The following is a 115,343-nucleotide window of genomic DNA, read 5'->3' as shown; positions in this document are numbered from 1 at the left end:
ACTCACTTCTCCCTGTTGGTAGGCAGTAATAGTGAAACCTAATAAAGCAGTGGGAAAAACTAATCTTTCTGCCAAAATTAACAGAGCAATAAAGTCCCCAATGGTGATATTACCCGCTATAATTTGTCTAGTACCGAGAGCAAGCAACGCCAATAAACTGACATAGGCCAAAGCTTCAATCAGGGGAAAAAGAAAATTACGAGTCTGGACTAAATCTAAATTAGCCTGTAGTAATTTGCGATTTCTTTGCTTAAATGCTAGGCGCTCGTTACCTTCTTGGGCATAAATTTTAATCAGAGTAATACCACTCATATCCTCTTGAATTAAATCGCTCAGATGCGAGAGTTTTTCTTGTACTTTTTTCTGTTGCCGCTGCAGACGACCACTAAATAACTGCACAGCAATTAACATCAAAGGATAGACAGAAATAGCGGCGATTGAAAGGGGAATATGAATCGCTAACATTACAGGCAAAGTTAACCCATAGGCAAAAAAAGTATTAGCCAAACTGAGCAAAGCAAAACCCACCAGACGACGGATATTATCCACATCGCTAGTGGCCCGGTTGATTAAATCTCCTGAAGTTTGCCGAGAAAAATAGGCAGGTTCAAGGGTTAATAAATGCTGAAAGATTTTTTGTTTAAGCTCGAACTCTACTTGACGACCGATCCCGAATAACAATACTCTGGAAATCATGCGGATAAACCACATAATCGAGGCTAAAGCGACAATTAAAATCAGATAATAAATGATTTTTTGAAAGTCAAAGGATTTACTCAAATCATCGATGCTATCCCGGATTAAAAGCGGTATATAAACACCCAAAAGATTAACAATAAGCAGAGCAACTACCCCCCCAGTTACTATTTGCCAATGGGGACGTAGATAATTTGCTAGTTTTTTAATGCGAGAATAAGCCATATTCAGTTATCAGTAATCGGTGATCAGTTATCAGTTAGAATAGGGAACAGGTAAAAGGGGGAATAGATAATCAGTGGATTATGAGATGCGGCCACATTTCCCACCCAAGAATTTTTATTTTTTCTCCTTAACATTAGAACCAGCCTTGGGCGGTTTACCGGGGGGCTGATCAATTTTAGCTTGATAGCCGTACCGCCAGAAGTGAAGATAATCTGGTCTGAATTGGCATTAATTAACCCTGCTACCTGTTCTCTGGCCATTTCGATGACTGTCGCCCTATCCTGTCCCCAACTGTGTAAACTGGAGGGGTTGCCCCAATGATGCCGGAGAATAGTGGCAACCCGCTCGATCACTTGGGGATGAGTGGGGGTAGTGGCACTATAGTCAAGATAAATTTGCATTATTTTACAATCTGAGAAATGAGAGTCAAGACAGGCAGCTATTCTCAGTTTAGCCGTTTAAGGATTAGAAACCCGCTTTCTTAAAGAAAGTGGGTTTCTGGGTTGATGAGAAACCCGCTTTCTGGGTTGTTGATGAGAAACCCGCTTTCTGGGTTGTTGATGAGAAACCCGCTTTCTGGCTTATACTAAGCTTCAGAGGATTTACAGGGGTTAAGTTATGACAGGAATTGAAACAACCATTGTAACGGCATTGACTAATAATTTTATTGGCCAAATGATTAAATCGGGGTGGGAGGGTATTAATAAAAATGAGTTATTGAATAAAGATGTCGGGCAGCTTATCAAAGAAGGAAAGTATCTTTTTTTGCGGGAATATACTCAACGTTACTGGGAGCGGCACGGCATGATTAAGGTTTTAAAAATGTCTAAGCCGATGGATTTGGAGTCAATTTATATTAATGTCAAATGTTTGGGGAATTTAGTCAGGGATTATTATGATGAAAATTTAGAAAATAAATATCGTGAGAGTAAGCAGCGACGGTTTAACTTTAGGGATGATGGTAAAAAAGATGGTTTACTTTTGGCTAATCAAGAACAATATTTAATGGTACTTGGTGATCCCGGCATTGGTAAATCTACATTTTTGCGAAAAGTTGGGCTAGAAGCTCTCAAGGGAAATAAAGGCAGTTATCAGCATCCTCTAACACCTGTTTTACTGGAGTTGAAAAACTTTAAAGAAAACGAGATTAATATTCAGGCATTAATTGAAGAGGAGTTTAAAATCTGTGGTTTTCCCAATGTGGAAAAAAATATTAGCAATAAACTAGAAAAAGGAGAATTACTAATTTTATTAGATGGTTTGGATGAAGTGCCAACAGCTAATGTTTATAATGTAATCGAGAAAATTCAAGATTTTGTAGATAGGCATCATAAAAATCGTTTTATTCTCTCCTGCCGTACTGCTGCTAGAACTCATCTTCGACAATTTACCGATATTGAAATTGTCGAATTTGATGATCAGCAAATTCAAAGTTTTATTGAACATTGGTTTAGTTCCGAATTAGATCGGAAAAATGAGACGGCTAAAAATTGTTGGGAACTGTTGCAAAAAAAGGAGTATAAAAGTACAAAAGAGTTAGCCCATACACCGTTATTGTTGACTTTTTTGTGTTTGGTTTATGATGAAAATCAATCTTTTCCCACAAATCGCAGTCGCCTTTATCAAGATGCGTTACGAATTTTATTGGAAAAATGGTCAGCCGAAAAACGTTTACCTAATCGCGGTTTAGTTTATGAAAATCTCAGTATTGAGCAAGAAGAAATTTTGCTATCTGAAGTCGCTTATCAGAATTTTGTAGCAGATAAACTTTTTTTAGAAAAACGAGAAATTGTTAAGCAAATTAAAGATCACCTTAAACAAAACTTAAATGCTCCGCAACATTTAGACGGAGAAAAAGTATTAAAAACCATTGAAATTGAACAGGGAATTTTAGTAGAGCGGGCGAGAGATATCTATTCTTTTTCTCATTTAACCCTTCAGGAATACCTCACGGCTCAGTATATCTATGATAATGATTTGATTGAAGAAACAGTTAAGAATCATATAACAGAAACTCGTTGGCAAGAGGTCTTTTTGTTAGTGGCGGGTTTGATGCGAGGGAAAGCCGATAAATTGTTATTAGCAATGGAGAAAGAAGCCCATAATTATCTTACAACGCCCCTCGGTCAAAAATTAGTGCCGATTTTACAATGGGCAGATGAGATGACTAAAGATTCTGTTGATAGTCCGATTAAACCTGTAGGAAGAAGAGCGATCGTCTATTGGCTCGTCATCTTCTACACCTGCATCATCTACAGCTACAACGTCATCCACATCCCCAACGTCACCGCCATCATCCACAGCATCGTCATCGCCTACGCCTACGCCCCCGAGATCGCCTACTTAATCACCAAGATGTCCTTTACCCCCAAACTCATCGATGAGTTTGTCCAGTTAGTTAACTTATTTGCTCAGGATCGAATTGTTTCTAAGGTTAATTTTTCCCAATTAAGCGCTGATTTAGAAGCTTTCAAACAAATTATTCCTGACGATAAAGCAACGGAAAAAGAACGTCAAGAATTTGTTGATCAATTATTTAAAATGTGGAATACTGCTTTTAATTTAACGCCTAAATTACTTAATTTATCCATCCAAGAAATTTGCAAAATAGACAGGCATTATTTTTATATTAATCGCCTGATTCTCAAATGCCAAAAAGTGGCTGTTAATATTTCCCCTACCGTCTGGCAAGAAATCGAAGACCGAATGCTCCGTATTCCTTAACTTCTCCTTTTTTTCTCAAATCTTGCCTTTCCAATTGGATGAGATTAGCGAATATTAACACTATGAGGATTGGGAGCCTCAAAAACCTTGCATTACCATTTTTATAGAACATAGGGTTTGCTGAAAAAGTACGGGCGAAGCATTCGGATAGAAAATCTACGGTTTCACCGATAAGTTATTGCCCGAATGCTTCGCCCCTACAGGACGCGAGCGCCGCTCAAGATGCCAGGTTTTGAAGCACGATTCTCTCAAAATCTTGCACCTGTTTCGCGAGAAAAGCCACAAAACCCTTACCTTGCCTACATTTCACATTTATTCAGCAAGCCCTACTTAAGACTGCGAATGTATGAAAACGCATCAATTGGGCAAAAGCTCAACGATGCGTTTTTAAGCTCCAAAAACCGCTATGGTTGTAACCCAAAACAAATTAATTCTGATTAGAGTCAGTGGCTGCGGCCATTTGCATTCTCTGCACCAGATTATCGAGGGCTAATTCTAGATGTAAACCGGCATCTACGGCGGTCCAACCCTGTTCGGTTAGGTGTCGCCATTCAAAGTGTAGGTGCGGACCGGTAGAAAGTCCCGTACTACCCACACGACCGATAACCGCGCCCTGTTCCACCCATTCTCCCGGTTTGACGGTAATTTCCGAAAGGTGGGCATAACGAGATTCTTGACTACCATCGAGGTGACGTAAAATCACCGTTAATCCGTAACCTCCTAACCAGTCGGCGGTGGCCACTTCCCCTGCGTAGGCGGCTAATACAGGTGTTCCCATCGCCGCGCCTAAATCAGTACCCGCGTGCATGGCCCGATTCCCGCTGACCGGATGATTTCGCCACCCGAAAACCGAGGTAATTTGGGCGGGAAGGGCGAGGGGAAAGAGTAAATCCGTGCGTTGAGTTTGGTTAGAATCCGTGGGACTTAAACGGGTGGCCCGCTCATAGGTGGTCGCTTCGCTGATTGCTTCCACTTCTGCGCGAGTCACCGGGGCCAAAGCCAATTTTACGCCATTCCATTCTGGGGGATTGAGGGCTACCACCTGACTGGGAATCACCGTGGGGGCAGCCAGACGTACCGGGGCGCTAGAAGCGATGAGAGTGGGGGCATAACGACCCAGGGAATTATTAGCGATAACCGGCTGATTTCGGGGCTGCCGTCCTACTCGCACGGCTGGATTAGGATTGAGACGCACCCGGGCCAGATTAACCGGGGGTAAGGGTTTGGCCACAGTGCTGACCGGCTGACGACGGGAAGACCGGGCCGCCAGATTACAGCTACCTCCTACCAGTTGACCATTTTGGGCGATGGTTTGGCAACCACTGCGGCGCTCGGTGACGACAACGGAACTGGGGGGGTTAAAGTTTCTAGTATCGATAAAATTATTTTTACCGCCGGCCCGGGGGGCAAGGGTAGGCATATCGGTTTGATGGTTTTCGGGGATAGCCAGACGGGGGGCAGGATTAGTATTTTCTTTGATAACGGGGGCTTTCAGAGTCGGGGCGGCATTTTCCACCACTGGGGTTTCGCTGCCAGTTTCGGAATTAGCGATCGCATTGGGAGCAAGAGTAATCAGACCGCTGATTACTAAACCGAGACCACTGCATAAACTCAGCTTCTTTTTTAAGGATTTTCCTAGAAAAAGTTTCAATATCACCGATGAAGGATACATAGGGCGGCCTCACTTCTCACAGTTTAGTCAAAAAAATATTTAGACTCAATTATAGCCGAGACTAACCCTACCGGCCGGTATATAAATTTCGCTACTGGCATTGTCCGAAGTGAGTTTAACTTTTAATTCTCCTCGATCGCTTACCCCCGTTATTATGCCCTGATAGCCCTCGAAAACTATCTTTTGACAAAAATTGGCAAAAAGTTCTAAGTAGGAGGCTAATAAGGCTTTTATGCCGTGATTACAGTAATATTCATAGCCGTATAGGATAGCATCGCTGGTGACATCGGTTAATTGAGCGATCGAGGTGATTTTATTGCCGGCCAAAGCTTGTAAATTAATGCCGGTGGGGGGGACGGGATTGGCCCAATTGATGCCCACTCCGATGACTGCTTGCGGGATGTTTTGGCCTTGAATACGGGTTTCTAGGTTAATTCCCCCTAGTTTGCGCCCTAATAGGACTAAATCGTTCGGCCATTTGATTTTAACGGGTATTTCTTGACAATTCAGGTGATGAGCGATGCCCCAAACTGTAGCGAGAACGAGATGGGCAGATTTATCCACCTCTAAATCAAGATTTAACGCCAAAGATAAATATAATCCGCCCTGTTCAGAAATCCACTCCCGTCCCCATTGTCCTCTCCCGGCACTTTGTTGACTAGCAATCACCACAAAAGGCGGATTTTCCCCCGATTCTAATAATTGCCAAGCTTTAGTATTAGTGGAAGGTAATAGCTCAAAGTGATGGATTTTGGGCATAAATGGGAAGTGGGGAAGTGGGGAAGTGGGGAGATGGGGAAGTGGGGTGTGGGGTGTGGGGAGATGGGTGTAGGGTGTAGGGTGTGGTGCGATTCGTTGGCTAGAAACTAGACAGTAAGACGTTTAGAGGATTAGCCGCTTGGTAAATGTAGTACCTTGATAACTTTATAACCCTACAGGTGCGGGTTAGTAATAACCTTAGTCCTGTCCTCTAGATGCCTAGAGTGACGGCATTTCCTGCTGCTTTAGACTTGGTACATCTGAGGTAGTGAGCGAGGAAAAAAAAGCGGTATCTGATAGCCTAAATCAGAAACCCGTTGAGCCAGAACCTATGGATAGCCCTGGGGCGAAGATACGAATTAACCATCGTCAACACCCACGAGCCAAAAGGCTGACAGGCTCGAAACAAAAGTTAACAGAGTTGGGGCTGATAGCTCATACCACTATCAGTAAGGCATTCCCGTTACTCTGTTGTGGACAGTATCATCCTAAGGGTTCAACCAATGGTTATAGGGAACGAAGTAACCCTGATTGACTCTGCCCGTTCGGGGCAGTAGGAAACCATCCGCAAGTCAATAGAGGGAGAGGATGTCCTTAAAAGCCAAGGCTTTGAGTAATATCAAAGATATGCTGACAAAGGACGGGTAACTAGGAAGTCTAAGCAACAATCAACGGTCATATACGCCCTAAAACCAACAATCTTGTCTGGTGGGGATACAGCCAAGAGGGTTGAATAGACAAGGAAATAATAATTCCCATTATTATTCTACTAATGACAGTAGCCTAGTTACTCAGGAGCCGGATACGGCGAAAGTCGTAAGTCCGGTTTTGAAGCAGGGGGTGGGAAGGCGACTTCCTGCTCTACTGTAACGGGTGTGGGGTGTGGGGTGTGGGGTGTGGGGTGTGGGGTGTGGGGTGTGGGGTGTGGGGTGTGGGGTGTGGGGTGTGGGGTGTGGGGAAGTGGGGAGATGGGGAAGTGGGGTGTGGGGTGTGGGGTGTGGGGTGTGGGGTGTGGGGAGAAAAAAGCTGTCTCCTGTCTCCTGTCTCCTGTCTCCTGTCCCCTGTCTCGGAGTCTCCTGTCTCCTGTCTCCTGATTAGGTGCAGGGGAGAGAACGCAGGTACTCACTGAGGTGGGAACGTAAACCGATGCCATGGAAAAGCGGGCCACGACTGCCTAATTCGACGATACTGACAGCTGCCACGGGCATTTCAAACCGATCGCGATAACGGCCCACATCGATACCCATCAGACTACAGAGCATGATCCGGATGGTGGCCTTGTGGGAAACGATCAGGATATTGCCATCACTGTGGGTGTGTTCAATTTCCTCCAAAACGGCCGCCGAACGACGGGCGATATCGATCCCCCTTTCCCCGTTGGGGGGAGCATTCCAAGCCGGATCCGTCAACCAACGTACATAGAGATCATGATATTGACGATCGATATCGTTGGGGTGCATTCCTTCCCAAAGACCATAACCGATCTCTTGTAATCCCTGGCGGATTTCTAATTTCAGTCCTACCGCTTCACAGAGGGGTTTAGCGGTTTGAATAGCTCTTTGTAGGGGACTGACGTAGGCCGCGCGCCAAGGTAAAGAACGATAGACATCGGCGAATTCCTCCGCCATTTCGATGCCTTCGGCAGTCAAACCGGGGTCATTTTCTGGAGTACCACAGTATCCTCCCGTTTTGCTATAGGCCGTTTGTCCGTGTCGTAGAAAATATAACATCAAGCACATAGTTTTTCAGGAGACCAAATTCGGGGCTTCCCTGGTTACTGTTGACTGGTTAGGTTCCCGCTCGCGAGCGCAGGTCATTGCGGAGGTAAGAGCGATCGCCCATGACTTGAAAGAGGGGACCGTGTTCGGCTAATTCGACGATCGTCACCGAGGCCACGGGCATGGCAATTCGATCGCGATAACGGCCGATATCAATGCCTAAAAGAGAACATAACATGATTCGGATCGTTGCTTTATGGGAAACGATCAAAATATGGCCATCATCGTGATTATGGTCGATTTCCTCTAATACTTCCGAACTGCGGCGAGCGATATCGATGCCTTTTTCGCCCCCTGTGGGAGAATTCCAGCCCGGATCTGCTAACCAGCGCACATAATCATCATGAAACTCCCGATTAACCTCGGCTGCGGTTTTTCCCTCCCATTGGCCGTAGGCAATCTCTTTTAATCCTTCCCGTTTGTGGATGGGAATACCTAAGAGATCGCTTAAAGGGGTGGCCGTGGCCATGGTGCGCTTGAGGGGACTAGAATAGATCGCTGTCCAAGGCACATCTCGATAGACAAGAGCGAAATCCTTGGCCATTTCATCGCCGGCCGGGGTTAGTTGCAAGTCTAATCGACCGCAAAAACTCCCCGCTTGACTGGCTGTGGTTTCGCCATGACGCAAAAAGTAAAGTTTTAGACTCATTTTTTGGGTGCATCTCAATATTTGTGACTCTCTCCTATTTATAGTGATACTAAATCCTGTTTAAAAAGTACAGGAGACCAGGGAGCGGAGGGTGGGGAGCAGGGAGAAACAATCCATAACTTGGCAGTTAATCACACTATTAAAAACGGATTTGGTATGATAAAAGGTAAAAGGTAAAAAAGGTTATCCTAAATTCCCAAAGAATAATCGTTCTGTAGAGTATAAACACTCTGGTGGGAAATTATCCAATGATAGAAAGAAAATAACTTTCACAGATAAGAAAAATATTGGCACGGTGCTTTATCCAACCTTCTGATTATCTGTTTGGCTACCTTAGTTGGTAAAGCTAAATAATCAGAACCTTGAGCTACTTGGTGATAGAGTTGATTAAAATTTAATTTCTTGTGTTCAACCAAGAAATATTGGCGATAGTGGTAATTAGTGGGACTTAGACAAAAAACAAATCGATAAAAGCCTCAACTCCCATCCCCGCTTGGGATTTACTTCGAGAAGCCCACAATCGCTGAAACCCAGATAGATCAAGGAAAATCATAAATCGAGGTTAACCCTTTGTCCCGTAATGGTTTGAGCCTTTTTTGCTGACCGAAAACGCCTAAGTCCCATTAGCTAGATTGAAGAGATTTTTTGACAAAAAAGCAGCTCGGTCAATTTCTGACCAGCAAGGATGGCATTTGGTGATGATATGGCGTTCAACTAGCTTCCTGTCTTGATTGCAGCTGATAACCCTCTCAAAATCTATCTCCCTTAAAACCTACTTCTTTTAACCATCTAGCTAGATGGAGTCAGGAGGTTTAAGGAAATTTGAGGAGATTTAGAGAGAATTTTCGTTTCTGTATTTAGGGCTTGCTGAATAAATCTAAAAACCTTGTTGGATAAGACTTTTGGACTTTTTTCCCCTCAAAAAGTACCAGATATGGGAGTGATCAGGGGTAAATTCAGGGACTTTTTCCCTGAAAATTAGGTAATTGACCCCCTCAAAATCGGTAAAACCCCACACCCCACACCCCACACCCTACACCCTGCCCCTAGGAAAAACTTTTTCAGCAGACCCTATTTACCCCCACACCCTACCCCCACAAAAAACTTTTTGCCGCAAACCCTATCCAGACTACAGTTTTTATCAATCCCCTCGTCAACTATTTTCGCAACCGGCAAGAAATCCACTCCTCCCAAGCAGCAGTAAAAGAAACCTCCTACTACGGCACTCTCGAAACTCTCCTCAACGAAAATGGTCGTGCCGGTGAACGGTTTACTGTTCGCAATTCCACCGCAAAAGTAGTTATCGAAGAGGCCGGGGATCACCTCTGTCAATACACATAGGTTTGTCGATTGACCTTCATCGCTGGATTTCTTTCCTTCCCACTCCGGTCGATGCTTTTTACTACTCCCCTTCTTCTTAGTTGTAAGATATCTACATCTATCAGCCACTTATCTATAGTTTTGTAACGGCAATTTTTGCTAAAAATCAATAAGTGTAAACTTTAATCACAAGGTCGATCGAGTCCTGACAAACGTGTTATCTTAAAAACATAAGGCATAAAGGAAGCGACTCAACTTCCTTCCAGGCAAAAAGACCTAGAGCCTGTGCCACCTGCTCTAGCTCAACGCAACAGCTAAATCGGACGCAGATTCTCAAAGTTTGTAAAGTAAAGTATGGTTTCGCCTCTGTTGCTCGATATAGGACAGATGGAGTGAGCCGTAATCAGCACCTGAGTCGGTAAACTGAGGAATCTTGATAGTTGACAGATAGACTGTTGTGGGTTCTGTAAACCTCTATTGTATTGAGTCCGTTAATTTTTTAGGAGTCCATATCGTTTGTACAAGATGAAGCCCGCCTCCCTAGGCGGGCCTATTGTGTTTTTAGAAAACCGCCACGAGATATTCCTGTAATTGCAATTGATAACCTGCCTGTAGCTGACAGGGATAATCAAGGGAAAACTCAGGTAAAGCTAATAGAGAACTTTTTTGACAACTAACTAACGCCACATCGAAGCGACAGCTTAAATCAGACCATTGGGGATAAAAGGCGAGAAATATCTGGGCAGCTTGGTAAATTTTCCCTTGTTTACGGTCATTGATCGCTAATTTGCCCCCTAAATCCCAATTGCCAGCACTGCGGGTTTTAACCTCGACGAAAGCGAGAGTCGCCTGAGATTTAGACAAGACGATTAAATCGATTTCACCGCCAGCACTACGCCAACGACGCTGGAGGATATGCCATTGCTGTAATTGCAACCAATCCGCCACCAAATTTTCGCCTAATTCCCCCACGGTTGTCATATTCAGTTATCAGTGAACAGTTATCAGTTATCAGTTATCAGTGGTCAGGGAACAGGGAACAGGGAACAACGCCGATTTATTGTCCTGTCTTCTGACTCCGAACTCCTGACTACTGGCTACTGTCTCCTGTCTCCTAACCAAGCAGGACAATTTTCGATTTTTACAAGAGGTTTATTACAAAAGTCCTTCTAGACGACGACGGATGCTGTCTAACTCCGCATCGGGAATCTCGGAAAACTCCTCCTCGGCGGGGGGGACTTCCTCTTTTTGCCAATCCAACTCTGAGGCATTGCTTTCGGGGGGAATTACTAACATACCCGCTTCAATCATTTCCGCTTGATAGCCGGCGCCGCGACAAAATTCTGCCACTTCCTCCGAATCAATTTTCTCTACCGTGGGAGTCGGAAAATCCTGTGCCTCTAACAGCAGAGCATAACGGGTGGCATCATCTTCCGATTCAAACATCAACACCTTATTGATAGCTCCCATTTGAATGGTGTGGATACCTTCGTTTTCTGTGCCTGCGTTAAAAAGTAGTACAAATACACGCATAATTACTATTAGCGATCGATAAGCGGTGGTCGTCTATACTCATTTTACCCCCCTTCTCGATCGCTAATCTTCAGCAATTTTAGTTTCTAGTCAACCACTTTTGACCGTTAAGCCGTTGCAGGGTGTAAAACAACAGTAAATCAAGACTAACTTTCCTTTCATCGATCATAAATGATTCAAGTGTACTAGGTTGAGCACCGCCCTCAGCTTGAGAAAAAGCTTTTTTACCATTGATGTTTTCTTCCAAAAAATAAATGCTAAATTGACGCATTCCCTCGAGCCAATTGCCAGTTAACTGCCAACAGGGAGAGCTAGAAAAGCCCTGCACGGGAATTTTATCCTGTTTAAAGGACAGCTTTATATCAGTTATACCGAGCTTTTGCAAAGCTGCCGCCAGTGCGGGCTGAAAATGCTGCTCAATAAATTCAGCGAAGGGTTTTTCCTCGACGGTAGGCTCCTTGGGTTTTTTAGCAGCCGCAGGTTGAGCCGGTTTTGCTGCTTCTGCTGCCGGAGTTGCGGGGGTGGTGGTTTCTTCTGCCATAGGAATTAATCAGGAATGGGTAGGTAGCTACAATTATATTTTCTCCCGGGTTATCAGCTATCAGTTTTTTTAGTTATCAGCTTTTATTTACCCGATTAATTAGGGCTGGCAGATGAAAATCGGTAAAACCCTACACCCCACACCCGTTACAGTAGAGCAGGAAGTCGCCTTCCCACCCCCTGCTTCAAAACCGGACTTACGACTTTCGCCGTATCCGGCTCCTGAGTAACTAAGCTAAACGGCTTTTACTTCGGACCCACATTCCGCACCCTAAGTGTCACAACGTCTCAAAAGAGGAAGGGGCGCGAGTCAAAATACTTATCTAGAGGAGTGAGTTGGCGGCAAGCTGCCGGCAACTAAGCCGAAAATTTCAGAGTTCCCCCGGTCATTCTCAATAAACAGTGCTTGTTGAGAATGACCGGTCAATCAGACTTAACATCTAGGGGGAGATGTTCCAGTTGCTCGCTTTGTTTTGTCACCCCTTGAAGTCAATCCATCTGGTCAAGATAAGAGATAATATTCTTGGCAAGGTTTGGGAAAAAATCTCAAAATGTTGCGCCTCTCATCCGTTAAGTTGCTAATCTTTTGATTGTCTTGAATACGTAGGAGATGAATCCCTTGAAAGTTCTGAAATATCCAGCGTAATGTTGGTCGGTCAGTTAACTTACCCAACTGATTTTTCAGTCCCGTCTCCTGCTGTTTTAAATTCAGACGAAGTTGTCTTTGACCAATAGTATAAACCAACAGGCACAAGCCCATGAGCATGGCCATGACCTCGATTCTATGGGGAGATTTGAGAAAGACACTGTGGGCAAAAAAGCAGGGGTCTTTGAGAAAAGAAAATCCTCTTTCTGGAGCTTGTTGCCCCTTATATTTTTTGAGTATATCCTCACTGCTTAATCGTTTTTTCTCCAAATTGTTAGTTGCTAAAACGAATCGTCCTGCTCGTTTCTTGAGCCTCTCAATCGCTGCCAAATTCAACTCTAATTCGGCTTGAACTTGATAGCTTTGAGAGGGTAAATCGTCTTTTGATTTGAGTTTTGACTGCTGAGACTCAGGCGGAATGAGATTGACTTTAATCTCCGTTAACTGATGATATTTTAAGGAGTCAGATAATCCTTTGACTATCGCCAACGCCACCGCTCTATTCTCAAATTCTCTTCGGGATAGTTGCCGGATTTTTTCTTGGGCTGTTTTCTTTTCCTGCTCGATTTTTTTCTCTAATTTTTTCAAGTCTGATTCTTGTCTAGCTTGACTTTCAACTAGCAACCATCTTTGTTCTATCCCCCCATAGTTAGAGATGGTTTCCCGCCAGGAATAACCCGGTATTTCTGAATCGGTTAACTCTTTTTCTGAGATGCTATCGACTAACTCTTGAGCCTCTTTAATGCTTAATGGTACTCGAGACAACCAACGCATTTCTTTCATTAGTTTTAAATTCTCTTTGCTATAGAGGGCGCTATCGCCGACTATTAAACTGTCAAAGTCAACTTGTTTTTTAAATTCTCGGGCGATTTGACCAAAAACCGCTTTGTCCGCTTCATTTCCGTCCCCTACTTTCAGGAATAAAGGTACATCTCCATCCCCACTTACGATTAAGTCAATCATAAATTGTTTTAAGTCAGGTCTTCGGTCGCGGGAGTATCCGTAGGTAATTTTTATTGGCTGTTGTCTGGTTTCAATTTCTTCTCCCACTGCTCCTGATTTCAGGATTTCTACTGTTGGGTATTCCTTTTTATATTCTCCTTCTACTGATAGAGAAGTCGAATCTAAATGGGAGTTCTCGGTTGCTACACCAAATTTTTTCACGGCCGCTAAACTAATCCGTAGGAAAATGACCGAAACATTAAGTTGATAAAGTTTGTCCATTACTCGACCAATTTTATCATCATTCAGGTGTTTTGGTTCGATGCCCTCTCCCAGCAAATGTTCGGTTGCTTTATCTTCAAAAAATTGAGGAAATAAATACAAGGCTCGGGAGACAAATCCCAATCCATTCAGGATAATTGCTTTCACGACTTGCCCCGCTGTGACAATTTCTCCTCGCTCAATTGAGACTTGTTCGTTGATAATTTCAACGATTCCTATTTCATCGATAATTCCGGCTACTAATCCCAGATGGTCTAGATTTTTGACTTCAATTTCTGTTGATTGATTCATGGTCGAACAGCCCACTGCCTAAGTTTTCCAACAATTCCTATTTTTTCATAATTAGGGGTCTCAAGCTCCCCCTAACGGCCACCGAGAAAACCTTCACCAGCTAAGTATTTTTACTCAAGTCTCTGGCGGGGGACAGCTTATGTGACAGTTGAGGGTGCGGAATGTGGGTTCGGATCACCGATATAGACTCCAAAAGGGTTATAGCTGTTGGATCATGCAGGTTAAGCGCCGTTTAGCTTAGGCTACTGTCATTAGTAGAATAATAATGGGAATTATTATTTCCTTGTCTATTCAACCCTCTTGGCTGTATCCCCACCAGACAAGATTGTTGGTTTTAGGGCGTATATGACCGTTGATTGTTGCTTAGACTTCCTAGTTACCCGTCCTTTGTCAGCATATCTTTGATATTACTCAAAGCCTTGGCTTTTAAGGACATCCTCTCCCTCTATTGACTTGCGGATGGTTTCCTACTGCCCCGAACGGGCAGAGTCAATCAGGGTTACTTCGTTCCCTATAACCATTGGTTGAACCCTTAGGATGATACTGTCCACAACAGAGTAACGGGAATGCCTTACTGATAGTGGTATGAGCTATCAGCCCCAACTCTGTTAACTTTTGTTTCGAGCCTGTCAGCCTTTTGGCTCGTGGGTGTTGACGATGGTTAATTCGTATCTTCGCCCCAGGGCTATCCATAGGTTCTGGCTCAACGGGTTTCTGATTTAGGCTATCAGATACCGCTTTTTTTTCCTCGCTCACTACCTCAGATGTACCAAGTCTAAAGCAGCAGGAAATGCCGTCACTCTAGGCATCTAGAGGACAGGACTAAGGTTATTACTAACCCGCACCTGTAGGGTTATAAAGTTATCAAGGTACTACATTTACCAAGCGGCTAATCCTCTAAACGTCTTACTGTCTAGTTTCTAGCCAACGAATCGCACCACACCCCACACCCTACCCCCACCGAAAAACTTTTTGCCGCAGACTCTACTTAATGCTTCGGCAGATTTGCTCCAATCTTAAGCTTTTAAGCCTTGATTAATTCGAGTAATTGTGCTTCGGTTAGCTGAGTAATGCCCAATTCTAGGGCTTTTTCTAGCTTAGAACCCGCCGCTTCTCCTAGCACTAAATAATCGGTTTTTTTGCTGACAGAACCCGTCACTTTCCCCCCAGCTTTTTCGATTAATTCTTTCGCTTCCTCCCGTTTGAGAGTTGGTAAAGTGCCAGTAATGACAAAGGTTTTCCCTGCTAAAGTCGCTTTAGTGGTGGTGGTTTTTGCTGCTGCGGCAAATTGTAAACCCGCTGCCTGTAATTTAGCGACTAAATCCCGATTAGCCTCGATTCTAAACCAATCATAGACCGATTGAGCGATTTCTTCACCGATACCATAGATAGAGGCTAAATCAGTCACGCTGGCGTTAGCTAACTCCTCCACAGTCCGAAAACTTTCGGCGAGAATTTTGGCGTTAACGCTGCCCACATAGCGAATTCCTAGCCCATAAAGTACCCTCGACCAGCTTTGATTTTTGCTCTGAGCCATAGCTGTAATCAAATTTAAGGCTGATTTCTCGCCCATTCGGTCTAATTTGGCAATTTCCGTTTTTTCGAGGCTGTAGAGGTCAGAAATGGCGGTAACTAATCCCTGTTCAATCAGCAAAATTACCACTTTTTCCCCTAATCCCCGGATATCGAGAGCATCGCGACTGGCCCAATGTACTACACTTCCCCGCAAAATCGCCGGACAGGAACTATTAACACAGCGCGTCACCGCTTCCCCCACCGGACGAACTAGGGGAGATTGACATTCAGGGCAATTAGTGGGCATCTGGAAGGGTGAGGTGTGGTTAGGACGCAATTCTGGCAGGATTCTCACCACTTCTGGGATAATTTCCCCCGCTTTGCGGATAATTACCGTGTCACCGACTCGGATATCCAATTCGGCCACTCGATCGCTATTATGTAAAGTAGCCCTTTGTACGGTGGTTCCTGCTACCTGTACCGGTTCCATCACCGCCATGGGTGTAACTGCGCCGGTGCGTCCCACATTGATGATAATATCTTTAACTACCGTGGGGACTTCTTCGGCAGGATATTTTAAAGCGATAGCCCACCGGGGGAATTTTTGGGTGAATCCTAACCGATTTTGTCGCTGTAAATCGTTGATTTTGACTACGACACCATCGGTCATGTAGGCTAATTGATGACGTTTTTCTTGCCAATCTTGATAGTATTGCGCCACTTGTTGCAGGGATGGACAGAGTTGACGGTGGGGATTAACCAGAAATCCCATGCTTTCTAATCTATCTAAGGATTGCCATTGATTAGTGATATTGTTATCGTCTAAATGCAGGGTATAGGCAAAAAATTGTAAGCGTCTTTTATCAACTATTTTCGGATCTAATTGTCGTAGGGTTCCCGCTGCCGCATTGCGGGGATTAGCAAAGAGAGATTCCCTTTTTTCTTCTCTTTCTTGATTGATTTTATCAAAGGTATCGAGGGGTAAAAAAGCTTCGCCGCGCACTTCCACGATTGCCGGGGGATTGTCTATATTTAAGCGTAAAGGAATAGAGCGAATTGTCCGCACATTGGGGGTAATATCTTCGCCAGTGACTCCATCCCCTCTAGTAACACCTCTGACTAAAAAGCCGTTTTCGTAGGTTAAAGCTAACGCGGAACCATCGATTTTTAATTCACACACATATTCCGTGTCTTGGGTTTCATTTACATATCTTTGCCAACGGTTGCCCCATTTATTTAATTCTTCGAGGTTAAAGGCATTTTCGAGACTATACAGGGGAATATTATGACGGACAGAAACGAATTGACTAGAGATTTTATCCCCGACTCTTTGGGTGGGACTATCGGGGGTGATTAATTGAGGATAACGCTTTTCTATGTCTTCTAATTCCCGATAAAGTTGATCATAAACGCTATCGGGTATAAAAGGATCATCAAGAACATAATAAGCATAACTGGCTCTTTGTAGTTCTGTTTTTAGTTGTTGGCAACGTTGTTGGATTTCTAAGGGGATAGTCATAATCGTTAATAATGCTACTGTGCAAAGACCATTTGAGGAGTTAATTGTAAATCGGGAAATGTCACCGATATTATCCTATCTTCCTGATTAAATTCTGCCAGTTCATAAAATCCCGAAATCAGGGTTAAAACTGATATTTTTAGAGCAATAGGATCGATAATCCAGTATTCAGGAATGCCTCTCACTGCGTATTCTGAACGCTTATAACGGTAGTCATCATCGGCATTACCGTGGCTAACAATTTCTACAACTAAGAGGGGAGGAAATTCAATCACTGCTGTGGTCATATTTCTAATCTCTTGACATTGTTCGGCAGTTAAAATCATTAAGTCTGGAATTCTCGATTTAGCTTTATCGGTGCGAATTCCCACGGTAGCAGGCATGACTTTCCAAGTTAGATTTAATCTTTTAATTTCTGCCATTAAATAATCATAAAGAAAGGCAAGAATTAAGGCATGAAAGCCACTAGCGGGAGGCATGGAAATTAATTCCCCGTTAAATAATTCGTACTTATTATCTGTGGAGTCCTGATAATTTAAATATTCCGCAAAGCTATATATTTTTTGTCGGGTAGCAATCATGATAACCTCCAGCCGAGATTTTAGTATTCAAAGACCATTTGAGGAGTTAATTGTAAATCGGGAAATGTCACCGATATTATCCTATCTTCCTGATTAAATTCTGCCAGTTCATAAAATCCCGAAATCAGGGTTAAAACTGATATTTTTAGAGCAATAGGATCGATAATCCAGTATTCAGGAATGCCTCTCACTGCGTATTCTGAACGTTTATAACGGTAGTCATCGTCGGCATTATTGGGGCTAACAATTTCTACAACTAAGAGGGGAGTAAATTCAATCACTGCTGCGGTCATATTTCTAATCTCTTGACATTGTTCAGCAGTTAAAATCATTAAGTCTGGGATTCTCGATTTAGCTTTATCGGTGCGAATTCCCACCGTAGCAGGCATAACTTGCCAGTCCAATTGTAGCCTCTCTATTTCCCTTTCTAACACCTTAAATATATATCTAAGTATCAAAGCATGAAAGCCACTAGCGGGAGGCATAGAAATTAATTCTCCGTTAAATAATTCGTATTTATTATCTGTGGAGTCCTGATAATTTAAATATTCCGCAAAGGTATATAATTTTTCTTTGGTAGCAATCATGATAATCTCTAGAAAAAACTTAATTGAATCTCCTTAAGGGGGGTAGGGTTGATTCATGAATCAACCCTACTATGAATCAACCCTACTATGAATCAACCCTACTATGAATCAACCCTACTATGAATCAACCCTACTATGAATCAACCCTACTATGAATCAACCCTAGGGTTAGGGGGAAACTGACAATTTTTAACACCTAGCTTTTTACTCAAGATTCGATATCCTCAACTTTTTTGGGAACCGTTGCAGTTAAAACCTCATTTCCTGTGGCAGTAACTAACACATCATCTTCGATACGGATACCGATACCTCGCCATTTTTCTGGCACTTCCGGCTGTCCTTCAGCAGGTTTAATATCGGGGGAGATATAAATCCCCGGTTCCACGGTTAAAACATGACCAGGCTGCAAAGTTTGCCAAGTTTCTTCGTTAACTTTATAACCTCCCGCATCATGGACATCTAATCCTAACCAATGACCGGTTCTGTGCATATAAAAAGGCTTATATTTTTCCTCTTTAATTATCTCATCAATGGGGCCGACCAATAGCCCTAAATCCACTAATCCCTCTACAATTGTTCTCACAGCTGTGTCATGAAAAAGATTATAAGGATGACCAGTTTTTACCACCTCAATCGCCTTTAATTGAGCTTCTAGAACAATTTCATAGATAATTTTTTGTTCGGGGGTAAATTTACCATTAACGGGAAAAGTGCGGGTAATATCACCGTTATAGTAATTGTAGGCACAACCGGCATCAATTAACAAAAGCTCATTTTCTTGTACTTGGCGATTATTGTTGATATAGTGCAGAATACAGGCATTAGCACCACTAGCAACAATAGAAGGATAAGCAGGACCCATACCCCCTTCTAGGCGAAAAGTATGCTCAATTTCTGCTTGAATTTGATACTCATAGTGACCAACTTTAGTGAATTCTCTGGCCCGATTATGTGCCTGGGCCGAAATAGCGGTTGCTTTGCGAATATTGTCCAATTCGGCCGCAGTTTTCAGTAAGCGCAAAGGATGGAGAATAAAATTAGTATCCTCTAAAGCAGTCGGTCCGGTGCCGCGACGGGGAAAAGTGGCGATTAATTTTTGCCAGTGATTAAGAACGTTTGTATTAAAAGTTTTGTCCCGTCCGAGATGATAATAAATTCTTTCGGCTTTTTCGAGATATTGGGGTAATTTTTCCTCCAATTCTTCGATAGAATAGGCCTCATCAGCAGCAAAAATCTCCTTTGCTCCTTCCACACCGTGGAGATAGCCGGTCCAGGTTTCTTTTTCTGGGTCCTTTGGCTGCACGAACAGGATAAACTGATGTTCGGGGTGATGGGGTGCTAAAATCGCCACCGCATCGGGTTCATTAAATCCTGTCAGGTAAAAAAAGTCACTATCCTGACGATAGGTGTATTCTACGTCATTGTGCATGACCGCCATGGGCGCACTGCGAAAAATTGCGGTTCCATGGCCGATTTTTTCCATTACTTGCTGACGACGGTGCTGAAACTCTCTGCGATCGATGCTCATAGATATTCCTAAAAATGTCACAATAAGTCTTAGAGTCTATTATCGCTAATCTTTTTAGTTTATGACCCCTGAAGAACCAGATTTTTCCCAAGATATCATCGAAAGGCGCGAGTTTACCCTAGCAGATTTTATCGCTCAAGAGGGGGCGGATTTCCTCAAAGGGGAATCTCCTGTCCCCAAATTAGTGCAGGTAAGGACTGAAATTAAACAGTTTATTGCCGCTAATTTAGGGGATTCTTCGGGAGCTTTGCAGATAATTTTACAGCTTATCGTTGATGAAGAATTAACAAAAGTCAGTCAAAATTTAGATAATCCCGTTCAAGCTTTACAGTTAATCCTAGAAGAAATTTTAGACAATCAAGAATTACTCTATGAATTAGTACACCGAGTCGATGTGAAATGGGGACAATTATACGGAGAACGTCCCTATTTTCAAAAACCCCATCAAAAACCTCACCCTGAAGACGAATACACTCACAATTCCGTCAGAGATAAGTTAGTCAGTTTATTAGCCAGATTAGAACCGAACAAGTAGTAGAGTTATTAGGAGACTCCGAGACGATGCCCTATCAAGACATACCTTATCTTTAGGAAAAACTCTGTATTTTAATTATTTCTTAATAAACAGAGACTAACAGGACTGACAAGGAGAATCTATCCCTAGACAGACCGCCGGGCCGGTCACGGGTGAAAATAGGTGTAAGATAAAAAAATTCTCCGATAACTGTTGCCCTATCCCCCGCGTGCCTATCTATTCCTACTATACCGCCGATGTTTTTAGCGAGCGCATTTTTGGCGGTAATCCCCTGGCGGTTTTTCCGGAAGCGTCTGGATTAACCCACACCCAGATGCAAAAAATCGCCGCCGAATTTAACTTCTCAGAGACAGTCTTCGTTTTTCCGCCAGAAACAGACCAAGGCAGCAAAAAAGTCCGTATTTTCACCCCCAGTATCGAATTACCCTTTGCAGGGCATCCTACCGTCGGCACGGCCTATATTTTAGCCCTAATCGGTGCTATTCCCCCCCACCAAGAAACCACGATTTATCTGGAGGAAGGAGTCGGTTTAGTACAGGTAAAAATTCTCATGGACGGGGAAAAACCGGTCTATAGTGAGTTAAAAGTGGCACAATTGCCAGAATTAGTGGCGGATAATTATGCTCTCGATGATTTAGCGGCGATTCTTTCCCTAAGCGTTGCCGATTTCTTACCCGGTTATCCCCCTCGCGCCTTTTCCTGTGGCCTTCCTTTTTTATTCATCCCCGTTAGAAACCGCGATATTTTAGGGAAAATAAAACTAAATCTAAGTCTCTGGTCATCATTATTGGGACAATCCCCCGCTAATTCCCTTTTTGTCTGCTGTTTTGAACCAGAATCACCCCAATCTCGTCTCTATGGCCGAATGTTTGCCCCCGGTTTAGGAGTTATGGAAGATCCCGCCACCGGTTCGGCTGTGGCCGCTTTAGCGGGCTATCTAGGGGGGTTAGAATCTTCTAGGGAAGGGATGAATCAATGGACGATAATCCAGGGAGTGGAAATGGGCAGACCAAGCAACATACAATTAAAGTTTCAGAAAAATAACCGGTCAATTACGGAAGTTTCTGTGGGTGGTGCATCAGTTCTAGTCTGCCAAGGCAAGATGATAATTCCCGATGGGGAAGCACTTTAGCTGGTTAGAAAATGAATGGTTTCCGCTAGGGACTTTAGCTCTAAATCCGAGATTTTGTCATCATTCCAATAACTAATTTCTTTGCCTACTTTTTCGATAAAATAATTGGCTGCATAACGATATCTTTGTTGACAGGCTTCCCGAGCGAAATCCACCAGAGCTTTGGCGTATGATTCGGGAGAGTGATTATTTTCTAGCCAAATTTGACCATTTTTCCCAATAGTCTGATAGAATTGCGGATCGTGAAGAAATTGAGAGAAATGTTGGTGTAAATCGGCGATTTCGTTGCCAACAGTCACATAACCTACGGTATTTTCCGGCAACTCACTATACCAACCTATTTTAGTCACTAAACTTGGCAAACCATGGCTCCAAATCCGCAGCTGACTACCGGAAGCTTCCCCCATAGTGGGATAACGTAAATTGATTGCTAAATCTGCGTTAGCTAAGGCGGTTTCTAATTTGGCTTCCGTGACAAAACCATGCAAGGTTACTAAATTATTTAAATTTAAGCTATTAATTTTTTGAAGGAGATAATTACTATCCCATACTTCTCCATAGATGTCTAAGCGAAAAGCTTGTTTTTGGGGAAAACTGGCCAGAGAGTCCAGAATCATATCCACACATCTATTTTTACCAATGTGACCAAAAATAATTAATTGATAACAACCCTTTTCTCTCTGATTTTCTTGATTTGATGAGCAACCGAAACTAGGATAGGGAAGGGGAATATAGGCAGTTAAAAGCTCTTGTTCTTTTTGCAGTTGACAATAACTTTCCTGGGTATGGGTAATCACACCCACAGCATTTTTTAACGCTAAAGGAGTTAGGGGATAATTATCAGCCATAAATTGCATAGTAATTTTCTGATTCCACCACATTTCTGTGGCTATTTTTCCCTCCAGCCCATAGTAATAGAACATTTGATTAAGATAGCTATCTCGATCATTATTGATTCTAGCAATTTCACTAAAAAAATCCTGCAGCTTTAAATCATGAAGGACGACTATACCGGGGCATTGACAACTAATTCGCCAGATATCCTCATGAAAATCTGGGTTATTACCAATATGATAAATATTTATGTCTGCTTGGTTAATTTTTGACCACATTATGTTATCTCTATGGTAAGAATTAACTTGGACATAGTTGTTTAGTTCTCGATCGTAAATCGTTTGATTAGTCCACAGTTCTAGTTGACAATTTTTGATTAAACTAGGTAGGACTCGAACCGTGTAATTGGCAATATCAGTTTTAGCAGGAGGCAAAGGAGAAAACCAATTAATTTTCATGCGAGTAGTTTTTTGATAACGTTTGACCAAGTAATATCGAGACTTTTGTAGTATTCACCGGCAGATTTACCTAATTTTGCCGCCCAATCCCGATTTTCCCAAATTTCGTCCATGGCCTCTGCTATGGCCATTGCCTTAGGTTCCACAATTAAACCGGTTTCGCGATGACGAATAAATTCTAGGGGTCCTCCCGAATCTTGGCAGGTAATCACTGGTTTAGAAGCTAACATTCCTTCTAGGGTAACGTAACCGTAATCTTCCTCAAAGGGAGGATAAAGCACTGCTAGGGATCTGGCATAATAATCGAGTTTTTCCTCGTTACTAATTCTGCCTAAAAATACCACTTTTTCAGCAATATCCAACTGCTTAACTTTTTCCTCTAGAATGTCACCAAAATCCCCTTCTGGTTGACCGGCAAAAATCACTTTGACAGGGTTTTTAGTCAAGGCTAAAGCCTCAAGGATTAACTCTTGACGTTTTAAGGGATTGATCCGACTAGGAAAGAATAGATAACCTTCTTCTGGTTGACATTGAAAAAAATCAGCATTCTGGGGAGGGTGATAAAGGGGTATCGAATCAACATTATTATAGGTTTTTAGCCTTCTTGCCACATTTTTAGAATTGCTAAATATGTTATGAGTTTCAGCAAAAACATTATTATCTGCCCGGATAATATTTTCACGAATTTGTAAACCATTGGCACTTAAATCTAACCCACCATAGGGATTACCCCATAGTTCATACGCTTGTCGGTGTTGATGCAGAATCCAGAGAACTTTGCTGGGATGAGGAATTAAATAAGCTGGGAATTTTAAGCCAATTAATCGATCAATATTTCTGCCATTGGCGCTAGTCAAATCTAATAAGCGACAGACTAACATTGTGTCTAAAATTCTCTCCAGGGGATAGGTTTGAAAGGGAATGGCGACTATTTCCGCTTCATGGCCTGCCAATTCTAAAGCCTTACATAATTCCTGAGCGTGAATTTCCGCACCGCCATAGACAAAAGGAACCTGTGTTGTTGTAATAATAACTCTCATGAATACTTACTCGTGATTAATTATAGTTTATAACCAATAACAGCATAATCCATTGGACCATAAAAATACTGATTAAACTGTTTAGATAACTCATCTAATTCATTTCCCTCATCAGCTTTGAATCCATCAGAAGGGTTTAAATTAAGAATTTCTACCTCGGCAAAACCGCAGTATTGCACTAGGAATTGAGTCATTAAACTGGGTAGAGGATTGCGGTGGGTTGGATCGAAGTAAAAATTACAACTGCCCACTAAAACATTAGCAGGATTGGGAGTCTCAAAGATAACCAAACCTCGATGACGCAGCACTCGAAATGCTTCATTTAATAGCTTGACTAATATTTCAAAGGGTAGATGTTCAATAATATGGAATCCCGTGATTACCGCCACGCTTTCGTCTGGCATTGATTGCAAATAAGCGATAACATCTCCTTCTACAACCTCTAATCCTCGACTTTGACATTGTTCAATGACGACTCGGTTTAGATCGATACCTCTGGCTCTGTAACCATTATCTCGCAAAAGCTCTAACCACTCTCCCCGACCACAACCTAAATCTAAAATCAGCGAGTCTACTGGGGCAATTTGTGCTTCTCTGAGTCGGGGAAGATACACTTCTAATCTCTTATTAATTTCCTCGCGACTGCCGCGGAAACGCTCCTCAAAGGCGAAGTAAAAGGCATCTAGAGAATGATCTAACTCTCCCGCAAAAATTTGCGCTGGTTCACTCGCCAATCCCCCTTCCGCTCCTGCTGTCGCTTCTAAAAACTTATTCATTAAGCGCTTTTGTTGGAGTAAATCTATCTTTAAATAATGGCTATTTTGAAAATTCTTCTCATTACTATCTTTAATTTGGGTTTCTAGATACTCCTGCAATTGCTCGGTCTTCTGATACAACTCTCGATCGAGGTGGTGGATTTGGCTTTGCAGCCCCTCTTGAATTTGATTGGCGATCCGATCGCGCTTTTGATCTAGTTGCTCGATTTGGCTTTGCAGCCCCTCTTGAATTTGATTGGCGATCCGATCGCGCTTTTGATCTAGTTGCTCGATTTGGCTTTGCAGCCCCTCTTGAATTTGATTAGCGATCCTATCCCCCTTTTGAGCCAGTTGCTCGATTTGGCTTTGCATCTCTCGCTCAAGTTCCTGGATTTCTCCTTGGAGTTCATCTTGATTTTGCTGCTGCCGCTCCTGCCATTTTTGGTCAAGATTATGCAGTTTTTCCTGTAGATTTTGGGTATTATTGATCAGATTTTTCTCCACCGCTTGGCTGTAACCAGATAAACTCTGACTAACCGCCATTAAATTCTCTAAATCTCGCTGGGATTGCGATCGCAAACTTTCCACCTCTGATAATAACTGTCGATTTAATTGTAGGCATTCTCGCAAGGCACTGGCCAGATTGAAGTTCACTTCCCTTTGATCGCGAAATATGGTATTGAGAATCTTTAAAGCCAGAGCTTGCAAGGGTTTAAATAATAACCAGGGAAAACGTCCAAATTTCTCTGGCAGTTGGTTACGCACTGCCGCTCTTGACTCGGCTGTTTTGATAAATCCCTCTATATAATCGATTTGATTATTAATTGCTTCCCGATCAAAATCCCCCTTCAGGACTAATTCCCTTGTCGCTGCCGGTGGTGGTGGTAATGGTGCTGAGGGAACCCCAAGGTGCAGATTTTGACGCAGGGCTTCTTGGCGAATTTTATCAAGCAAATGCTTGACATTTAGATGGGGATAGTAAGTTTCGATAGTCATAAGCTGTTAAGTATTTAAATTACTTGTTGAGATGAGGCAAGAGGCAACAGGTAAGAGGCAAGGGATTGGGGGAGATTTAGCCAATCTAAGGATGAGCGGTTAAAATGCGTCTTAGCTTAGAAGAAAAAATTAAGTTTAATATTTTCGTTTATCCCAGCACCGAGAGAGATGGAACTGCCTTGATTGAGAATCTTGCTCCCCGATAGTGGCTACCAATCCCATCTTACAGGTTCCTGTACCATCAGGCTGGGATGGCATTGCTGTTAAGACCGTCTTTTTTCTAATCAAGTTTCCCCGAACAAGACATTTGCTGCCCTGTGGTGACGGAGCGGCAAGTTTCTGGCTCTCTCGACAATAGCCCATCAGGTTTTAGAACCAAAAAATTAAACCTCAGAATCAGAAAAGAGTTCGATAGATACCAGACTAGACATTTTTAGATTTGTTTCCGCTCCCCCTAACACACACAGATTAGCAGCCCGAAAAAACTCCCGCCAAATTCCAGCACCAGCAGTGAGGCTCAGATGGCTAGGGTTGGACAAATTGCCCCAGCAAAATTGACGGAGTAATACCATTTTTCTTTATTCTTTGCAGGCATACTACGCCCCTCTCCCCTCCCCTTGCCCCCGATGTCGGGGGGGGTGAGGGTGAGGGTAATTAACCATCTATGCCATTACTTTAGAAAAATGGCATAAGTCGGACTAACCTATAGATACATCTCGATAAACTAAGACAGTTTAAATATTGTAACCGAATTGCCAAATCAAGGTGAATCAGGGTGTATTCTGGGGGATGGGAATATAACCTTAAGTCTTAAAGAATCTACTCAATCTGGTCGTGGGTCAGTCTTCAACGATCATTACCAACTGTAGAAGACCTTGACTGAAACTACTCCCACAAAAAAAAATTTTGCCATAGCTTGATAATTGAGGTCATCTATGCTAGTATATCTGCCATGTGTGAACACCTTTTTACTTTGTTCGAGGAGTGAAAAATAAACTATGACTGTAGATCAAAATTCGATCGTCGGCTTGTACGTCATCTACTTTAACCGCTCCCCTGATCCACAGGGCCTAACCTTTTGGCAGAGCCAAGATGTAACCATAGAGGAGATGGCCGCCCAGTTCGGTGCCTCCCCAGAGGCTAAATCCCTTTACCCCTTCTTGGCATCTCCCACCCTAGGCGACCCCGTAGCATTTATTAATGAAATCTATCAGAATGCCTTTGGTCGTGATGCGGACGACGCTGGACTAGAGTACTGGTCAGGTGTTCTCGAACAGGATAGCTCTCCTGAGGCTGTGGCGGAATTTGTCCTCGCAGTGGCTCAAGGAGCGCAAGGAACCGACAGGGTCGCTCTCCAAAACCGTGCCGATATAGCCCTGCAATTTACCCAAGAAGCACTTAATGCGGGCATTCCTTTCACTGCTTCCCTATTTGCCACCTCATCGCAAATCATCGACACGGTGACTTTCACCGACGAAAGCGTTGCCGATGCTGAAGATGCCATCGAGCAGGCGATCATTGATATTATCGGTGGTGGCACGGGTACTACCTTCACCCTGTTAGAACAAGGAGCCGTTTTAACAGCCGCCGCTTCCACCCATGTTTCCCCTGCCGATAAGTTTCTCTCCACCGCTAACGATCAGATCAACGGTACAGTTTTCTTGGATGGCAGCGTTATCCAAGACCCCAGTACCTCCGATAATGATGTCTTAACGGCGACCATCCTGCCCGATGTCTTTGATTTCCAAACCATCCCCTTTATCAGTAAGATCGAGGACATCAAACTCACGGGTTCCCCCGGTGGTGTTGTTGATATCGCTAACATCACTGATGTCAAGACTCTAGAATTTGTCACGGGTAACATAACAGTTCTCACTTCTGAAAAGCACCCCCTTAATCTAGCGGAAGGCTACGCTGGGACCCTGACGGTACTACAGACGAATAAAAACAGCCAAACTACCATTAACCTAAACGGTACGGTAGCAGGGACGAGAATTGTCGATGGGCTAGTGGATAATCTAATTATTAAAGACACTCGTTTCCAGAACAACGCCAGTCAGATCAACATCGTGGTTAAGGCCGATAGCGTCCTCAAAGCGAGTGATACCACCACCAATCCGACCATACGCGATACGCAGACTGGTGAAAATACTAATTTCGTCATCAGTGGTGACAAGAACCTCACCATTGATGGTGCTGTTCAGATGGCTCGCGGAAACTCCACCGCTCAATTGGATGCCACTGCTTTGACCGGTAAGCTGACCCTCAATCTGGCCAACATTCTTTCTACAGAAGTTGATCCATTTAGTGTCAAACAGATTGTCGGTGGTAAGTCCGATGACTCCTTCACCTTGACGGCAATTACCAACCAATTGGTCGGTGTCGCCATCAACGGCAGTGACGGTGAGGATACCATAACCGCCAGCCTTGGAGACGAGACAAGTATTCTCGCCCTAAATCGAGTCACGAATGTGGAGACGGTTATCGTCAAGCAAACGTCCTTTGTTAATACGGTTCTTAACCCCAATGACTCCTTCGTTGCCAGTGGCAAGTCTGCCACCGTTGATGCCTCCTCTTTCACGGTTTCAAAACTTACATACGATGGCAGCTTGGAAACCAATGGTACCTTGAATATCATCGGTGGAGCTTTAAAAGACACCTTGGAAGGTGGCGCCAAGAATGACACCCTGACTGGTGGCGCTTCTGCTGACACCTTAACTGGTGGTCCTGGCACTGGCAATGATACCTTCGTGTATAAGAGTATTGCTGACTCGAACTTCGACAGTACCATTGCCTTCGATACCATTACCGATTTTCAGGTGGCGGGTGATGTCCTCAACCTGAAGGCAGTTGGCTTTACTTCTACCCAGTTCTTGGGTACTTTCGAAGCTAAACAGGACACTTTACTAGATGCCGCCAAAGCGGTTTCGTTTAATATTGGCAAAAACGCACTGGCTGCGTTTACCTACACTGGGGCAGAGGATCTCTTCAAAGATAACACCTTCGTTCTGGGAACAAATAATTCCGCCATAGACGTAGTAGATGCTGGTGATTTGTTTATCCAACTCACTGATGATTTGACGCTGACCTCGGTTAACTTTGCTTAGACCCCGATTGGTTTTAAGCTAATAGTTTAGAGAAAGGCCACCCAGAAAAAGGGTGGTCTTTTTTCGTTTATTCTCGAAGGAAACCCTCCCTTCCCCCCTTGATAAGGGTGGTGATAGCTTCAATTTCCTCGCGACTTTTCTGGGGGAAATCGCTTTAAGAGTTCCTGCTTGGAACAATGGAGGAGTAAAGGAGTAAATTCTTCCGGGGACAATTGTAAAATCCGGCTGATAATAGCTTGCAGTGGTGGGTCTAACTCACCGAAACGGACTCGGAGCAGGTTTTCCACCACCAGACGTTCCCCCTCTTGCAGACCCCGTTCTAGACCCCGTTCTAGACCCCGTTCTAAACCCCGTTCTAGACCCCGTTCTAGACCCCGTTCTAGACCCCGTTCTAGACCTTGTTCCAGACCTTGTTCCAGACCCCGTTCTAGACCTTGTTTTTCTCCTTCGGCCAGTGCCTCTTGATAGACTCTCGTTTGTTTTAAATCACTTAGTTCAAACATAGCTTCAATTTCCTCGCGACTTTTCTGGGGGAAGTAGTAGGGTTAATTCATGAATTAACCCTACCCTTGATAAGGGTGGTGATAGCTTCAATTTCCTCGCGACTTTTCTGGGGGAAATCGCTTTAAGAGTTCCTGCTTGGAACAATGGAGAAGTAAAGGAGTAAATTCTTCCGGAGACAGTTGTAAAATCCGGCTGATAATAGCTTGAATTTCTGGGTCTAACTCACCGAAGCGGACTCGGAGCAGGTTTTCCACCACCAAACGTTTCCCCTCTTGCAGACCCCGTTCTAGACCCCGTTCTAGACCCCGTTCTAAACCCCGTTCTAGACCCCGTTCTAGACCCCGTTCTAGACCCCGTTCTAGACCCCGTTCTAAACCCCGTTCTAGACCCCGTTCTAGACCTTCTTGCAGACCACGTTCTAGACCTTGTTTTTCTCCTTCGGCCAGTGCCTCTTGATAGACTCTCGTTTGTTTTAAATCACTTAGTTCAAACATAGCTTCAATTTCCTCGCAACTTTTCTGGGGGAAGTAGTAGGGTTAATTCATGAATTAACCCTACCCTTGATAAGGGTGTAATAGCTTCAATTTCCTCGCGACTTTTCTGGGGGAAATCGCTTTAAGAGTTCCTGCTTGGAACAATGGAGGAGTAAAGGAGTAAATTCTTCCGGGGACAATTGTAAAATCCGGCTGATAATAGCTTGCAGTGGTGGGTCTAACTCACCAAAACGGACTCGGAGCAGGTTTTCCACCACCAGACGTTCCCCCTCTTGCAGACCCCGTTCTAGACCCCGTTCTAAACCCCGTTCTAGACCCCGTTCTAGACCCCGTTCTTCTCCTTCGGCCAGTGCCTCTTGATAGACTCTCGTTTGTTTTAAATCACTTAGTCCAAACATAGCTTCAATTTCCTCGCGACTTTTCTGGGGGAATTTGTAAATGATGATACTTTCGATTAGGTCAATTAACTGCCGTTGACTGGACTGGTCGGTGATTTCTTCTCTGGTCCGCTCGATTAGGGTTTGAGCAGTCCTCACCGCTGCCGTTTCCGACTCTACTACTAATTTAATCACACCGATTCCTAAGGAGGGATGAGACACCTGGGGCAATTCATCGAGATAAATGCGTCTAACGCTTGATAAATTGAGGATTTCGCCAAAATGTAGGGATTGTTCCCGTTCCACCCCACGATGGGGATAAATGACGACAATTTGCCAGGGGTGAGGTGGTCGATATTGTTTTAGAAACAGGAACAATTCCGCAAAAAGTCGATAGTAGAGGGTGTCGTCCGCTTGGAACTGCACTTCCACTAGGTAGAGGGGTTGCTGACTATCTTCTCTGAGTGGTATAAATAAGCCATCGAGACGGAAAGAGAGTTGTTTCACCTCTTGGGAGGTGAATTGATAGTTTGCTGCTCCCGGTTGCGGTTGTCCGATTAGGTCAAAGAAACTGTCGGGAAAGCGCAGGAAGATTTGGTAAAAGAGACTGTCAGTTTTCACGAGAAATCTCGCTTCTAGGGTTTATTGGCAATTGCCGAATCGTTTGGCTAAAAGGTTAATACTCTAGTATTAATAGGCATTGTATAATTTTTTCTCCTTGCTGTCACCCACAAAAATCTAGGGGACATGGCTCTTTTCCTGTATAATCAAGTCTTAATTTTAGGAATTGTCATTATATTTGAGGAAAATCTATGAGTTGGACAGAAGGATATGTATTGGAAGTTAACTACACTAGCGGTTTTTACGGCGAGTTAAGTCCCCTAAAATTAGGTTTAGCCACTCTGATTAAATCGATTCAACCCCCCGATTCCAGCCAAGAATTTACCTATTGTGAACTGGCCTGTGGTCAGGGTTTTACCACGAATATTCTAGCGGCTACCTATCCCCACGCCCAATTTTATGCCAATGATTTCAATCCTAGCCATATCGCCACGGCTAGAGATTTAGCGGCCAAGGCGGGAATGAAGAATATTCTTTTCTTTGATGATAGTTTTGAGGAATTTTTAGAGCGAGATTTACCTCAATTTGACTTCATCAGCCTGCACGGAATTTATAGCTGGATTAGTGCCAAAAATCGCCAAGCAATAGTTAATTTTATGCTCCGCAATCTCAAGGTAGGGGGATTAGTTTATATCTCCTATAATGCCCTTCCGGGTTGGTCAGCAGCGATGCCGATGCAAGCTTTAATGTTACGTCATGGTCAACACAGTTCCGAACCAATTTTAACCCGCATTGAACAGGCACTTAATTTTACAGGAGAATTATTAGAAGCTAATGCTAGTTATTTTGCCCAAAATCCAATTTTAAAAAATCGTTACGAGCGCCTGAAGGAACAAAATCGTTATTATTTAGCTCACGAGTATTTTAATCAGGAATGGAATTCTTTTTACTTCGATGAAGTAGCGAAAGAATTAGAGGATGCGAAACTTAAATATGTGGGTTCTGCCCATATTAATGACCATATTGATGCGGTCAATCTCTCCCCAGCAGCTCAAGAGAAATTAGCCAAAATCAGCGACCCAATCTATCGGGAAGTGGTGCGAGATTTCTTTCTTAACAATCAATTTCGCCGTGATATTTTTATTCGAGGCTCCTTAAGTTTAACCAACCAAGAACAGCTTAAACAACTACAAGAAACCCGGTTTGCTCTGCTGGTTAATCCCGCAAATATCAAGTTCGAGCAGCAGTTTCCCATGGGAGAAGTTAAGTTACAGGAGGCAATTTATCAGCCAATTTGTCAGGTTTTGGCGGAATCTCCCCAAACTTTACTGCAACTGCAAAATCACCCCAAAACCTCAAATATTAACTTAAATGGTCTTTACCAAGCTCTTATGATTTTAACTGGTATTGGCTATATTCATCCTGCTGTCGATGAGCAAACTTGCCAACAACGGAAACCATCTACTGATGCTTTTAATAATGCAGTGAAAGCGAAAGCAGTCTATAGTGAGGAATTAAGCTTTTTAGCTTCTCCTTTGATTGGTACTGGAGTAGTGGTCAATCGTTTAGAACAATTATTCCTCTTGGCTAAATCCTCTAACCAAGATGCAGTACAATTTGTTTGGCAAATTTTGGCAAGTCAAGGCAAAAAAGTGGTTAAAGATGGGAAAACTTTGGAAACAGAGGAGGAAAATATTACTCATCTGAAAACAGTGTACGAGCAGTTTAGTAAAGAACGTTTACTAACATTGCAAAAACTAGGTATTTAGTAAATACTATCTGGATGTATCTAGAAACTGGATATTTTTAACCATGACAGTCATCAATTTACAATCTTTCGAGAAAAAAGTTTTCTCCCAGAATGGAGAAGATGGTGTGATTGAGCATATTTTTGCTCTCATTGGTTTTACCAACCGCTATTATGTGGAAATTGGGGTCGAAGATGGCAGAGAATGCAATACGCGTTATCTGCGAGAAGTTTATGACTGTCATGGTATCCAGTTAGATAGGGATTATAGTAACCCAGAACTTCATCTCTATCAAGAGTTAATTACTGCCGAAAATATCAATCAAGTTTTTATCAAGTATCAGGTTCCCCACGAGTTCGATTTGCTTTCTATTGATGTGGACGGTAATGATTTTTATCTCTGGTTTAGTTTAGAAACAATCTATCAACCGCGAGTGGTAGTAGTGGAATACAATTCTTCCCACTCACCCAAAGAAGATAAGGTTGTCCCCTACTCTACTCAGCGTTGTTGGGATGGAACAAATTATTTTGGAGCTAGTATTTTAGCTTGGAAAAATTTAGCAGATAAGAAGGGTTATTCCCTGATTTATGCTGATAGTCAAGGGATCAATTTATTTATGGTTAGAAATGATATTTTAAGCGAAAAAAATCTCATTTTTTTCAACACAAATATCCCAGAGTTAATTTATGTACCTCCTAATTATTATGGTTGCTTACCCTATAGAAATTTGGAAAAAGGTCATCCTCCCGATCCTTTGCACAGAGAATATTTAAGTTCGCAAGAAATTTTACTAACAGGCAAATTTGCCAATATAATAGAGGGAAGTTATCAAATATTTGCCCAGTTGAATAAGCGGGTAAGTTTTGCTGGTTATTTAGCTAATTTCCTTCATCCTCAATTATTCCGACAAGGGTTTTACTTACCTGAAGAAAATTTTACTTGGTTAAAAGGTGATTATGTTTTTTTTACTATCCAGCTTGACTGTACTGTTCCCCTACTTATAGAATGGCAAATAGTGACAGTTTTTCTCTCGTCAGAAAACCCTACACTTAAGGTGGAGGTATGGGTAAATGAAAAATTAGTGGATATTTGGAACTTTGAATATAATCGTTTCCAAAATAATCTTCGTAAGTTTATTTACTGCTCTAAAAATCTACTCAATGAAAACTCATCTCTAATAACTATTGAATTAAAAATAGAGGGTTCCACATCACCTAAAAATTTAGGACTAAGCGATGATGATAGAAACTTAAGCTTGGCTATTTCTCAGATAAATTTTCTTTCTAGTGATTATTAACTTAATCACCAAAAATCTTTGACTCATAAAAATTGATGACTAATTATGTTTATTCAACCAGAAACTTTTATTGAATTTTGTTATGAAACTTTTTTGCAGAGAGCTGCGGATATAGAAGGTAAAAGATACTATCTAGAACAGATCAAATTAGGACGTTCTTTTCAGGAGGTTATCCAGTCTTTTTTACAGTCTTCTGAATTTCAGCAGCATCAACAAAATAGCCAAAATAATCAAAATAATAATGAGCAGCAAGGAAAATTTATTACTAACTTATACAAGTATTTATTAAAAAGAAATCCCGATAACTCAGAATTAGAATATTGGCTGAATACCTCCCATACTTTACTAGAAATATTACATATTTTCGGAGAATCAGCAGAATATAAACAGGTCAATAATTTTAGTCTCAAAAAGCCGCCAGAATCCCTGTATGGAATTATGATCAAAAGTGATGAAATTGACGGTTATTTACTCTATCCCACTTTTGATAAAGTCCAACTTCAGGGAGCTTTACAGGGAAAAGCATTTCAGCTAAATGATTTTTTAGCCTGTATGACATTTCTGGAAAATCATAGTCTATTCCACCCCGATAAGTCTTGTTTTCTCGATTTGGGTGCTAATATTGGCTCCACATCCATTTATGCTTTAAAAGGTAATTACTTCCAGTCCGCTATCTCTATCGAAGCTTCGGGTTTAAATTATCAATTTCTGACTTTTAATACTCAGATTAACCAGTTAACTGAGCGACTACAAGCATTGAACTACGGATTAGCTAATTTTACCGGTACAGAAGAATTAGTTTGTAACCCTGATAATTGTGGCGACTTCCGTATTCAACCAGTCAATGTCACAGATAATTTATTTAATGAAGACAACTATAGGCGAGAATTAGCCGAGTTTATTACTCTAGATGAGTTAAGGAATCGAGGAATCTTAAATCCTCAAAAAATTGGTTTTGTTTGGATAGATTGTCAGGGTAGTGAAGGACTAATATTTCAAGGAGGACAAGAATTTTTTCGAGAAATATCTGTTCCTTTATATGTGGAATTTTGGCCCTACGGAATTAATCGACTAGCCGGAAAGAAAAGTTATTTAAGCTTTATCGAAACTTTTGCCTCTAGAGTATGGAGATTGCGAGGGGGAAAATTTGTTGAAACAAGTTTAGATTTTCTCGATACATTTTATCAAGATAATTTAAACACTGGGGAATATATTGATATTTTAGTTATTCCTAAACAAGCCTACTAGACTAATAGTTCTTTTTTATCAAGTAAGCAAGTTTAGATTTTTTGATGACAATCTTAAGCAGTCTTTTAATAGCTGATTTCGCTGTAGATAAACTCTTAATTTTCTCTTGCAGACTCTCAATATTTTCTGATAATTCCCTATTCTGATTCTTGAATTTTTCTAGAGAATATTCCATTTTTTTAAGACTCCTAGATGTAATTAAATACTGGAGAGATTGATTTTGTTTTTCCTCTTGTAATTTTCTCAATTCTAACCAAACTTTACCCGAAGGATTTTCTTTAACTTCGTCAATATTTTTTAGGATAATTTGAGAAATTTTTTCGGAATTTTGCCGCCAAGAAAATTGTTTATATCTCTCTAATCCTTTGTCTATTAGTTGCTGACGAATTTCAGGAATTTGTATTTTTTTGATAGCTTGTATCATCTCATCAATACTGGTGCCGTCAATGTATAAAACTGCATCACCTCCTACCTCTGGAATCGCCGAGTTAAAGCAAGTAATCACCGGACACCCACAGGCCATTGCTTCAATAATTGGCAGTCCAAATCCTTCATAAAGAGAAGGATAAACTAAGGCAATTGCACCCGAATAAGCGGTTTTTAAATCCTGATCATCTAATTTTAAGACATAGGTGGTAATATTTGGAGCTAATTTCGATAATTCTGGCTCTAACTCTAAATCACCACCGACACAAACCACTGCTAAATTATTATTTTCAGGTAAATTATTCCAAGCTTCAAAGAATAATTTGACATTTTTATAACCCTTGAGACTAATGCGGGAACCAACGATGAGAAAATAGGGTTTTAAAATCTGGTATTTTTGCTTAAAACCATCGATTTCTTGAGCTATACTTCGAGAAAATTCTTGGCTGACTCCATTATAAACAACATCAATTTTATCCTGGGTAATGTGGGGATAAAACTTAACTAAATCCTTGGCAGTATTAGCTGATATGGTAATATAACGAGACGCATACAAAATACTGTAGTGTTTTTCTTGCCATTCTGGTTGATTTAAATCCGCTTCTAGGACTTCAGGTATCATATCATGAACCATGAGAACTGCGGGAGTGAATAAAGGCGTTGTATAATAGGTGGAAATAAATAAACTTGCTTGCAGCTGATCGCAGATTGCTTGAATTTTTCTAGTATCCTCTCCACTATGATTATAATCGTAGGCTTCTAATAACCAATATTTTAAGTTTTTTAGTCTCGGTGCGGTTTGATTTCTATCTAAAATAATAATATGTTGACCAAATTCTGAGTTACTCCATTCTTGTAGAATTGAATACCAAACTCTCGCTATTCCTCCTTGGTTAATTTGAAAAATAACGCCATCAATTACAACAATAGGTTTTCTCTGCTCGGACATAGATTGAATTACTTGTAAGTTTTCTCGCTCATCTTCAGTTAAGGGTACACCTAGATCATGATTAACTTCTAAATCACTAATTTCCCCACGCTGTACTTGATAGTTTTTACACAATTGATTATTCTTTTGCTGTTCTAATTTATCAGTTCTTTGATCAATAATATAGAGATATTTCTCTTGAAACTTTTGAACAATTTCTTGCTCTTTTTCTGAAGAAGGACTATCGATCACAGTAATTTCTAATTCTCCATTTTGATAGAAAATTTGTATTAATAAATCCTCTAGGCATCCCCGAATAAGCTCGGCTAAATTATCGGCAAAAACAGGGGTGAGAACTTTGATTTTATTAACCAATTTTTGATCGTGACTGCTGACTCCGACATAAGCGAATAGTGGACGATTTACCTTCCTCTGGACTGAAAAGGTCATTAACACAGTAACATTTACTAGCTGCCTTGCCTTCACTAGCGGGGAATATTTACCCCGACAATTGCTACTTTCTGGGGATATCGGGGGAAGCGCCCAGAATCTGAGCTGCTTCCCCTATCTTGACTAATCTTTTGCCTTGACAAGACCCAGTTAAAAAGGCCAACCTAGCTAGGTTGAATGAGATTATTTAAGCCATAAAGCACTTTAGCGGTGATAATCTTATCCTGATCGGTAAGTTCTTCTAACACCTCTTTTCCCTGGACTAAATAGCCAAAAACCGAATAACGACCATCCATGAGATTAAACCCAGGAGGAGTTAATTCATTATCGAATTTAAAGAAAAAGAATTGCGAGGAACCCCCATTAGGATTAGTATCCGGACGCGCTAGGGCCAATGCACCGAAAGCGTTAAAAGGTAAGGCGAGACTGGGTAAGTAAATCCCTAATTCTTCGAGAGTATTGCCATAAACTGGTTCTTCTTCTCCTTTAATCAAAATTTCTAGGGGAATAGAGCGATATTGCTTAGTTTTAGGGTCAATAAATCCCTCTTCGGCACCAACGGGATCCCCGGTTTGGACAACGAAATTATCTTCGCTGCGAATGAAGGGTAAACCATCATAAAAACCCCGTTGGACTAAATCCACAAAGTTACCCCCATTAATCGGAGCGCTGTAACCATCGACAACGATAGTTAAATCTCCTTTGGTGGTCTGCATCTCTACGGTGGCGCGTCCTCGCAATTGCGGCAAGTTAGCGTATTCTGGGGGAACGTTAAAGGGAAAACCCACCACCATTAATTCTTCTAAAGCGGTGATATTATTGAGCAATTCCCGTCTGGTTGACCAAACTGCCTCTTTATCCTTCGCTTCTACGGCCGTATCGAGGTCTGCCACTCCCGTTTTGAGTTTTTCGATTAATTCCTCCCCTTGGCTTTTACTTGCTTCGGGAACACTATCTAAGATAGCCTTGCTTTTGGTAGAAAGGGCATAATTGGCATCCTTGACATCTTTTTTAATCGGACTCCAACGTTTGGCCCGCAGATGTTTGGCAATATCTTCGATCGATTGTTGCACTTGGCGAATTGGTTTATTATCTATGGGTAAGGCATTGCGTAAAATAGCGGTGGGATCCGTTACCGCATCACCCTGAGCAAGCACAGCTAAAGCAGGAGCAGTCCCCTTAACCGTGAACAGACTTAAGATTAAAAATAGTGCTAGGGCAATACTAGCACCGCTTTTTAAGAAAAATTTGCCCGATTCCCGTAATCTTGTCTTTATTTTCATATTTTGGTCGGTTCCTCAATGGCCATACCTATCCAAAATACTTGTAGGCTTTTAGCGGATCCCTTGTCAATAGGTGAGAAAACCGATCGAAGCCATTATCAGTTATCAGTTATCAGTTATCAGTTATCAGATGTGAGTTTTCAGTTCACCGATTACTGTTTACTGAAAAAAGGCTCCCCACTTCCCCAATTCCCCACCTCCCCAATTCCCCACCTCCCCAATTCCCCACCTCCCCAATTCCCCACCTCCCCACTTCCCCACCTCCCCACCTCCCCACCTCCCCCATCTCCCCACCTCCCAATTCATAATTTATAATTCATAATTCCTACTCCCTTTTTTATCTTTTATGACTATCATTGTCGATTATCGCTTTCCTCCCGCTATTAATGCCGAAAAACAGGCAAAAACGATCGCTATCGGTCAAACCGCCGGCACTTGGAGCGAGCGCCACAGTCATCGTCAAGAGCAGCTGCAACAACACCTAGGGGAAGTGGTGGGGATCAGGGAGGAAGCCGACGGTTATAAGGTGGCTAGGGTGCGTTTTCCCCAGATAAACGTTGAAAATGACATCGCCAGTCTTTTAACGATGATTTTCGGCAAATATTCCATGGCTGGAGCCGGAAAAGTGGTGGGGGTGTATCTCCCCGAAACCTACGGCACGAAAGCCAAGGTGGGAATCACAGGAATTAGGCAACGTTTGGGGGTTTATGATCGACCTCTAGTCATGGCAATTTTTAAACCCGCTTTAGGACTATCGGCCCAAGATCACGCCGATATCCTGCGAGAAGTGGCTTTTGCGGGCTTAGACGTGATTAAAGATGATGAAATCATGGCGGATCTTCCCGTGGCTCCCACCCACGAGCGCCTAGATTGTTGTCGCCTGGTTTTGGAGGAAGTGCGGCAGCAAACCGGTAGAAATGTTCTCTATGCGGTCAATGTCACTGGAAAAGCGGACGAATTGCAGAGAAAAGCCCGTTTATTAGTGAAACATGGGGCTAATGCCCTGTTATTAAACGTTCTTACCTACGGGTTTTCCGTTTTAGAAGCTTTAGCCAGTGATCCGGCGATCGATGTGCCTATTTTCGCCCATCCTGCCTTTGCTGGAGCGATGTGTGCCGGTAGCGATACGGGATTAGCCTATTCTGTGGTTTTGGGGACGATGATGGCCCACGCAGGAGCCGATGCGGTGCTATATCCCGCCGCTTATGGTAGTTTACCCTTCGACCCCCAGGAGGAGGGCAAAATTCGCGATATTTTGCGCGATAGAAACGTTTTTCCGGTTCCCTCGGCCGGCATTCGTCCAGGTATTGTTCCCCAGGTACTTGGGGACTACGGACGTAATGTTATCCTCAATGCGGGAACTGGAATTATGGACCACCCATCGGGACCGGCCAGTGGTGTGAGGGCTTTTTTTGAAGCTTTAGCCAGAATAGAAGCGGGTGATTCTTTTGATCCCGCCAATTTGCCCGAAGGAGCCTTAAAACAGGCAATTCTAGAGTGGGGTTAAGCTCAATTCTTTCAATGCACTATATAGGGTTTGCGGCAAAAAGTTTTTCTTGGGGGCAGGGTGTGGGGTGTGGGGTGTGGGGTGTAGGGTTTTACCGATTTTCAGGTGGTCAACTACCCAATTTTCAGGGAAAAAGTACCTGAATTTTCCCCCTGATCACTCCCATATCCGGTACTTTTTGATTGACAAAAGGTCTAAAAGTCTTACCCAACAAGGTTTTTAGATTTATTCAGCAAACCCTATATAGACATTTTGTCAAGCATTTTTCAGAAAAATTAACAAATAACTTCCCGTTTTAGATAGGGTTGCAGCACTTCCGGCACTTTTACCGTCCCGTCCGGCTGTTGATAATTTTCTAGGATAGCAGCCATAGTACGACCGATCGCTAATCCCGAACCGTTGAGGGTGTGGACAAAATTAGTGCCTTTTTGCCCTTTTTCTTTAAAGCGAATATTTGCCCGTCGTGCTTGGAAGTCTCTAAAATTAGAACAACTGGAAATTTCCCGATAGGTATTAGCCGAAGGTAGCCACACTTCTAAGTCATAACATTTGGCTGCCGAAAAACCCAAGTCACCGCTACACAATTCAATCACCCGATAGGGCAACTGTAAAGCTTGCAGGATTGCCTCCGCATTAGCGACTAAACTTTCATGTTCCTGAGCAGAAGCGTCAGGATGGACGATTTTGACCATTTCCACCTTATTAAATTGATGCAAACGGATCAAGCCCCTCGTATCTTTGCCATAGCTGCCCGCTTCTCGACGAAAACAAGGGGTATAGGCACAGTGTTTGATCGGTAATTGCTCCGATGAGAGGATTTCATCGCGATAGAGGTTAGTTACTGGTACTTCTGCCGTTGGTGCTAACCAAAGCTCATCATCTCGACATTTAAAGCTTTCTTCCGCGAATTTTGGCAGTTGTCCCGTCCCGCGCAGGGAGTCACTATTAATCAGAATTGGCGGTAAAACTTCTGTATAACCGGCGACAATATGGCGATCAAGCATAAAATTAATTAAAGCTCTTTCTAGGGCTGCCCCGAGCGCGATAAGATTAACAAAACGACTCTGGGCGATCTTTACTGCCCGTTCAAAGTCTAAAATGCCCAATTTTTCCCCAATTTCCCAGTGAGGCAAAATATTCGGGTTGGTGGGTTTATATTCCTCTCCCCAGCGTCTGACTTCGACATTTTCCCGTTCATCCTTACCGATGGGAGTGGTTTCACTGGGTAAATTGGGTAAATCTAAGATTTTTTGGTCAATAGCCGCTTTAATTGCTTTTTCCTGCGGTTCTAATTGAGCTAGTTTACTTTTAATCTCGTTTCCTTCTGTTTTCAGCACCAAAATTTCGGGACTGTTGGCATCGCTGCCACTTTTAACTTTTTGTCCCACCAGTTTACCGATTTCGTTCCCCCGGCCCTGTAAACTGCTGCGTTCTAACTCTAAAGCCTTCTGTTGTTGATTTAACTGGAGAATAGGGGCAATATCATAACTACCTCCCCGACTATCTAAGCGTTTCTGTACTTCCTCTGGATTTTCTCTAATTTGCTTTAGGTCTAACATGGTAAGTGGGTGGGTGGAATTAAATATAAGATGAACGGAGAACGTAGGTTGGGTTGAAGCATGAAACCCGACGCCCGCTCATGTTACGCTACCGCTAACCCATCCTACAAATAATTGTGCCTCCCTACTTACAAGTCAGTAAAAAATAAAAATTAAGTGGGGGAGTCGGGGAATTGGCAGCCTGAGGGGAAATGTTCTCAACCCCTAACCAATGGTCAATAATAACTCAAAACTTAACTAAAATATCGGTTAAAAGCCGCCGGTAAAATTAGCGGCAGCGGAAACTGGGGTATATTTAATTTTGGTGTCTGGAGTTAAGTCTCATGCTCAAATATCTGCCTGTTAAATTCCTGCGTTTTTTAGCGATTAGCTGTCTTGTCACGTTAATTTCTCTAGGATTTGACCGTTTACACCCCGTTAAAGCTAATCCCACCCTCATAGCTCAAAATGCTTGGGCCGGGGCCTCCTTCCCTGTGGAAAACTTTCAAACCTATACCTCTGGTTTCGGTTATCGTTCCTCTCCCATGGATGGCAGTCAACAATTTCATGCCGGGTTAGATCTGGCCGCACCCTTGGGCAGTTATATTCGCAATTGGTGGGCCGGCAGAATCGTCGAATTATCCGATCATACAGGCTGTGGCACCATGATTAAGATGCAATCCGGTCAATGGACACATATTTATTGTCATCTCATGGGTTCGGTTCAATCCGATAGCCGCGGTACTTTTTTGATTGACATGGAAGGAGGAATTGTCCTTACTCTCGGTCAGGATATACCGGCAGGGGCGCGCATGGCTAGAGTGGGAATGACAGGACGCACCACCGGACCACACCTGCACTGGGGACTGATGTACGGCAATCAATACGTTGACCCCGCTTTGGTTTTAAATGCTATGTACGGTTCTAATCCTTCGGGTAATAGTTAAGAGGAAGGGGAAATTAGAGAATCTGCGATCGCATTCTGTTGAGAAAAAACATCGCTGCCCAGATTTAGTGAATAACGAGGGACACTGCTAAAATTAAGCTGATCGATTCAGGTATATCCAGATAAAATGCGAATATTAACCCTTGTACCGGGAGGAATTAGCAATCAACTGCTGTTTTTTCCCACTCTAGAAACCCTCCAGCAAACTTACCCCCAAAGCAGCATTGATGTTTTGGTCGAACCTAGGGCAAAAGCTGCCTATCGTCTCTGTCCCCAGGTTAAGGAAGTGCTTTTATTTGACTATCGAGATCAGTACGGATTAGCGGATTATTTAAATATTTTGGGAGTAATTCGGGACCGGGAGTACGAAATCGCCATTAGTCTCACCAATCGTCCTGCTATCAATCTTTTACTCTGGTTAAATGGTGTCCCTAACCGTATAGGCTATGAAAATAATGGCAGCTGGTTCTTATCGCAACAAGTACCCCGGCCAACGGAAGGCTATCTAGCGGATAATTATCAGGCACTGGTCAAAGGGTTAAAGATTGCTCCACCCTGTCCACCTTTAAAACTAACCTTGAATCGCGATGATATCGATTGGGCCGAAATGGAGCAGCAACGCCTCAATATCAAGGATAGCGGCTATATTCTCCTCTACGCTGGCGGTAGCGATCTGAGCATCAGCCAAGGACTGGAAACGCTTTATCCCCTAGAGAGTTGGCTAGAAATTATCCAAGGTATTCGCCATCAACAACCAGATTTGCCAATTGTAGCGATCGAGGGAGAGCTGGATGAAGCTTGGGTTTTAGCGCTCAAAGCCATGGATAATAACTTAAAAGTGTCCAGAACGGCCGATATCGGTAAAATGGCGGCCATGATCGCTGGTGCCAATTTATTGTTAGCTACCGAAAGTGTCCCTTTACAGTTAGCCGTGGCCGTGGGAACCTATACCCTCTCTCTGCTGGTTCCTTCGTTGTCTAAGAGAGTTTTACCGAGCGGGGGAGAGCGTCATCGATATATTGAAGCTAATACGGGAAAAGTCGCCGATATTACTCCCGAAACTGTCTTGAAAAAGATTTGGGGCAGGTAAAGAATCGGGTTTCGATCGCTTTTCTCTTGGCTCGAAACCCGAAAAAAATCAGCATCAAGGCTCAATTTTGCGATTGAGATAACTGACTTTTCAACGATTCTAGGGAGGCCCAACGACCATCGATGGCAGTATTTTCCGGAAGAAAAAAATCCGGTGGTTGACAATTGGCTCCGCAGAGTTGACGGGGGGGTAAAGTTAGACACAACTGCTCGTATAACCACATTTGCGGGTCAAAATCCCCGTTAGGATCGAGAGTTTCCGAGAGGTCTTCGTAGGCTATTTCTCGCTCTAGAGGATAGGAGTGATCGTAGTCTTTATTTTTGTCTAGCCAGATTAATTCGGAAGTGTTTAATTGCAGACGATGATTATATTGTTGTAAACAGCGATCGCAGGTTAAGGTGACGATGGTTTCTGCTTTCACCGATACTTCCAAAAAATTGCCCCCATGTCTAACCAGCAAGGTCCCCCGCACTGGTGTCAAGGTTTCTAGACCGGGGATAAAATTATCGATGATGATGACTCTTTGTCGATCAGGAGATTTGAGGAGGTGGGGGATAAAAATAGTTTCCATAGATAACTCCTGTATCATTTATCGGTTATCGGGTGTCAACTGCGTTAGCGAGTAACGCCACCATAATTGCTCGGTGACAATCTTTACTTATATCAGCTTATCGCAGACTGACCTCTAGAGACATAGACCAGTCCTAGACTGTGGGGTGTGGGGTGTGGGGTGTGGGGTGTGGGGTGTGGGGTGTGGGGTGTGGGGTGTGGGGTGTGGGGTGTGGGGTGTGGGGTGTGGGAAAAATAAATAAAAATAATCTCCTGTCTCCTGTATTTGACAGGCTGTCTGTTGATCGAGCGAGAAAGTTTCCTCAGAATTGGGAGTATATGCACAAAGATACTCCTATGTCAACGGTTTTGAAAAATTTTCTTCCTCGCCTCGGTGGATTGGTTATGGTTGCACTGCTCTGCTCGCTTGTGCTGGGGGGATGGCCTCGGCAGGGAAAAGCGGCTCAATCAGTACATTTATCCTACTGGTTGCGATCGGGAATTGAACAACTAGAGGCAGGTAATTATCAGCAAGCTTTGCAGGATTTCAATCAGTCGATCGAACGGGAAAATAACTTGGCCCTAGCCTACAGTAATCGCTGTTTAACTGAGATTTATTTGCAGGATTATCTCCACGCTTGGCAGGACTGCACCCGCTCTTTACAACAGCAATCCGATAATTATCTAGCCCATTTCCATCGGGGTTTAGCTTTTTATCGTTTGGGAGATTATCCACAGGCGCTGACCGATTATAACCAGACTATCCGGTTAAAACCCAGCTATTATCAAGCCTACTATAATCGGGGTTTAGTTCAGGCAGCCATGAAAAATTATCCCCTTGCCCTAGCTGATTTTAATCAATCCTTGCGTCAAATTACTAACTGGCAACCCGACACTTTAGCCACTATTTATAATGATCGAGGTTTATCTCATTTAGCCCTCCACAATTTTACCTCAGCCAAAGCGGATTTTAATCAAGCTCTCCGGTTAAATAAAAATAACGCTTCAGCCTACTATAATCTAGCTTGTACCGCTCACCAATTAGGTGAATACGACCGCTCGATCGCTCATTTAAATCAGGCGATTGCCATCGATCCTTTTTATGCCGATGCTTATATTAGAAGGGGATTACTGCGGCATCAATTGGGTTATTATCAATCAGCTTTAGCGGATTTAAATCAAGGAGCCAATCACCTCTATCAACAGGGATTGCACCACAATTATCAGCAAATCCTCGCCCTCATCGAGCAGATTCACCAACAGTTACTTTCCTTACCATCTCCCATTGTTTAAAAGAGCGATCAATATTATAAAGGAAAGCGCTTCATGGCTGTGACGGCGAGACGGGCATTATCTTTAAGGACTGGAGAAACCCGGGGAATTTGGGGAATTTGCCAGAGAACATCGACGGTGCGCCGTAATAATCGCACTAGATCTCCCTCATCGAGACTGGTATTTTCGCACAATTCCGGCCAAGATGTCCCCTGGGCCCAACGGGAGGCAATCCCCATCAGTTGGGTTTCTAACCAGACGGGAATAGTGATATCGTAGCGAGATTGAGCTTGATAGAGTAAACGGCGAACTTCTCGCAGACCGGGGGAATTTCCCTCTCCTTGCCGCAAAATATCGATAACTTCTGGCACAGGCGGGTAATTGCACCAAGTATCGGGGCGAGGGGGTTCCGTAATCATGGCGCTGATGGCGGCGGCTAGTTGGCTAGGAGTCAATCTGTCCAAATCTCCGGACATCATCGCTAATCCTAACCAGAGTTCATTTTCCCCGCGAATAGTGGCCGCCGCTTCTCCGAGGGGAGTGGGCAAATAACCCTCTAATGCTTGGAATTCTCGCAAAATCTCGATTAGATTCAGAAATTCTTCCCAGTAGTAGGATTTACGCGATTGTTGTTTTTGGTATTTAATCTGGGTCTTGTGTAACTTATCGCGAGCAATCTCTCGATCGTAGTATAATTTCATCAATCGCCCCGGATTTTTGCGTTTTTGCAGGGGATGAGCGGCAATTTGACTATTGATAATTTCAATTTTTTGTGCCTGTGTTTCCAGTTCCACCACCGGTGGGATGCCCTGCACTTGTTGGGGGATGAAATCGGCGATCGCCTGAGTATTTTCCTCACCCTTGCGCCACCCCCCTAGGGAAACTGCTGCTAGGGAAGGGGGGATCAGTTCGCCTAATTCCGCGGGAGCGAGAAAACCTCGATCGATCTCGCTAATATCGGCATAGGCGGCTAAATACCAGCGATTATCACTGCCTAAACAAACAAGAGTTCGCACTTGACCAGCGCCGTGCAGGGTATTGACAAAGATAGCGGGGACGGGGACGGGGACCTTAATATGTTTGCCCTTGAGATGGAGGATGATTCCGACGGGAATATTCGGCAATTTTAGATGTATTTCCTGTCTTTTCTGGGCCTCTGACTGACTAGCGATGATTTTATACAGTCTTTCTTCTTCCCGCAGTCTTTCCCGTAGCTTTTCGTAACTGAAGACCTGCTCCCGCTCGATACCGGCTAACTCCATATCCAACTTAGCTAATTCGGTGGTTAAGGCGGTAATCTGTTGTCGTTCGGGGCTTAACTTCAAACGAGCGAGATATTCGGCGAAACTGCGCTCTAAGAGGTCTTTGGCCTCCTCTAGACTGTGTTTTTGCAGGAGATTTAAGACCATGCCGTAACTGGGCGCAAAACAGCTTTGCAGGGGTTCCGGTTGGGCGGTGGCCAGAAAAGCCGCTTCTTTTGCCCCTTCAAAGGGCGTTTGTACTGTCACCACATGGCCCACCGCGTCCATTCCCCGGCGACCCGCCCGGCCGGCAATCTGGACAAATTCCGAGGGAGTCAGCATACTATGGCCATCATCGGTGCGTTTGGAGAGGGCCGAGATAACGGTGGTGCGGGCGGGCATATTAATCCCGGCCGAGAGGGTAGCGGTGGCAAAAACCACCTTAATTAAACCGGCTTCAAAGAGTTGTTCGACTAATTCTTTCCAGAGGGGTAAAATCCCGGCATGGTGAACACCACAGCCCCGGGTGAGGGGTTCCACTTGGTCGGCGCGCACCAATTGGGAAGCACTGGCCAGGAATTCAAATAGTTGATTTTTCGTCTCGGGGTCGGCGGTTAAGAGGCTGAGGAGTTGCTCGTCAGACTGGGGGTTATTAGCGAAAAAAGCCAGTAATTTCTGGTGTAGGGGCGGATTTTCGACGGCAAAGAAGGAAATGGTCAGTTCTTGCAGATTGGGATTATCTTCCAGGAAGAAAATGAGTAAACGGTAGTAAATGGCTCTAGCTTCTTCTGGATTAACGAGATTGAGGTTTTTTAGCTCTCGAATCGCCTGATCGCAACCTTTGCGGCTGAAAATGACGTAAATAGCCGGGAGCATATCCTTGTCCCGCAGAGTGGTGACAATGGAGGCGATGGTGGGACAATCTTCTCGTTTTAAGCGTCGGGGTTTGCCGTGGCCGACTTTTGAGCGTAGTTTCGGGTTAACTTTGCTCTGTTTTGGGTCGAGCAGCGGGAATAATCCCTCTTTATTGGCGAAATAAAAGCGCAGGGGGACGGGGCGAAAATCGGAGTTAATTAGCTCGCAGCTGGAGGTCTGCTGATTGTCGCCGGGTTGGGGCAGTTGCCGCACCCAGTTAATCCAGTCGGTGAGTTCCCCCGGGTTGCCAATGGTGGCGGAGAGGGCCACTAATTGGATACTAGGGGGACAGTAGATAATTGATTCTTCCCAAACGGTGCCGCGACCTCGATCGCTGATATAGTGACATTCATCGAGAACCAGGGTTTCCACGTTTTCTAGGGAAGTGCCTACCTGACCGATCGGGGTCTTATACAGCATATTGCGAAAAATTTCTGTAGTCATGACTACAATTAATGCTGAAGGATTGATCACCACATCGCCGGTAATCAATCCCACTTCGGCAAAGAGCAGCGGGGAATCCTCATCGCCATCGGTGGGGGTGCGACCGAATTTTTCTTGAAAATCCCGGAATTTTTGGTTAGAAAGAGCTTTCAGGGGAGTGGTGTAGAAAACCCGTTTGCCCCTTTCTAGGGCGCGATAGATAGCGTATTCTCCGATTAAAGTTTTGCCGGAACCCGTGGGAGCGCAGACGACCACTGATTTACCGGCAGCAAGAGCGGCGATCGCCGAGTGCTGGAAGTCGTCGAGTTTAAAGGGAAAAATGGTTTTGAGATTCAAAGAAGTAGGGTTAAGGGACTCTTTCACGTCAAGTCTAAGAGGAGAAATTTTTTTAATTGTGGCTATTCTGGCTGGCTTTTTTGATTCTAGTCGAAAAAGGCGTACTTCTAGAAACTAGGGACAAGCTTAACCTTTGGGGGTGATGCCCAATCCCATCATACTTCATTTTTATCAGAAATGCTGTAAGCTAAGAGGTATTTAAACCGCTTATTCTTAGATTAGCCGAATCTCTCCCAATCCCTTTACTGTTGACTCTTGCCTCTTGCCTCGTCTCAACAAGCAATTTAAATTACGAACAGCTTATCACTAATAATTGTATCTCTATTTTCTCCTTAACTTGATTACTTATACTGACTGATGATGATTAAATTTTCTACTGAAGACTGTCTAGTTTTAGTTGTTGATGATGTGGGCAAAAATCTCCAATTAGCTGTGGAGATTCTTGATTCTGCTGGTTATGCCACCAGTTTTGCTAGTAGTGTTAAACAGGCAATAGAACGAGTAAAAACTGCTAATCCTGACCTAATTCTTCTTGACTTAATGATGCCAGATATGGGGGGAATAGAACTTTGTCGAAGACTAAAAACTGACACTTTATACGCTCATATACCAATTATCTTTGTGACAGATAGTAAGGAAAAAGAAGATATTATCAATGCTTTTAATTCTGGGGCTGTGGACTATGTAAATAAACCATTTCATAGTTGGGAACTGTTAGCCAGAGTTAAAATTCATCTAGAACTAAAAAAGACTCAAGAAGAACTGAAAAATATCAATTCTCAACTAGAAAAGCTAGTCAGAACTGATAGCCTAACTGGGGTAAATAATCGTCGAGAGATTCTCTACTTAGGTGAGAAAGAATTTCAACGATGTCGTCGTTATCATCGTTATTTTTCGGTTCTATTCATCGATATCGACCATTTTAAACATATTAACGATACCTTTGGTCATACCCTGGGAAACAAAACTTTAATTACTGTCGCTGGGGCAATTAAAACCTGTCTGCGTCAAGTGGATAGTTTTGGGCGCTTTGGGGGCGAGGAATTTGTCGCTATTCTCCCAGAAACTAATCTTGAAGATGCTGCTACCACAGCCCAGCGCATTTGTCAAGTAATTAACAAGTTAAATATTGAACTTGCTCAACAAAAAGTGCGAGTTACTGCTAGTATCGGTGTGGCAACATTTAGCCCTCAAGATAATAATCTGGAAGAGGTGATCGAGCGGGCTGATCATGCCATGTTCGCCGCTAAAAATCAAGGTAGAAATCGAGTTAGTTTAGGTAAAACAGTATGAAAAATTTGTTATTTATTCTTGGTTTTTTGCTCTTAGGTGTAGCCCCAAGTTTTAGCGCCGATCTCGATACGATTATACGCCGGGGAAAATTAATTGTCGCTGTCAAAAATAATCTCCCTCCCCTCGCTTTCCTTGATTCTCAGGGCAATCTGCAAGGATTGGAAATCGACATCGCTAAACGTCTAGCTGAAGAAATTCTCGGTTCTGATACTGCTATTATTCTCAAACCCGTTAGTAATCAAGAACGTTTACAGGTGGTTATTGATGATCGAGTAGATTTTGCGATCGCTCGTGTGGCGATTACTCCCGCACGTCAGCGCTTAGTGGATTTTAGCCCCTTTTATTACCTCGATAGCAGCGGTTTTGTGACGAAAAACCTGCTATTTCAGCGTTTAGAAGACCTAGCTAACTCTAGAATCGCCGTACTCAACGGCTCGACGACAATCGCCCTTGTGCGTTCCCATTTACCTAAGGCTACCCTGCGCGGGGTTGCTTCCTATCAAGAAGCTTTAAATTTACTGGAAACGGGGGAAATAGACGCTTTTGCGGCTGATAATAGCCTTTTAACTGGTTGGGTGCAGCAATTCCCCAATTATCGTCAATTACCGATCCAGTTGGGTGCGATCGCTCTAGGAGTCGTTCTCCCTAAAGGTTTACAGTACCAAAGTCTCCGAGAACGCGTCAATCAAGCGATCGAGCGGCTAGAATCCACCGGCTGGTTAGTAGAACGGGTGAACTATTGGGGCTTACCCCTGAGAATTCGGGAAATGGGGAGATAGGGTGATGGGGTGTGGGGTGTGGGGTGTGGGGTGTAGGGTGTGGGGTGTGGGGTGTGGGGTGTGGGGTGTGGGGTGTGGGGTGTGGGGTGTGGGGTGTGGGGAGAAAAAAGCTGATAACTGACAACTGATAACTGACAACTGATAACTGACTAAATCCTGCTATAATCTGAGTGAATAAGTATAAAAATATTAATTGCTCGATCGCTAATTATGGAAGATACCCTGCCGCTTATTTACGTTTCTGGATTGCTAATTTTCGTGATTGGTTTAGGAATTTTTGTCATCGTGCAAATCTTTAAAACCCGCCGAGTGGAAGGAACCTTTAACAAGCTACAAAAGAAATTGCAAAAAGAAAAAGGTACAGCTAAAGAATACTATGAATTAGGGAGTCTTTATCTCGATAAAAAACTCTATGTTCAAGCATTGAGTTTACTACAAAAGGCTTTAAAAATCTCTGAGGAAGAAAGCATCGAACCAGAAAATCAAGCCCTAATCTACAATGCGATCGGTTTTTCCTATTTTGCTCAAGAACAATTAGAATTAGCGATTCGTAACTACAAAGAAGCCATTAAACTTTATCCTCAATACTCGATCGCTCTCAATAATCTTGGCAATGTTTACGAAAAGAAACAAATGGCTAAAAAAGCTCTCGAAACCTACGAAGAAACTCTCAAATTTGATCCTAATAACACCGTGGCGAAAAAGCGAGCCGAATCCCTGCGTAAACGCTTCGCTGAATCGAAATAGTTTTGACTACTATCAAATTCTTTTTAGAGAGCGAAGATTCTTCGATCTCTTTCTTTATTTCAAGCCATAAAACAAGACAATTAAACTAGGGGTTAAAATCGTCAAAATTAAATTTAGGGGCGCACCCAAACGGGTAAAATCGAGGAATTTATAGCCGCCAGGTGCATAAACCATGGTGTTAGTTTGATAGCCAATTGGTGTTAGATAACTATTAGAAGCAGCAAAGGTGACAGCATACATAAAAGCCAAAGGATTTAAACCCAAAGTTTTCGCCACTTCCACGGCGACGGGAATCATTAAAACCACGGCGGCGTTATTAGAGAGGATTTCGGTTAAAACTGAAGTAATTAGATAGAAAAAAACTAAGATCCAAAACCCCGAAAGATTGCCGCCGATAGCCACTAAATTATCTGCCAACCATTTAGTCGTTCCCGAGTTATCCATGGCAGTACCCAGGGGAATTAAACCCGCTAATAAAAAGATAATATCCCAACGAATGGAACCATAGACTTCCCCCGGTTTTAGACAGCCAGTAATTACCATTAAAACCACCCCAACTAAACTGGTGACGAGAATCGGTTGAATATCAAAAGCAGCAATAATAATCACCAACAAAGTAATCATTAAAGCAATAATGCCTTTATCCTGTCGCAATGATTCGATCTCTTTTTCTTCTAAGACTAATAATTCTCGCGTGGTTTGTAAACCAATAAAACTCTGTTTTGGTCCCTGAACCAAGAGCAAATCGCCAAACTTTAAAGGAATTTTCCCTAATCTTCCTTGCAGTAATTCTGAACCACGCCGAATCGCTAAAACCGTTGCGTTATAACGCTGACGGAATTTCAAATCTTTTAAAGTTGTCCCAATTAAACGGGAATTAGAGAGAAGCAAAACCTCGGCTAATTTTTCCTCACCTGTAGTAATTGTCGATTCAATATCTCCTTTCTGAAATTTGACATCGGCAAAGATTTCTAAGCCTCGTTCATCTTTAATTTTTAATAGTTCTTCTCGACTACTGTGAACGATTAAAATGTCGCCAGCATTGAGAACTTTATCAGCTAAAGGTTGGGGTAAATGTACCTTATTTCTGATTAATTCCAACACATCAAAATTAAACTTTCTTTGTAGTCCACTTTGGGATAAAGTTTGACCGATAAGATTAGAACGAGGGGTAATAATTACCTCACTCAGATATACTTTAGAACCATAATCATCCTCTAAAAATTCCCCGGTGGAAGATTTGCGATCGGGTAGTAATTTCGGGGCAAAAATTGTTAAATAAATCAAACCTGCCAAAAAAGTTACTAATCCTAAAGCAGTGAATTGAAATAAGCTAAATTCCCCATAACCCAGCTTGGCAGAAATACCACTAGCGAGAATGTTAGTAGAAGTTCCTACCACGGTAATCATCCCCGCTAAAACCGTGGCGTAGGAAAGGGGAATTAATAACTTAGAAGGGGAAATTTTTTGTTTTTTACACCAATCTTCAACGATAGGTAAAAAGATCGCCACCACTGCCGTGTTATTAATAAAAGCACTAATCGGCCCCACTAATGCCCCTAAGACAAATACCTGTTGGTGGGGATTTTTGCCCCCCCAAACCAGCAAGCGATCGCGAATTACTTGAATCACTCCCGTGCGGGTAATTCCAGCACTAAGCACAAACATCGCCATCACCGTCACCGTGGCAGAATTACTAAATCCGGCGATACCTTCTTCGGGAGTAACTAAACCCAAAAGAATGAGGACAATAGCCACGCATAAAGCGGTTAAATCTACCGGTAGCCATTCTGCCACGAAAGCGACTAAAGCAACGACTAAAACCGTTAAAGTCAGAATAATTGGTGTTGGCATTGATTTATTTTTTCGTCATGAACCAGCGAATAAATAACTTCTCCAACTCAATCCAAACAAACATTAAGGCACTAAATCCAAAACAGATTAATAATTCTGTGCCACTAATCCATTGAGTACCGAAGAAGCTTTGTAGGGGAGGAGCATAAATTAACAACAATTGTAGGATCGTTGTCAAGCCCACGGCAGCAATAATGTAAGGATTAGAGAAGGGATTCATTTGCACAGCTAACTGGGTATGGGAACGCACCGCCAAAGCATGACCCATTTGTGCTAAACAGAGGGTAGTAAATACCATGGTTTTCCAACGTCCGGGATCTCCGATTTCGGGAGTTGCTTGAGTATATCGGTAAGCCCAGTACATCATAATAATGGTGAGAATGGCAAAGACGATGCCGATGCGAATCATATACCAACCCAAACCGCGGGCGAAAATGCTTTCCCGGGGGCTAAAAGGTGGACGTTTCATCACATTAGGTTCGGCGGGTTCCATTGCCAGAGCAAGAGCCGGTAAACCGTCGGTGACAAGGTTCATCCAGAGGATTTGCAAGGGAGAAAGGGGTACACCGCCTAAACCGAGCAGAGGAGCCGCTGCAATCGTTAAAACCTCGCCAATATTACTGCCGAGAATGTATTTAATAAAGCGCCGAATGTTACTGTAAACCACGCGCCCTTCTTCGGTGGCGGCGACGATGGTGGCAAAATTATCATCTAGCAAAATCATATCACTGGCTTCTTTGCTGACATCGGTTCCCGTAATCCCCATGGCGATACCGATATCCGCTTGTTTTAGTGCCGGAGCATCGTTCACCCCGTCCCCCGTCATGGCGACGAATTTGCCCCGTTTTTGCAAAGCTTGGACGATTCTCAGCTTATGTTCGGGAGAAACGCGAGCATAGACGCTAACACCATCTACCTCTCCCTCTAGGTCATTCTGAGACATTTTTTCTAATTCTTTACCCGTGATTACTCGCTCCCCGGGGGCAGCAATGCCTAATTCAATGGCGATCGCCTTGGCCGTTAATTGGTGATCTCCGGTAATCATAATCGGACGAATTCCCGCTTGACGACAGAGGGCAACCGCTTCTTTAACTTCTTTGCGGGGTGCATCGAGCATTCCCACCAATCCCAACCAAACCAGGGATTGTTCCTCACTATCTTCTCTTTCCGCTTCTGGCACTTCTGTCATCGGTTTATAGGAAAAACCTAAAACTCGTAGGCCATTACCCGCCATTTCGTCATTTTGTGCCAAAATACGGCTTCTTTGTTCAGGTGTTAAGGGTTGACTTTCCGCCCCAACTTGGATCAGAGAACAACGTTCGAGAATTAATTCCGGTGATCCTTTGGTAAACATTAAATAGGCAGAATCCCCCAAACCTAACTGGGCATTCTCACAGATTACTGACATTCTCTTTCTTTCGGAAGAAAAGGGAAATTCGCCTAAACGAGGGCTTTGTGGTGCCAATGCTTCCCGATATAGTCCTCCTTTACCCGCTAACGTCAGTAAAGCTCCTTCGGTGGGATCGCCTAAAATTGACCATTCTTGAGCTTTATTTTGCAAAAGTGCATCATTACACAGCACACAAGCCGTTAAAATTGCCTGTAGTTCGGGATCACTTTCACTAGCACCATTAAACTCACCGATGGGCGCGTAACCTTCCCCCGTGACAGTAATTGTCTGCTCGGAAGTATTAACTTTCTGCACCACCATTTTATTTTGAGTTAAAGTTCCGGTTTTATCGGAGCAAATCGTCGTTACCGAGCCTAAGGTTTCCACTGCCGGCAATTTACGGATTAAAGCTTGTCTTCTCACCATTCTTTGGGTTCCAATTGCCAAAGTCACCGTTACCACTGCCGGTAAACCTTCGGGAACAACGGCCACAGCCATACTGAGGGAAGTTTCGAGGAATGATTCAAAAAACTGCCAACCAAAGCGAATTACGCCACCAAGCACGACTACAGCCACTAAAGCTAGGGAACTACTCACTAAAACGTTACCTAACTGCGACATTCGCTGCTGTAGGGGTGTGGGTTCACTTTCTACTCCTTGTAACATGGCGGCGATTTTACCGATTTCCGTGTCCATTCCCGTCTTGGTAATCGCCACTTTCCCCCGTCCCTGTACTACTTCTGTACCCTGATAGACGAGGTTAATGCGATCGCCCAAAGAGGCATCTTCTGGTAAAACCTTCTGTGCTTGTTTATTCACCGATTCCGCTTCCCCCGTGAGGGCAGCTTCGCGAATTTGCAGGTTTTGTGCTTCTAATAATCTGCCATCGGCGGCAATTTGTACCCCCGCTTCCAGTAACATGATATCCCCGGGGACAAGTTCCTTGGCCGTCACTTCAAAGGTGCTACCATTACGAATAACTCTAACTTTGGGCGAGGATAACTGCTTAAGGGCTGCTAATGCCTTTTCTGCCCGACTTTCCTGTAAATATCCTAAAATACCGTTTAAAATAACAATTGTAAAAATAGCGATCGCGTCTTTGGGAAATTCCCCTTTTTTCAGGTCCAAAACTGCCGAAACCACCGCCACGGCGATCAGCATCACTAACATAATGTTAGTAAACTGTTCCCATAAAATCATTAACGGGCTACGTCCCCCCGTTTCTTTTAGTTCATTTAATCCGAAAAAATCCTTTCTTTTAACAATTTCCGCCTCGATTAAGCCAGTTTCCCCATTGGTTCTCAGTATTTCTAGGGTTTGTTCCCCAGTTAAATTATGCCAAGCACGATTATTCTCTATTTCCGAGACTTGAGGTGACGTAGTGGGAAAAGTCATAGCGATCGATTGAAGAGGGTGTACGCGTGAACTAAAAAGGTAAGCGAATTAAGCTAATTACATATCACAATATCAGTTATCAGTTATCAGTGACCAGTTATCAGTTATCAGTGACCAGTTATCAGTTATCAGTGACCAGTAAGCAGTCAGCAGTTATCAAGGAAGTGGGGTGTGGGGAGAACAAAGCCGCCTCCTGCCCCCTGACTTCTCGATAAGCTGAAAAAAATGTAACGAAATGTGAAGTATAATAGCGAATGTGATAAAGACAAGACATTAGAGAGTAGATAGGAAACGATGCGAGTTGCGATCGCTGGTGCGGGACTAGCCGGATTATCTTGTGCGAAATACCTTGTCGATGCGGGACATACGCCCATCGTACTGGAACGTCGCGATGTATTAGGGGGAAAAATTGCCGCTTGGAAAGATGCCGATGGGGACTGGTACGAAACCGGTTTACATATCTTCTTTGGCGCTTATCCCAATATGCTGCAATTATTCCAAGAATTAGGCATAGAAGATCGTTTACAGTGGAAAGAACACTCGATGATCTTCAATCAGCCAGAAAAACCGGGGACCTATTCGCGGTTTGACTTCCCAGATATTCCCGCCCCAATTAACGGTATTGTTGCCATTCTTCGCAATAATGATATGTTAACTTGGGAGGAAAAAATTAAATTTGGACTCGGTTTAATTCCTGCCATTGTTAAAGGCCAAAGTTACGTCGAGGAGATGGATAAATATTCTTGGTCGGAATGGTTAGAGAAACAAAACATCCCCCCTAGGGTAGAAAAAGAAGTGTTTATCGCTATGTCGAAAGCCCTAAACTTTATCGATCCTAACGAGATTTCCGCCACGATTCTACTAACAGCCCTCAACCGCTTTTTACAGGAGAAAAACGGCTCAAAAATGGCTTTTCTCGACGGTTCACCCCCGGAAAGACTCTGCCAACCTTTAGTCGATTACATCACCGCTAGAGGTGGAGAAGTGCGCTTGAATGCCCCTTTAAAAGAGATTATCTTAAATGAAGATGGCACAGTTAAAGCCTTCTTAATGCGCGGTTTAGACGGTGGGGAAGATTATCTTTTTGAAGCCGATCTTTATGTGTCTGCAATGCCTGTAGATCCTTTAAAAGTTTTACTACCTAAACCTTGGCAAGAAGATAAATTCTTTCAAAAATTAGAAGGATTAGAAGGGGTTCCCGTCATTAATTTACACCTCTGGTTTGATCGCAAACTAACCGACATCGATCATTTATTATTCTCCCGTTCGCCCTTACTCAGTGTTTATGCTGACATGAGCAACACCTGTAAAGAATACGCTAACCCCGATCGCTCGATGTTAGAATTAGTTCTCGCTCCCGCTCAGGATTGGATTAGCAAATCCGATGAAGAAATTATCGCCGCCACGATGAAAGAACTAGAAAAACTCTTTCCCCAACATTTTACTGGCGATAATCCCAGTCAATTGTTAAAATATCATCTGGTGAAAACTCCCCGATCAGTTTATAAAGCCACCCCTGGCCGACAAGCTTATCGACCTTCTCAAAAAACTCCGATCGAGAATTTTTATCTCGCCGGTGACTATACCATGCAAAAATATTTAGGAAGCATGGAAGGAGCGGTTTTATCGGGGAAATTAGCGGCAGCAGTGATCAGCAAAGATCACCCCGCAGCACCGCTAAACCTGAATAAAACCCAATCTACACCAGTGTCCAGCGCTCGTTAATTCTCTGGCTAGGGACTAATGACGAAAATGGCCTTGAGTGAGACAATGCTATATCATTAGCCACAGTTCGCCGTTAATCTAAGTCAATCATTCCGCCCCAGCAGAATGCTCCAATTGCCAAAACCGACCCACCCCACCAAACCCCTCGTCTCCCTTGCGGAGTCCTACGAACTCTGTCGCCGGATTACAGAGAAGTATTCCAAAACGTTTTATCTCGGTACTCTCCTGATGCCGAAAGCAAAACGTCAAGCGATCTGGGCAATTTATGTCTGGTGTCGTCGTACCGATGAACTGGTCGATGGCCCCCAAGCCCGGTTAACTACCCCTGAAACCCTCGATTTATGGGAAAAACAGCTAGAAACCGTCTTTTCTGGGGTTGCCATCGAGGATGCCGATGTCGCTCTCGTGGATACTCTAGAAAAGTTCCCCATGGATATCCAACCCTTTCGGGATATGATCGCCGGGCAACAGATGGATCTCTATCGCAGTCGTTATCAAACCTTTGATGAACTAAAACTGTACTGCTATCGGGTAGCGGGGACGGTGGGGTTAATGTCCAGCGCGGTGTTAGGATTGGAAGATGGCGATCGCTCTGCCCCTTGGCGGCGCAATCAAAGCGTCTATATTCCGCAAGAAGAAGCGATCGATCTCGGTATTGCCAATCAATTAACCAATATTTTGCGGGATGTGGGGGAAGATGTCCATCGTGGGCGGATTTATCTACCTTTAGAGGATTTAGAGCGTTTTAACTACAGCGAAGACGATTTACTCAAAGGGGTTAATGATCACCGTTGGCAGGCGTTAATGCGCTTCCAAATTGAGCGCGCTCGTTATTACTACGATTCCGCCGAAAGGGGGATTCGCGCCCTTAATCCCGATTCCCGTTGGCCGGTTTGGGCGGCTTTACTGCTTTATCAAGGCATTTTAGACGTAATTGAAGCAAATAACTACGATGTCTTCGCCCGTCGTGCCTTCGTGCCTTTACCCAAGAAAATGCTCTATTTACCCGTGGCTTGGTTGCGATCGCAAGCGTTATAAAAATTCGACGGGTTTTGCTGCTTGCCGACTCCACCCGTCGAGTCTTAACTAGGGTTGGCTGAAAAAGTCTTTCCTGGGGGCAGGGTGTGGGGTGTGGGGTGTGGGGTGTAGGGTTTTACCCATTTTCATCTGGTAAACTACCTAATTTTCAGGGAAAAAGTCCCTGAATTCTCCCCCTGATCACTACCATATCTGGTACTTTTTGACCTCCCCAAAGTCTAAAAGTCTTACCCAACAAGGTTTTTAGATTTATTCAGCCAACCCTAACTATTAAGTTTTCCCAATTCAGCTGCTTAACTTGGGTTGGGTTTTTCAGCGCGATTTAGGAGTCACCAACCAGAAAGGTCCAGTTTCCGTGCAGGGAACATCTCGTTCGGTTTCGTAAACCACAAGACCGTCTTGCCGATCCAAAACTAACGCTTCTCCTAGACGGACGTAGGATATAAACGGGACAAGATAGCGGACGACAGGCTCATCGCTACAGGACGGCAACACCCGATCGTTAAAATACTCGTATCCCACATCCTCGACGCTTTCATAGTAGCGGATGCTGAGATCATCGATCGCTTTCCCCGGAAAGCGGTCTTGGATAGCTGACCGGAGAAATTCTGGCAGCGGTCGATCGGGCGATAATAATGTGGCAGATTTCATGGCTTTTCCCCCTAAAACTAAAGGAAGCGGGAAACTCTGACAAATGCCGTCCCGATCGGAACTATTGGCTTCCGCTCTCCACCTGGCCAATTTTTTCCTAGGGATGGGATCTGGCTCAGGGAGTCCCCTTGTATTCATTGTAACAAATTTCTCCAGAAGGGTTCGGGGCGATACCGTCAGAACAGTTTTTCTTGATTTTTCGTTACAAAGATTGACAAATTTATCCTTTTATTTTGGCGATAATAATAATTACCAGGCGACAAGCCCGAAAAAATAATGGAAATAGGGAAAGACGGACGAGGCTGGGACTAACTAACTAGCAATAATGATAGCGAGAAAAGAAGTGGTTTAGTAGTGCCGAATTCTCGTTCCCGATCATTTAGGAGGTAGGAAAGATGACAATTTATGTCACCCGCGAGGGATATAAACTGGTGGCCGATTCCCCACTGGAATTGGTGGAAAAATTACAACAATGTCAGGGTACAATGACGGAAACAAGACAGGACTTCATGACTCGGATGGCTGCACAGATGGTAGCCAGCCAAGGCGTTACTGTTCCTATCACCGACCCGGAGAATTTTATCGCCGAGCTAATCCACAACGATTTTCTGAGCGTGGTGGACAGTATTGATGGCTAAAAGTCGGCTGGGGAATTGGCAGGAAAACTTAGCCCCTAGTAACCCTAACACTCAACCCCACTACCCTAGGTCAAAAAGCAAAATTTCCGAGTCTTCTAGAGATTGAATAGCCAAAGAAGTTTCCTCGCTAATTGCCGCTCCATCCCCCGCTCGTAAATGCACGCCATTCACGGTTATTTGCCCTCTAGCCACTTGTAACCAGCCATAACGACTGGGAGCTAAGGAATGGGTGAGGGACTGGCCTAGGGGCAAAATTCCTGCGTATAGATTAACGTCTTGATGGACTTTAACCGCGTTGCCGGCACCGGTGGGAGAGGCGATTAACTGTAAGGTATGGGGAGAAAATTCGATCGCTTTTTGTTGATAACTGGGTTCTAGATTTTTTTGATCAGGAATAATCCAAATTTGCAGAAGATGGAGGGGATTAGTGGCAGAATGATTAAATTCACTGTGCTTTATCCCTGTTCCTGCGCTCATCCGTTGAATTTCACCGTGTCGAATCAGGGAACCCGTGCCGAGACTGTCTTGGTGTTCTAGTTCTCCCGCCAAAACATAGGTTAAAATCTCCATATCCTGGTGTCCGTGGGTGTGAAATCCTTTTCCTCCAAGGACTTTGTCCTCGTTGATAACTCTGAGACTCCTAAAATTAATCTGTTGGGGATCATAATATTGGGCAAAAGAAAAAGTATGATAGGTATCCAACCAACCATAGTTAGCGTGGCCTCTTTCCTCAGCTTTGCGTATAGTAATCATCGGTTTTCCTCTTTTTTATCTCTATTATATTCTCAAGGCTTTTTGCTAGATCAACTAAGGATAGCTGATGGGTTTTGTTATCCCTTTTCTGTCAGAGGAGGGATAGGAAGTGTAGATAGTCACGGCAAGCGCATCTTAACAATCCTTGACAAAATAAACCTAGAGGGCGATTTGGGTATATTTGGGTAGAATTTGCCCTCTCAATTGTTAAGCAACAATCGACCAAATAGGTCGAGTTTGTAACTATTCTGATTGACTGCTATCATTTGAAATGCCTAGACAGCAAGGGGCTGACAAAATTGGCGAATTGTCAACAGCGTTTGAGCTGCGCTTACCCGGGTAAATAGTGTAATAAAACTTAATAAATTATCCTGATTGATGACTTGACAAGAAAAATTATTACTGTAAAATTGCAGGAAAGAATGTAGTTACTCGAAGGAGTTTCAGTCAAATGATTAATACTCGCTTAAAACCCGTCACTACGGGTCTCATTGGTGCTGTGGGTTTGGGGGTTGCTTTGTTAGGGATGCCAGAAGCGGTGAAAGCCACCACTGTGGTAGCAGGAACAGATTACCTATTTACCCATGCTGACTTTAATACCTTTTACGATTTTGGCGGTTCAACTGGAAAAGTCTATTTTAAGGGTGTTCCTACCTTTGCTGGAGGAAGTGACACAAAGGTACAACGAAAAGATAACTGTACTTTTGTGTCAGGATCTTGCACAACCGCTATTGAAATGACAGGACTAGAGTTAATGAGTTTTAGTCCTAATAGTGTAGGTAATATTCTTGCCACAATTGATCCTCTTAATCCCTCTACGGGAACTATGACTATTTATGAAGATGGAACTTTTGAATCCATTTTAACGGTCAATGCAGTAGCTACAGGTGGAATTTTACCCGCTCCTGTCACTTTCACCAAAGAATTTAAAGTTGATCGTTATAATTCATCGAATCCTGATGGGGGACGATGGACTGGAACTCCTTTGCCCGGCACTCCTTTGGTCAGAGCTGCATATCCCGATCAGGATGCTAATTGCCATAATCTGACGGGTCCTGGATGTCTTAATACTGACGTTACGGGAGATGGTATGACTGACACAGACTTTTTCTTAGCTGCAGGTGTTCTCCATATTGCTCCTCCTTACGGTGATACACATAGAGTTTATCCTCATCGAGTACCCGAACCTTCAGCTGTATTAGGCTTAATTGCGGTAGGTTTAAGCTCAATAGTCGGATTTAAAGGCAAAAAAGAGCCAAAATAAGCCTTCGATCGCTTCTTTTTTACCAAGAAAAAGCCCCCCATTGGGGGCTGAGGAAGAATGTAGTTACTTCTTGGAGTATAGCAAATCATGTCGAGAACTGGCAAATATAGCTCAATTTTTGTGTATTATTGCGGTAAAAACGCCTAACTGTAGCATTTGGGCAGATTACTTCATAAGTTGCAGTTCAGCTGGCTTGAGCGAGATTTCAGGTCAAACTTAAGCCAAATCTCGCCAATCTATCCCTAAATCTTGTAATTTCCGAGCCATCTTTTCTGCCACTTCTTCAGGGGTGGGAACAAGTTTACCTTCAGGGGTAAAAAAGCGTAATTGGCTGTCTTGACATCCTCGCCGCCCTAAAAGTGCGGCGATTCCTAAACCTCACGATTTAAGTTTCTGCTTCCACCACCGTCGCATACCACAGTTAAAAAACCATGTACTGTCTTACACAGAGTCCACAGACTTTCGCCCCATTTCAGAAGCCCGATTCCGTGTGTCCCACGGTACGTTGACCGCCTATAGCTTCTTGTACTTGTTGCGCGCGACTTTTTACCCGGCCAAGCTTTTCTGGTCGGAACCCCCTAAGCCGAGTTTTCAAGGTGCTGCGCCGTCCACTTGGTTTTCGAGACTGGCCTTTTAATTCTAACGTAAAGCCAACCTAGAACGGCGGGGTTTCAGACCCAAAATTTCCGATGAATCCCTAAAAATAATTCTAACTGTTGACTCCATAACCAGCCCTGTTCATTCGCTGCAATTTCTTCGTATTTTCCTGCCATCAACTGAAACCCCTTAAATTCTAAACTGGTGAGATCAAACCAAAAATAATTAGGAGTCCGGAAAGTTTCCTGATAAATTTCTTTCTTTAAACCTCTATCAGTTTCTGCCGTTGAATCAGACAAAATCTCGATGATGACCTGGGGATATTTCCCCTCTTCTTCCCACACTACCCAACTTTTACGCGGTTTTCTTGCTACTCCCAAAACCACAAAAAAATCAGGACCCCTAAAATATTCTGATTTTCGTTGATTAGGGCTGTAATAAATAGTCAGATTACCAAAAGCATAGAAATCTTGGCGGTCTTTCCATAATAACTCTAGTGATTGGATCAAAAGCATCAATTGACGCAGATGTAACTCTGTTTCCATAGGGGGTTCATCACTCAGTAAATCACTTTTGGGAAAGATAATTTCCTTTAACTCATCTTCAACAATAACCATGACAACCACTCAATTATTTAATCTTCCCTATTTTAGCTCTTCAGTAGAGCGTTCTACGGTTTCCTATCAACCTAACCGTTTAGCAGGATTACGACGCTTTGCTATAGCGATTACCTTTCTCAATATTTTAGGTCATACTGTCCTCGGATTTGAACAATCTTGGGCGCAACCTCTGGTGGCTTTAGCAACAGGTTACAGCGTAGAATTATTATTAGAAAGCGTTGATGCTAGGGTAAATGGCTTTAAACCTAGATATTTAGGAAGTATCGGTCAGTTTGTCGATTTTCTGCTTTCTGCCCATATTACCTCATTAGCGATCGCTATGTTACTCTATGCTAATGAGCGTTTATTTCCGATTATGTTTGCAGTAGCGGTGGCTATCGGATCTAAAGCAATTTTTCGGTTACAAGTGGCGGATAAAACCCGTCATTTTCTCAATCCTTCTAATTTTGGTATTAGCGTTACCTTACTCTTATTTCCCTGGATTGGCATCGCGCCCCCCTATCAGTTTACTGAGAATTTAAGCGGTTGGGCAGATTGGATTTTACCCGTCTTAATTGTTTGTACGGGAACGTTTTTAAATGCCCGTTTTACTCGTAAATTGCCTTTAATTGCCGGATGGTTAGGGGCTTTTATCTTACAAGCAATCCTTAGAAGTGCTATCTTTCACACAGCGTTAATCCCCGCCCTATTACCCATGACAGGGGTGGCTTTTGTCCTCTTTACCTTCTATATGGTAACGGATCCGGGAACAACACCGATTAACCCCCGTGAGCAGATAATTTTTGGGGCATCTGTAGCCGTTGCTTATGGCATTTTGATGTCCTTTCATCTTGTTTTTGGGATGTTTTTCGGATTGACACTGGTGTGTTGTTTCAGAGGGTTGATATTAGCGGTTGAACCCTTAAAAGCAAAATTACCCCTAGTACAGGCTTCTGGCATTTTATCAACTCCCTAACCAATATATTATGCGGTTTTTGTGGGCAAAGCCCACCCTACAGCTTTTAGCTACAAACTACAAATGAAAAGGGCGTAAGCCTTACGCCCCTACAGTAACATTCTCCTGGTCATTGACTATGAAAGCTTCTCCTCAAATTGCTATTGTTGGCATGGCTTGTCTTTATCCTGATGCCGATTCTCCACAGGAATTATGGGAAAATGTCCTGTCTCAGCGTCGGGCATTTCGTCGCTTTCCCTCAGAGCGATTATCGTTAAGTGACTACTATTCTCCCGATAAAAGCGCCCCCGATGTCATTTATTCGACTCAAGCTGCCGTTATTGAGGGCTATGAATTCGATCGCATTGCTTATAAAGTGGTGGGGAGTACCTTTCGTTCGGCTGATTTAGCCCACTGGTTAGCGTTAGATATTGCGTCTCAGGCGTTGAATGATGCCGGATTTCCCGACGGAAAGGGGTTAAATAAAGAAACAACCGGGGTTTTACTGGGAAATACCCTCACAGGCGAGTTATCGCGGGCTAATACCCTAAGATTGCGTTGGCCCTATGTGCGTCATAGGGTAGAAGAACAATTATTAAAACAAGGATTATCGGACAAAGAACGGCAAATTTTCTTAAATGAATTAGAAAATCGCTTTAAAGAACCCTTTGAACCGATTGGAGAGGAATCTTTAGCGGGAAATCTCTCGAATACGATAGCGGGGAGAATTTGTAATTATTTTGACTTAAAAGGGGGCGGATATATCGTCGATGGGGCTTGTAGTTCCTCTTTACTGGCAGTAGCGAATGGTTGTTCGGCTTTAGTCGCTGAAGATTTAGATATCGCTTTAGTCGGGGGTGTGGATATTAGTATGGACCCTTTTGAGTTGGTGGGTTTTGCTAAAACGGGGGCCTTAGCCTCTGGGGAGATGAAAGTGTATGATCAAGGGTCTAATGGGTTTATTCCGGGGGAAGGATGCGGTTTTCTGGTGTTAATGCGTCATGGGGATGCCCTAGCCCAAAATAAACGGATTTATGCTGTTATTCAGGGTTGGGGGATTTCTTCCGATGGCAAAGGCGGAATTACTCGCCCGGAAGTGGAAGGACAGTTATTTGCTTTAAATCGCGCCTATAAACGGGCTGAATTTACGGGGGATACTATAGCTTATTTTGAAGGCCATGGTACGGGAACGGCGGTGGGTGATGGAACCGAATTAGAGGTTTTATCTCGTATTCATCCAGATACGGTAAATAAAGCCGTTATTGGTTCAATTAAAGCGAATATTGGCCATACTAAGGCGGCGGCAGGGATAGCAGGGTTAATTAAGGCGACTATGGCGGTTCATCGTCAAATTTTACCACCGGTGACGGGATGCGATCGCCCTCAGGCTCGGTTAACCGAAGACAAGGCAAGGTTACAGGTATTAAAAGAGGGGCAAATCTGGCCAAATTCCTTACCTTTACGGGCAGGAGTGAGTGCCATGGGTTTTGGGGGCATTAATAGTCATATTATCATAGAGGGATTAAGTCAGATTCGTCGTCACACTTTAACGCCACAGGAACAAAAATTAATCCATTCTCCCCAAGATGCGGAGTTATTCCTATTGAGTGCAAATAGTCAAGAAGACTTACAAGCACAGGTTAATCGGTTATTAAATATTGTTCCTCGCATATCCCAGTCAGAAATGACGGATCTTGCCGTTGAATTAGCGAAAAAGGTCAATCCTCATTTACCCTATCGTCTGGCCATTATTGCATCTTCCCCCGATAGCTTAACCAATCACCTTGTAGGAGCGCAAGGCTTGCGCTCGTTGATCCCCCCCGGTCAAAATTTAGATAATATCTTTACCAATAACGAAAAACAGATCAATAAAATAGGTTTTCTCTTTCCGGGGCAATCCGCACCAGTTTATCTTCATGGGGGACTCTGGGAAAGACGTTTTCCTGTGATTAAACAATTATATAACAAGGCTCAGTTAGCCAAGGGTAAGGATAACACGGTGACGAATATTGCTCAACCGGCGATCATTACGGCTTGCCTAGGGGGGTTACAACTCTTAGAAAACTTAAATATTAAAGCAGATTTAGCCATAGGACACAGTTTAGGGGAATTATGCGCTTTATTTTGGGCAAATGCCTATGATAAGACTCAATTAATTAATCTAGCTAAAATTCGCGGTCAAGCAATGGCACAACTGGGCCACCCAACAGGTAGAATGGCCAGCATTAACGCCGATGCAGAAACGGTTAAAAGTTTATTAAATGGACGTATCGTTGAGATTGCGGGATTAAATTCACCCTATCAGACAATAATCTCAGGAGAGGCCTTAGGGATTAAAGATGTTGTTGAAAAAGCCCAAAATAAAGGCATTAAAACCGTTTATTTGCCTGTCTCCCACGCTTTCCATTCTCCCCTAGTGGCCCGGGCTGTGCAACCCTTAGAAGATTATTTACAAACTTATCCCTTAAATTCCCTGGAAAAAACGGTTATTTCTACCGTAACAGGCGAAAAATTGCCATTAAATACCGACTGGCGCTCGCTTTTGTTAGAACAAATCACCTCACCCGTGCGCTTCATCGATGCAGTCAAGTCAGCAGAGAAAGAGGTTGATTTATTCATTGAAGTGGGTTCTGGTTCGATATTAAGCCGTTTAGTGGCAGATATAACGGATATTCCCGTAATTTCTCTCGATAGCAGTAGTGAGTCTTTACAAGGGTTATTGAAAACGGTTGCAGTGATGTTTGTTAATGGTGTCAAGGTTAACTATCAAGGGTTATTTGAAGATAGATTTAGTCGTCCCTTTAATTTAGACTATCAACCCCATTTTATTGGCAATCCATGTGAGATCAAGGCAAAGGGCAAAAGTCAACAGGCAAAAGTAGAGAATATTGATCTTTTATTACCTAATCATAGCCAAAACCTCAAACCTAATACCTCAAACCTGAAACCTCAAACCTCAAAAATTGAAGTTATTCGTCAATTAGTCGCACAAAAAACAGAGTTACCCCTAGAAACCATTGAAAATCATCATCGCTTGCTGGCGGATCTGCACCTTAATTCTATCAGTGTCAGTCAATTAGTGATCGAAGCAGCGCGTCAGTTAGACTTATCTCCTCCCCATTCACCGACAGATTATGCCAATGCAACTATTCAGTATCTAGCAGCAGCTTTAGAAGAATTAGGCAAAAATAATCCTCAAATTCCTCAAGAATCAATCCCTATGGGTGTTGATAATTGGGTGCGTGCGTTTACGGTTGAATTAATCGAAAAACCGTTAATTAAATCAGATAAAAAGCAAATAAATCGAGAAAAAGCGGGAAATTGGCATATTATCGCCCATGCTGATCATCCTTTATTACCTAACCTATCTCTTTTACAACCCACCTTAAAGCATGAGCAGGAAAAAGGGATTATTATTTGTTTAAAACCCTATCCTGATAAATCAGAAATCGATTTGCTTTTAAAAGGGGCAAAATTATCTATAAAAGAAAAAAAACCCTTAATTTTGATTCAACAAGGAGGAGGATATGCGTCCTTTGCGAGAACTTTTTATCTAGAAAATCGTCAAATTCCTACCTGTGTGATTGATATTCCTTTTCATCATCCCAATGCAGTTAATATCATTCTCTCAGAAATCACTGCAACCGATAGCTATACAGAAGTTTATTATGATGAAAACGGAAAACGGTTTCTTCGTCAATTAAACTTGTTAGGGTTAGAAAAAGATACCGATAACCCTAAGCAGAAAAAAGCCCTAAAAAGGCCAAATAAAAGCAAAATCAAGGAGCTTCTTTTGGTGACGGGGGGAGGGAGAGGTATTGCCTCAGAATGTGCCTTATCCTTAGCTAAAGAAAATAAAGCCACCTTAGCGATTTTAGGACGTTCTCAACCTGAAGATAACCGAGAATTAGCCGAAAATTTAGCAAGAATGAAGTCTGCAAACATCCAAGTCCATTATTATTCTTGTGATGTCAGTGATGCTGAGTCAGTTCAGCAAACTATCGCCGAAATTAAGACAAATTTAGGAGAAATTACGGGCATTTTACACGGTGCAGGGGTTAATACACCGAAATTGATTCAACATCTTGAGCCAGAAGATTTCTTAGCAACTTTAGCCCCAAAAGTCAAGGGTTTGCAACATATCTTAACGGAAATTAATCCCGATTCTCTCAACTATTTAATCAGCTTCGGTTCAATTATTGCCGAAACTGGATTGAAAGGAGAAGCAGACTATGGGTTAGCCAATGAATGGTTAGGGAATATTGTAGCGGAATTTAGTCGAAAATACCCTAATTGTCGCTGTTTAAACCTAGAATGGTCGGTTTGGTCCGGTATTGGCATGGGAGAACGTTTAGGAACAGTTGAAAAGCTAAGAAATGAAGGTATTACCCCTATTTCTCCCGATATTGGCATTAAATACTTACATTTACTTTTAAATCAATCCCTACCCACTGCCTCTGTCATTATCGCTGGGCGTTTTGGTGAACCGCCGACTTTAAGCTTAAAACCGCAAGAATTGTCTTTTTTACGCTTTTTAGAGACAAAGAAAGTTGATTACACGGGAATTGAACTGATTACTGAAGCAGAATTATCCTTAGACAATGATCCTTATTTACAAGATCATGTTTATCAAGGAGAATACATTTTCCCCGGTGTCCTGGGGTTAGAAGCGATCGCACAGGTGGCCACTGCATTACTCCCCACCTTAGCAAGGAAGGAGGATCAAACCCTTAACAAGGGGGAAACTGGAGGATTAAGGTTTGAATCGGTTAAATTTAACCGTCCGATCGTGGTTTCTGCCGATCAACCCTTAAAGATACAAATTGCTACCTTAATCACCGATTCTGGAAAGGTTAAGGCCGTTATTCGCTGTGCCAATACAGGGTTTAGTATCGATCATTTTGAAGCCATCATCAGCCATTCTTCTGTGGGGGAGCCAGACTGTCGCCCAATGATCCCCCCTGTCCCCCTTAAAGAAGGAAAAAATAACCCTCAAATTAACCCAGATACGGACTTATATGGTCATTTATTGTTCCATAAAGCAAGATTTCAACGAATTAAGGGTTATTCTCATCTCAAAGCAACCGAATGTATTGCAGAAATTAACATTGAGCAAAAAACTGCTTGGTTTAGTCGTTATTTACCTCAATCCCTGATTTTAGGCGATGCAGGGGCAAGAGATGCCGTTATCCATGCTTTACAAGCTTGTGTTCCCCATGCCACTATTCTACCCACTGGCATAGAACGCTTAACGGTATATTCTGTCAATTTAGGCGAAAATCAGTTTGTTTCAGCCAAAGAAAGACTTCATCAAGGAGATACCTTTGTCTATGATCTTGAGGTATTCAATAACGATGGCAATCTCTTAGAAGTGTGGCAAGGATTGGAATTAAAGGTGATTAAACACAGAAATCCTCAAGATACCTGGATTCCAGCCCTTTTACCCTGTTATTTAGAACGAAAGATTAAGGAGGTGATGCCTAATGTCGATTTAACTTTAATTCTCGATCAGGATGCAACGGTAGAAAGACGAGTCAGAAGCGATCGCAGTTTAGGGATGTTAACCTCATCCCCTAGTGTGATTCAGCGTCGGGGGGATGGCAAGCCCGAATTAAGCGATAACGAGGCGGTTTCGGTGTCTCATGCCGAAGATTTAACCCTTGTGCTTAAGGGTGCGTCAGGATGCGATCTGGAACCGATTATCCCCCGCAATGTGCAGATGTGGCGGGATTTATTGGGGGAAAATTCCTTTAATTTAGCGGAGGTAATTAGTCAAGAGAATCATGAGGATTTAAATATTGCAGCGACTCGCATTTGGTCTGCTAAAGAAAGTATTAAGAAAGCGGGTTTGAGTCTCGATATCCCGTTAACTTTATCGTCTTTCTCTCAACAATCAACCCCTTTATCCCCTATTTTGTGGTTATCTTCAGGAAAGGATTTAATTATCACTTTACCTGTTTATTTCCGAGAAACCAAGACAGCTTTCATCTTGGCAATATTTGTCCAGACAGTTCCAGAAAAATCGGACTTACTTCAGACAGAACTATCAAAGTTTTTCTGATAAAAATTATCCAGTTTTACCCTTTTTAAAACCACAGGAGAACTAAATCATGACCACAGTTCGACAAATTCCTAACCAAAGAAACCCTATTCAACTGATTTCAAATATCATCCGTTCTTTCGTTTATGCGATGAATGGACGCTGGCATAAATTGGGGATGCAAATCTTTATGATAGTGACTATTGCCCACATCTCAGAACATATTATTCAAGCTTATCAATTGTGGGGTTTAGGATGGCCGAGACCAGAATGTTTAGGGTTATTAGGACTCTGGAAACCTTGGTTAATGCGCTCGGAATGGCTACACTATGGACACGCTCTTTTTATGTTATTAGGGTTAGCCATTTTTCGTCCTTCTTTTCATGGAAAAGCTCGTCTTTGGTGGGATTTGGCTTTAGGATTACAATTCTATCATCATTTTGAACACGCTTTACTCTTAGGACAGGCAATTATTGGTCAAAACTTATGGGATTCTCGCGTTCCTATTAGTATTGGACAAATTTGGTTTCCTCGGTTAGAACTGCATCTTTTCTATAACTTAATGGTTCTAATTCCCATGATGATTGCCATGTATTATCATCGTTTTCCACCTATGAATGAGGGGAGATTAGTTTAAATTTCAGCCAAAGTTAAAGAAAGTATTAGGAAAATGGGGGTAAATGAGTATTTACCCTATCCTTCTAGTTAATTGTGCTGAAAAGTTGTCTCTAGTCCTTAAAAAAGGCATGATTGCTCTCCTCCTCGTATTAATTAAGATAAAGAGTCATTAACTAGCTGTTGAAATTCCCCCAATGAATTAATAGTAATACTGGGGACAAAAAGACCCTCTAAGACAGACACATCCTCAATTTGGTTAATCGTTTCAATCAGGGAATTAGGAATCTCCCCAAAACGACTTTGTAAAGCCAAAATGATATGTTTTTGGTTAGTTAATTTAGCTCCTTCTTCGAGAGCCATTTCTTCTATGGTGCTTAAAAAAGGCATGATTGCTCTCCTCCTCGTATTAATTAAGATAAAGAGTCATTAACTAAATGTTGAAATTCCTCCAATGAATTAATAGTAATACTGGGAACAAAAAGACTCTCTAAGACAGACACATCCTCAATTTGGTTAATCGTTTCAATCAGGGAATTAGGAATCTCCCCAAAACGACTTTGTAAAGCTAAAATAATATACTTTTGGCTAGTTAATTTAGCTCCTTCTTCGAGAGCCATTTCTTCTATGGTGCTTAAAAAAGGCATTTTGTTTTCCTCCTCGTATTGACTGAGTTTTGTTTTAAAGTTAAGTTGAAGTTGCGGGGGTAAGGTCATCATTTTATCAATGAATTTCCCTAGATTGATAATCTCAAACTTGGTTAATCCCCTTTGATATAAACCTCTGACTAAGTTCCACTTCCATTGTTCACGCTCCCTGAGATTATTAGTCGTAGCCTTAGTTTTTAGGTGTGCCATGACTATTATAGCCCAAATATTCTCACTTTGTTCTAAGTCTTCCCATTGATAATCCAATAATTTGACCATTAAAAAATCGACTCTCACTTGACTTCCCCCTAACCCATATTGATAAAAATCCGGTCGCCAAGACCTACTTTCATCCCCTAAAATAGCTAAACTAATAACGGGTTTATGGTACAAATCAAAGGCTCGATAATTATAAATAAACATTCGTTGAGGGAATTTTAGATCATATTGACTTTGGACTTCAATATGAATTAAAAGCCAGATTTCCTGATTATCTAATAACCAAACTTTCAATAATTTATCAGCATAGCGTTGCTCAGTTTCCGCAGCTGCCGTAATTTTTTCTAATTCTTTATCAAGGGAAATAGGGGTTTGATTCCAGTCAATTTCTTGATAAATATTGGGATAAAAGAAGCTTAAGAACTCTGCCAAATAAGTGCTAATCGCTTCTTTCCATGTTTTGTCGTAATTAGCTGTCACCTCAGCCATGCCTTTCCCACCTAATTGCTATATAATAAATAATATCCTAATCTTTCAAAAACAATGGACAATTCTAACCCTACTCCTATCCCCTGCGAAAATAGTGATACTTCTTCCTTAGAAACCGCTAACCACAAACCCTTTTGGAAAGCCATTGTGGAAATTGGTGAAAAAGTTCCCATTGAAGAGTGGAACAAATTACCTAAAGATTTTGCTCGCAATGCAGAGCATTATATGTATGGCGCACCCAGAGACGAAGATTACGAGGAAGAATGAGAAAGATTTTTTTAGATACCTTCTATCTTCAAGCATTAGCTGATTATCAAGATAACGCTCATCAAATTGCTTTGAATATGACTGACAATTTAGGTAATTTTCTATCTGTTACTAGCGAAATGGTGTTAACTGAACTACTCAATGCCTTATCTGGAAGGGGTGGGTATTTAAGGGATGCTGCCCTAGACATTGTGGATAAATTACACCAAGACTCATCAGTAGAAATTATCCCTCAAACCTCTCAGTTATTTGCTGAAGCATTGCTATTGTATCGCCAAAGACAAGATAAAAGCTATAGCTTAACAGATTGTGCTTCGATGTTGATTATGAGACAACAAAATATCTCCGATGTTTTAACTTTTGATCGCCATTTTCAACAAGAAGGATTTAATGCACTACTGAGAAATTAGGAGGTAAAATAACTAATTGACTTTTTGAGCTACTTCTGCTAGACAATCAAAGTGACGACCATATTTAACAATAATCGTCATCGATCCTCGATAATCAATTAACCCTGTCATTACCGCTTTAACTGCACCAATTTCTTGATTAACAAATCGTTCCCAATTTTCTCTAGTTGCTGAAAAAATCGGTAAAGATTCATCCATTTCTTCAATCAGTTCTAAACTAACAATCTGACCCTGATCATCCCATTCTGAACAAACAGAAACCCCCTGACGATCACTAAACCAAAGAATTACTTTTCCCAATTTAGTGAACTTTTTACCTAAGTTTTCTTGTTCGTTCCATGTCGTTTGATAGGCAGACCACCATTCTTGAGAAAAACGAGTTAACGGCTGATTCATGAGTTATAATCAGAAAATAAAAAACCTGTGTTTAGTTTATCATTATCAGGATAACCTATGATCATCTTAAAATTCCTACTTTATGCCCCTCAGGGTAAGCGCATCTTAACAATCCTTGACAAAATGAACTTTATATGGGTTGCCTACCCAGAGCGCGGTTTAGACATATTTGAGTAGAATTTGCCATCGCAGTTGTTAAGCAACAATCGACCAAATAAGAGGACAAGCAGCTGACAAAATTGGTCAATTGTCAATAGCGTTCTTTTAAAACCGTTGTTAATCTCGAAAAATCGCTAAATAATCATGATGAAAGCCTACGAATATCATCACATTGTCAGTTTTCAAGAAACCAATTTAGTCGGTAATGTTTATTATGCCAATTATGTGCAATGGCAAGGTCGTTGTCGAGAAATGTTTCTCAAAGATAATGCCCCAGATATTATCACAGAATTATGCCAAGGATTAGCCTTAGTAACGGTTCGAGTATCCTGTGAGTATCTGTCCGAATTATTTGCCTTTGATCATGTTATTATTCGGATGCGTTTAGGAGAGATTAAACAAAACCGAATTACCATGTTATTTGAATATTGGCGAGTGACTGATGAAGGTGAAGAATTAGTAGCAAAAGGGGAACAACAGACGGCCTGTATGCGACGAGAGGATAGTGAAACCAGACCCACTCCAATTCCTGCTCAACTGAAATTAGCTTTAGAAAACTATCACATCCCGATCTAAAAGATAACCCGAGGAATGTGAGATAAAAATAACCGATAAAAAATGACTCTCCTAGACTGGTTATAGCCAATTAGTGGTTTAAATGAGCTTAACCCGAAACTTCCGCCGCTTTCATTTATCCCAGCATGAGCCGACTCCTGTTGAGGCGGCTGGCCTAGATGACCACACTACCCGTAAACCTTTTCAAACATACTCTAAAAAATATCGGCAGGATCGGCATATTGGAGCTTATTAATAGCCGTGGCTCCAGCAATCAAGGACATGAGCAAGGTTAAACCAAAGACGAATATTGCTCTAGTAGGGGTCATTTCAATGGGAAGTAAGGTGTATTTTTGGGTAAAATAATACTGAATCATCCCTAATAAAAAGCCAGGAATATAACCCAATACTGCAATAATCAGAGCTTGCTGAAAGACGAGCCACAGAAGATAACGATTGTGATATCCCATTGCTTTTAGAGTTGCATATTCTGCTAAGTGTTCTGCAACATTGGTATAAAGAATTTGATAAACAACCACAATCCCGACCACTAATCCTAAAAATACACCCAAATTAAAAATAAAACCAATAGCTGTACTGGTTGCCCAATAATTTTTTTCAAAGTTAATAAACTCTTGCTTGCTTAATATTTTGACATCTTTCGGCAAATATTTCTTTAACTTTTTGAGTAAGGATTGCCGATCAATATCTGGTTGAAACTTAATTAAGCCAATATCAATGAACCGAGATGAACGATTCTGAAATATTCTTAAAAAGTTAGGGTAGCTCATTAGTAAGTTACCATCTGAACCAAAAGATGTACCTAATTCAAAGAGACCAACCACTTCTATTTTTCGATTATTACCAGAATTTCCCACCTCGGTAATAATAGTTTTACCCTTCTGGAAATCTTCAGTAATATTTCCAAACTCCCTCCGAGAATTTTGGTCAAATAAGGTGGTATATTTTATCTTTAATTTTTGCCAATTTTCTTTGATTCCCACAGCCTTAAATGCTTGATATCTTAAATCAATTCCAATTACAAAAATATTACGCCAATAGTTTTTTGTATCGGGATTTTTCCATTGAGCATAGCCTACATAGATTGGACTGACTAATTCCACTTCATTAAAGGATAAGACTTGTAATAGTCTTCGCTCACTAAAACTTTCCATGGCAATTAAGGATGTAGAACGAGGACTAATCAGGAAAGCATCACCTTCTAAACTATTATGTAAATGAACAGCACTCTCAAATAAAGCATCTCGAATTCCCAACTGCATAAAAATAATTACAGTGGAAAAAATAATACCAGATAGTGCAACAATTAAACGAGTTCTTTTATGAGCTAATTGTAACCAAGCAGTGGGAATATTCATCTTCTGAATGAGTTATTTAGTTAGGATGAATGATCACATTAACCTTTAAGTTAGTTAACCGATTAACTTTAGCACTAGAGCGATGATCTAAGCTAATTTTTACCTCGACGACTCTAGCATCTGTATCGACAACAGGATCGGTTCCTAAAACATCTTGTCGTCCCACTTTCCAACCTATTTCTTCCACAGTTCCCTCTAAATCTCCGAGCATTTTATCGGTTTTTATCGTTACAGATTGACCTAATTTAACTCGACTAATATCGGTTTCATACACTTCTGCTGTCACATACATTTTTTGGATGTTTCCCAATTCTAAAATCCCTTCATTTTTCACTAATTCTCCAGGAAAAGTATTAATTTTTAAAATTATTCCTGCATGGGGCGCACGCACATAGGATAATTCTAATTCCGCCTGAGCGCGTTCTACATTAGCCTTAGCTGTCATTACTTCATCTTGAGCAATTTGAAGATCAACAGGACGAATTTCCGTAACTGCACTTAACATAGCTTGGTTTTCTTGAATTTGTTGTTCTAAAGTATTAAGAGTTCGTTGTAGATTGGCTCTGGCTTCCTGAATTTTTTGTTCTAAGGTAGTCGTAATGCGTTGCAAGTTAGCCTCAGCTTCTTGGAGTCTTTTTTGTGTAGTTGTCGCCTCTAAACAAAATCGCTCTTTTTCCCCTTGAGAAACTGCACCATTACGGTATAAAGATTGATAACGTTGACAATCTGTGAGAGAATTATTCAATTCTGCTTTAATTCTTTCAACGGTAGCTTTTTGTCCTAGTTTTTCCCCTTCAAGTTCCGATTCCAAACTAGAGATCGCTGCTGTTTGCCTCATTATTTGTCCCTCTAATTCCGCTTTGCTTTGACGCATACGGGAATCTTGAGCCATAATTTCGCCTTTTTTTGCCCCTTCTCTCACTTTTTCGAGTTTAGATGCTGCTAAACCCAGATTTGCTTGAGCTTGTTTCAGGGCTGCTCGCAAACGGGCATTATTATCTAAAATAGCCATAATTTCGCCTTTTGCAACTTTTTCTCCCTGTTTTACCAGTATTTTATCTACTCTACTTCCTTCCAAAAAGGCAGTAGCTGATATTTGAGTAATTCCACCTTGGGGTTCAAGATAACCAAGGGCAGCAACAGCTTCGGGAGTATCAGGAGAAACCGTCGGGGAAATCGATAACTGGGAAGCTTTCAAGGATGATTCTGGTCTAAAATAGAAGATAATAACGGTTGTTCCCAAGCTAAATCCCATAAAAGCTCCTAAAAGACCCCAAAACCAATATTTTAAAGAATAGGAATTTTGAAGGCGAAAGTTAGCCATTGTTGTTAACAGGGATAAGGATTCATCAAATAAACTTTGTTTAAGGTAACATGAGGTCATATCTTCGGCCTCCCATCAAGGGTTGTCAACTTTGTCAACTTTTTTTAACAATGGCATCTAATTTCTCAGGCGCACCCTTCGAGCATCCTGCTGTCAATTTTGATCACAAATTTTCTCCTAGGCAGGTAAATCGTTTTCCACAACGATTGTTGCTCCTTTCACCCCAAGCGGCAACCTTTAATCAGCGTGGATTCATCTGTGATCCGCAAAGCCGCAGCCCGGCTGTTCAGCCTCAAAAACAGATATATTTGGAAACGATCGGGCAAACTTTTATCTATGGCTATAATGCAGCAATTATGGCTCATTCTCTCACGGACTTGTTTCCTCTTCTTGAAGGTGTCACCCTCAATCTGAGAGGATTTGCTTATGAAGGGGCAGCGATGGCTTTATCTCTGCTAGATTGTTTAACCCTGGGTAAGTGCGATCGCTTTGAGCATTTTTTAGCAAACGAGGGGAAAAAGCATATTTACATGGCCTATGTAGGGAAAGGATGGCAATTAGCCCGTATTCCCTTTTCTTTGCGCTTTTATCTCCAAAAATTAGCAGATTCTGCCCAACATTTTCCAGATTCCCTATTAGGTTGGTTAGCCCTTGACGGCTATGGATTTCATCAAGGATACTTTGCCTGGCCTAAGTATATCCGAGAGAGAAAGTCTCCTCAAGAATTATCGGGTTATGCGCGTCTTGTCTTTGCCCAAGGGTTAGGGCGCAGTCTTTGGTTTGTGAAAGGGGCAAATATTGCCGAAATTGCCGATCAGATCCAAAAATTCGACCCGCTGCTTCAACCCCATTTATGGAGTGGGATCGGCTTGGCTTGTACTTATGCGGGGGGAGTGTCTCCCGAAGAAATTCAACATTTAAAACAGCTGGCTGAACCTTATAGAGCAGAATTAGCCCAGGGAGCAGCTTTTGCGGCAAAAGCACGTTTACTAGCCGAAAACTGCCAGGAAAATACCGAAATAGCCTGTCAAATTTTGTGTGGAATGGCTATTACTGAAACAGCCAAGATCACTGATGATACCCTCATCGGCTTAGATTACCACGACCAAATCCCTGCCTATGAACAATGGCGACAAGCCATCCAAAGTCATTTTCGCACCTAATCCCCTCAACTGTCTTAAGCTTAGATTGAATGTAGTTACTTCTTTGAAACCATGAATCGTTTGGAAAAATTCATCCGACGCCATAGTAAGTCTATCTTGGCATTGGGGCTAATTTTAGTCTTATTCTCTGTTTCCCGTCTCCCCGCCCTATCAATGGCCGAAAGAGATGCGATCGCTTCTCGCTTTGCCTTTACTCGTTTTCCCTTACCTGAATTAGAAAATCAACCCTATCAAGTAGAAAGACCGACAAATCCCAGTTTAAGCCGTCATTCGGCCTGGATTTCGGCAGTTGGGGCGGCAGTTGCCCTGGGGGATCTCGATGGAGATGGCTGGGATAATGATCTCTGTCATGTAGAAACCCAAAGCAATCAGGTGATTATCTCCCCTGTTCCGGGTACGGGCAATCGTTATCAGCCCTTCACCCTGAATGTCACCGATTTTGACTATAACGACCAAACCATGGCCCCGATGGGATGTATTCCCAGTGATCTCAATGAAGATGGACTCAGGGATCTATTAGTGTATTATTGGGGACGAACACCGATCGCTTTTATCAAGCAAGATCAAGGTTATCTTCAGCAGCAAATCAGCCAAAAAAGGGAAAAATGGTACACCAATGCAGCAACCTTCTCGGATTTAGATGGGGACGGACACCCAGACTTAATCATTGGCAATTACTTCCCAGATAATGCCGAGATTTTGGATGTCAATTCTCAGAAAATCGAGAAAATGCAAGATTCGATGACCCGTGCTTATAATGGCGGTAAAAATCGAGTTTTCTTGTGGTCCGATGCCTCTACCACTGGAGTGACTTATCAAGAAGTCCAAGATGCTTTGGAGGAGAAAATTGCTCATGGTTGGACATTGGCCGTCGGAACAGCCGATTTAGACGGGGATTTATTGCCAGAGATTTATTTTGCCAATGATTTCGGACCCGATCGCCTCTTACATAATCGCTCTACTAGAGGACATCTCCAATTTGCCTTACTGGAAGGGCAAAAAGGTTTAACGACACCCAATTCTAAGGTACTGGGCCATGATAGCTTTAAGGGAATGGGGGTAGATTTCGGAGATATTAACCATGATGGACTCCTAGACATCTATGTGAGTAATATTGCTTCGGAATACGCCCTAGAGGAAAGTCATTTTCTCTTTACCAGTACGGGAGAAACGGAGAAAATGTCCCGAGGAATCGCCCCTTATGTCGATAAAAGCGAACCCTTGGGAGTCTCTCGTAGTGGCTGGAGTTGGGAAACAAAATTCGGCGATTTTGATAATGATGGGGAGTTAGAAGCGTTACAAGCTACAGGATTTCGTAAGGGTGACATCAATCGTTGGCCGGAATTACATGAGTTAGCCATGAGTAATGATCAAGTCCTGAAAATCCCCAATAGTTGGTTTCATTTCCAAGATGGAGACGATTTAAGTGGTCATCAACATAATCCCTTTTTTGTGCGGGGTAAAGATGGACGTTACTATGATTTGGCATCGCAATTAAGCTTAGATGATCCCTCTGTCACCAGAGGAATTGCCACCGCCGATGTGGATGGAGATGGGGATTTAGACTTTGTAGTGGCAAATCAGTGGGAAACCTCTTATTTTTATCGCAATGATAGTCCAAATATCGGTCAATCTCTGGAATTAGAGCTTTTAAACCCTGCGCTCTCCCCTAATCCCTCTTCAGAAAAGGGGAAAATGGGTATCCCCGCAATTGGCGCAGCGGTTAAGGTGTCTCTACCTGATGGCAGTCAGCTGGTGGCGCAGGTAGATGGGGGCAATGGTCATTCTGGCGTGAGAAGTCCAGTATTACACTTTGGTTTAGGCAAAATTGACCCTAATACCGCTCTACCCGTTGACATTCAATGGCGTAACCACAAGGGAGAAATTAAGCAAACCCAGTTATTATTAACATCGGGTAAACAGACAATTTTGCTAGAGCAATCGGTTTAAAATCATTCTGTAAAGGGCGTAAGGTTTGCGCCCTTTATCGTTAGGTATGACGGGGACTGACCTCCCGATCCTTATTTAGCTCCGTCCGCCGCCTGGCAGTCGATGGACGTTAAGTTAAAATGCTTGTGGATTCGGTCTGACGGGGGCATAATTTTCCGATTGTGTCTAGTTAAGAGGAGTAGAAGCAGCAATCTCCCATTATAGCCGTAGGCTTAACGGTGAGATTGTCAACACCTAATCATACCCAAAACCTCAAACCTCAAAAATTGATATTCCTAAGCCATAAACGAAACTGTCGAGGAGAAAATTACCTACACAGGGCCAGCAAAAAAGTAATAGATTGGTGTATTCTCGATCAAATAGGGACGTTAATAATTGGGGCTTGCTGAATAAATCTAAAAACCTTGTTGGGTAAGACTTTTAGACCTTTTGTCAATCAAAAAGTACTGGATCTGGGAGTGATCGGGGGGAAATTTAGGCACTTTTTCCCTGAAAATTAGGTAATTGGCCACCTCAAAACTGGTAAAACCCCACACCCCACACCCTGCCCCCAGGAAAAACTTTTTGCCGCAAACCCTAATTGGGCATAATGAGGGGATAAAACAATCTCTTAATCTAGGAAAGACAGATATTATTTTGATGAAAGGCTATGGGTATCAGTATCCTGAGAATATGGGCGATCGCAGCTAATGGTTTTCGCGAGGTTATTCGCGATCGAATTCTTTACTTTATCGGGTTTTTTGCCTTGTTGATGGCCTTCGCTTGGCGTTTATTACCAGAAATTGCGGTGGGAACCCATCAGAAAATCTTTCTTGACTTGGGATTAGCCGCTATCGGGTTATTAGGGGTAATTGTTGCGGTTTTTGTGGGTACAGGGCTAATTAATAAGGAAATTGACAAGAGAACTATTTTAGTTTTGATTCCTAAACCCCTGAGTCGGGCCGAATTTATCCTCGGTAAACACTTGGGTTTGTCCGGGGTTTTAGCGGTGATGTTGGGGGTAATGTTGGTGATTTACCTGCTGATGTTGTCGGGGATGAAAGTATCTTTTCAAGCTTTACCCCTGATTGTCTCGGTTTTCTATCTCGGTTTGGAATTAATTCTCATCGCGGCCGTGGCGATCGCTTTTGGGGTATTTACCAGTTCGATTTTAGCCACGTTAATGACTTTTGGGGTCTATCTAATGGGTCACATCAGCAAAGATCTGATCCAATTGGGTATAATCAGCAAAAATGCCAATATCCTCGCTATCACTAAAAATATTTATCTAATTCTCCCAGATTTAGAGAGATTAAATTTTAGAAACGAGGCCGTTTATGGTTTGCTGCCTAGTGCTGATGTCTTAATCGCTAATGCCCTCTACAGTCTCGTTTATACTGGTCTATTATTGGGTATCTCCATCCTCATCTTTTCACGACGACAATTTTAACTGGGGTTGCCGAGTCAAGGGATGAATGGCAACTGTGCAGGTTCCCGTGCCAAAGTTAGTTTGGGTCTAGGTTTTAAAAATCCCAGCAAAGAGGATTCAGATCTCAAATGAGCAACGCCTAAAATTGTACTGGCAGAAAAACCGCTCATCGCTGGTAGGAATGGTCAATATCGATTAGTTTATAGACATGATTAGCCATGAAATTAAAGGCACAACTGCATATTTTAAGTCGAGACGCCGTCAATTACGGACTGGCCCCCGTAGTCATGGAAGAAGCGGTTAATCCCGTCCTTGCGGCCATGGCCAGACAGTTAAAACATTTACAATACTATGTGGTGCAGAATAGCCAGGGTGATTGGTTACTAACCACCTTAGCCCATCGGCGGCAGCCGCAACAGGAGAAAAGGGTAATCTATGCCTTTGCTACGGAAAAAATGGCCATATCTGCTCAAAATACCCCCAATTCACCCCTATCAACGCTCCTGATTCCCGTAACCCATCTTTTATTCCAATTATTTGCCCTAGAAAAAGTAGATAGTATTATTTTTCTGGAAAATGCACACACCGCTCAAACGGGAAAAGAAATCACCCGGACCCAATTAAAGGCCAATATTGAAAAACAACTGCAAAAACTAGCGACAATTCCTGCCAATCTTGCTTAACTTAGTTATCATTAATCGAGGTCAATTAGATGTCACCAGAGACTTTTTCAGCTGCCAACTTGAGTCTAGTGTAACCAGAGAGATTTTTGAGAAAGGAAGGTGTCGCTAGTGTGGGCCACACTTCACCCCATCAGATATAGTAGAAGTACAGTATATAGATTTTCAACAATACGGTCGTCAGGATGAATACAAAAACCCCCAACTACTAGACCGCCAGTGTCAGGATGATAAAACGGCTCTCCAGTGTCAAGCTGTATCCCTAACAATGGAGCAGTCAAACTAGGAGACGTGTGAGGTGAAAGTCTCACCTACGTTTCTCAAGGGGAGGAGATGGAGTTGACTCTATTCTCAGCCCCTAATGGATAGATTGGACTCTATCAGTATCCGCCGCTACTAATACCTTAAATCTTAGCCAGAATGCCAGATTTACACTTGCTTAATTCTCATCCACAGGCCCTAGAAACTGCCTTCATCCCCACTGCCGACCGGTCTTTTTCCTACCCTCTATCCCTCGACCTCGCTACAATTAATCAACGTTTTGACTCCGCTAACGCCGCGGAAATCGTCGCTTGGGCGGAAGCCACCTTCGGGGAAGGTTTGGTGATGAGTACCAGTTTCGGCATTCAGGCGGCGGTAATGTTGCACCTCGTCACCGCAATTATCCCCGATATTCCCATCATTTGGATCGATACCGGCTATCTTCCCCCAGAAACCTATCAATTTGCCGAAGACTTAAGCCAACGCCTCCATTTAAACCTGAAAGTTTATCAATCTCCCCTCAGTCCCGCCCGCATGGAAGCAATCCACGGTAAATTGTGGTCAAATAACGATCTCGACTCCCTCAATCTCTACGACAAAATCCGCAAGGTGGAGCCGATGCAACGGGCCCTGAAGGAATTAAAGGCCACCGCTTGGTTAGCAGGTTTACGTCGCGACCAAACCGACCACCGCAAAACTCTCCAATGGGTCAATCAACAGGGCGAACGTTACAAAATATTACCGATCCTTGACTGGAATGCCAAAACCATCTATGACTATCTGACTAAATACGATCTTCCCTACCATCCCTATTTTGATCTAGGTTATGTCTCCGTCGGCGATTGGCACTCCAGTCGGCCTTTAACCGCCGATGATAGCAACGAACGAGACACCCGTTTCAAGGGTTTAAAACAAGAATGCGGTCTTCATTTACCCTTAACCCCCGGAGAAGCACAAAGTCTCGACGCAAGCTCCCTATAACTGCCGGGGTGAAAAATTTGCCGGTGCGATCGGTTCCTAGACGTTAGACAATGGTTAATGATTATTAATCCCCCATTAACCATGGCTATTTTAGAAAATTTTCTCGAAGTCGGCTCTCTCAAGTGGTTTTATCGACAGGTTAACCCCGATCAACAACCGGACACAACTCCCGTGATCCTACTCCATGGTTTACCCGCCCATGGCTATATTTGGCGGGAATTATTGACCAGTTTAGAAGAATATAACATTAATGCCATTGCCCCCGATTGGATCGGTTCCGGTTTATCCGCTAAACCCAATGCCAGAGAATTCGCCTACACACCTGCCGCTTTTTGTCAAGCCTTGGCCGATTTTATTCAAGCTCTCCAATTGCCGAAAATCTCCCTAATCGTCCAAGGTTTTTTAGCCTCCGTCGGTTTACAATACGCCCTAGAAAATCCCGATAAAATTGAGCGTTTGATCATCTTAAATACTCCCCTCTCCAGTGATGTCAAATTACCCTGGATAATGAAACAATGGGGGCTACCTTTCCTCGGAGATATGGCGACTCAAGACCCCTTATTAGTCGATCGTACTTTAGAAACTGGTAGCGGTTTTGTGATTAGTGATGCAGATCTGGCTATTTTCCGTCAACCTTATCTAAAAACTTCGGCAGTGGGTCGCGCTTTACTGGCCACGATTCGCAATTTAAACCTATCGAAAACTATGGCAGAAATTGAGACAGGTTTAGAGAACTTTGAAAAACCTATCCTTTTTGTCTGGGGAATGGCCGATCCTTGGTTATCTTCTGTCACCGTCGAAAAATTAGCTACTAAATCAGGAGTGGAATTAATCCCCCTCGCGGAAGCAAAACACTATCCCCAAGAACATTGGTCAAAAGAAATTAGTCCCCAGATTATTAATTTTCTCGGACGCAAAACCTAAACCTCGATACTTTCTGGGAATTGATAGCAAAATCTCCCTAGAAAGTATTGATCAAGTTATCCTTAGTATATCACTGTAGTTCTGCACGGGCCACCGCCTATGGAAATACCAGCTTTAGGAAGGATAAATATAACAAATAATCCCCCAGATATTAATAATTTAACCGATTGGGAGCGAGTTAAATCGATGAGGGATGCAGAAATCGAGGCTAATGCTTTGTCAGATCCCGATGCGCTCCCTTTTGATGATGATTGGGAAAATGCGGCGATTATTTCTGCTTACAATAAATTAACATCTCAATAATTGCTAAAACTGATAATTGTCTCAGGGTTACTTGTTATGAAAGTTTAATAGACTGTTGTTCAAGAAAATAGTGATAAAATTTTTTGTTAGCTCAAAACAATAAGCAGGTAATCATTTGATAGTAATCATTCCACGTTATCCTCAAATCGAATTACTTAATATTGATTATTTGAACCATATTTTCAAGTCTATGTATATAGGACTGATGATATCTCCATGCTTCTAAAATACTTTGTAATAATTCATCTTTTGAAAAACAACCAGAATCAGCTACATCTTCAATTTGTCTGATTAGATCATCTTCTAACTCCAATTCTAGCATACTCACTTGTTTAGTTGTGTCTGCCATACTTTTATCTATCTAAAAGTTGATGGAACTATCATACCATAGGAACTCAGCACTGTGGTATCTATTAAACCCCACAATATACCCACATTACACCCATTGCTATGCATTGCATATATGTATATGTAATACCACCTACTAAATACCCTATTATACCCCCTGTTGTACCTAATCATGAATAAAACCTAAGATTATTTTAGTTAAAATTTGCGAAAAATAGCCTTTTAATAGCAAATAAGTCGATAAGTCGATGGTATTTGACCTATTGCACCCATTAAGTACCATCAGGACTCGTTTATGTTGATTTGACATAGTTGACATATCTGGTGTAATTGCTTGACATATCCAGTGTAATAGTTGGTTGACATATCTGGTGTAATTAGGGTAAGATAGGGTACTGTAGTTAGGATGCTAGGTTTCTAAAGGCAGACGGTTCTTCGTTACTTGGTATGGTTCGATCAGGGGGCAGAAATCGGCTAAATCCTTATCTGGCAAGGGACTTAATTGATTAGCTCGTTCTAGATTGAAAACAATTGGCAAAAATCGAAGCAATGTCTTTCTATATAAGGGTTTCACCCCTTATAACTCCCGTCCATTGCATAACACAAACCGAAGAACCAGGCAGACTATTATGGACATCTATAAGAAAGGACGATGACAACCCTTAAATCAGACTGTAGGGTCAATTCATGAATTGACCCTACTATAGCCCTCAATGGTAAAAATGGCTCTTCTCGACCTTAGTGATCAGTTATCAGTGAATCGATACAATCCATTCACTAAATTAACAAAAAAAAATGGCTACCAGACAATTTCGAGTAAATCTTAGTCAAAAGGACTCTGAATATCTTAAAGAAATAGCTAAGGAGCTAGGCTTAACAGAGTCTGAAGTCATTCGTAAAGGATTAAAACTCATGGCTTTATATGCTAAAACTGAGACGGAGGAAGATACTCAATTAATACTTCAAAAAGGTAATGAACAGAGACCACTACTAATTGTTTAGTTATGACCAGTGATTCAAAAAATGAGACAGAGGAAGTTAACAAGCCAAAAGACCTCAGCGCTTCTTTGGCTCTTCCAACTTAAGGGAACTCTGTGCATCATCTTCTAAAGAAGAATCCGGATGCTTATCGTTTAGACAATGAAGTATCTGCATTTGGTAAACCAGCTACAGCTATATCACCCTCAGATCAACGACATATAGTCATTTCAGATAAGTCTGATACACTCTAGACCGGTTAAACCCTTATGAACTCTGGCATTGATATTCTCAATCTTAATTGAAATGACTATATTTATGCAATTTAGAGAATTTGACTGGGATCAGTCTAAAAGATATTCTAATATAGAGAAGCATAGGATAGATTTTGCGGCTGTTCCTCCTATTTTCGATGGTCACTGTCTAATCAGAGAAGATAATCGCCAAGATTACCAAGAAATAAGGATGTGTTTGCTGGGACAATTAAACGGGATAATCTGTTATGTTGTCTATACTATAAGAGGGGAAACTTGCCGATTGATTAGTGCTAGGAGAGCAAACGAACGTGAGCGAAGAAAGTATCAAGAGAGTATCCCCCAAGATGGGGATTGTTAACACAAAAGAGGAAAGCCAAGATTTAACCGATTGGGAGCGAGTTAAATCGATGAGCGATGCAGAAATCGAGGCTAATGCTTTGTCAGATCCCGATGCGCTCCCTTTTGATGATGATTGGGAAAACGCGGCGATCATTTCCGCTTACAATAAATTAACATCTCAATAATTGCTGAAGCATTATAGCAAATCTGTCCACTCGCCTACCGTTCCACCCTGCCTACTTTTCTATACTTTTTAAACAGGGTTGAGTATTACTTGTGCTTGCATTAGTTTAATAAAAATGCTACACTCAAGGCAGTCTGTCATTGGATGACCTTTAACACAAACAAAATAGTTATAATTATGGATATGAACAAGAAAACTTATGAAGATATTTATTCAAGAACTTATTCAAGAATTTATAATATTGTGATAGAAGTATTTGAAGTTTCTGAAATACCTCAGCCAGTTTTAGATTTTGTCATCTTTAAAACTGAGTATAATTATATTCTTGAATTATCAAATGGTGGAGATGAAGATGATGCTCTAAATTTCTTGTATCAAATAGAGCAGGAATTTGACATAGAAATTCCATACGATGAAGGATCTAAAAAAAATAGTTACATTTAGAGATCTATTGGAATTTGTTTTTGAACAAAAATATAACCTTGAGATTGCAGAATATCTAAAAATACGAATAAAGACAAAAACTCTAAAATTGTTATTGTTCTTAGAAAGCAAGAAAATAGAAATCAGTAAATTTATAGAAATATTTTCAAGTGACACTTTTTCCAATAATCATCAAAATATCGAAAAACTTATCCTTTCCCTGAGACACAAAAGTTTTGATGCGTCTAGTATAATGTCATTTTCAGATATATTTAAAAATGATTTTTTATTGTCGAATTTAGAGCAAATATGTCAAATATATTGCTTTATGAATGATCAAAAAATTTCTTACTTTGATGTTATTGATATCATAAAAAGTGGATATCTAGACTCTTGCAAACAACAGATAGACGATCTTTCTGAAAAGATAAAGCTTCAAGAGTCGGAAATAAAAAACCTGAGTCTTGAACTTGAAAAGGCTAATCAGAACCTAGATTTGTTGAGAGGTCAATTAAACCATCTTTTAGATGATATCTAGCATTGTTATAGCGACATAGAAACCCAAAAAAATATTGATCAAACAAGGTATATCTGGACTTCCCCCATACAGAAATACTAAAAAATTAACAAAACCCTTACTGCCTGGAGCTTCTCAGAAAAAATTGAAAAGACGCTACTGGGTACATTTTCCCTTTGAAAATGGCTGTACCGTTGACTGTATCTAGAGTAGAGCGATTCCGTAGAGTTGGCTGTATAGTGATCGCTAACCTTATTGTAACAGATGGTGTCATTAATCTCTAGAGTCAGCGATTCCCTCGGTAGCCATGTTTTTGATGGTTTTCTGCCTGGAAACAAGCTATAATGGTCGAAGGGTCAAATTTGAAAAATTTTGAAAAATTTTGCCTCAAACCCTGTCTGCGTAAGGATTTCAGGAGTTTGTACCCAGTAGTTTATTAGTATTACATTGCTTTAACTCAGGCTCTGTAAGACTTTGAGCCATAGCTAGTATATTTATACGGGGGAAGTTCAGGTATATTATTCTGCGATAACACACCTAAAAACAAAGATTTGAGTAATTATTTTATTCCCGTACCCATCTAAGCTGCACTGCATTTAAACCGCATACTGAGGAATTTTAGTACAAGGGCCAGAAATCTCAACCCCAGAAACCTCTCCTCCCCACTCTCCTATACTTTTGAAGTGGAAGAAAGTTTTAGTTTAATTAATCTGACTACAGGCCTGTTTTTGTCGTTTCTAAATACCCCTGATAACTTGACCGGAACTGTTCGATCGATAGGTTCTTTGTCCAATATTCTACCAGAGCATGACCCCAGGCCCAAGCTTCCTTGTCAGCAGTGCTATAATTTTCTAATAGTATTGGCCAAAGTGCCAATAAATCAAAACTTTTATTCTCCGTATTTAAGAGAGAAGAAAGCTCGTAGGCCATCTGTAATTTACCGATCGCTACTGGTAATTGTTCCACAGGAATTTGTTCAGCTAAAAGATAAGCTAAAGTCGGTCTTCCCGTGGCTAAAGTGGAGATAAAACCGAGAATAGGACTTTTTAATAGGGCCGTTAAACCTTGCCCCGTGGCCATCTGTAAAGTATAGCGATCGATTATTTTCGCCGCTGCCAGGGTTCGAGTTTCTAAATCCGCTAAAAAACGGGCTAAACGCAACTGTTTTGCGGGCGAAATTGCCCCCAGTAAAGCGATTGATAACTCCTCATCCCCCCAAGCTTCTCTATCCGGCTGTTGACTGACCATCGGCAAAATGCGATCGCAGAGATTCTCGAATAATTCCGCCCGATACTGCAAGCATTCGCGGATATTGACTTCTTTGGGACTTTCTCCCGTCAGCCAATTATAGGGGGGTTGCCACTCTCGCAGCGGACGCAGGCGATCGACTTGAGAAACACACACTATAACTGGTAAATTGTCAATAGTTTGTTGCAAATCTTTAAGAAAAGCCTCATCCATGGCCAGGGCGGGATCGAGGGCGGGGGTGACAAGAATTAATAAATCGGCGTTTTCGGCATAATTTAGAACCTTTTGCCGATCATCGGCCCGATTTGCCTGTTCATAGCCCGGAGTATCCCAGAGGATTAACTCGTCTCCTTCTGGGGTTTGCCAATGGTAGGATTGGATCGCGTCGGTACTGGGCAATAGATCCACTTGGGCTAAATCGGCCCGAAAGAGAGTATTAATTAAACTGCTTTTGCCGGCCCCGGTGCGTCCAACCAGCAGAATATTAACCGGTTGGCGATCAATTTCCGTGATCGGTTCAGCTTGGGCGAGAATTTCCTTGAGAGTAGTAGTGGCGATTTTCGTCTTGGTGGGGAGAGTTGGGGCGAGATTACTGCCACTGTAGAGTAACACCGCTTGGCGAGAAAGGTTTCTTAGGGCATTTTCCCGCAAAACTTGCCCTAAATTGACTAATAATTGCTGATCCGCTCGATCGCTGTACTTTTGACTAGCAACTTTAGCCACAGCCGCAGCGGGATTGATCACCCATTGCGCCCAATTCCAGACTTGCCAAAGTTTCCGGGCTGAGGGTTGCAATTTTTGATAAACTTCGTAGGCCTGATAGGCTTGGCCGATGGTGATTTGATTCAGGGCCGGGGAAAGATTCTGCATCCAGCGATCGCTATCATCCACAGTTCCCCGAATTAAACCGTAGGCCTGGGGAATGTAAATATTTAATAAGGGGTACTTGACATCGGGGTAATATATATGAGCGATGGCACTGACCAAATCCTGACAGCGTTGCCAAAAAGTCGCCCAATCTTCCCAAACCGGGCGATCATTGCGGGCCTCGACGATAATCCTCTCGATAATTTCCTCGACATTTCCCCCGGAATCACCCTCAGGAGGGGTTAATTCTGCCTTAATTTCCCCGATGGCGGCTTCAATTTCCCCGACTGCTGGGCGCGTCCATTTGACCAACAGGAAGCGCCAAGCGACAAAAATCAGGGTAAAAACTGCCCAAATCCAATTCAAACCCCATTGATTGATCTGGACACTGGCGGCCACGATCAGAAAAATCACCACGGCGGCGATCGGAACTGCTAAAATCAACCCTTGCCAAGTTTTTAACCGTAACATTGCTCGATCTGGTTTTTTTCCATTCTACCGATCTCTGATTCTCGGTTAGGGGGCAGTCCTGATGCCAAAGTTGGCACCGCCAAGCCTGAAAATATTCTGATTGACGAATTGGCGTTATTTCAGCTTCTATTTTCCAGTCAGTCCCGATGAAAAAATTTTCACCCCCACAGATGAAAGAGGTTTCCTTCCCTACACCCCACACCCCACACCCTACACCCTCTTTCAAGTCAGAAATTAGACAGTGGCATCAATTTGGGCGAGGATTGCCGTGGACAACTGACAAAGTTGTTGATGACAAGGACCATTACTAGCCATGATCCCCCCCCATTGCCGCACATCGCCGCGATTATAGCGCACGGGTTGACCGTCAAAATAGGAAAATTTGCCGCCGGCTTCCGTTAAAATCAACTCCGGAGCGGCAAAATCCCAGTCTTTAGCCGCCGATTTCCCCGATAGGGAGATATAAACATCGGATTTTTGTTCGAGGATCGTGGCAATTTTACAGCCCACACTAGCCACATAATTTTTACCGAAGAAGGGTATTTGACTTAATAAATTATCAAAACGTTGGTCGCGATGGGTACGACTAACCACCAGATAGAGCTCGGTAATTTTATCTTTATTGGCAACTTTTACCTGTGTAATATTTCCGTCGCTAGTTTCTAGAAAAGTACCTTTTCCTTTTTGGGCAAAATAGAGTTTTTCTTGATCCGGTAGGGCAACCACGGCGATGAGCGGTCTTCCCTGATAACATAAGGCGATATGTAGGGCATATTCTCCCGTTTTGTTGATAAAATCGCGGGTTCCGTCCAAAGGATCGATAATCCATACCCAATCTTTCGGGATAGCTTCATTGCCTTGATGGGTTTCCTCGCTCAGATAACCAAAGTCGATATCCGAGAAATTTGTTTGTAATTCCCCTAAAATATAGTTATTTGCCGCTAAATCCGCCGCCGTCACTGGTCCGCCTTTTTTCTTCTTGTTGACGGCTAAATCCTGTTCACCCCGGTAGTAGGATTGAAGAATTTTAGCACCACCCCAACCGACGGCACGAGTCACAGCTAAAATGCGATCGAGCGTTTCGTTATCTTGACAGGTTAAATTAATCATAAAATAGCCTCAGTTTTTCAGACCTATTATCTACTAAATTGAAAGACTGGCATCTTAGCTTACCATCCCTTGCTTCCTAACTCCTGACTGGCTTAATTTTGCCCTTGCCAAAAATAATCGGCGGGTTTTTTGGTTTCTGCTGGTGATGATTGAGGAGCGTCTCCCAAGAAAACCGAACGCTGGATGACGCGATCGCCTAATCTTCTTTGGACTCGACTGGGAATACCGTAACCGTAGGCAATATGACCTTTTCCTGCTAGGACGATGATCTGATAGTCGGGATGAGCTTGCCAGAATTTAGCGATCGCATCGGCCATGGTTTCATCCCAGAGGACCTGTGCCAGAAAAAAGCGATCGAATCCCTGACTTTTGCCCCCCGTGTGTTGCTGATAAACGGCTAGGATCTGTTGACGATACTCCTCGTTATCCTGGTTTATTTCGCTTTTAGGGGGAATGTAGGTCATTTCTGAGGTGGAGAGGCTTTCTAAGCCCTCCCGTGCCACTTTTCTAGTGATTTCCGTGGGTGTATTTAGGGCGATCGCTGGTAGTTTTTTTGCCTTGGCCAAGCGCAGGATCGGGGCGTAAAATTCCCAATCAAATCCCCAACGTTGGTCGTATTCACTTTTTTCTCTCAACTGATTTTCGCTAATTTTGCCGGCTAAATACTGATCCAAATAGATTTGGTAAGGACGTTGAAACATCTCGAAAGCGATCGCTATTTGGGGATTATTAGCCTGTAAATACTCGATAATAGCTAATTGGGCCTGATGATCGGCTTGGCTATCGTGCCTTTCCCCCAGATAAATAATCTCGGCTGTTTTTAAATCTGCCAGAATTTGTTTTTGGCTATTAGTAAAACTCCAGGCCCGGGGCAGCAAAATAAACAGTAAGCAGAGGGCAAGGAAAACAGGAAAAAAGCGTCGAGAGAATTTCATCTTTTTATACTAAATCCGTTGAGTATAGGCTACTTGTGAGGACAGGCAAAAGGTAAGAGGCACTCATGCAAAAGAGGGAATAGATAATCAGTTTTTAATAACTAGATTTAGTATTAAAAGCCTTTTAAGAAACTGATCTTAACCGAAGCCAAGACAAAAAGGGTGAGCAATGCCCACCCGAAAAAATTTTCAGAGAACCTTTCTGGTTTAGTAGGTTTCTACGTGCCAGCGATGTTCTTTTTTCAGTTGTTTCTGATAGACAGACCAATCAGCGCCATTTTTAGCAGCAGCACCACTGATAGCATCGTCGATACCATCTTCCATCCCTTTCAGTCCGCACATATAAGCGTGGGTTTTGGGACTTTGGAGTAGATTCCAGATTTCGTCAGCGTGTTCGGCTACCCGGTGTTGAATATACATTCTACCGCCCTGGGGATTTTGCTGTTCCCGGCTGATGGCATAGGTGAGACGGAAGTTATCGGGGAATTCCGCCGCTATTTTCTCTAATTCTTCTTGGTAGAGAATATTGGCCGTTTTGGGAACTCCGAAAATCAACCAAGCTAGACCTTTGAATTTATAATCTTCGTGTTGTTCCTTGAACATCCGCCAGAGGAAAGCTCGGAAGGGAGCGATTCCCGTCCCAGTGGCCATCATAATGATAGTGGCATCTTCATCACCCGGTAGCAGCATTTCCTTACCCACAGGGCCGGTAATAGCCACATCGGCACCCACCTCTACATTACAGAGATGGGTGGAACAAACTCCATAAACCGTTTCCTTGGTTTCTGGGTGTTGGTATTCTAACTGACGCACGCAGAGGGATACGGTTTTATCGTCTAATTTATCACCATGACGGGTGGAGGCGATCGAATAGAGTCTCAATTTATGAGGTTTGCCATTAGCATCGGTACCCGGGGGGATAATACCGATACTTTGGCCTTCTAAATAGCGTAAATCGCTCCCAGAAAGGTCAAAGGTGACGTGTTGTACGATGCCGATACCTCCCTCATCAACGAGAGCATAGTTCTCGATACATTTGCCGATAAAGGGTTGATTCGGACGGTAGATGTTGACGGGGATATCTGTTTTTTCTTTCGCTTGAGTCATGGCCTTTTTCTTGGTCTGTTCGGGGACGGGCGATGATTGAGCGATTGGCTGTGGTGTGGAGGCACTAGAAACAGTTGCTACGGGGGCAATCCCATTGAAGGGTTTGATGCTGACGATACGACCACCTAAACGGGTAATCCGACGCATTTCTTGATTCATGCGACTGTAGGGAACCGTGAAAAACACGCTTCCACTCTGACGGATTGAATAATCCAAGCTGTCAGTATTGTCGTTTTGATTGAGACCCGCCACTTCGTAAACAAATAAACGGTTTCCCGCTAGTGTACTCGGACTGTACATTAAATATAACTCCCAACTCAAGTCACGATAATCGTTCCATAGTTTAGCCTACCATCGGTACACTACACCTAGGCCTATATTGAGAGTTATCTTAAAAAAACCACAGACATCGCTTTTATCCTTTTGGATAGGATAGGTTAAGTCTCTGGTTAAAATCTGTTACATTTGCAGCATTTTACTTTTTATTAAGATTTATGCTACTTTTTCCCATTTATGCTAAAAATCCCCCTAGTTTGCCTGATCAGGACAAAAGCGGGGGACAGATATTACCGATAATTATTTTTTCAACTACTGGGCCGCAGCTGCGTTTAAGGGTTTAATGCTGACGATGCGAGCGCCTAAACGGGTAATCCGACGCATTTCTTGATTCATGCGGCTATAGGGAACAGTTAAAAAGACACTGCCACTCTTACGGATAGAATAATCTAGGTTATCAGTATTGTCATTTTGACTCAAACCGACGACTTCATAGACAAAAAGGCGATTTTCTTTGGCACTAGAGAGACTTTGCATCGAAATGGCTCCTACATTGATGTTATAGTTCTCTAGTTTAGCCTAGCGGGGAGACTAGCAATCTAGTTAATTGCTGATTTACGGCCGTTCATTGTACCATGACGCTCGATCGCAATTGTCCACAGGCCGCATCGGTCGCTAAACCTCTGGAATAACGGACAGTAACGGCGACTTTTTCCTGTTCTAAAATAGTTTTAAAAGCCTTAATTCTCTTTTCATCAGGCCGTTGATAATCCACCTCTTGAATAGGATTATAGGGGATGAGATTGACGTGGGATTGAAAACCTTTCACCAGTTTGGCTAATTCCCTTGCGTGTTCGGGTAAATCATTTACTCCCGCTAAAAGAATGTATTCAAATGTCACTCTTCGTCCCGTGATTTGAACGTATTCCTGACAGTCTTGGATCAGATTACTTAGGAGATAATGGTCGGCACTGGGGATTAATTTAGCTCGAACTTGTTGATTAGAAGCATGGAGACTAACAGCAAAAGTTATTTGCAAATTATGTTCCGCTAGTTGCTTGATTTTATGGGGCAATCCCACGGTAGAAATCGTTAAACAACGCTGACCGATACCCACATCTTTATTAAGGCAATGAATCGCTGTCACCACTTCGGGGATATTTAATAAAGGTTCCCCCATCCCCATAAATACCACATGACTGACTCGCTGCTGAAAATCCTCCTGTACTGTTAACACTTGGTCAACGATTTCATGTGCTTTTAAATTACGAGTAAAACCCCCTTTTCCCGTGGCACAAAAATCACAGGCCATCGGGCAACCCACTTGCGAAGAAACACAGACTGTCAATCTTTTTTCACTAGGAATTCCCACCGCTTCGATAATTAAACCATCCGCCAGTTTTAGCAGATATTTACGAGTGCGATCGGGTGCTACACTGCGATAATGTATAAGGGAACGACCAATAGGATAGTCTGCCATCTTGCTGCGCCATTCTTGGGGGAATACGGAAATATCCGCCAAAGAATGCACCCCTTTTTCATATAGCCATTGGTGTAATTGTTTACCCCGATAAGCGGGTTGTCCCTGGTCTTTTACCCAGTCGGTCAGTTCCTCTAAAGATTTCGCTAGTAAAGTCATAATTGTTATCGTTGAGCGTCTTACCATTCTAACCGATCGATCATCCCTAGGAGCAAAACCGTAACAAAATTGTATTCATTAATTGACATTTTTTCCCTTTGCTCCTTCTCTAGTCTTTGTTAGTCAATTAAATACTTAAAACTATAACTTCAACTTAGCCTAAGGATTTCTACTGTTGGGTATTCCTTTTTATACTAAATCTGGTTATTAAAAACTGATTATTTATTCCCCCTTTTGCCTCTTGCCTATTGCATGAGTGCCTGTCCTGATATGTAGCCTATACTCAACGGATTTAGTATTATATTCTCCTTCCACTGAGAGGGAAGTAGCATCTAAATGGGAATTCTCGGTCGCCACACCAAATTTTTTCACGGCCGCTAAACTAATCAGTAGGAAAATGGCCGAAACATCAAGTTGATAAAGTTTGTCCATTACTCGACTAATTTTATCATCATTCAGGTGTTTGGGTTCGATGCCATCTCCCCGCAGATGTTCGGTTGCTTTATCTTCAAAAAATTGAGGAAATAAATACAAGGATCGGGAGACAAATCCCAATCCGTTAAGAATAATCGCTTTTACTACTTGCCCCGCTGTGACAATTTCTCCTGGAACCCATTGAGACTTGTTCGTTTGACAACAACCCAATAGCGAGCTACAATGCGATCACTTTCTGGCTTTGCGGATAGCACTCCCTAGCATTAAACCCCCAAGGGTAATATAAGCAAGAACGCTGCTGGATTCTGGAGTCGTTCTTTTAGATGCAACACGAATCTGAACAAGAACATCATCGTCATCATCATCTACAGTGAAAGATGCAGCGTCATCAAGATGAGCTAAGAAGATATTAGTATCTAGTAACTCAAATGTATTTCCTCCGAAACCAAGGCTATTATCTAGATCCGAAAAAACTATTTGTGAAGCCATATCTGTGCCTCCAATTGTAGCGAAAAAACTTTGACCATTCCAGTTAGTTAAAACTGCCAGTGGAATTGGTTGATCTGGATTAAAAGACCCCAAAAAAACCTCACTGTTTGTTGATGGATTATTCGGCAATCCTGAAAGAACCGGAACAAAGTTTTCTGAAGTAGTCCCAAGACCAAACTCAGAATTGGCACCAGCACCACCTCCTAAGGATTTAACGTAAATATCAACCTGATCAGGAAATTTAAACTCTGCTGCACTGCTTGGATTAGTAATACCGCCAACGAATAAAGCAATAGCAAAAGTAAATAAGGGATATTTGGGGTTGCAGGGATTGAACATTTTTGTTGCTCCTCAAAAATTAATTCTTTTTTTGTTGTTCGTTATCTTTTGTTCCTTGAGAACAAGGTTCATGCTTTTAGTTTGATCAGTGAGCAAAAATTGCCCAGTCGTCTGGAACAGGCGAACCAAAAGATTCGCCCGCCCACTCCCAACCAATTAAATAAGCTGAACATCTAAAGAGACAGCAAACCCTGCGGGGCGATTTTCAATGGTTGCGAATTGTTGCCCAAGAAAACTTAACCCACCTGTTAAGCTATTGTAGTTAAATTGGCTAAGGCTACTAGCATTAAATCCGGACTTACTGAGCTGGATGACATCGCCCTCTATCCACTGAAAATCCTTGATTACGTCAACTCCTTCTAGAAGAGAACCGAAAAAAAAGGCATCGGCACCAGTGCCGCCAGTGAGGATATCATTGCCATAGCCGCCATAGACAAAGTCATTCCCAGCACCTCCTAATAGAACATCGTTGTCGGCTCCGCCAAAGAGATAATCAGTGTCGTTTCCGCCTGATAAAGTGTCAGCACCCGCTTCGCCAATGAGCAAGTCACTACCGTTTCCGCCGAAGACATTGTCATTTCCAGCGCGGCCGAAGATGATATCTGCACCATCTCCACCATCAATGTAGTCGTTGCCTATTCCACCGTCGATGTAGTCGTTGCCTCCTTGGCCGTAAATGCTATCATTCCCTTCATTCCCGTACATGGTGTCATTACCGAAACTGCCGAACAAGAAGTCATTGTAAATTGTACCGTTGTAAACTGGCATTAGCTGTCAACTCCTGTGAATTAATTAAGTTGATGATTCAAGTCAAACATTCAGAGCAAATAACATTCAATAGATACTGAATAACAAATTGGTATCAGCCAACAACTCTAAATAACTCTAAATAGCTCTAAATAACCGTACATAACTTTTAATAACAATTAATAACAGTGCTTTCTCTTTCTCATAAAAATATTGACAAATTAGAGGAAATGATGTAATCTTTAAATATCTCTATTAATTTTTGATTATTTTTGAACTAAAAATGGTTGGCATTCCTGACACGATAGGGACTAAAGATAAAGACCTATTGCAAAAAGCATTTCTAAACCAGATCTTGCAAAGTACTGGTTTGATAAAAAATCAAGATCATAGTTGTTTATTTCAACTTCTATATAATCCAAAAAATCAAGATAAAAAAAGAAGTGAAATTGTCGAAATAATGAAAAATAAGCATAATCTTCATTATACGGAAGCAACTATTCATGAATATGCGAAAAGAATTAGGAGAATAATGGTAGATGTGTTTAAACAAGCGATGATAGACGATGGATTAGAATTAAGTGTCAATTTAATTACTACTAAATATGAGAAGAAAGGAAAACCTCAGAATTCAATTGAACCTCATCAAGTGACTTATCAATGGTTATGGGAGAAAAAATTTCCTCGGATGGGTTGGGAATTAGCAAAAGAAGTTGCTGCACCTGCTTGTAATAAGTTAACGATGCTGGATATTAATGAAAATTTTGAGGTAGAAAAATCCCCTAATGGAGGAGCCTCAAACGGGAGTTCAAAAAGGGGTCTAGTTATGAATGGTACTGTAATTAAGCCAGAGCCAGATAAGGGTAATTATATTTATCTTAACAAGCCCCATTATTTATGGGTTAATTTACCTGAAAATGGTAAATATTTATTGTTAATTAATGAGACGGTAGAAGGAAATTTTTATCTCTTTAGTCCTTCAAGAGCATTTGCCTATATTCCTTATACTAAGCTGTCAGAAGGACTTCGTTTACCCCCGTCTGAAGGACTAGCTCGATTTTTCCAATATGATGCAGTAGGAGATGAATATTTTCTGGCAATTGTCACAGAGCAACCCATTGATTTATCTTGGGTTAATGGGGAATCTGACCCTACAGATATTATTTTAAGTCAAGAGCGTCTTGAGGAGATATTTGTTAAATTGGGTCAACAGGGTAATAGTGAGGTGTTTTATAAGCGGTTTAAGGTGGTGGAAAAACCCATTAATCACTCTGATCAATCAGCAACAATAATCAGCAACAAAAACTTAGTTTATTAAAGGAAGATAGTAACATCAATCAATCCATAATTAACCAGATACAACAGTATAACCAGATCGCATCATGCCAGCGATCGCCCTTGCCCATTGTCAACAGTAATTGCCCATAAAATAGGAAAAAACAATGCAAATTTCTATTCAACTAGACGATGAACACGCTCAAAAACTAGCCTATATTCAACAAACCACCCAAGAAAATACTTTAGAAACCATTCAACAAGCCATTGAACTACGCTATCAACAACTCCAAGAAAAAACACACGATCCCCTAGCTAAATTAAAACAAAGTTCCTTTATCGGTAGCTTTGAAGCAGAGGCTGACTTTGCCGAAAACTCAGAAAACATTTTGCATTCACTCCTATCCGAAAAAAATGATCATTGCTGATACAGGATTCTTTCTCGCTCTTGGCAATCGAAAAGACAAAGATCACTCGTTAGCCATTCAAACTATTTATAGTCAAAATGAAGCCTTAATTACCACCTATCCTGTTATCACCGAAACCTGTTATTTACTCTTAGCCAGAATAGGTAATCAGGCGCAAATCAACTTTTTGCAGGGATTGGTTAACGATAACTTTGAAATATTTCATTTACAAAATCATCATATTGAACGAATGATTGAATTAATGGATCGTTACGCTAACTTACCGATGGATATGGCAGACGCTTCTTTGATTGTATTAGCAGAGCATCTAGGACATGGAAGAATATTAACTGTTGATCGTCGAGATTTCAGTATCTATCGTTGGAACAATACGGAGGTTTTTAACAACTTATTGTAGGAGATATTTATTCAGGGTAATCAGGGTAATAGTGAGGTGTTTTATAAGCGGTTTAAGGTGGTAGAAAAACCCATTAATCACTCTGATCAATCAGCAACAATAATCAGCAACAAAAACTTAGTTTATTAAAGGAAGATAGTAACATCAATCAATCCATAATTAACCAGATACAACAGTATAACCAAACCATAGGAATGCTATATCAGCAGGGGCAATATGAGCAAGGGATTATCTTCGCTCAAAAAACCTGTGATTTAGCCAAAAGTTACTCACTAACTAATGAGCCTATTTATGCTTATTCTTTGAATCTTTTAGCCATATTATATAAGTCAATGGGACGGTATGAGCAAGCTTTACCTCTCTCTCAACAAGTTCTCGAAATTGTTGGTAAAAGTTTAGGTACTGACCACCCTGAATATGCTAATTGTCTGAATAACTTAGCCCTATTATATGAGTCAATGGGACAGTATGAGCAAGCTTTACCTCTTCATCAACAAGCTCTGGAAATTAGTGGTAAAATTCTAGGTACTGAACACCATGACTATGCTGGTTCTCTGAATAACTTAGCCGGATTATATAAGTCAATGGGACAGTATGAGCAAGCTTTACCTCTCCATCAACAAGCTCTCAAAATTATTGGTAAAAGTTTAGGTACTGACCACCCTGACTATGCTACTTGTCTGAATAACTTATCCGTATTACATAAGTCAATGGGACAGTATGAGCAAGCTTTACCTCTCTCTCTACAAGCTCTCGAAATTCGTAGTAAAAGTTTAGGTACTGACCACCCTAACTATGCTAGTTCTCTGAATAATTTAGCCGTATTATATGGGTCAATGGGACAGTATGAGCAAGCTTTACCTCTCTATCAACAAGCTCTCGCAATTCGTGGTAAAAGTTTAGGTACTAACCACCCCGACTATGCTGATTCTCTGAATAATTTAGCCGTATTATATGGGTCAATGGGACAGTATGAGCAAGCTTTACCTCTCTATCAACAAGCTCTCGCAATTCGTGGTAAAAGTTTAGGTACTGACCACCCCGACTATGCTGATTCTCTGAATAATTTAGCCGTATTATATCAGTCAATGGGACAGTATGAGCAAGCTTTACCTCTCTCTCTACAAGCTCTCGAAATTCGTAGTAAAATTCTAGGTACTGACCATCCTGACTATGCTGGTTCTCTGAATAACTTAGGCGGATTATATCGGTCAATGGGACAGTATGAGCAAGCTTTACCTCTCTCTCTACAAGCTCTCGAAATTCGTGGTAAAAGTTTAGGTACTGACCACCCTGGCTATGCCACTTCTCTGAATAACTTAGCCGCATTATATCGGTCAATGGGACGGTATGAGCAAGCTTTACCTCTCTTTCAACAAGCTCTCGAAATTCATGGTAAAAGTTTAGGTACTGATCACCCTAATTATGCTCTTTTTCTCAATAATTTAGCCCTTTTATACACAGCAACCAACCGCCCAGAAGAAGCACTAAAATTAATGCAAGAAGCGGCAGATATTGATTTAAAAACTATCTCGACCATCTTTAGCATTAGCACCGATAAGCAACGCATCAACTATCTTGCCAAAAACTACCATATAGTAGAAACATTTCTCTCCCTTGTTTTCCAACACTTTCCTAATAGCCCCGAAGCGGTACAATCTGCCTATAACCTCATCTTAAGACGAAAAGCGATCGCCACTGAAACCGCCATCCAGCAAAAAATCGCCCTTTTATCCCAACAATACGCCCATCTTGCCCCCAAACTCCAACAATGGCAACAAATTAGGCAACAACTCGCCAAACGCTGTTTTGATATACCCACCCCCGAACAACTTCCCTACTACCAACAAGAAATTAAATCCCTCGAACAACAAGCAGAAAACCTCGAACGAGAATTAAATATCCCCGAACTTAACCTCGAAAAAGAACTGCAAAACGCTGATTTTCGTACCATCGCTTTAGAATTACCCGAAGGAACTACCCTAATTGAATTTATTAGGTTTAATAACTACAATTTTCAGGCAATTCCCGCCAACGGTGACGCTGCATCCTTTCCCCCTCGCTATCTTGCCTTTATCCTACCTGCCCAAGCCCCAGAACAGCTAACTATGATAGATTTAGGAGAAGCTGAACCCATAGACAAATTAGTGAAAGAGTTTCGGGAATCGGTAGAAAACCCACGAGGATTAAGTGTGGCCGTATTTAAGAAAAAAGAGGATATATCGCCAAAAATTGAACTAAGCCAGCTTATTTTTCAGAAAATCAAGCCTTATCTCAGCCAAGAATTAATTATCTGTCCCGATGGCGAATTAAACTGCTTACCCTTTGAAATTTTACCCACCGATAAAGGCAGCTACTTAATGGATGAATATCGCTGCAACTTCTTAAATGTAGGACGAGATATCCTGCGCTTTAAAGCCAAAATTCCCGCCAAAGTCACCTATCCCCTCGTTATCGCTAACCCTGACTATAACTTAGCCAGTCCCGAAAACACGCCATCAACTGCTGAAAATGAGGAAAAATTCCCCTTTAAACCATCCTTACGCAATTTAGCCACCTCTAGACAAGGACAAATATTCAACTCCCTCCCCGGCACCGAAATCGAAGGCGAAAAAATCGCTAAAATACTCAGAGTCAAACCCGTTACCGCCGCCAAAGCTTTAAAACCTCTTGTCTCCAAAGCCCAAAAAGCCCCTTATATTCTCCATATTGCTACTCATGGCTACTTTCTCGGCGATATAACCCCCGAACTGGACACAATTAACCAAAACTTCATGTTATCGAGTCTTTCCGCCTCAGAAAGATTCCAAGTCGGCACCAGGCAAAATCCCCTGTTGCGTTCAGGTTTAGCCTTTGCGGGGGTGAATACGATGTTAAACGGCGGTAAACTACCCGAAGAAGCCGAAGATGGCTTATTAACTTCCCTAGACGTGCAATCTATCAATTTAGCAGGGACAGAGTTAGTAGTAACATCCGCCTGTGAAACCGCCTTAGGAGACCTCTACACAGGAGAAACCCTCATCGGTTTGCGTCGTTCCTTCATCCAAGCAGGAGCAAAAACCGTTATTATCAGCCTTTGGAAAGTGGAGGATGTGGCTACCACTATCTTAATGCAGTATTTCTATTATTATCTCCTGAAAGCAAAACTTAGCAAAGCAGAAGCTTTGAGAAAAGCCAAATCTAGCCTCCAGCGTCTCACCATCGCCAAAATGCGTTCCCAATGGCTAACGGAAGATGCCATCAAATCGGCAGAAAAACACAGTATAGGAACTGCTACCCATTTGCGGGAATTAAGTCAAAAATCTGATTTAGAACGCCCTTATGAAGCTCCTAAGTATTGGGCTGCTTTTATTTGTTTAGGGAATCCAGCCGGTCTTCCGCTTTTACCATTTTGACAGGCGAGCAAGGGACAAAATCTCAAAACCCACATTCCGCACCCTAAGTGTCACAACGTCTCAAAAGAGGAAGGGGCGTGAGTCAAAATACTTAGGGTCTGCTGAAAAAGTTTTTCCTAGGGGCAGGGTGTAGGGTGTGGGGTGTGGGGTGTGGGGTTTTACCCATTTTCATCGGGTAAATTACCTAATTTTCAGGGAAAAAGTCCCTGAATTTTCCCCCTGATCACTCCCATGCCGGGTACTTTTTGATTGACAAAAAGTCTAAAAGTCTTACCCAACAAGGTTTTTAGATTTATTCAGCAAACCCTACTTAACCTAACTGTTCAAGGGGAACTGTCAGTGCCATAATAATCGATGGACTTCGATCGAGAGCAGAAATTTTATGAGTTGCCAGCAAAAAAAGTTAATAGGGGGAAATAAGGAGCTATTCAGTTTTAAAAGCAATATTTAAGCGAAAATTTATGAAAATCGCTATTTTATCCCAAGATGCTTCTCTTTATTCGACCAAGCGACTGAAAGAAGCGGGAGAAGCCCAAGGTCATGAGGTACGAGTGATCAATTATTTGCGCTGTTACATGAACATCACCTCCCATAAACCCACGGTTGTTTATAACGGTAAACCCTTGGAGAGTTTTGACGCGATTATTCCCCGCATTGCCGCCTCAAAAACCTTCTATGGAACCGCAGTCGTCCGACAATTCGAGGTGATGAATGTTTTTACTGCCAACGACTCGCAAGCAATTTCTCGGTCGCGGGATAAATTGCGTTGTCTGCAAATCCTCGCTCGGGAAGGGATAGGTTTACCGGTGACGGGAATTGCTCACGCAACTCAAGATATCGATGGTTTAATCGAAACCGTCGGCGGCACCCCTCTAGTGATTAAATTATTAGAAGGAACCCAAGGTATTGGGGTAGTCTTAGCGGAAACCGATCAAGCAGCCAAGTCAGTTATTGAAGCTTTTCGGCAATTAGAGGCTAATATTCTAGTACAAGAGTATATTAAAGAGGCCAGTGGGGCAGATCTGCGCTGTTTTGTCATCGATGGAAAAGTGGTGGCCTCGATGAAGCGACAGGGGGCCGAAGGGGATTTTCGTTCTAATCTTCACCGCGGTGGTAAGGCAGAAAAGGTAAAATTAACCCCGGAGGAACGCAGTACGGCTATACGGGCCACTAAAGCCATGGGTTTACGGGTTGCGGGTGTGGACTTATTGCGGTCCAATCACGGGCCTGTGGTTATCGAGGTCAATTCTTCTCCCGGTTTGGAGGGAATAGAAGCGGCCACTGGTGTGGATGTGGCCAAAAAAATTATTGATTTTGTCGCTAAAAATGCCACCCTAGTCCTAAATCGCGATCGATATCAATATTAGCCGTCAGCCTTGCATCAGTTATCAGTTACCAGTTATCAGTGGGTAAGTTATCAGTCAATAGTATTAAGCGATAAGCTCGGAGCTGCCTTTTTACTGAAAAAGCTCCCCACACCCCACTTCCCCACTTCCCCACACCCCACACCCTACACCCCACACCCTACACCCACTTTCAAGTCAGATGTGATTTATCAGTCGGCAAATACACGGACGCTATCGGGAATAATTGATAGTTTTACCTTTGTACCGATGTCTAATTGGGTGTTAATCGTTGTTCTAGCGTGGATTTGGCTGCCGGTGGCCGTTAGCAGACAATAACGGTATTCCCGCCCCAAAAATTGGCGATCGCAAATAACTAGCTCTCCCGTCTCATCCGGCTTAATTTTGACATCTTCCTCTCTCAGCATCAATTCCCCTTTGTCCAAATCTTGACCATCGGGAATTTCCCAGACTCCTATCTCGGTTTGCCATTGTTCCCCCTTCCGTCTAGCGGGGAGAAAGTTAGCTTGGGTGACAAACTCAGCCACGAATCGCGAGGCCGGATGACTATAAATTTCTTCGGGATTGTTAATTTGTTCTAATTTTCCTTGACAAATGACGGCAATTGTGTCACTGATCACCATTGCTTCCTCCCGGTCGTGGGTGACAAAAATGGCCGAGATACCAGTCGCTTTCAGGATATGACGGATCTCGTGCCGTAACCGTTGCCGGACCTGCACATCGAGATTACTTAAAGGTTCATCTAAGAGGATTAAAGAGGGTTTTGGGGCTAAAGCGCGGGCGAGGGCGACTCTTTGCTGTTGTCCTCCCGATAGCTGATGGGGATAACGTTTTTCTAGTCCTTGCAGTCCGACTAAATCCAAAGTTTCCGCCACCCTAGCGTTAATAGCTTTGGTCGATAATTTCTCCCCAGAATTTTTTAACCCGAAGGCGATATTGTCAGCAATGGTTAAATGGGGAAAAAGAGCGTAATCCTGAAAAACCATGCCCGTATTGCGTTTTTCCGGAGGAATAAAGGTTTTTTCGTCGGCAACTATTCGCCCTCCCAATTCAATCACTCCTTGAGATGGTTTTTCAAATCCCGCAATCATCCGCAGTAGAGTGGTTTTACCGCAGCCCGACGGACCCAATAATCCGAGAATTTCGCCCTCTGTTAAACTAAAACTGATATTATCGACAGCTAGAGTAGCAGCAGCGGGAAAACGCTTGTTAACCTCGGATAAACGCAGAATGACAGACTTTTTCATGGTGAGAAAGACAATCGCCCAGTCAGTGGCAGGGCCATTTACTTAAGAATTATTCCTAATTAGTTCACTATTATTGTTTATAACATTTTATTTGGCTAATTAGGAAACTTTCTCAAAAATTTCATGCTCACACCTGAAGATATTATTCTCGTTCCCCGGGGGGCCGAGCATAGCTCAATCCGTCGAGGATTAAGGAACATCGGCGATTTAGCCCCGCAAATTATCCCGATTAACCTTGGCGCTCCAGAATTCCTCGACAGTTCCCCAGTCTCTAAGCTATCTCTAGAATTTCTTAATAAGTTCAGGGGAAAAATTGTGCTGATGGGATTAGCGGGCAGTCTCAGCGATCGCTATCGAGTCGGAGATGGGGTAATCTATCAAGGTTGTGGCGCAGAAAAGGGGAATTATTGGCAGTGCGAACCGGAAATAACCGCAGAAATCGCCCAATTAACCGGATATAGTCTCGTTAAAGGTTTAACCAGCGATCGCCTGATTAGCCGATCCGAGGAAAAACGACGTTTAGGACAAGGGGGCTATGAGGTGGTCGATATGGAAGGAGCAAGGATTTTAGCGGCTTTACGGGGGCAAAAAGTGGCAATTGTGCGCGTGATTAGCGATGAGGTGACGCAGGATTTACCCGATTTAGCCCCGGCAATTGATAATCAAGGTCAGCTGCGACCATTGCCCCTAGCTCGACAAATGTTAATCCGTCCCATCCCGGCCTTCCATTTGATTCAAGGTTCCCTAAAAGGTTTATCCGTACTAACTCAGGTGGTGCGAAAGTTGTGCGGCAGTAATTTTTAAAAGTTGCTTGCAGATTATTTTTTTTCTGTGCTATAGTGGTTAGGCTAAAATCAAGCGGATGTGGTGGAACTGGTAGACACGCACGTTTGAGGGGCGTGTGGCTTACGCCTTGCGAGTTCGAGTCTCGCCATCCGCATAAACTTTTATCTGCCCTCCGACAAGAATTGCCCTTGTCACCTTGAATGTTGGCAGGATGCCCCCGTTACACCCGTAGGGTTAGTGGGGGAGGAATGCCGAGCAATAGGAAACGCTCGCAGCCCATCGACTCGGGTTGACGGCGAAAAAGAGCGACTCTTCCTTGACGAGCGAGCAACTACCATCGGGGAAAACTTGCCGGGCAAAATCCCACATCCGACAAAAAACCCCCGCTAACGGCGGGGGAGATGGCATAGTTTTACTATGATGCCTAGCTAAGACTTACTGAATAATGGTAAAACCCTTGTTGGTTAAGACTTTTAGAGTTTTTGTCAATCAAAAAGTACCAGATATGGGAGTGATCGGGGGGAAAATTCAGAGACTTTTTCCCTGAAAATTAGGTAATTGACCCCTTCAAAATCGGTAAAACCCTACACCCCACACCCCACACCCCACACCCTGCCCCCAAGAAAAACTTTTTCAGCAAACCCTAGCTAAGACTTACACTCCGTAAACGAAGTCGAGATTGGTCATGCCAGCTGCGGCACCAGCCCCAACATTGGCAATTAGGTAACTACCGGCGACGGTGGAATCGTTATACCAGATGTCGCCGTTGCTAGTGTTGACGTAGATGCCGGAGGAGTTTCCGGATGCTCCCCCGTTGATCCCCGCTCCCTTGAAGAACCCGGCAGCGCTAAGGACACTTCCGTTCACATTACCACTAATAAACAGCAGACCTTTGATCCCCGGATTAATGGGGCCGGTCAAGGTGCTGTCAAGACTGTTCGCCAGAATGATCGTGTCATCGGCTACGGAGAAGCCGGTGATCAGATCACCGTTCGCTACGTTGTCGAGCCTGAAGAAATCGTTTCCAACACCACCAGTCAGAGTATCCACACCCAAGCCGCCATTGAGGGTGTCGTTACCAGCACCACCCAACAAGAGATCATTACCATCACCACTAATAAGATTGTCATTACCAGCGCCCCCATTGAGAGTATCATTACCGGCGAGACCTGTGAGGGTGTTATTAGCACTGTTACCAATGATAACGTTATTACCATTATTACCAGTACCGTTAATTGCTGCCGTTCCAGTCAGGGTGAGGTTTTCTACATTTGCTGCTAGGGTGGTACTAGCCGCAGTTACGAGAGTATCAGTAATGGTTGTAGTTACAGCTGCTGTACCCAATTGGGCATTGGTAGGAGAAGACAGAGTGAGATTAAAGGTTTCCTGTGCTTCGTTAAGGGAGTCATTGAGAATAGGAATAATGATGTCTTGACTGGTAACACCAGGAGCAAAGGTGAGAGTCCCCTTGGTGGTAGTATAGTCCGACCCTGCTATAGCGGTATTGTCACCAGTGGCATATTGAACAGTAATTGTGTCAGTGCTATCACTAGACAGAGTAACAGTATAAGTGACATTTTGGGGACTGGTGATCCCTTCAACTACCGTTTGGTTAGCGCTCAGGTCGATAATGGGTAAATCGGGTAAATCATTATCAGCAATATTGACTGTGGCACTAGCTGCAGACCCGACGGTGTAGCCTGTTCCCGCTAAGACGGTGAGAATGGCGGTTTCTGTGCCTTCTACGAGGGTGTCGTCAATGACATTGAGGTCAACCAACGCAGTGGCAGAACCCGCGGCAAAATTTACTGGGGTCGAAATGGTCGTGTAATCTGTGCCATTGGTTGCTGTGCCGCTCATGGCGATGTTCACCGTCAAGGCGCTGGTGGTGTCACCAGTGCGGGTGAGGGTATATTGACCATTGTTGGTGGGTTCGCCAGCATCGGCATCGGTGGCTGCTACTGTCACCACCGGAAGAGTAGTAGCCGTACCAATATCCAAAGACCAACCACCAGCAATAGTTCCCACGTCTCCTCCCGCGTCATCCACAACGTAGAGGCTCCAGGTTCCATTGGGGTTGATGCCGTTGAATACGGAGAAATCCGTGCCGTAGGGGCCACCGGGAGCGGGCGCATTAAAGATATCACCAGTTAAAAAGTCTGTGGCCTTATAACTGCCACTGGTAATTAGCCCTTCATCGAGCAAGAAGGAGGTGGCCGTCGGATCAAAGGTGAGAGTGACATTACTGAGACTATTAAAGCCACCCACATCGGACATTAATAAGGCTTTGGTTCCCGTCGGACCGACCAGTAATACATCAATATCATCGGGATAAGTATGGCTCAGGTTTGTCAGGGTTACTTTCAGGCTATTAATATTACCGCTCAAGCCTGAAACATTAATAGTGGAAGGATAGGGGGTACTGGAACCACTATCAGGAATAGTAATCGGGTTAGGGTTACTGAAGATATTGCCACCACCACCATCATTATCCACAATCGTCGCCGTGGCGGTGTCGGAACCACTGATAGTGTAGCCCGTGGGAGCAGTAATTTTGGTGATGATCGTTTCACTGGGATCTACCACACTATCATCTATGGTGGGCAGAGTGATGGTAGCAGTGGGGGAACCTGCCACAAAGGCGGCTTGGCCTAAACTGGGATCATTGTAGTCGCTGCCGAGGGTAGCAGTACCCGCCAGGGTGTAGGTGACGGTTAAGGCACTGGAGAGGTCGCCAGTGCGGGTGAGGGTAAAGACACTGCTCACTGAACCTGCTTCCTTACCGTCGGTGGTTTTGGCGATCGAGATTGTTTTCGTCGATCCGCCCCCCGTACCAATATCCAAAGACCAACCACCAGCAATAGTTCCCGCGTCGGGTCCCTCGTCATCCACAACGTAGAGGCTCCAGGTTCCATTGGGGTTGATGCCGTTGAATACGGAGAAATCCGTACCGTAGGGGCCACCGGGAGCGGGCGCATTAAAGATATCACCGGTTCCAACGTCTGTGGCCTTATAACTGCCACTGGTAATTAGCCCTTCATCGGGCAAGAAGGAGGTGGCCGTCGGATCAAAGGTGAGAGTGACATTACTGACATCACTTGAGCCACCCACATCGGACATTAATAAGGCCTTGGTTCCCGTCGGACCCACCAGTAATACATCAATATCATCGGGCCAAGTATGGCTCAGGTTTGTCAGCGTTACTTTCAGGCTATTAATATTACCGGTTAAGCCTGAAACATTGATCGTCGAAGGATAGGGGGTACTCGTACCACTATCAGGAATAGTAATCGGGCTTGTGTTACTGAAGCTCTTACTGTTTAAGCCCGTGCCGTTAAGGGTAAAGTTAAAAGTACTCTCATCGGCATCATTATTCGTAAAGCTAATGGTATTGCTGAAAGTTCCCGTTGTCGTGGGAGAAAAATTTACCGAGAAGGTGGTGGACTCACCGACACTGAGGGTTGTATCCGTAAAACTGGAAGCCAAGCTAAAACCCGAACCACCACCTAGGGAAATGGCTCCGAGGGTTAAATCTTTTGTGCCTTGGTTGCGAACCCGGAAGGTTTGGGTTTGGGTTTGACCTACACCGGCCGCAAAGCTGAAACTGCCCGTATTATCGGCAATATTGGTTCGATCTTGCAGAACCTGAATTTCTGCGATACCTACTCCTCGGATAGCAGTGTTAGCGTTGACGCGACCGTAACCGTATTGGGTGTTAAAACCCTTGTTATCGTAGGCAACCGGACCAATCAAGTCCGTGGTGTTCCGCATTAAACCCCGCACTTGGGCGGCGGTAAGACTGGGGTCTTGTGCCAGAATCAATGCCCCAATTCCTGCCGCTAGAGGAGTGGCGGAACTGGTGCCGCTAAACCCATCCGCGCCAGTAGTGGTATAGTCGGAGGTGCTGTTATAGCCATCGGCACCCGTCCGGTCTGTGGTAACAATATTAGCTGTACCGCCATAAGTGGGACCACCGCTAGGGGCAACGAAATCCACTTGCGGTCCGACGTTACTATAGCTGGCCAACTGGTCGAGGTTGGTACTCGCACCGACGGCAATTACCCCCGGTATGGTACTGGAGAGATTGGCAGGAAAACTAACGGGAGCCCCAAAACCGTTACCCGTGGCAATGTAGGAAATTGCCCCTTTGCCATCGCGCCCGCTGGTACTAGCCCAGGTAAAGGCACTGGAGATGGCACTGCTGAAGCCACCACCACCCCAACTGTTGTTCAGAATATCCCCTGCACGCCAAGTGCCAGTACCCGAAGCCGTGCGACCGGCGGCATAATAAATGGCCGAGGCGATATTAGCGTCACTGGTGGCAGAGCCTCCCAAGAAAATCCGCACGGGCAGTAATCGGGAGTTATAGGCCATCCCCGTCACTCCCAGTGTGTTGTTGCCCCGACCTGCCGCTACTCCAGCGACGGCGGTGGCATGGGCATCATCGGGGACACTAGGCCCTGGGTTATTGTCTCCGATGCCACCACTGGTAAAGTCCCAGCCGTTCACATCATCGATCCAACCGTTGCCATCGTCATCAATGCCATTACCTGCAATTTCCCCTGTATTGATGAATAGTTGCAGGTCGGGATGGTTTAACTGCATTCCATCATCGATTACAGCAACAACCACGTTACTGCTACCCCCCGCATTTACATCCCAAGCTTCTGGGGCATCTACGTCCGCATCGGGTGTCCCTCCTACTTGTCCCGTGTTATTGAGATGCCATTGGTTGCCGAAAAGAGGATCGTTGGGAATAAAAAATCGCTCCCGTTGTTGGTAGAAGTTGGGACTTGCCCACTGAAAGCTTCTATCGGACTGAAGGGCATTAGCAGTAGCTAGGTTAGGAAGTCCTTCTTGGAGAGTCACGACAAATTGGTTGGGTGTTCCCAATAGGCTGCGATAACTGGCAAAACGGGAATCATTCCCGAAAACCTCTTGAGCCTTTAACCCTGGCCGCAAGGAAACAATTATTTCGTTGGTGGCCACTAGCCAAGTGTTAGTCAAGGGAGACTGATAAACTGGGGCTACTCGAACCCCGGGGATTTCCCCTAATCTGGCTTCGATCTGGGCGATATCAAGGGCAGTCGCTGTCTTACTGCTTAGTATGTAGGTATTCTGGGAGACGTTTTTCTCTAATTTCAGCCCTTCTAGGATTTGACCGGCTGCCAATAGATCGTTTAGTCTGGTTGCCCGGTCGGTCAGGGTCAGAGTTATTTGAGTAGTGCGCTGTAGTAGTTTTACTGGCTGACCGTCTGCCCAATAAAAATCCCCCCGATCAACTACTGGTATGGGAGAGTTAGCCTGCCGATTTTCTCCAGTTTTCTGGTTGAGATTGTCCTGATTAACCCTCGAATCCCCTCCCTCGGCGGTGGGTACAGAGGCAAGACCCAACGCTGGACTGCTGGTGACGGGGGCAGCGGCGGGTACAGAGGCGGGACCCGACGCTTGACTGGTGGAATAACCAGAAGAGTCAATACTGGGAGAAGCGGGAAACGCCACTTGACTCGTAGCAGCAGGGGAGACTGGAACCGTAGCAGCCTCAGAGGAGACTGTAGATGGGGAGGGGTTAGAGTTCAGGACTCCTAAGGGAGAAGTTTCCTTCGATACAGTTAAATCGTCGGAACCTGTTAAATCACCCGTGATTGATAAGGATTGCTCAAAACGCAAAGAATCTTCTAGAGATGGCATATTTGTACTAGATAAATCGGAACTTACTTGTGTTGTCTTCATCAGCAGGCGCACCCCATTTTCCGAGAATTAATCGGTCAATTACTTGGGGGTGTTGAATTCCTTCTGTTTATGGTTAGGGAAAAAGACAAGCCCAACCTTTCTGCCTTGGGCTTAAATTTATTATCCATCTGTAATTACAACTAGACAAGTCTAACAAAAAAATTTTTTTCTTAAATTTATCCAAGAACTCTATTATTCACCGCAATAAGGACAGCCTTATTGAGAATAATGTAACATAGAAGTATTACTTAGGGTCTGCTGAATAAATCTAAAAACCTTGTTGGATAAGACTTTTGGACTTTTTTCCCCTCAAAAAGTGCCAGCCATTGCGGGGATCGGGGGGAAAATTCCTGGACTTTTTCCCTGAAAATTAGGTACTTGACCACCTGAAAATCGATAAAACCCCACACCCCACACCCCACACCCCACACCCCGCCACCACCGAAAAGCTTTTTCAGCAGACCCTACTTAGGTAATACCCAAAATCCGTTTTTAATAGCTGGACTTACCCCATACAGAAATACTAAAAAATTAACAAAACCCTTACTGCCTGGAGCTTCTCAGAAAAAATTGACAAGCTGCCACTGGGTACATTTTCCCTTTGAAAATGGCTGTACCGTTGACTGTATCTGGAGTAGAGCGATTCCGTAGAGTTGGCTGTATAGTGATCGCTAACCTTATTATAACAGATGGTGTCATTAATCTCTAGAGTCAGCGATTCCCTCTGTAGCCATGTTTTTGCTGGTTTTCTGCCTGGAAACAAGCTATAATGGTCGAAGGGTCAAATTTGAAAATTTTTGCCTCAAGCCCTATCTGCGTAAAGATTTCAGGAGTTTGTACCCAGTAGTTTATTAGTATTACATTGCTTTAAATCAGGCTCTGTAAGACTTTTAGCCATAGCCAGTATATTCATAGGGTGGAAGTTCAGTTATCGATGACTACAATGCACAGCAAAGCAAAGGATTAAGCCCCCATCACTACTACCGAATCACCCCCCTCTTAGGCTTCGCAGAACAACAACAGGAAGCTTATGCTTTGAAAGACCGCTAGTGGCAGTAGGAGAAGAGTCTCCTACTGCCGGCAAACTTGAATGATCTCTCAATCTAGATCACTACCACTGGTGTAGCGACAGCAATGTTGTAACCACTCAGTTGAATGATTGCATCACTAGCGGCTTGGAAGCCAGCCACTCCATTATTGAGAGCGATAAAAGTACCACTTTGACCTGTCACTGTAAAAGCCGCCGCCGTGTTAGCAGCAAAGGCCGCATTCGTCAAGACCAACTGAATCGCCGCTTCGGTTAAAGAAGTAGCTGTCCCTTTCGATGCGGTCAAAGTGATTGCCGCAATAGACCCAGGGGCATTAATGCGCTCAAGATTAGCACCTGTGCCACTGTAGCCTTGAATAACATCAAAGCCACTCAGCAGCGACTCACCGAGGGAATTGTAGGTCAAAGTATCCAATCCCGTGCTTCCCGTCAGGGTATCTTTGCCAAGACCGCCTGTCAGGTTATCATTACCCGCTCCACCGCTGAGGGAATTAGCCAGAGTATTGCCGACGATGTTGTCGTTGAGGCTACCACCAATAACATTTTCAAAGGCAGTGGCACTAGCTAGGGTGAGAGTGAGATTTCCGGCGGTGACGGTTTGGGCGACGGTACTGCCGAGATTGAGGTTGATGGTTTTAGTTGTGGTCGCCGCAAAGTTGAGGGTATCGATTCCAGAGGCATCAATTACGCGATCGCTACCCAAGACCAGATCTGTGTCGAAGAGGTATGTGTCGTTATTGGCCCCACCATTGAGGGTGTCATTACCCGCTCCACCGCTGAGGGAATTAGCCAGAGTATTGCCGACGATGTTGTCGTTGAGGCTACCACCAATAACATTTTCAAAGGCAGTGGCACTAGCTAGGGTGAGAGTGAGATTTCCGGCGGTGACGGTTTGGGCGACGGTACTGCCGAGATTGAGGTTGATGGTTTTAGTTGTGGTCGCCGCAAAGTTGAGGGTATCGATTCCAGAGGCATCAATTACGCGATCGCTACCCAAGACCAGATCTGTGTCGAAGAGGTATGTGTCGTTATTGGCCCCACCATCGAGGGTGTCGTTGCCTCCTAAACCGCTAAGGGTGTCATTACCTCCCACTCCAGCCAGGGCATCGGCAAAGCCTGTCCCGACCAAGTTGTTATTGGCCGCGTTACCATCATTGTCAAGAATGGTGGCCGTCGCCGTGTCAGGTCCACTGATAGTGTAGCCGACGGGGGCGGTAATTGTGGTGATGATGGTTTCACTGGGGTCTACCACAATATCGTCGGTGGTGGGCAGGATGATGGTGGCTTTGTCCGCACCTGCCGCAAAGGTGGCTTGGCCTAAACTGGGGTCATTGTAGTCGCTGCCGAGGGTAGCAGTACCCGCCAGGGTGTAGTTAACCGTTAAGGCACTGGAGAGGTCGCCGGTGCGGGTGAGGGTAAAGACACTGCTTACTGAACCTGCTTCCTTACCATCGGTGGTTTTCCCCAGAGTGAGGGTGCCAAGGTCGTCATCGATGATTGTCGCCGTCGCCGTGTCGGGTCCACTGATAGTGTAGCCGGTGGGGGCGGTAATTGTGGTGATGATGGTTTCACTGGGGTCTACCACAATATCGTCGGTGGTGGGCAGGATGATGGTGGCTTTGTCCGCACCTGCCAAAAAGGTGGCTTGGCCTAAACTGGGGTCATTGTAGTCGCTGCCGAGGGTAGCAGTACCCGCCAGGGTGTAGTTAACCGTTAAGGCACTGGAGAGGTCGCCGGTGCGGGTGAGGGTAAAGACACTGCTTACTAAACCGGCTTCCTTACCATCGGTGGTTTTCCCCAGAGTGAGGGTGCCAAGGTCGTCATCGATGATTGTCGCCGTCGCCGTGTCGGGTCCACTAATAGTGTAGCCGGTGGGGGCGGTAATTGTGGTGATGATGGTTTCACTGGGGTCTACCACAATATCGTCGGTGGTGGGCAGGATGATGGTGGCTTTGTCCGCACCTGCCGCAAAGGTGGCTTGGCCTAAACTGGGGTCATTGTAGTCGCTGCCGAGGGTAGCAGTACCCGCCAGGGTGTAGTTAACCGTTAAGGCACTGGAGAGGTCGCCGGTGCGGGTGAGGGTAAAGACACTGCTCACTGAACCGGCTTCCTTACCATCGGTGGTTTTCCCCAGAGTGAGGGTGCCAAGGTCGTCATCGATGATTGTCGCCGTCGCCGTGTCGGGTCCACTGATAGTGTAGCCGGTGGGGGCGGTAATTTTGGTGATGATGGTTTCACTGGGGTCTACCACAATATCATCTATGGTGGGCAGAGTGATGGTAGCAGTGGGGGAACCTGCCACAAAGGTGGCTTGGCCTAAACTGGGGTCATTGTAGTCGCTGCCGAGGGTAGCAGTACCCGCCAGGGTGTAGTTAACCGTTAAGGCACTGGAGAGGTCGCCGGTGCGGGTGAGGGTAAAGACACTGCTTACTGAACCTGCTTCCTTACCGTCGGTGGTTTTCCCCAGAGTGAGGGTGCCAAGGTCGTCATCGATGATTGTCGCCGTCGCCGTGTCGGGTCCACTAATAGTGTAGCCGGTGGGGGCGGTAATTGTGGTGATGATGGTTTCACTGGGGTCTACCACAATATCGTCGGTGGTGGGCAGGATGATGGTGGCTTTGTCCGCACCTGCCGCAAAGGTGGCTTGGCCTAAACTGGGGTCATTGTAGTCGCTGCCGAGGGTAGCAGTACCCGCCAGGGTGTAGTTAACCGTTAAGGCACTGGAGAGGTCGCCGGTGCGGGTGAGGGTAAAGACACTGCTTACTAAACCTGCTTCCTTACCATCGGTGGTTTTCCCCAGAGTGAGGGTGCCAAGGTCGTCATCGATGATTGTCGCCGTCGCCGTGTCGGGTCCACTAATAGTGTAGCCGGTGGGGGCGGTAATTTTGGTGATGATGGTTTCACTGGGATCTACCACACTATCATCTATGGTGGGCAGAGTGATGGTAGCAGTGGGGGAACCTGCCACAAAGGTGGCTTGGCCTAAACTGGGGTCATTGTAGTCGCTGCCGAGGGTAGCAGTACCCGCCAGGGTGTAGGTGACGGTTAAGGCACTGGAGAGGTCGCCGGTGCGGGTGAGGGTAAAGACACTGCTTACTAAACCTGCTTCCTTACCATCGGTGGTTTTCCCCAGAGTGAGGGTGCCAAGGTCGTCATCGATGATTGTCGCCGTCGCCGTGTCGGGTCCACTAATAGTGTAGCCGGTGGGGGCGGTAATTGTGGTGATGATGGTTTCACTGGGGTCTACCACACTATCATCTATGGTGGGCAGGATGATGGTGGCTTTGTCCGCACCTGCCGCAAAGGTGGCTTGGC

At 43.3% G+C, this 115,343-nt stretch carries 96 protein-coding genes, 1 tRNA gene and 3 pseudogenes (2 of these 100 running past the window's edge); 48 read left to right on the top strand and 52 right to left on the bottom strand.

Annotated features, from left to right (window positions below):
- Together MAE_RS05940 and MAE_RS05935 are read right to left on the bottom strand one after the other, a co-directional pair.
- On the bottom strand, positions 1–921 hold the 5' portion of the coding sequence (locus tag MAE_RS05940) for an ABC transporter ATP-binding protein (RefSeq protein ID WP_002795485.1). The gene continues 822 nt to the left of window position 1, outside the view; 921 of the gene's 1,743 nt are visible here — the first part of the coding sequence; the start codon lies at positions 919–921; the stop codon falls past the left edge of the window.
- Positions 922–1,052: 131 nt separating this feature from the next.
- A pseudogene (locus MAE_RS05935) lies at positions 1,053–1,322 on the bottom strand (aminotransferase class V-fold PLP-dependent enzyme); the annotation flags it as partial.
- Between the two features lie 217 nt (positions 1,323–1,539).
- Between MAE_RS05935 and MAE_RS05930 the strand changes: the two are divergent.
- Positions 1,540–3,645: an NACHT domain-containing protein gene (locus MAE_RS05930; protein WP_041803864.1), complete on the top strand. Its 2,106-nt coding sequence runs from the start codon at positions 1,540–1,542 to the stop codon at positions 3,643–3,645.
- Between the two features lie 427 nt (positions 3,646–4,072).
- Here MAE_RS05930 and MAE_RS05925 read toward each other — a convergent pair whose 3' ends face one another.
- Entirely contained in the window at positions 4,073–5,317 is a 1,245-nt protein-coding gene (locus MAE_RS05925; RefSeq protein ID WP_012264764.1) for a M23 family metallopeptidase, read from the bottom strand.
- A 45-nt stretch (positions 5,318–5,362) separates the two neighbouring features.
- On the bottom strand, positions 5,363–6,076 hold the full coding sequence (locus tag MAE_RS05920) for a biotin--[acetyl-CoA-carboxylase] ligase (RefSeq protein ID WP_012264763.1): 714 nt from the start codon (positions 6,074–6,076) through the stop codon (positions 5,363–5,365).
- On the opposite strand from MAE_RS05920, the gene MAE_RS35610 reads away from it, so the two are divergent.
- Together MAE_RS35610 and MAE_RS33175 are read left to right on the top strand one after the other, a co-directional pair.
- Positions 6,062–6,187, top strand: a complete 126-nt coding sequence (locus tag MAE_RS35610) for a hypothetical protein (RefSeq protein ID WP_269453970.1) — start codon at positions 6,062–6,064, stop codon at positions 6,185–6,187. The genes MAE_RS05920 and MAE_RS35610 overlap by 15 nt on opposite strands.
- Before the next feature lie 762 nt (positions 6,188–6,949).
- Positions 6,950–7,174, top strand: coding sequence for a hypothetical protein (locus MAE_RS33175; RefSeq protein WP_231859731.1), 225 nt, complete (start codon positions 6,950–6,952; stop codon positions 7,172–7,174).
- On the opposite strand, the gene MAE_RS05915 is transcribed toward MAE_RS33175, so the two are convergent.
- Positions 7,171–7,815 carry a histidine phosphatase family protein gene (locus tag MAE_RS05915; protein ID WP_002759710.1) on the bottom strand — a complete coding sequence of 215 codons (645 nt, stop codon included), beginning with the start codon at positions 7,813–7,815 and terminating at the stop codon, positions 7,171–7,173. The two genes, MAE_RS33175 and MAE_RS05915, sit on opposite strands and share 4 nt — an antisense overlap.
- A gap of 49 nt (positions 7,816–7,864) precedes the next feature.
- Complete coding sequence (locus MAE_RS05910) at positions 7,865–8,503, bottom strand: histidine phosphatase family protein (RefSeq protein WP_002795496.1); 639 nt, start codon at positions 8,501–8,503, stop codon at positions 7,865–7,867.
- A 163-nt stretch (positions 8,504–8,666) separates the two neighbouring features.
- On the opposite strand from MAE_RS05910, the pseudogene MAE_RS31700 reads away from it, so the two are divergent.
- Both MAE_RS31700 and MAE_RS34305 read left to right on the top strand, forming a co-directional pair.
- Positions 8,667–8,801 (top strand): annotated as a pseudogene (locus MAE_RS31700) (RNA-guided endonuclease TnpB family protein); the annotation flags it as partial.
- Between the two features lie 842 nt (positions 8,802–9,643).
- Entirely contained in the window at positions 9,644–9,844 is a 201-nt protein-coding gene (locus tag MAE_RS34305; protein ID WP_071821325.1) for a hypothetical protein, read from the top strand.
- Positions 9,845–10,384: 540 nt separating this feature from the next.
- Here MAE_RS34305 and MAE_RS05900 read toward each other — a convergent pair.
- From MAE_RS05900 to MAE_RS05865, 8 genes are all read right to left on the bottom strand, one after another.
- On the bottom strand, positions 10,385–10,804 hold the full coding sequence (locus tag MAE_RS05900) for a YraN family protein (protein ID WP_002765893.1): 420 nt from the start codon (positions 10,802–10,804) through the stop codon (positions 10,385–10,387).
- A 174-nt stretch (positions 10,805–10,978) separates the two neighbouring features.
- Positions 10,979–11,356 carry a DUF3110 domain-containing protein gene (locus tag MAE_RS05895; protein ID WP_002795498.1) on the bottom strand — a complete coding sequence of 126 codons (378 nt, stop codon included), beginning with the start codon at positions 11,354–11,356 and terminating at the stop codon, positions 10,979–10,981.
- A 79-nt stretch (positions 11,357–11,435) separates the two neighbouring features.
- Positions 11,436–11,897, bottom strand: coding sequence for a DUF2996 domain-containing protein (locus MAE_RS05890; protein WP_002765891.1), 462 nt, complete (start codon positions 11,895–11,897; stop codon positions 11,436–11,438).
- Between the two features lie 501 nt (positions 11,898–12,398).
- Positions 12,399–14,057 carry an IS1634-like element ISMae10 family transposase gene (locus MAE_RS05885; RefSeq protein ID WP_012264372.1) on the bottom strand — a complete coding sequence of 553 codons (1,659 nt, stop codon included), beginning with the start codon at positions 14,055–14,057 and terminating at the stop codon, positions 12,399–12,401.
- A 1,024-nt stretch (positions 14,058–15,081) separates the two neighbouring features.
- Positions 15,082–17,091 (bottom strand): NAD-dependent DNA ligase LigA, encoded by a 2,010-nt coding sequence (gene ligA / locus MAE_RS05880; RefSeq protein WP_012264760.1) that lies wholly within the window; start codon positions 17,089–17,091, stop codon positions 15,082–15,084.
- Positions 17,092–17,105: 14 nt separating this feature from the next.
- The gene (locus MAE_RS05875; RefSeq protein WP_012264759.1) at positions 17,106–17,672 is read right to left on the bottom strand and encodes a Uma2 family endonuclease; all 567 of its coding nucleotides are present in this window, start codon (positions 17,670–17,672) and stop codon (positions 17,106–17,108) included.
- A 20-nt stretch (positions 17,673–17,692) separates the two neighbouring features.
- Complete coding sequence (locus tag MAE_RS05870) at positions 17,693–18,259, bottom strand: Uma2 family endonuclease (protein ID WP_012264758.1); 567 nt, start codon at positions 18,257–18,259, stop codon at positions 17,693–17,695.
- A 208-nt stretch (positions 18,260–18,467) separates the two neighbouring features.
- Positions 18,468–19,787 (bottom strand): aminopeptidase P N-terminal domain-containing protein, encoded by a 1,320-nt coding sequence (locus tag MAE_RS05865; protein WP_012264757.1) that lies wholly within the window; start codon positions 19,785–19,787, stop codon positions 18,468–18,470.
- A 61-nt stretch (positions 19,788–19,848) separates the two neighbouring features.
- Between MAE_RS05865 and MAE_RS05860 the strand changes: the two genes are divergently transcribed.
- Together MAE_RS05860 and MAE_RS05855 are read left to right on the top strand one after the other, a co-directional pair.
- Positions 19,849–20,322, top strand: coding sequence for a hypothetical protein (locus tag MAE_RS05860; RefSeq protein ID WP_012264756.1), 474 nt, complete (start codon positions 19,849–19,851; stop codon positions 20,320–20,322).
- A 208-nt stretch (positions 20,323–20,530) separates the two neighbouring features.
- On the top strand, positions 20,531–21,454 hold the full coding sequence (locus tag MAE_RS05855) for a PhzF family phenazine biosynthesis protein (RefSeq protein ID WP_012264755.1): 924 nt from the start codon (positions 20,531–20,533) through the stop codon (positions 21,452–21,454).
- Here MAE_RS05855 and MAE_RS05850 read toward each other — a convergent pair.
- The 4 genes from MAE_RS05850 to MAE_RS35605 form a co-directional block, all read right to left on the bottom strand.
- Entirely contained in the window at positions 21,451–22,746 is a 1,296-nt protein-coding gene (locus MAE_RS05850) for a glycosyltransferase (protein ID WP_012264754.1), read from the bottom strand. The genes MAE_RS05855 and MAE_RS05850 overlap by 4 nt on opposite strands.
- Positions 22,743–23,786 (bottom strand): glycosyltransferase family 4 protein, encoded by a 1,044-nt coding sequence (locus MAE_RS05845; protein WP_012264753.1) that lies wholly within the window; start codon positions 23,784–23,786, stop codon positions 22,743–22,745. Before MAE_RS05845 ends, MAE_RS05850 begins: the two co-directional genes overlap by 4 nt.
- A gap of 20 nt (positions 23,787–23,806) precedes the next feature.
- Positions 23,807–25,537 (bottom strand): methyltransferase domain-containing protein, encoded by a 1,731-nt coding sequence (locus tag MAE_RS05840; protein ID WP_012264752.1) that lies wholly within the window; start codon positions 25,535–25,537, stop codon positions 23,807–23,809.
- A gap of 135 nt (positions 25,538–25,672) precedes the next feature.
- Complete coding sequence (locus MAE_RS35605) at positions 25,673–25,795, bottom strand: hypothetical protein (RefSeq protein WP_269453969.1); 123 nt, start codon at positions 25,793–25,795, stop codon at positions 25,673–25,675.
- 740 nt (positions 25,796–26,535) lie between these two features.
- Here MAE_RS35605 and MAE_RS05830 point away from each other — a divergent pair.
- The gene (locus MAE_RS05830) at positions 26,536–28,644 is read left to right on the top strand and encodes a DUF4214 domain-containing protein (RefSeq protein ID WP_012264749.1); all 2,109 of its coding nucleotides are present in this window, start codon (positions 26,536–26,538) and stop codon (positions 28,642–28,644) included.
- A 119-nt stretch (positions 28,645–28,763) separates the two neighbouring features.
- Here the strand turns inward: MAE_RS05830 and MAE_RS05825 are convergent, their stop codons facing one another.
- The 3 genes from MAE_RS05825 to MAE_RS05815 all read right to left on the bottom strand — a co-directional run bounded on the left by MAE_RS05825 (position 28,764) and on the right by MAE_RS05815 (position 30,640).
- On the bottom strand, positions 28,764–29,147 hold the full coding sequence (locus MAE_RS05825) for a hypothetical protein (RefSeq protein WP_012264748.1): 384 nt from the start codon (positions 29,145–29,147) through the stop codon (positions 28,764–28,766).
- A gap of 87 nt (positions 29,148–29,234) precedes the next feature.
- Positions 29,235–29,642, bottom strand: coding sequence for a hypothetical protein (locus tag MAE_RS05820; protein ID WP_012264747.1), 408 nt, complete (start codon positions 29,640–29,642; stop codon positions 29,235–29,237).
- An 86-nt stretch (positions 29,643–29,728) separates the two neighbouring features.
- Positions 29,729–30,640 carry an Rpn family recombination-promoting nuclease/putative transposase gene (locus MAE_RS05815; RefSeq protein WP_041803862.1) on the bottom strand — a complete coding sequence of 304 codons (912 nt, stop codon included), beginning with the start codon at positions 30,638–30,640 and terminating at the stop codon, positions 29,729–29,731.
- Between the two features lie 191 nt (positions 30,641–30,831).
- On the opposite strand from MAE_RS05815, the gene MAE_RS05810 reads away from it, so the two are divergent.
- From MAE_RS05810 to MAE_RS05800, 3 genes are read left to right on the top strand one after another with little or no spacing between them, the layout of a single operon-like run.
- Complete coding sequence (locus tag MAE_RS05810; protein ID WP_012264745.1) at positions 30,832–32,349, top strand: methyltransferase regulatory domain-containing protein; 1,518 nt, start codon at positions 30,832–30,834, stop codon at positions 32,347–32,349.
- Between the two features lie 43 nt (positions 32,350–32,392).
- A complete protein-coding gene (locus MAE_RS05805; RefSeq protein WP_012264744.1) occupies positions 32,393–33,625 on the top strand; it encodes a hypothetical protein in 1,233 nt (410 codons plus the stop codon).
- Between the two features lie 45 nt (positions 33,626–33,670).
- A complete protein-coding gene (locus MAE_RS05800; protein ID WP_012264743.1) occupies positions 33,671–34,873 on the top strand; it encodes an FkbM family methyltransferase in 1,203 nt (400 codons plus the stop codon).
- A 1-nt stretch (position 34,874) separates the two neighbouring features.
- Here the strand turns inward: MAE_RS05800 and MAE_RS05795 are convergent, their stop codons facing one another.
- The 3 genes from MAE_RS05795 to MAE_RS33985 form a co-directional block, all read right to left on the bottom strand.
- Entirely contained in the window at positions 34,875–36,677 is a 1,803-nt protein-coding gene (locus MAE_RS05795; RefSeq protein ID WP_012264742.1) for a glycosyltransferase, read from the bottom strand.
- Positions 36,678–36,841: 164 nt separating this feature from the next.
- Positions 36,842–37,960 (bottom strand): peptidylprolyl isomerase, encoded by a 1,119-nt coding sequence (locus MAE_RS05790; protein ID WP_012264741.1) that lies wholly within the window; start codon positions 37,958–37,960, stop codon positions 36,842–36,844.
- Between the two features lie 159 nt (positions 37,961–38,119).
- Entirely contained in the window at positions 38,120–38,266 is a 147-nt protein-coding gene (locus MAE_RS33985) for a hypothetical protein (protein WP_173351059.1), read from the bottom strand.
- A 40-nt stretch (positions 38,267–38,306) separates the two neighbouring features.
- Here MAE_RS33985 and MAE_RS05785 point away from each other — a divergent pair, with 40 nt between their 5' ends.
- Both MAE_RS05785 and MAE_RS35600 read left to right on the top strand, forming a co-directional pair.
- A complete protein-coding gene (locus MAE_RS05785) occupies positions 38,307–39,467 on the top strand; it encodes a 2,3-diketo-5-methylthiopentyl-1-phosphate enolase (protein WP_012264739.1) in 1,161 nt (386 codons plus the stop codon).
- A 14-nt stretch (positions 39,468–39,481) separates the two neighbouring features.
- Entirely contained in the window at positions 39,482–39,610 is a 129-nt protein-coding gene (locus tag MAE_RS35600) for a hypothetical protein (protein WP_155120460.1), read from the top strand.
- Positions 39,611–39,742: 132 nt separating this feature from the next.
- Here MAE_RS35600 and serS read toward each other — a convergent pair whose 3' ends face one another.
- On the bottom strand, positions 39,743–41,026 hold the full coding sequence (gene serS, locus MAE_RS05780) for a serine--tRNA ligase (RefSeq protein ID WP_012264737.1): 1,284 nt from the start codon (positions 41,024–41,026) through the stop codon (positions 39,743–39,745).
- Positions 41,027–41,349: 323 nt separating this feature from the next.
- Between serS and MAE_RS05775 the strand changes: the two genes are divergently transcribed.
- Positions 41,350–41,952 (top strand): M23 family metallopeptidase, encoded by a 603-nt coding sequence (locus tag MAE_RS05775; RefSeq protein ID WP_012264736.1) that lies wholly within the window; start codon positions 41,350–41,352, stop codon positions 41,950–41,952.
- A 126-nt stretch (positions 41,953–42,078) separates the two neighbouring features.
- Positions 42,079–43,041, top strand: coding sequence for a glycosyltransferase family 9 protein (locus tag MAE_RS05770; protein WP_012264735.1), 963 nt, complete (start codon positions 42,079–42,081; stop codon positions 43,039–43,041).
- Positions 43,042–43,102: 61 nt separating this feature from the next.
- Here the strand turns inward: MAE_RS05770 and MAE_RS05765 are convergent, their stop codons facing one another.
- Positions 43,103–43,612 carry a YceD family protein gene (locus MAE_RS05765; RefSeq protein WP_002795530.1) on the bottom strand — a complete coding sequence of 170 codons (510 nt, stop codon included), beginning with the start codon at positions 43,610–43,612 and terminating at the stop codon, positions 43,103–43,105.
- A 317-nt stretch (positions 43,613–43,929) separates the two neighbouring features.
- On the opposite strand from MAE_RS05765, the gene MAE_RS05760 reads away from it, so the two are divergent.
- Positions 43,930–44,883, top strand: coding sequence for a tetratricopeptide repeat protein (locus MAE_RS05760; protein WP_041803861.1), 954 nt, complete (start codon positions 43,930–43,932; stop codon positions 44,881–44,883).
- Positions 44,884–44,897: 14 nt separating this feature from the next.
- Here the strand turns inward: MAE_RS05760 and MAE_RS05755 are convergent, their stop codons facing one another.
- On the bottom strand, positions 44,898–47,825 hold the full coding sequence (locus MAE_RS05755) for a DEAD/DEAH box helicase (RefSeq protein ID WP_012264733.1): 2,928 nt from the start codon (positions 47,823–47,825) through the stop codon (positions 44,898–44,900).
- Between the two features lie 333 nt (positions 47,826–48,158).
- On the opposite strand from MAE_RS05755, the gene MAE_RS05750 reads away from it, so the two are divergent.
- The 3 genes from MAE_RS05750 (at position 48,159) to MAE_RS05740 (ending at position 50,617) form a co-directional block, all read left to right on the top strand.
- Complete coding sequence (locus MAE_RS05750; RefSeq protein WP_012264732.1) at positions 48,159–49,091, top strand: GGDEF domain-containing response regulator; 933 nt, start codon at positions 48,159–48,161, stop codon at positions 49,089–49,091.
- Positions 49,088–49,870 carry a transporter substrate-binding domain-containing protein gene (locus tag MAE_RS05745; RefSeq protein ID WP_012264731.1) on the top strand — a complete coding sequence of 261 codons (783 nt, stop codon included), beginning with the start codon at positions 49,088–49,090 and terminating at the stop codon, positions 49,868–49,870. The genes MAE_RS05750 and MAE_RS05745 overlap by 4 nt, the downstream gene beginning before the upstream one ends.
- Positions 49,871–50,080: 210 nt before the next feature.
- Positions 50,081–50,617 carry a tetratricopeptide repeat protein gene (locus tag MAE_RS05740; RefSeq protein WP_012264730.1) on the top strand — a complete coding sequence of 179 codons (537 nt, stop codon included), beginning with the start codon at positions 50,081–50,083 and terminating at the stop codon, positions 50,615–50,617.
- A gap of 54 nt (positions 50,618–50,671) precedes the next feature.
- On the opposite strand, the gene MAE_RS05735 is transcribed toward MAE_RS05740, so the two are convergent.
- Both MAE_RS05735 and MAE_RS05730 read right to left on the bottom strand, forming a co-directional pair.
- A complete protein-coding gene (locus MAE_RS05735; protein WP_012264729.1) occupies positions 50,672–52,471 on the bottom strand; it encodes an SLC13 family permease in 1,800 nt (599 codons plus the stop codon).
- Between the two features lie 4 nt (positions 52,472–52,475).
- Positions 52,476–55,256 carry a cation-translocating P-type ATPase gene (locus MAE_RS05730; protein WP_012264728.1) on the bottom strand — a complete coding sequence of 927 codons (2,781 nt, stop codon included), beginning with the start codon at positions 55,254–55,256 and terminating at the stop codon, positions 52,476–52,478.
- Positions 55,257–55,550: 294 nt separating this feature from the next.
- Here MAE_RS05730 and pds point away from each other — a divergent pair, with 294 nt between their 5' ends.
- Complete coding sequence (gene pds, locus MAE_RS05725; protein WP_002795539.1) at positions 55,551–56,981, top strand: 15-cis-phytoene desaturase; 1,431 nt, start codon at positions 55,551–55,553, stop codon at positions 56,979–56,981.
- A gap of 105 nt (positions 56,982–57,086) precedes the next feature.
- On the top strand, positions 57,087–58,019 hold the full coding sequence (crtB, locus tag MAE_RS05720) for a 15-cis-phytoene synthase CrtB (RefSeq protein ID WP_012264726.1): 933 nt from the start codon (positions 57,087–57,089) through the stop codon (positions 58,017–58,019).
- Positions 58,020–58,331: 312 nt separating this feature from the next.
- Here the strand turns inward: crtB and MAE_RS05715 are convergent, their stop codons facing one another.
- Positions 58,332–58,808: a hypothetical protein gene (locus MAE_RS05715; RefSeq protein WP_012264725.1), complete on the bottom strand. Its 477-nt coding sequence runs from the start codon at positions 58,806–58,808 to the stop codon at positions 58,332–58,334.
- Positions 58,809–59,065: 257 nt separating this feature from the next.
- On the opposite strand from MAE_RS05715, the gene MAE_RS05710 reads away from it, so the two are divergent.
- The gene (locus MAE_RS05710; protein ID WP_012264724.1) at positions 59,066–59,308 is read left to right on the top strand and encodes a hypothetical protein; all 243 of its coding nucleotides are present in this window, start codon (positions 59,066–59,068) and stop codon (positions 59,306–59,308) included.
- Positions 59,309–59,368: 60 nt separating this feature from the next.
- Here MAE_RS05710 and MAE_RS05705 read toward each other — a convergent pair whose 3' ends face one another.
- On the bottom strand, positions 59,369–60,061 hold the full coding sequence (locus MAE_RS05705) for a pirin family protein (protein WP_012264723.1): 693 nt from the start codon (positions 60,059–60,061) through the stop codon (positions 59,369–59,371).
- Positions 60,062–60,512: 451 nt separating this feature from the next.
- Between MAE_RS05705 and MAE_RS05700 the strand changes: the two genes are divergently transcribed.
- Positions 60,513–61,325: a hypothetical protein gene (locus MAE_RS05700; protein ID WP_041803859.1), complete on the top strand. Its 813-nt coding sequence runs from the start codon at positions 60,513–60,515 to the stop codon at positions 61,323–61,325.
- A gap of 671 nt (positions 61,326–61,996) precedes the next feature.
- Here the strand turns inward: MAE_RS05700 and MAE_RS05695 are convergent.
- Entirely contained in the window at positions 61,997–62,539 is a 543-nt protein-coding gene (locus MAE_RS05695) for a Uma2 family endonuclease (RefSeq protein WP_012264720.1), read from the bottom strand.
- Here MAE_RS05695 and MAE_RS05690 point away from each other — a divergent pair.
- From MAE_RS05690 to MAE_RS05680, 3 genes are all read left to right on the top strand, one after another.
- Positions 62,538–63,497 carry a hypothetical protein gene (locus tag MAE_RS05690; RefSeq protein ID WP_012264719.1) on the top strand — a complete coding sequence of 320 codons (960 nt, stop codon included), beginning with the start codon at positions 62,538–62,540 and terminating at the stop codon, positions 63,495–63,497. The two genes, MAE_RS05695 and MAE_RS05690, sit on opposite strands and share 2 nt — an antisense overlap.
- Positions 63,498–63,615: 118 nt before the next feature.
- On the top strand, positions 63,616–69,537 hold the full coding sequence (locus MAE_RS05685) for a type I polyketide synthase (protein ID WP_012264718.1): 5,922 nt from the start codon (positions 63,616–63,618) through the stop codon (positions 69,535–69,537).
- Between the two features lie 49 nt (positions 69,538–69,586).
- A complete protein-coding gene (locus MAE_RS05680) occupies positions 69,587–70,153 on the top strand; it encodes a hypothetical protein (RefSeq protein WP_002762574.1) in 567 nt (188 codons plus the stop codon).
- A 134-nt stretch (positions 70,154–70,287) separates the two neighbouring features.
- On the opposite strand, the gene MAE_RS05675 is transcribed toward MAE_RS05680, so the two are convergent.
- Both MAE_RS05675 and MAE_RS05670 read right to left on the bottom strand, forming a co-directional pair.
- On the bottom strand, positions 70,288–70,521 hold the full coding sequence (locus MAE_RS05675) for a hypothetical protein (RefSeq protein WP_002762575.1): 234 nt from the start codon (positions 70,519–70,521) through the stop codon (positions 70,288–70,290).
- A 23-nt stretch (positions 70,522–70,544) separates the two neighbouring features.
- Entirely contained in the window at positions 70,545–71,486 is a 942-nt protein-coding gene (locus MAE_RS05670; protein ID WP_012264716.1) for a hypothetical protein, read from the bottom strand.
- Positions 71,487–71,540: 54 nt separating this feature from the next.
- Here MAE_RS05670 and MAE_RS05665 point away from each other — a divergent pair, with 54 nt between their 5' ends.
- A complete protein-coding gene (locus MAE_RS05665) occupies positions 71,541–71,753 on the top strand; it encodes a hypothetical protein (RefSeq protein WP_002795549.1) in 213 nt (70 codons plus the stop codon).
- Positions 71,750–72,163, top strand: coding sequence for a type II toxin-antitoxin system VapC family toxin (locus tag MAE_RS05660; protein WP_012264714.1), 414 nt, complete (start codon positions 71,750–71,752; stop codon positions 72,161–72,163). The genes MAE_RS05665 and MAE_RS05660 overlap by 4 nt, the downstream gene beginning before the upstream one ends.
- A 12-nt stretch (positions 72,164–72,175) precedes the next feature.
- On the opposite strand, the gene MAE_RS05655 is transcribed toward MAE_RS05660, so the two are convergent.
- On the bottom strand, positions 72,176–72,559 hold the full coding sequence (locus tag MAE_RS05655; RefSeq protein ID WP_012264713.1) for a hypothetical protein: 384 nt from the start codon (positions 72,557–72,559) through the stop codon (positions 72,176–72,178).
- A gap of 303 nt (positions 72,560–72,862) precedes the next feature.
- On the opposite strand from MAE_RS05655, the gene MAE_RS05650 reads away from it, so the two are divergent.
- Positions 72,863–73,294 carry an acyl-CoA thioesterase gene (locus tag MAE_RS05650; RefSeq protein ID WP_002762580.1) on the top strand — a complete coding sequence of 144 codons (432 nt, stop codon included), beginning with the start codon at positions 72,863–72,865 and terminating at the stop codon, positions 73,292–73,294.
- 194 nt (positions 73,295–73,488) lie between these two features.
- Here MAE_RS05650 and devC read toward each other — a convergent pair whose 3' ends face one another.
- Together devC and MAE_RS05640 are read right to left on the bottom strand one after the other, a co-directional pair.
- A complete protein-coding gene (devC, locus tag MAE_RS05645) occupies positions 73,489–74,652 on the bottom strand; it encodes an ABC transporter permease DevC (protein ID WP_012264712.1) in 1,164 nt (387 codons plus the stop codon).
- A 16-nt stretch (positions 74,653–74,668) separates the two neighbouring features.
- Entirely contained in the window at positions 74,669–76,036 is a 1,368-nt protein-coding gene (locus tag MAE_RS05640) for an ABC exporter membrane fusion protein (RefSeq protein WP_041803856.1), read from the bottom strand.
- Between the two features lie 50 nt (positions 76,037–76,086).
- Here MAE_RS05640 and MAE_RS05635 point away from each other — a divergent pair, with 50 nt between their 5' ends.
- From MAE_RS05635 to MAE_RS05605, 7 genes are all read left to right on the top strand, one after another.
- Entirely contained in the window at positions 76,087–77,139 is a 1,053-nt protein-coding gene (locus MAE_RS05635) for a DUF1702 family protein (RefSeq protein ID WP_041803854.1), read from the top strand.
- Between the two features lie 51 nt (positions 77,140–77,190).
- Positions 77,191–79,089, top strand: coding sequence for a CRTAC1 family protein (locus tag MAE_RS05630; protein ID WP_012264709.1), 1,899 nt, complete (start codon positions 77,191–77,193; stop codon positions 79,087–79,089).
- A gap of 649 nt (positions 79,090–79,738) precedes the next feature.
- Positions 79,739–80,518 (top strand): ABC transporter permease, encoded by a 780-nt coding sequence (locus tag MAE_RS05625; protein WP_012264708.1) that lies wholly within the window; start codon positions 79,739–79,741, stop codon positions 80,516–80,518.
- 197 nt (positions 80,519–80,715) lie between these two features.
- Positions 80,716–81,180 carry a hypothetical protein gene (locus tag MAE_RS05620; RefSeq protein WP_012264707.1) on the top strand — a complete coding sequence of 155 codons (465 nt, stop codon included), beginning with the start codon at positions 80,716–80,718 and terminating at the stop codon, positions 81,178–81,180.
- Positions 81,181–81,597: 417 nt separating this feature from the next.
- On the top strand, positions 81,598–82,419 hold the full coding sequence (cysH, locus tag MAE_RS05615) for a phosphoadenosine phosphosulfate reductase (protein ID WP_002795561.1): 822 nt from the start codon (positions 81,598–81,600) through the stop codon (positions 82,417–82,419).
- Between the two features lie 57 nt (positions 82,420–82,476).
- On the top strand, positions 82,477–83,343 hold the full coding sequence (locus MAE_RS05610) for an alpha/beta fold hydrolase (RefSeq protein ID WP_041803853.1): 867 nt from the start codon (positions 82,477–82,479) through the stop codon (positions 83,341–83,343).
- Between the two features lie 99 nt (positions 83,344–83,442).
- The gene (locus MAE_RS05605; RefSeq protein WP_012264704.1) at positions 83,443–83,646 is read left to right on the top strand and encodes a hypothetical protein; all 204 of its coding nucleotides are present in this window, start codon (positions 83,443–83,445) and stop codon (positions 83,644–83,646) included.
- A gap of 151 nt (positions 83,647–83,797) precedes the next feature.
- Here the strand turns inward: MAE_RS05605 and MAE_RS05600 are convergent, their stop codons facing one another.
- Both MAE_RS05600 and MAE_RS35595 read right to left on the bottom strand, forming a co-directional pair.
- Positions 83,798–83,995: a hypothetical protein gene (locus MAE_RS05600; RefSeq protein ID WP_041803851.1), complete on the bottom strand. Its 198-nt coding sequence runs from the start codon at positions 83,993–83,995 to the stop codon at positions 83,798–83,800.
- Between the two features lie 408 nt (positions 83,996–84,403).
- On the bottom strand, positions 84,404–84,532 hold the full coding sequence (locus MAE_RS35595) for a hypothetical protein (RefSeq protein WP_269453968.1): 129 nt from the start codon (positions 84,530–84,532) through the stop codon (positions 84,404–84,406).
- Between the two features lie 257 nt (positions 84,533–84,789).
- On the opposite strand from MAE_RS35595, the gene MAE_RS05590 reads away from it, so the two are divergent.
- The 5 genes from MAE_RS05590 to MAE_RS05575 all read left to right on the top strand — a co-directional run bounded on the left by MAE_RS05590 (position 84,790) and on the right by MAE_RS05575 (position 86,713).
- Positions 84,790–84,996, top strand: a complete 207-nt coding sequence (locus MAE_RS05590; protein ID WP_012264701.1) for a hypothetical protein — start codon at positions 84,790–84,792, stop codon at positions 84,994–84,996.
- A 282-nt stretch (positions 84,997–85,278) separates the two neighbouring features.
- The gene (locus MAE_RS05585; RefSeq protein WP_012264700.1) at positions 85,279–85,587 is read left to right on the top strand and encodes a BrnT family toxin; all 309 of its coding nucleotides are present in this window, start codon (positions 85,279–85,281) and stop codon (positions 85,585–85,587) included.
- Positions 85,574–85,753 carry a hypothetical protein gene (locus MAE_RS05580; RefSeq protein WP_004158712.1) on the top strand — a complete coding sequence of 60 codons (180 nt, stop codon included), beginning with the start codon at positions 85,574–85,576 and terminating at the stop codon, positions 85,751–85,753. The genes MAE_RS05585 and MAE_RS05580 overlap by 14 nt, the downstream gene beginning before the upstream one ends.
- A gap of 176 nt (positions 85,754–85,929) precedes the next feature.
- Positions 85,930–86,196 carry a hypothetical protein gene (locus MAE_RS34740; RefSeq protein ID WP_231859728.1) on the top strand — a complete coding sequence of 89 codons (267 nt, stop codon included), beginning with the start codon at positions 85,930–85,932 and terminating at the stop codon, positions 86,194–86,196.
- Between the two features lie 7 nt (positions 86,197–86,203).
- A complete protein-coding gene (locus MAE_RS05575) occupies positions 86,204–86,713 on the top strand; it encodes a hypothetical protein (protein ID WP_231859727.1) in 510 nt (169 codons plus the stop codon).
- A gap of 693 nt (positions 86,714–87,406) precedes the next feature.
- On the opposite strand, the gene MAE_RS05570 is transcribed toward MAE_RS05575, so the two are convergent.
- The 9 genes and pseudogenes from MAE_RS05570 to MAE_RS05530 form a co-directional block, all read right to left on the bottom strand.
- Positions 87,407–89,278: a GTPase family protein gene (locus MAE_RS05570; RefSeq protein WP_012264697.1), complete on the bottom strand. Its 1,872-nt coding sequence runs from the start codon at positions 89,276–89,278 to the stop codon at positions 87,407–87,409.
- A gap of 234 nt (positions 89,279–89,512) precedes the next feature.
- Positions 89,513–90,388 (bottom strand): 3'(2'),5'-bisphosphate nucleotidase CysQ family protein, encoded by an 876-nt coding sequence (locus MAE_RS05565; RefSeq protein ID WP_012264696.1) that lies wholly within the window; start codon positions 90,386–90,388, stop codon positions 89,513–89,515.
- 92 nt (positions 90,389–90,480) lie between these two features.
- Positions 90,481–91,323 (bottom strand): ChaN family lipoprotein, encoded by an 843-nt coding sequence (locus tag MAE_RS05560; protein WP_002795569.1) that lies wholly within the window; start codon positions 91,321–91,323, stop codon positions 90,481–90,483.
- 207 nt (positions 91,324–91,530) lie between these two features.
- Positions 91,531–92,730 carry a ferredoxin--NADP reductase gene (gene petH / locus MAE_RS05555; RefSeq protein WP_002795570.1) on the bottom strand — a complete coding sequence of 400 codons (1,200 nt, stop codon included), beginning with the start codon at positions 92,728–92,730 and terminating at the stop codon, positions 91,531–91,533.
- A 288-nt stretch (positions 92,731–93,018) separates the two neighbouring features.
- A complete protein-coding gene (locus MAE_RS05550) occupies positions 93,019–93,243 on the bottom strand; it encodes a phycobilisome linker polypeptide (RefSeq protein WP_002795571.1) in 225 nt (74 codons plus the stop codon).
- Positions 93,244–93,331: 88 nt separating this feature from the next.
- Positions 93,332–94,345 carry a 23S rRNA (adenine(2503)-C(2))-methyltransferase RlmN gene (gene rlmN / locus MAE_RS05545; RefSeq protein WP_012264695.1) on the bottom strand — a complete coding sequence of 338 codons (1,014 nt, stop codon included), beginning with the start codon at positions 94,343–94,345 and terminating at the stop codon, positions 93,332–93,334.
- 300 nt (positions 94,346–94,645) lie between these two features.
- Positions 94,646–94,951, bottom strand: a pseudogene (locus MAE_RS05540) (DUF4277 domain-containing protein); the annotation flags it as partial.
- Between the two features lie 57 nt (positions 94,952–95,008).
- Entirely contained in the window at positions 95,009–95,608 is a 600-nt protein-coding gene (locus MAE_RS05535) for a hypothetical protein (protein ID WP_002795574.1), read from the bottom strand.
- Positions 95,609–95,764: 156 nt separating this feature from the next.
- On the bottom strand, positions 95,765–96,376 hold the full coding sequence (locus tag MAE_RS05530) for a calcium-binding protein (RefSeq protein WP_002795576.1): 612 nt from the start codon (positions 96,374–96,376) through the stop codon (positions 95,765–95,767).
- Between the two features lie 262 nt (positions 96,377–96,638).
- Between MAE_RS05530 and MAE_RS05525 the strand changes: the two genes are divergently transcribed.
- From MAE_RS05525 to rimK, 5 genes are all read left to right on the top strand, one after another.
- Positions 96,639–97,673 (top strand): Clr5 domain-containing protein, encoded by a 1,035-nt coding sequence (locus MAE_RS05525; protein WP_012264692.1) that lies wholly within the window; start codon positions 96,639–96,641, stop codon positions 97,671–97,673.
- A 124-nt stretch (positions 97,674–97,797) separates the two neighbouring features.
- A complete protein-coding gene (locus MAE_RS05520; protein WP_002758926.1) occupies positions 97,798–98,058 on the top strand; it encodes a hypothetical protein in 261 nt (86 codons plus the stop codon).
- Entirely contained in the window at positions 98,045–98,455 is a 411-nt protein-coding gene (locus MAE_RS05515; RefSeq protein ID WP_012264691.1) for a type II toxin-antitoxin system VapC family toxin, read from the top strand. Before MAE_RS05520 ends, MAE_RS05515 begins: the two co-directional genes overlap by 14 nt.
- Before the next feature lie 194 nt (positions 98,456–98,649).
- Positions 98,650–101,850 carry a CHAT domain-containing tetratricopeptide repeat protein gene (locus MAE_RS05510; protein ID WP_148204729.1) on the top strand — a complete coding sequence of 1,067 codons (3,201 nt, stop codon included), beginning with the start codon at positions 98,650–98,652 and terminating at the stop codon, positions 101,848–101,850.
- Positions 101,851–102,311: 461 nt separating this feature from the next.
- Positions 102,312–103,217, top strand: a complete 906-nt coding sequence (gene rimK, locus MAE_RS05505) for a 30S ribosomal protein S6--L-glutamate ligase (RefSeq protein ID WP_012264688.1) — start codon at positions 102,312–102,314, stop codon at positions 103,215–103,217.
- A 188-nt stretch (positions 103,218–103,405) separates the two neighbouring features.
- On the opposite strand, the gene MAE_RS05500 is transcribed toward rimK, so the two are convergent.
- Positions 103,406–104,461, bottom strand: coding sequence for an ABC transporter ATP-binding protein (locus tag MAE_RS05500; RefSeq protein ID WP_012264687.1), 1,056 nt, complete (start codon positions 104,459–104,461; stop codon positions 103,406–103,408).
- Positions 104,462–104,584: 123 nt separating this feature from the next.
- Between MAE_RS05500 and MAE_RS05495 the strand changes: the two genes are divergently transcribed.
- Entirely contained in the window at positions 104,585–105,265 is a 681-nt protein-coding gene (locus MAE_RS05495; protein ID WP_012264686.1) for a hypothetical protein, read from the top strand.
- A gap of 54 nt (positions 105,266–105,319) precedes the next feature.
- Positions 105,320–105,401 (top strand) — tRNA-Leu (locus tag MAE_RS05490).
- Positions 105,402–105,901: 500 nt separating this feature from the next.
- On the opposite strand, the gene MAE_RS34300 is transcribed toward MAE_RS05490, so the two are convergent.
- From MAE_RS34300 to MAE_RS34735, 3 genes are all read right to left on the bottom strand, one after another.
- On the bottom strand, positions 105,902–110,980 hold the full coding sequence (locus MAE_RS34300) for a S8 family serine peptidase (protein ID WP_012264684.1): 5,079 nt from the start codon (positions 110,978–110,980) through the stop codon (positions 105,902–105,904).
- Between the two features lie 248 nt (positions 110,981–111,228).
- A complete protein-coding gene (locus MAE_RS33735; RefSeq protein ID WP_012264683.1) occupies positions 111,229–111,411 on the bottom strand; it encodes a hypothetical protein in 183 nt (60 codons plus the stop codon).
- A 672-nt stretch (positions 111,412–112,083) separates the two neighbouring features.
- Positions 112,084–115,343, bottom strand: the 3' end of a protein-coding gene (locus MAE_RS34735) for a Calx-beta domain-containing protein (RefSeq protein ID WP_012264681.1). 4,345 nt of this gene lie beyond the right edge of the window; the window shows 3,260 of its 7,605 coding nt (coding positions 4,346–7,605); the start codon falls outside the window, past its right edge; it ends in the stop codon at positions 112,084–112,086.

It is taken from the genome of Microcystis aeruginosa NIES-843 (genome assembly GCF_000010625.1).
Classification (GTDB): domain Bacteria; phylum Cyanobacteriota; class Cyanobacteriia; order Cyanobacteriales; family Microcystaceae; genus Microcystis; species Microcystis aeruginosa.
Note: the sequence above shows the minus strand (reverse complement) of the source record. Positions and strands in the feature narration are given on the sequence as shown.

Bases quoted from the DNA above. Each gene is read 5' to 3' on its own strand.
- MAE_RS05930 (WP_041803864.1), top strand. From the start codon at position 1,540: ATGACAGGAATTGAAACAACCATTGTAACGGCATTGACTAATAATTTT.
- MAE_RS05925 (WP_012264764.1), bottom strand. From the start codon at position 5,317: ATGTATCCTTCATCGGTGATATTGAAACTTTTTCTAGGAAAATCCTTA.
- MAE_RS35610 (WP_269453970.1), top strand. From the start codon at position 6,062: ATGGATTTTGGGCATAAATGGGAAGTGGGGAAGTGGGGAAGTGGGGAG.
- MAE_RS05920 (WP_012264763.1), bottom strand. From the start codon at position 6,076: ATGCCCAAAATCCATCACTTTGAGCTATTACCTTCCACTAATACTAAA.
- MAE_RS05915 (WP_002759710.1), bottom strand. From the start codon at position 7,815: ATGTGCTTGATGTTATATTTTCTACGACACGGACAAACGGCCTATAGC.
- MAE_RS05910 (WP_002795496.1), bottom strand. From the start codon at position 8,503: ATGAGTCTAAAACTTTACTTTTTGCGTCATGGCGAAACCACAGCCAGT.
- MAE_RS05900 (WP_002765893.1), bottom strand. From the start codon at position 10,804: ATGACAACCGTGGGGGAATTAGGCGAAAATTTGGTGGCGGATTGGTTG.
- MAE_RS05895 (WP_002795498.1), bottom strand. From the start codon at position 11,356: ATGCGTGTATTTGTACTACTTTTTAACGCAGGCACAGAAAACGAAGGT.
- MAE_RS05890 (WP_002765891.1), bottom strand. From the start codon at position 11,897: ATGGCAGAAGAAACCACCACCCCCGCAACTCCGGCAGCAGAAGCAGCA.
- MAE_RS05885 (WP_012264372.1), bottom strand. From the start codon at position 14,057: ATGAATCAATCAACAGAAATTGAAGTCAAAAATCTAGACCATCTGGGA.
- ligA (WP_012264760.1), bottom strand. From the start codon at position 17,091: ATGACTATCCCCTTAGAAATCCAACAACGTTGCCAACAACTAAAAACA.
- MAE_RS05875 (WP_012264759.1), bottom strand. From the start codon at position 17,672: ATGATTGCTACCCGACAAAAAATATATAGCTTTGCGGAATATTTAAAT.
- MAE_RS05870 (WP_012264758.1), bottom strand. From the start codon at position 18,259: ATGATTGCTACCAAAGAAAAATTATATACCTTTGCGGAATATTTAAAT.
- MAE_RS05865 (WP_012264757.1), bottom strand. From the start codon at position 19,787: ATGAGCATCGATCGCAGAGAGTTTCAGCACCGTCGTCAGCAAGTAATG.
- MAE_RS05860 (WP_012264756.1), top strand. From the start codon at position 19,849: ATGACCCCTGAAGAACCAGATTTTTCCCAAGATATCATCGAAAGGCGC.
- MAE_RS05850 (WP_012264754.1), bottom strand. From the start codon at position 22,746: ATGAAAATTAATTGGTTTTCTCCTTTGCCTCCTGCTAAAACTGATATT.
- MAE_RS05845 (WP_012264753.1), bottom strand. From the start codon at position 23,786: ATGAGAGTTATTATTACAACAACACAGGTTCCTTTTGTCTATGGCGGT.
- MAE_RS05840 (WP_012264752.1), bottom strand. From the start codon at position 25,537: ATGACTATCGAAACTTACTATCCCCATCTAAATGTCAAGCATTTGCTT.
- MAE_RS35605 (WP_269453969.1), bottom strand. From the start codon at position 25,795: ATGCCATCCCAGCCTGATGGTACAGGAACCTGTAAGATGGGATTGGTA.
- MAE_RS05830 (WP_012264749.1), top strand. From the start codon at position 26,536: ATGACTGTAGATCAAAATTCGATCGTCGGCTTGTACGTCATCTACTTT.
- MAE_RS05825 (WP_012264748.1), bottom strand. From the start codon at position 29,147: ATGTTTGAACTAAGTGATTTAAAACAAACGAGAGTCTATCAAGAGGCA.
- MAE_RS05820 (WP_012264747.1), bottom strand. From the start codon at position 29,642: ATGTTTGAACTAAGTGATTTAAAACAAACGAGAGTCTATCAAGAGGCA.
- MAE_RS05810 (WP_012264745.1), top strand. From the start codon at position 30,832: ATGAGTTGGACAGAAGGATATGTATTGGAAGTTAACTACACTAGCGGT.
- MAE_RS05805 (WP_012264744.1), top strand. From the start codon at position 32,393: ATGACAGTCATCAATTTACAATCTTTCGAGAAAAAAGTTTTCTCCCAG.
- MAE_RS05800 (WP_012264743.1), top strand. From the start codon at position 33,671: ATGTTTATTCAACCAGAAACTTTTATTGAATTTTGTTATGAAACTTTT.
- MAE_RS05795 (WP_012264742.1), bottom strand. From the start codon at position 36,677: ATGACCTTTTCAGTCCAGAGGAAGGTAAATCGTCCACTATTCGCTTAT.
- MAE_RS05790 (WP_012264741.1), bottom strand. From the start codon at position 37,960: ATGAAAATAAAGACAAGATTACGGGAATCGGGCAAATTTTTCTTAAAA.
- MAE_RS33985 (WP_173351059.1), bottom strand. From the start codon at position 38,266: ATGAATTGGGAGGTGGGGAGATGGGGGAGGTGGGGAGGTGGGGAGGTG.
- MAE_RS05785 (WP_012264739.1), top strand. From the start codon at position 38,307: ATGACTATCATTGTCGATTATCGCTTTCCTCCCGCTATTAATGCCGAA.
- MAE_RS35600 (WP_155120460.1), top strand. From the start codon at position 39,482: ATGCACTATATAGGGTTTGCGGCAAAAAGTTTTTCTTGGGGGCAGGGT.
- serS (WP_012264737.1), bottom strand. From the start codon at position 41,026: ATGTTAGACCTAAAGCAAATTAGAGAAAATCCAGAGGAAGTACAGAAA.
- MAE_RS05775 (WP_012264736.1), top strand. From the start codon at position 41,350: ATGCTCAAATATCTGCCTGTTAAATTCCTGCGTTTTTTAGCGATTAGC.
- MAE_RS05770 (WP_012264735.1), top strand. From the start codon at position 42,079: ATGCGAATATTAACCCTTGTACCGGGAGGAATTAGCAATCAACTGCTG.
- MAE_RS05765 (WP_002795530.1), bottom strand. From the start codon at position 43,612: ATGGAAACTATTTTTATCCCCCACCTCCTCAAATCTCCTGATCGACAA.
- MAE_RS05760 (WP_041803861.1), top strand. From the start codon at position 43,930: ATGCACAAAGATACTCCTATGTCAACGGTTTTGAAAAATTTTCTTCCT.
- MAE_RS05750 (WP_012264732.1), top strand. From the start codon at position 48,159: ATGATTAAATTTTCTACTGAAGACTGTCTAGTTTTAGTTGTTGATGAT.
- MAE_RS05745 (WP_012264731.1), top strand. From the start codon at position 49,088: ATGAAAAATTTGTTATTTATTCTTGGTTTTTTGCTCTTAGGTGTAGCC.
- MAE_RS05740 (WP_012264730.1), top strand. From the start codon at position 50,081: ATGGAAGATACCCTGCCGCTTATTTACGTTTCTGGATTGCTAATTTTC.
- MAE_RS05735 (WP_012264729.1), bottom strand. From the start codon at position 52,471: ATGCCAACACCAATTATTCTGACTTTAACGGTTTTAGTCGTTGCTTTA.
- MAE_RS05730 (WP_012264728.1), bottom strand. From the start codon at position 55,256: ATGACTTTTCCCACTACGTCACCTCAAGTCTCGGAAATAGAGAATAAT.
- pds (WP_002795539.1), top strand. From the start codon at position 55,551: ATGCGAGTTGCGATCGCTGGTGCGGGACTAGCCGGATTATCTTGTGCG.
- crtB (WP_012264726.1), top strand. From the start codon at position 57,087: ATGCTCCAATTGCCAAAACCGACCCACCCCACCAAACCCCTCGTCTCC.
- MAE_RS05715 (WP_012264725.1), bottom strand. From the start codon at position 58,808: ATGAATACAAGGGGACTCCCTGAGCCAGATCCCATCCCTAGGAAAAAA.
- MAE_RS05710 (WP_012264724.1), top strand. From the start codon at position 59,066: ATGACAATTTATGTCACCCGCGAGGGATATAAACTGGTGGCCGATTCC.
- MAE_RS05705 (WP_012264723.1), bottom strand. From the start codon at position 60,061: ATGATTACTATACGCAAAGCTGAGGAAAGAGGCCACGCTAACTATGGT.
- MAE_RS05700 (WP_041803859.1), top strand. From the start codon at position 60,513: ATGATTAATACTCGCTTAAAACCCGTCACTACGGGTCTCATTGGTGCT.
- MAE_RS05690 (WP_012264719.1), top strand. From the start codon at position 62,538: ATGACAACCACTCAATTATTTAATCTTCCCTATTTTAGCTCTTCAGTA.
- MAE_RS05695 (WP_012264720.1), bottom strand. From the start codon at position 62,539: ATGGTTATTGTTGAAGATGAGTTAAAGGAAATTATCTTTCCCAAAAGT.
- MAE_RS05685 (WP_012264718.1), top strand. From the start codon at position 63,616: ATGAAAGCTTCTCCTCAAATTGCTATTGTTGGCATGGCTTGTCTTTAT.
- MAE_RS05680 (WP_002762574.1), top strand. From the start codon at position 69,587: ATGACCACAGTTCGACAAATTCCTAACCAAAGAAACCCTATTCAACTG.
- MAE_RS05675 (WP_002762575.1), bottom strand. From the start codon at position 70,521: ATGCCTTTTTTAAGCACCATAGAAGAAATGGCTCTCGAAGAAGGAGCT.
- MAE_RS05670 (WP_012264716.1), bottom strand. From the start codon at position 71,486: ATGGCTGAGGTGACAGCTAATTACGACAAAACATGGAAAGAAGCGATT.
- MAE_RS05665 (WP_002795549.1), top strand. From the start codon at position 71,541: ATGGACAATTCTAACCCTACTCCTATCCCCTGCGAAAATAGTGATACT.
- MAE_RS05660 (WP_012264714.1), top strand. From the start codon at position 71,750: ATGAGAAAGATTTTTTTAGATACCTTCTATCTTCAAGCATTAGCTGAT.
- MAE_RS05655 (WP_012264713.1), bottom strand. From the start codon at position 72,559: ATGAATCAGCCGTTAACTCGTTTTTCTCAAGAATGGTGGTCTGCCTAT.
- MAE_RS05650 (WP_002762580.1), top strand. From the start codon at position 72,863: ATGATGAAAGCCTACGAATATCATCACATTGTCAGTTTTCAAGAAACC.
- devC (WP_012264712.1), bottom strand. From the start codon at position 74,652: ATGAATATTCCCACTGCTTGGTTACAATTAGCTCATAAAAGAACTCGT.
- MAE_RS05640 (WP_041803856.1), bottom strand. From the start codon at position 76,036: ATGACCTCATGTTACCTTAAACAAAGTTTATTTGATGAATCCTTATCC.
- MAE_RS05635 (WP_041803854.1), top strand. From the start codon at position 76,087: ATGGCATCTAATTTCTCAGGCGCACCCTTCGAGCATCCTGCTGTCAAT.
- MAE_RS05630 (WP_012264709.1), top strand. From the start codon at position 77,191: ATGAATCGTTTGGAAAAATTCATCCGACGCCATAGTAAGTCTATCTTG.
- MAE_RS05625 (WP_012264708.1), top strand. From the start codon at position 79,739: ATGGGTATCAGTATCCTGAGAATATGGGCGATCGCAGCTAATGGTTTT.
- MAE_RS05620 (WP_012264707.1), top strand. From the start codon at position 80,716: ATGAAATTAAAGGCACAACTGCATATTTTAAGTCGAGACGCCGTCAAT.
- cysH (WP_002795561.1), top strand. From the start codon at position 81,598: ATGCCAGATTTACACTTGCTTAATTCTCATCCACAGGCCCTAGAAACT.
- MAE_RS05610 (WP_041803853.1), top strand. From the start codon at position 82,477: ATGATTATTAATCCCCCATTAACCATGGCTATTTTAGAAAATTTTCTC.
- MAE_RS05605 (WP_012264704.1), top strand. From the start codon at position 83,443: ATGGAAATACCAGCTTTAGGAAGGATAAATATAACAAATAATCCCCCA.
- MAE_RS05600 (WP_041803851.1), bottom strand. From the start codon at position 83,995: ATGGCAGACACAACTAAACAAGTGAGTATGCTAGAATTGGAGTTAGAA.
- MAE_RS05590 (WP_012264701.1), top strand. From the start codon at position 84,790: ATGGCTACCAGACAATTTCGAGTAAATCTTAGTCAAAAGGACTCTGAA.
- MAE_RS05585 (WP_012264700.1), top strand. From the start codon at position 85,279: ATGACTATATTTATGCAATTTAGAGAATTTGACTGGGATCAGTCTAAA.
- MAE_RS05580 (WP_004158712.1), top strand. From the start codon at position 85,574: ATGGGGATTGTTAACACAAAAGAGGAAAGCCAAGATTTAACCGATTGG.
- MAE_RS34740 (WP_231859728.1), top strand. From the start codon at position 85,930: ATGGATATGAACAAGAAAACTTATGAAGATATTTATTCAAGAACTTAT.
- MAE_RS05570 (WP_012264697.1), bottom strand. From the start codon at position 89,278: ATGTTACGGTTAAAAACTTGGCAAGGGTTGATTTTAGCAGTTCCGATC.
- MAE_RS05565 (WP_012264696.1), bottom strand. From the start codon at position 90,388: ATGATTAATTTAACCTGTCAAGATAACGAAACGCTCGATCGCATTTTA.
- MAE_RS05560 (WP_002795569.1), bottom strand. From the start codon at position 91,323: ATGAAATTCTCTCGACGCTTTTTTCCTGTTTTCCTTGCCCTCTGCTTA.
- petH (WP_002795570.1), bottom strand. From the start codon at position 92,730: ATGTACAGTCCGAGTACACTAGCGGGAAACCGTTTATTTGTTTACGAA.
- MAE_RS05550 (WP_002795571.1), bottom strand. From the start codon at position 93,243: ATGCAAAGTCTCTCTAGTGCCAAAGAAAATCGCCTTTTTGTCTATGAA.
- rlmN (WP_012264695.1), bottom strand. From the start codon at position 94,345: ATGACTTTACTAGCGAAATCTTTAGAGGAACTGACCGACTGGGTAAAA.
- MAE_RS05535 (WP_002795574.1), bottom strand. From the start codon at position 95,608: ATGTTCAATCCCTGCAACCCCAAATATCCCTTATTTACTTTTGCTATT.
- MAE_RS05530 (WP_002795576.1), bottom strand. From the start codon at position 96,376: ATGCCAGTTTACAACGGTACAATTTACAATGACTTCTTGTTCGGCAGT.
- MAE_RS05525 (WP_012264692.1), top strand. From the start codon at position 96,639: ATGGTTGGCATTCCTGACACGATAGGGACTAAAGATAAAGACCTATTG.
- MAE_RS05520 (WP_002758926.1), top strand. From the start codon at position 97,798: ATGCAAATTTCTATTCAACTAGACGATGAACACGCTCAAAAACTAGCC.
- MAE_RS05515 (WP_012264691.1), top strand. From the start codon at position 98,045: ATGATCATTGCTGATACAGGATTCTTTCTCGCTCTTGGCAATCGAAAA.
- MAE_RS05510 (WP_148204729.1), top strand. From the start codon at position 98,650: ATGCTATATCAGCAGGGGCAATATGAGCAAGGGATTATCTTCGCTCAA.
- rimK (WP_012264688.1), top strand. From the start codon at position 102,312: ATGAAAATCGCTATTTTATCCCAAGATGCTTCTCTTTATTCGACCAAG.
- MAE_RS05500 (WP_012264687.1), bottom strand. From the start codon at position 104,461: ATGAAAAAGTCTGTCATTCTGCGTTTATCCGAGGTTAACAAGCGTTTT.
- MAE_RS05495 (WP_012264686.1), top strand. From the start codon at position 104,585: ATGCTCACACCTGAAGATATTATTCTCGTTCCCCGGGGGGCCGAGCAT.
- MAE_RS34300 (WP_012264684.1), bottom strand. From the start codon at position 110,980: ATGAAGACAACACAAGTAAGTTCCGATTTATCTAGTACAAATATGCCA.